Here is a 114108-nt window from a genome sequence, read left to right as displayed (position 1 = left end):
ACGCATCATGCTGCTGACCGGAACGCTGAAGTTAGTCAAACAAATACTGCCGGAGAAGATTTTTCTCAACCGCGACGCCCGCCACAACATCATTGCCGCCGCCCAAGAGGCGTTGGACAGCGCCATTGCCGAGGAGTCGCTCGATCCTGTCATAACCACGGAGGCGCAATGACTCCGATGATTGCATCGACACTAGAAGAGTTCGGACGCAGCATCGGCATGGACGCGCTGGCCACCGACGCTACCGGCACCCTGTCACTACGGCTCGGTCGCGAACGACGTTTGAGTTTTCACGCCAGCAATACTGGCGTGCTGCTGATGTTGAGCGCTCCGCTGGCGGCGGGCAACCAGCTGGAAACCAAGTGCCGCGCACTCACCCTGTGCCGGCTGAGCCAGGGCTGGCACCTGCCCGTGCGCGCCGGCCTGACCAGCGACGGCCACTTGGTGTTTACAACCCAGCTGGAGGCACGGGAATTCCGCCTGCATGTGCTTGAACAAGCATGTGAACTATTGGGACACCTGCACGACCAAATCCACTTCCAAGGCTAAGCACATGGACATCAAATTTGAACGAGGCATAGACCGCATCACGCACACCCGGCAGAACGAGACTGCCCTACCGGCTACCACGCGGCTACTGCCAACCGACAGCGCCAGCACGGCAGAGCTCGACAAATTGCTGGCGCGGCCCAATCTGCGCGACTATGTTTTCGCCGCACTACGTCCACAGATAGCCGACAAGGCCCTACTGACACCAGCCGGCTTTCAACAGGCTTTGCACGACGCCAGCGCCCTGCTGCAGCGCAGCGCGGCCGTAGCAGCTAATCCTACAGAGGCGGCAGCACTTGAACGAGGCTGGCACCAGCTCGGCGAGCAGACCGACTTACGTCTGCTGCTTACTCTGTACCGCAATGCGCTCTTTCAGGGTTGAGCTTGACGAGTGGTATAACGCTTAATCGGGATTTATCGAATGAACGGATAAAATTCCGGTTGTTGGACTACCTCGACGCTGAACCCGAAGCAGGTTTGAATCAGGAAATCGATCGTGTCCCGGGGCGTGGTGTATGAGTCGTGATTCTTGGGCTCCTGCTCAGCTAATCACGGTAAAGAGCCGCGCCGGCTGATCTTCATATAGCGACTGCAAGCCTTTGGGCTGCATGTCGCGCCGCTATAAAGACCATTCATGGTGCTGCTCCAACATGATAGCGCCGTACGGGAGGATGATGGCGCGCTCGATGGGAAAGATGCCAACGACGTTGGTGCGCCGTTTGACCAGTGTTACGAATGGCGGGCAGCAAGAATGACCGAATGAGTCGCTGGGTGACGCACATCGCCGAGATGAGGCAGCACAACATCGCGGCGGTCGCGCTGGCCAACAAGACGGCACGTATCGCCTGGGCGATAATGACCAAGGGTACCGATTACCAGCCGGGGCTGGTGGCCGTTTAAGCAGCGAGAAGTTGGTAAGAAAAAGGAGCATTCAACCACGATTGCGAAACATGATGCCGATGGTCAACAGGTCGAACCGGCGAAGGTAGAACCCGACAACGTGTGTTGGCCTTCAAGCCCGAAATAGCGATGGAGAACCAGCGTGCGAATAGCCTATTGTGGTCGTTGCCAGACGACGGGCAAAGCACTTAGAGAACGAATATACGTGAGCAGTCGTACCTGAAGTCAAAGACGGAATGTTTGCAAACGAGGAGGAGTCCATATACGGTCGTTCCATTAGCCCCAGCAACATCAGGCCCACCGGAGGGCAGCGACATTTGATTTATCCACGTCCAAGGAGTTCGAGGCAACTCCGGCTACCCTCACCGCCCCATGCAACAATACAGATGTTAGGAATTTCAAGACTCTCAGCAAAGATGTTGCCCAAGAGACCAAGGATAAGAGTCAAGTGCTCTTGATTCATGAAGAGGGCAGAATGGAGATGCCCCCTCCGAAGGCGCGTAATTGGTAAGAACTTCGTTAGCTCGCTTCGCGATGGAAGCTGGCGGAAAGCCGATCTGAGTGGCGCAGAACTTTGTTCCAAGGAGCGCGACATGCTAGACCGACGCAATTACGGTGAGATGGTGTTCCGGGGCCCGGCGGGGGATGAGGATGCATTTGCAGATCTGTGGGGGATGAATCCGTTAGAGGACTCGCTACTGGCCTCAGCCGAGAGCCAGAATGGGGGGCGATCCTTGTGAAGACGGTCTTGTTGGCTACTGACCGCACCTGCCAGCTGGCCAGGCAAGATGATGCAAGTAAGAACCACCGAAACTGCGTCTTGCCCAAGATGGTGCCGCAAGCTGTAGGGGATGCGCCAACGTATCGATATCAATTCGTGGTCACCTTTGCTGTGACCGTGTCCAGGATTGGGCCAATAGGTCTTATCTTGGGCGCGGTGGCAGCATGTCCCGTTAGTATGCGTACCTGATCAATATGCCTGGACCTAGCCAAGGCCTGAGCGCCAGCCATCATCAGCCGCTCGATACACTTTTAATGAGTGTGATGACCGGGGCCTCCGTTTTACTTGGGCAAGACGGCGTATGCGTTCGCAAAGCTGGTAGAAGGGAGCGATCCTCGTTGTCAGCTTTCGCCGCGAGTTCGGTTAAATAGAAAAATATTGTTTTACCAACCAGTAATATGAATGCGAAAATTGCAATGAAAATGGACTCTAAGATTTTTTATAGCCTACCTCCCACCGTTAATTCTGTCAGAAATAGGAGCCGCCTGTTAAAAAACGTCAAAGCACAATGCAGCTCTTCTTTTTCTTCTCGTCTTAAGAAAGCAGATAAAAAGAGGGAAAAGAACATCAGGTCGTTGACGGGAGGCAGAGCGACGTCGGTACCTGGTCGGAGTAGGAATTTTTTTTGTGACCTTACGGAGCCTTTTCGTAAATTTTATACGTGGTGCCAAATAAGGAAATTGTATTGGTCGCTCCAAAGAACTAAAAAATTATTTGCAGAAGTTGCACAGCCTTCTAATTCGATTGACATGGGGAAAATCAAAACCTCGTTGATTGCATTCGATAAAAATTTGATTTCAATTCTTTGCATTGAAATAAGTGCCGTTCAGTGTAGTGATTTGTTGAAGGAAATAAATAACATTGAAATTTTGAGAAAATCGTTTAAAGAGTGTGATGACACTGAGGTGAAAAAATTGCGAAATAAAATTGATGACCATATAGGCTTCATAAAAGCAACTTATGGATCAGAAAGCCTGGAGTTGCCGGTGATTCTTTCCTCTCAATGAAAACATAGGCAGGGCTTTGTCTTTGCTTCACTTGCGCTGGATGTGCATGCGCCAGCATTGCCCTTAAAGGCGCGCTTTCGCGTTCACTGGCGGTACTGGTCTTAATTTTGCGTGTCAGCTTGTAACGTCTGCCGGCATAGGCCGAGAGCTGGTAGCCGAATTAGGACTTACCGTGCTTCTCGGTCCTGCGTGCCTCGCCATCCTTCTACCTGCAGGGCTGAATAAGAACACCGTCCAACGCATTTTCCAGCTCAAGGGATGGTAGGTGCGCAAACGGGCCATCGGTAAACGGCCGCGCATTCAGGTATTGGCCTCCGTGGCCCAAGCACCCAACGAACGGTGTCCAACGGGTATGTGCCGGATCTGGGTGGGCAAGGATGGCTGGGCGACCTTGGCCTTGGTGATCGAATGCCACATCCGAGAACTGCTGGGCTGGCACTTATCGCGCAGCGGCAAGATGGTGTCCCACGAAATGGTGTAATGCCAGTAGCCGGACGGAGCGACCTGCAAGACTTTGCAAATCGACTCGACCCCATACGCTTGGCGGTGCTGGTCGATGAACGCTTTCACGATTTGAAGCGACGGTCGAGCTCCGCCTGGGCGAAAAACGCATGGGCCAGGCGCAGGATTTCATTTGCCTTGCGTAGTTCCTTGTTTTCGCGCTTCAGCGCCTTGATGTGCTCGCTTTCAGCCGTTGTGGCGCCTTCGCGCTGGCCTGTGTCGCGCTCACGTTGGCGCACCCAACAGCGCAAAGTTTCGGATGTACAGCCTATCTTGGCTGCGATCGAGGTGATGGCCGCCCACTGAGACTCTTACTCGCTGTCGGCTCCTTGGACCATGCGCATGGCGCGCTCCATCACTTCGGGGGAATATTGAACTGATTTCTTCATGGTGGCTCCATTTTCTCAAATGTTGGAGCCTCCTTCAAACCCGGAGTGATTCACACAATGACCACCGCCACTATTGCACTTTCTGAGCTTGCCGAAAAGGGAGCAGATGCAGATTTCATTTGCCAGAGGCTGCAGCATGCTTTGCAACGCCATCATGGAAATGGATGCCGAGGCGTTATGCCGGGCGGCTTACGGCGAGCGTATCGATGACCGCATCAATAGCCGCAATGGCCACCGTGATCGGGTGTACGAAACCGTGCCAGCAAAGTAGACCTTAAGATCCCCAAACTTCGCACCGGCACGAACTATCTGGGATTTCTGGAGGCCTCGCCGCATTGCCGAGAAGGCCTTGACGGCGGTAATCCAGGAAGCCTATATCCAAGACATTTCAACCCGTTCGTTCGATGGACTGGTGACGGCCATGGGCATGAGTGGCTTGTCCAAGAGCCAGGTTTCACGACTGTGCGAAGAAATCGACGAGCGGTTTCACGCCTTCCTGAATCGCCCCATCAAGGCCGACTGGCCTTACCTCCGGATCGATGCTATTTACGTCAAGTCCTGCAAGGGGGCGCGCGTCGTTTGTGTCGACGTGATAAGGACTGGTAACCTCAACCTACTCATGAATCACGATGGCCATCTCGCCATTGCTCAAGCCCAGGCGTCAAACTCAGCACCAGATCCATACACCACTCGCTAGGACGCGATCCCTCGCCATCTGCCGTTTCCCACCGCAGCGATGGTGCGAACTCCGTTGATCCGGCCGCTATTCCACTTGTCGGGCGAACAGATGAAATCGCAACTGTTGGACCACTTGAGCTTTCAACGCTTCGCGGGTCGACGGCATTTCAGCTAGATTCCAGACCACACAAACACCTGGGCCTTCAAGGAGCGCTGGATAAGGATAGGTGCCAGCGAAGCGTGTTCGACGCGGCCAACCTGCGGCGCTTAGTCCACTTGAAGGAGGTTGGGATCTAGGCATTTTTTGACGCCAGCAGCCCGTCCGGGCTGCTGAGATTGCCCAGACCAGCCACGCAAGCGACTGTGAAAACGATGCAGCCTAGGTGATTCCACCAGACCCTCTTTGTGGGTGGTGGCAATCGAGACCTTTACGCCGCATTCGTAAGGCTGTCGCGATTTATCCTTGACGATGCACTCAGCTTCACGGGCGTGCAGGCTGTACAACTTGTTCTTGTCGCGCTGTTTCTGTGTTAGTAGTCGCTTGACCCAGGCCCGCAGGTCGGCCGCTTTTCCTTGCAAGGTTGCGGGCAACTTCGCCGTTTGTCGCTCAACGTAGCGCCATACGCGCCCGACCACCGTTTCCAATTCCTTCAGGCTGGCAATCATGCGCTTGCATTGCTTGGCGTAAGTGTAGCACCTGATCTGCTCGGCCAGCTTGTGTGCTTCCCGGTTGTAGTTCTGGCGCAGCACCAATCCGCCATCTGCGGCCTTGATGGTAAAGGTATGAGGCAGTATCCCATACCCGATGCACAAGCGCTAGCGGGGCAACGAGCTGGGATCGATCCGTGGTCGATGCAGAAATCAGGCCACGCCGCAGAACAGCTGCCAGTATGGGGTCTCGCCCTAAGCCCACACCACGTCCTCATTCGACAAAGCAAAGGTGTGCTGCAAGTAGAGCAGGCCAGCAATTAGGCGGATTGGCGTGGCTAGGCGGCCGCGCGAAGATGGAAAGTGGGACACCCATTTCTGCTCAAAGACCTACCAGTCGATGTGCTAGACCAGTCTGGCAAACGATGCTGCAGGTCCACCTGCTTATCCAGGCGCTAGCGAAACATGTCGTGGCTTTGCGCTCCGACTGATTTTTGATCCCATCCCCCTCGGTAATTTACAAGGAATTGCCCCCTATTTTAGCGAAATCTTGTAAATCCCACTAGTGGTGTTTCATCGTTTCTTTAAATTCAGCCGCCGATCAATTGTTCAGACCGAACTGCAGAGAGGGGGCCCTTGTTGATCATCAAAATCCAGGCGGTTTGCCACCAACGGAACCAAACCACCGATGCGGTTACAAAAGACGCGGTGTGACTATATTGATACCACATCTTCGTTCATTTAACTATACCAAGACTATGAGCCAGATTACCACCAGCAGTCGCCGCGGTTCATCCCCGCACTATGCCCCATACCGGACAAACACAGGCGCCCCCTTTCCGAAGCCCCTCGCCCCGACTATTGGCCTACTCGATAAGAGCGACTAGCGCCGCATCTTATAGCTTTACCTGAACTTGCATATAACAAGCCAACTAGGTATTAAGCTAACCACATGAATCAGACCATGGAAACTGCGTGCGCTGTCGGCCAGGCATACTCACATGTACTTACCTCGAAAATATTATGTATAACGATTCCACACACACCTCCCGCGCATCAATAAGTGCCACGAGTTTCGGCCCCTATGTAGCAACGATAATACCTCACTTTGAAAACAGTGTTGGTGGCATGTCATGCCGTCGAGTTACCCTGTTCCCCCGCCAAGCAGGAAAAGTCTCAGCGGTCGTCAGCCAGAGTTTGGCAAAGGTAGCGCCGACGTCCAAGCAATACCTGACGGCGCAAGCCGAACAGACAGCCAGTCCGGCGCCAGTTCCAGAGCAAAAGGCGGACTGCAAACTGCCGTTCGATTCAGACGAAATTTTCGAGAGCCTCGAGGCTGCATGCAAAGCCGCCTCGAACAAACAAGCAGCGAACTGGTCGCCGTTTGACGCTTACCCATTCCCGAATCAAACTCCGGACGGTATAGTAAAAGAGTACACACCTGAGGAATTTGATGTGCTGCACGCGCGTTTTGAGCAGCTAAAACTGGCCAAAAAACAGCAAGAGGACGAGGAAGATACGCTAGTGATACTGGCGCAGCAATCAGCGGAACGACTGACGCCACCCACTGCAGAAGCATCGACGATCGCAAATATGCACGGAACGGAAAAGCCTGCACTCCATCCGCTTCCGGCCCCCGAGGGCATCGAGGCACTCTACAAAAATCTCGCCAACACGGTCCAGTTGGCACGAATGAATGCCAAGAAAAAGGCAAAAGAGCGCGACGAACGCCTCTGCGAAAATCTTATGCTGGCCGTCACGCCTACGGTTGTGGCCAGCGGTATCATGCTGGGTTTAATTTACGGCGTAGGCAGTGCACTGACGTTTGGTGCATTGCTGTTGGCTGGTGCGGCCGTGTTCGCCGGGGCAGCCCTCATTGCCGGCGCGATAAAAATGCTGAACTGGCGCGACGAACGGAAGCGCGCAAAGGCAGAGGTCGACACTTTGGCAAGGGACATCAAGCAGTACAATCTTTTGCCGCCCAATGAGCTGGAGCAAATGCTTGTGGCCAACAGTGCGTTACGTAATGGCGAGTATGCCGCTGCCAGAGTTCTGGCATCGCATCTGGAATTACCGGCAGATGACGAGCATCACAAACAAGCAATGTCCTATCTGGCCAACCAGGGAGTGCCAGCGTCAAGTTTGCACCTAGCAGGCAATGATCTGCTCAAGGCTATCCAGGGACATCTGCTGCTTGGTGGCGCCTGACATCAATACCTCACGCGGTGGGGTTGCCTACGCTGCCACGCTTAAAGCTTTTTAGGCAGCGTCCAATTTCGCGCGGAATAAGGAAACCGCCAGCCACGGCCACACAGCCCTGCAGCTGCGGTGCAAGACAATCATTCGCTCTCTGCCACACGTCCGCTGCTTGGCTCATCGCTATGGCAACGTCGGCAGGCCCGGCCTAAATTCTCGCTACATTGCATCGATCACTATATAATAAAATTATGAGGTCTTACCCTGATACAGGAGCCCCACCTGATGGCAAGCTTGCCGTCGCCGCAGCTCACTTAAGAACGAGGGCATATGCATATTCATACAGAAACTCGCGATGACATCCACATTGTCCGACTGCAAGGACGCATCGACAGCGCTACCGCCGGGGCGTTCGACCAAGCGATAGGCGCGCTGTTCGACTGCGGAGCTCACAAGCTGGTACTGGAGTTTTCGCAACTCGATTACATCAGCAGTGCAGGCATGCGCAGCGCTTTAATCGCGGGTAAAAAGGTACGCCTTATTCAGGACGGCAAACTGGTACTGTGTGCACTGCGTCCTCATATCAGTGAAATCTTCGCGATGAGCGGGCTCAATGCATTATTTTTGATTTGCGCCGACCTCGAATCCGCACTAGAACAACTCGCCTGAGCCGCGGCGCACACCACGCGCAGCCATAACTTTTAGGAGTCGCTATGCCCATCGATACCAGCCGTTCCATCCCCTTGGCAGATTTCGTTCAAATTCAGCACCAGGGCGAAGAAGTCGTCCTTGTCGCGGGCAGCGACGGGCAGCCGCAAGTCATCGCCGTCGGTCACACATCCAGTGGGCGTGAGGTGGCCTGGATCCGCCCCGAGGACAGCGATGCCGTTGAATACCAGGTTGCACAACGCTTTGTCGGCGCGCTGACGGCGGAATACGGCCCCCGCATCACCAACGCCGTGGCAGATGAACTTCACGCCGAACTGACCTCAGGGCGCCTTCAGACCAGCACAATAGGCCAAGCGGTGCGAATGGCCGAATCGCAGCAGGACACTTTTGGCGGCATCAATTTCTTTCTTGAACTGCATTGCTCAGCGACGGCCTTGACTCCGGCGTTCCGCACTGCGTGCGGCAAAGCTGGCCTGGATGTAGCCACCCTATCGCCCGCCAGGCTTAAGCAGATCGATGTGCTGTTCCGATCGGCGCTGAGTGAGGCCTCTCAAGGCAACCGGGAGCCGCTGTCGCCCGCTGAAGGCGTAGCGCTGCTGGAGCGCCTGTTGATCACGCAGGCTCCTGCGTCGACTAAAGGCGATCAGCCATGAACGCTGACAAAATGACGCCTATCGATAGCGATAGCAAACCAGAGCAAGCAACGCCTTCTGGGGAAAGCTTGGATCAGCATTTCAGCGCGATGGTCAAGCAGCATCAAACCTATCTATACCGTTTCGTACTGCGTAACATCGGCAACAGCTCAGACGCTGAAGACATCGCGCAACAAACCTTCGTCGAGGCTTACAAGGCCATGGCCAGCTTTCGCGGGGAATCGAAGATGTCCACCTGGCTGTATGGGATCGCAATGAACTTGGTGCGCAACTATCTGAACCGCGCGCCACACCGAGTGCGCGAATATGAATCCGACGACGTACTGGAAACCCTGCCTGACCGTGCCGACGGTCCCGAGGTGCTTGCGCAACGCGCGCAATTAATGGAACAGCTCGCTGCTCAGGTTGGAGAGTTGCTGCCTGATCTGCAGCAAATCTTCATGCTGGTGGCGATTGATGGCCTGAGCTACGACCAGGCGGCCACGATGCTTGAGCTACCGGTTGGCACCGTGCGAAGCCGGCTGTTCCGCGCACGCGAGGCAATCAAAGGGCGGCTGCCTGATCTGCGCGACGTACTGGAGAACTAAGATTTCACCATCAGTACGACTTGCTCATTCGTCCGCGCGCAGCCCACTTTTTTGACGAAGCTGGGTGGAGCCAGCTCCGTTGTTACACGGCAGCGGCTAAAACGGGGGCTTGACTGCCCCCGCTTCCGTCTACCTATTTACCCGGCCTGATCCATTTGTTAAAGATGGGTCGGCACCAACCTCAGCTAAGAGACAGATGAAGATTCCAACACCCGCACAGACTTCGGGCCGCACGCCGGCCACTTTGCCCGCTTACAGCGATGTGAACGGCATGCGAAAACATGTTCAGACACCTGTCAGCCCCGCGCCCCGGCAACGTCACGCCAGCCTCCCGGTGCCTCGGCCGATCGGCCGGCCCGATCCATTCGATAAAGACGGATCAGCGCCAAGCTCAAATGAGATATTGGGGAAGATGCCAACACATTCACAGACTGCAGACCGCGCTCCGGCCTCTGTACCCGTTCACAGCAATGTGAGCGGCATGAGAAAACATGTTCAGGCACCTGTCGGCTCCGCGCCCCTGCAACGCCACGCCAGCCTCCCGGTGCCTCAGCCGATTGGCCAGCCCGATCCATTCGATAAAGACGGATCAGCGCCAAGCTCAAATGAGATACTGGGGAAGATGCCAACACATTCACAGACTGCAGACCGCGCTCCGGCCTCTGTACCCGTTCACAGCAATGTGAGCGGCATGAGAAAACATGTTCAGGCACCTGTCGGCCCCGCGTCCCTGCAACGCCATGCCAGCCTCCCGGTGCCTCGGCCGATTAGCCTACCACGGACGCGCAAACGCCACGAACTCTCCGATGGCGAATCCGACAGCGAGAATCCGAACATACTCTACCGGGCCTTGCGACCGACCGAAAAGCCGGTGGAACGCGGCCTGTGGCCGCCGGCGGAACATGATCCGCGCCGGACAGCTGCCCAGCACATTACCTCAGGTTCGCGCGCGAAGGACAAAGGCCCCTGGATCTCGGCTACCCGTAGCCGTAAGGTCGCTGCGGCATGGGCTGGATCGGGTGGGCGGATCGTAAAATTCAAAAAACCAAAGACTGGCACCACGTACGACATGACCAACCCGGCCGAGGCCGTCGCCGTGTTTCCCTCATTGGCGGGGCGAGGCATGAACAGCGCCAAAGCATCGCAGGAGGTCTTGATCAGAACTCATGTTCTGCCGGCGAACATCCTGGCAATGTACAGCGTGACTGCTGCGCCCCCGGCCGCCTACCGGGAAGCCAAAACTGGACGCGATCCCAGAGTGATCGCGTTGCGTACGCGCACCACGACAGCATCCGAACCGAGCCCGTTGCTGCTCACCCAGGACTATCCGCCACCACGGCACACCGGAGTAAGCCGTAAACGCCCCCACGCCGCCATCAACGCTGTCCCGAACTAAACATCATGGCGCCGCCACTCATCTGCGGCGCCTTGTCATTCGCGCCGTTCCGATCCACGACGAAAGACTAAAAATGATGCGATTGCTTGCCCAGACCTGGAGCCGATTATCTGCGTGCCGCTCCCTGCCTCCACCCAAAACGCAGGGATGCTCCTTGTCCTCCCGCGCGGCGACCGCGACGGCCGACAGCGCCCGCAACGCGGCTGCGCACACCGCACCTAGCCGCCCTCTACTAGGCAGAGCAAACCTGGCCAGTCCGCGGCAAGGCGTCGCGCAGAGCGGCTATCGGCAGCTCAGAGGAAGCGATGGCGGGCGCGGCGAGCTGCTGTGCCGGCGCGGGCCGACGGCGATGCGCAACGAACTAAAAAAAATGGACAGGGCGGCGCGGCGCGCCTACGGTCGAACCGAAGATCAACAGGCGCAAACGGCGATCATACTTACGGTACTGGATGGCCTGCGCCAGTTTCCCCAGGTGGATACGCGTGCGATGCTGGCCGCGATTCCCCATGGCGATCTATCCTTCAGCGCCAAGCCGGTAGCCCAAGCCTTCACGCTTGCCAGCCACATGCGCCAAGCACGGGAGTTGCTGGGAGAAGCGCCGGCACCGAGCCAGCTGTTCGCGGCATCTAACCAGCTTCTGCTGGTCAAGGAGACTTGCGAAAAATATCAAATCACGCTGGATGGTTTTCAGGAACTTTGGAACAAGCTGAGCAGTTTGGCAAGCGACGCGGTGGCACTCTTTTGCACCCAAACGTCCATCCCCACCGGCGCCACCTCGGCCTTCATCCAACTGTGCGCATTAGTACGCGCCCTTGATCTCCCCGCTCAGGTAGCTGCGATCGACAAAATAGGCGACGCGCTCATCCTGGCCCACCTGCCAAGTACGCTGGATGGCGACTTTACCGTGGTCAGGAGTATCAACCATGCGTTGGGGCGCGATATCAAGGCGACGGAAAAGCAGTTACGCCCTCGGGCGACGCCGGCGCCCGTCCATCACGCCGTCCCCACCCGTCCGGCCACGCCGGTCGCCGCACCTGAGCAACAGGCGGTACACCCCCCTAGCATATCGCAGCAGCTGCGCGGCGATACAAGCTACTACTATCCAGAATAAGCCGAACCTGCGGCCGCAGACGCCACGCTGCGGCCCGCCCGCGATGGCGGGCTTACGGCGGCCCCGTCATTTCCTGCTGGATTCTCCAACCATCGGGCTGCTTGTTGAACACTAGGGTCTTGCGGGTGCGTTCAAACACCTTCCCTGCCGTATATTGCTGCCAGAAGGTCACGCGGGCGGTATCGCCCTGCAGTAAGACCTCGGGTTCGGTCACATCGATCCGTATCGATCCTTTGCCACCGACCCGGCGGCGCCGTTGCGCTTCCCACGTCGAGCGCGACTGACTTCCTGCAGGCTGGAAGTGCTCGCTATAGCACACTAGATAGCGCTTCACGTCCCGCGCAGCCCATGCATGCACCCACTCTTCCAGTTGCGCCAACACCGCAGCGCGCTCGGCTGCACTGGCGGCGTCGGTGGCGGTCCGGCCTGGCGCCTGCAGCGCGGCCTGCATCGTTGATGGCGCTGGCGCCACCGCCTCGGCGAGCGGCGCCGGCGCTGCAATAGGCTCGGTCACCGCCGCAGGCGGTGACGCCGTCGCACCGCTGGCGTCGTCCCCCGCGAGGGGCGGCGCCAGCGTGGCCGGCAGCACTGGTTTATCGGGCGCGTACGGCAGCGTGGCAGGATTGTCAACGATGCGCGGGCGAATCAGGAACACTCGGTGTTGCCGGGTACGCGCCTGGCTTTCATGCCGAAACAAGGCGCCGATCAGCGGCACACTGCCTAACAACGGCAAGCTGTCGGTAGCACTGGTATCGCTCTCCCGCGTGTAGCCACCGATGAGCAGACTGTCATTTTCGCGCACTACCGCCTGGGTGCTGATGTTGCTTTGCACCACGGTCGGCGAGGTCTTACCCTGGCCGGCTACGCTGCCGTCCTCAATATCGACGACCAGCTGCACCATCCGCTGGCCACCCTGCTCGATCACCCGCGGCGTCACTTTGAGCAAAGTGCCCGTGGCCACAGGCACCACGTCGGCCACTCGCTCGCCGACCACGCTCATATACAGCGTTTGTGACAGGTCGAGCACGGCCACCAGATTATCCCCGGTCAACACCGACGGCCGCGCCAATACCCGTGCCTGGCCTTTGCTGGCCAGGGCATCCACCTGTGCCAGGAAGTAGCCCGCGGTGCCGGCGGGATCGCCCTTGGCCAGCGTCAAGGTCGCCACGGCACTGGCCGTATCACCAAAGCCCAGCGCGCCTTTACTGCCGCGGGCGTTCCAGTTGAAGCCCAGCTTGTCGGTCTGATCGCTGTTGATGTCGACAATGATGGCTTCTATTTCGATTAGCGGAGTGGCGACATCGAGCTGGCGTATCAATTCACCATAGGCGTTAATGCGCTCGGGGGTGTCGCGCACAATGATGGCATTGAGACGCTGATCGACCTCGATGACCGCCCGCTGCCCCAGCCCCGGAGCCGACTCAGCCGACTCGGTCGCGCTGCCCTTGGCCTCGATTGGCTTACGCTCGCCATCGCCGGCAGAGCGCCGCGCAGTGGTCACCGTCGCCGTACTGGTACCGATGGCGGCCTGGCTACTCTGGCCTGCCACCAAGCTGCGCAGGATGGACGCCACGCCAGGCGTCACGACGTGCTGGTCGCGATAGGTGAAGGTGCGGTCTTCGGCGCGCGCATGCTTGAGCATGAACACACGCAATTCTTCGCCCGCGCTTAAGCCAACTTTCGGACCCATACCCAACTCGCCGATGGTCGCCATCACCAGTTTCACATACGCGGGGGGCCCCGACAACATCACCATGCCGCGCTCGGGGAACTCGCCCCAGCCAAACCTGCTGTCGAACACGCCGAGGCTGACGAGCGCAGCCTTCAGCGTGCCAACCTCGTTTTTGCCGGCGCGCACGCTGCGGCTGAGCGACTCGCTGGCCTTAGCCACATAGAGCACGCCGCCATGGTAATACCAAGTCAAGCCATAGCTGGCCGCCATCGTATCGAGAAACTGGGTTGGGGTGGCCGAAGCGTAATCGCCGTTGAGGCGCCCCTCGGCTTGCGTGCTCAACTCCAGACGCAGGCCGAACGCACGGGTAAAATCGTCCAACACCTGTTCCAGCGGGGACTGCTTGGCGAAGTACTGAAATGGCGCAGCCGGCCAAGGTGCTGGTGCTGCCAGCGCCGCCGCGCAACTACTCAGCAGTAACAGGCCGGCACAGCGGCGCAACCAACGCATCGCGTTCATACGCGCCCCCGCAGCAGCGCCGTCCAGTAATCCGCTTCGTTGAGAAAATCTTCCAGCGCACGCTCCAGTGCCGCGCCGTGCTCGTCGCGCACCAAAGCCTGCAACAGCAGCTGTTCGCCGTCGGCGGACAGTACCGGCGCTGCGCCGCGCAGGGGCGCACCGGCGGTGACCCGCAGCATGATGCGGTCGAGCAGTTGCTCGCGTTCGCCGCCGAGGCGCGGCAGGGCGCCGAGGTGGAGCTCGAACTCGATGCGCCCGGCGGCGCCGCGCCGCAGTATCACGCGCGGGTAGGCATCCACGCGCAAATCGACGCGCCCAAACGTGGCCCACTCGCTCAGATCGACGGCAATTTTAGTGCTTAACTCGGCCAGGCCGGTGGGGATAGGGAGGGTATTCATATGCGGATTCCTTCATGCTGGCCGACAGCCGGCTCCTACGCTTGGTAACGGCGGCAGACGCGAGGTTCACGCCACAGCGCAAGCTTGCGCACCACGCGCCGGACAGGGCAAACGCCGTCCGGCGCTACTGCTCAGGAGGTGGCCGCCTGGCCTGGTGCGGGGTACAGATGCGGGGGACGCATTTTATTGACCAGCTTACGGTCTCGTCCAACATTACGGTCCAGCCATGTATCGATCTCGTCCGCGCACGCGGTCACCGCTTCAATGCTGCACTCGCTCCAAGAGTTTAGAAAGTCACCCGGGACTACCGGGGCACCCACAGTGTCCCCGAATTCATCGTTTCTCAGCATTTGCGCAAGACGGGCTCCGCGAAGTAGCAAATGCCTTAAAGGTAAGCCGTTCGTGCTCATCGCACAGGACAGGCGGAGAAGCAGACTGGCGAACGCCCCTAACGCGGCAGTATGATGATGAACTTGACGCACACGCTTGCGAAACGCCATTTTTATCTGCTGCAGCATCTGCGCACGTCCGTTAGCCCAGTTCTTTACAACGTTCAATTCATCGCAGCTTCCTGTAAAGTGCTTAGGTCTGGTCATCGCGTTCGGATCAGACAAGCCCATCTTTTTCCAGATCTCAGAAAAACATGCATCGTCTTGACTGATACCCACGATTCCGAGCAAATCGTTAATTATGGCCCTGCTGTCGTGTACCGCGTACGCGTCCGCAAGCATGGGAAATAGCTTAAACTCAGGCGATGCGGCGTCAAACGCCCGCGATTGCGCTTGACCATTCATCTGCGATATCACCTGAGGCCATAGGCTATGACCCGGTTCAATGACGTCCTTGCCCTTCTCGCGCAAGTTGACATCGATGTAAGAACGCGCGACCAACGCAACCGGCCTTTCTCCATTGAAAACCTGATCGCCAAATAAAATAAATAAATCCCCGGGCTGCAGTTTATGCTGGATTGCGTATTGATCGCGTTGATTCTTCAGCGACGCTGGCAGCGCCGCCTCGTAGGCTAGCTGCAGCGCTGCACCCAGTTCCCCGACCGGACTGGCGCTGTCTTGCGCGTGATGGGTCAAGAGTATGATGACAGCGCTATGCTCTGCGGCATACCCGGGGGTGTTTTTTACGCGGTCAAGGATATGGTTCAGGATGACGTGAGCGACCGGGCGTTTCATCGCTTCCATCCAGTTATTCAAACAGGGACCGTTGAGGGCTTTCAACCAATCATCCACACAGTGATCCATATATGTCTTAATGCCTTGATGCCTCATCAATTCCGGCAGCGATAGCAGCAACATCACCCCTTCGCCGCGCGCACCAGCTGATATCTTAAGATGGTCAATTATCTGCTTGACGATTTCTTCGTTGTCCTGATCATGCTTCAGGCCAGAGGCCAGTAGCATGAGCTTTCGATACTCAAGTTTTCCGAGGCCGCAGCCCACTGGCTGCGCCAGGTGATTGAGCACTTGAGCGTACGAGCGCGCTCGCGTCGGGGCATACCAACCACGGGCAAAAAAATCGCCGATGGCGCGCCGGCATCGCGCGCCCAGTGTCGCAGCTGGAACCCGTGTGACATGGAATACACCGCCGCGTCGACTAATCAGGTAGTTGCGGCCTTCGATCTGTTGCATCGTAGTGTCGAGGTCAGCACAACACAGCACCAGGCCCAAGGTATAACGCGCTTCAGTTGAAATTGATGAATGCATGAATAACTTTCGCTAGTTAAAATAATGAATCGGGCGGCCTTAGCAACCGCCGCCCACGGCATGGGGCGGCGCTGCAATCAGCCTCAAAGCTGGAGGTCGCCGGGCGGCACGCGCGACCGGCGCCGTGTCCTCCATGACGGGCTGTCCTAGATCAAATGCCGAAACCACACCGACCAGTGCGTCGGCCTGGTCTTGCAGCGCACCAGCCGCTGCGGCAATCTCTTCCACTAGCGCCGCGTTTTGCTGCGTCACCTCGTCTATCTGTGTAACCGACTGATTGATTTGACCTATGCCAGCGGTCTGCTCCTGGCTGGCGACGGCGATCCGCCCCATGATGGCCGCCACGTCTTCAATACTGACCACCACCTCCCGCACTGTCGCACCGGCTTGCCCGGCCAGGTCGGTGCCGACGCTAACCTGCGCCACCGAATCGTCGATCAACACCTTGATCTCCTTGGCAGCGGCGGCCGAGCGCTGCGCCAGGCTACGCACCTCCGCGGCAACGACAGCAAAGCCGCGTCCCTGCTCGCCGGCCCGCGCCGCCTCAACGGCTGCGTTCAGCGCCAAGATATTGGTCTGAAAAGCGATCGCGTCAATAACACCGATAATGTCAGTGATTTTGCTTGACGATGCGTTGATCGTTTCCATGGTCGTCACCACCCGGGCCACCATGGCGCCACCGCGCGCGGCCACGTCGCAGGCCTGTATCGCCAGCGCATTGGCCTGCTGCGCGTTACCGGCGTTTTGCCGCACCGCGCGGGTCAGCTCCTCCATCGATGACGCCGTTTCCTCCAGCGCACTAGCCTGGCGCTCGGTACGCGCCGACAAGTCCAGATTGCCGTGGGCGATCTGACTCGACGCGGCGGCGATCGCGTCCGTACCACCGCGCACCCGGCCGACGATGTCGACCAAGCTATCGTTCATGTTCTTGAGTGCCTGCAGCAACTGCCCGGTCTCGTCACCGGAAACCACATCGATGCGGCTGCTCAAATCACCGGTCGCGACCGTTTGCGCCACCTTGACGGCAGCCCGTATCGGGCCGGTGATTGAATGCGTGCTATACCAGGCCATTAGGGATCCGAACAAGATCGCGCCTGCCGTCAGCACCAGCATCCACAGCATGGCGTCGTGGTACGCGGTTGCGGCTTCGGCTTCGTCACGTTGGTTCTTTTCCTCCTCCAGACTTACGAACTCAGCCAGCGCCGCCTGCCACCGCGCCGTCTCTGGCCCGCACTCCTTCAGCAGCAATGCCACGGCCGCCGCCTTATCCATCTTGGCCAATGCCATGAAGCGCTCGTTGAGCGGGGTGGCCGCGGCTTGATGCTGACGGATCCGAGCAAGGAAATCCCTTCCGGCGGCATCGAGTGGCATATCCTGCAGGGCCGCGAAAGCGGCCTCATAGCGCGCCTGGGCCTGATCGATCTTGACGTGCTCAACACGGGCGGTTGCCTCGTCGTCCAGCAGCGCGATCGTGCGCTCCACACGCGCTACGATATGCACCGAAGTCTCCATGTCATCCAGCAAATCCATTTTATGGACATTCTCGGCGACGATGTGATGCAGCGCTGCGTTAGAGGAGCGCATACCTGCGGTGCCAAGCAGCGCGACGGCACCCAGCAATACAAGAAGAATGGAGTATCCAGCTCCAAGGCGGACACCGATGCTCAAATTAGCGATTCTCATGCTGTGTTCTCCATAAAAGATACGGCTACTCTGGCGCCGGTCGGGCGCTTGATTTGATGAAGACCGGCGACGCTGCGCCAAGCAAGCAATATACGATGGTGGGCCTGGCAGGATTTGAACCTGCGACCAATCGATTATGAGTCGACTGCTACTGACCACTGAGCTACAGGCCCTTCAGGTGCTGACCCAATCTGCGCTAACACAACCCTGGCGGCTTGCGTGAGACGCAACAACGGCGACGGCCAGCAGAATAACAATTGCTGAGACACCTATTTGTAACCAGCGACGAGGCTTTGTTCACTGCAGGCGCAGGCGGCTCAGAGATAGGCGCCAGGCAGGACTACGCTAAGCCCGTGACGCTCATGCAGACGTCAATAAAATAGCAGGCAAAGGAACTAAACATACCAGGCAGTGACTAAGCGCTAGGCACGGCTAGATTATTAAGACCATGCCATTATTAACCATACTCATACTAAGACTATGCAACCTACAGCAAATTCGCGCATGCACACCAGTGCAGTCCCCAACTGTTTGTCCAGCACCGCCGCACCCAATACTCCGTCATCCGGACAACCATCCCGAGTACGCGCACTCATCGACCAATTCAATGCAAACGGGTTCGGACTGCGACGCCGTTCAAACGCCGCTGCCCCCCCCTGCCCGCAGCCCCGAGTCACCAAGACCTCTGATGAGAAAGTGAGCATGACGGACACGGCGACGAGATCGAGCGCCCTACCAACACAGGTGCCGATGTCCCCCTCCGCCGTCAATCTGCATACGCAGGTTGATCCACGTTCCGCCAGTCTGGTGAGTACCCCGGTTACTGCCATAATCCAGTCGGGGGACCAGACGCACGCGCAGTCCCAGCCCATTACCTCCCGCCGGGCGAGTACGGTGCCCTCACCCGAGGAAGAACTGCAAGCTGCCAGCAAACAACCACAAAAAGTGCAGCTCCCCCCAGAAAACGTCCAACGCGCACTGCAAGCGGCATCAGAACCGTCATCCAAGCCAGCCCCGAATGCCGAAGGAGATCGCTTTGATAACGCAAAAATGACAGTGCTCTACGCGAGGTTGTTCAACATGCACAGATCTACAGTGGCGGTGGCAAAAGAAATGGCAGCCAAACGTGCAGTACGACAAACAGTTGCAACAGTGGGATATGTCTGCGCAGTGTCCGTCTGCTGGGGACTCGCGGTATTCGGGGGCAGCGTCTTGACTGTAAGTACGGGCGGTTTGGGTTTAGTCGGCTTAGTTGCAGCCGGCTTGATCGTATCGGCCGTGAGTCGCTATCGTGCCCGTGCAGCCAGCGTCCAAGACCGCCTCCAAGACCAGAAAAAAATGGCGTCCTACTCGAAAACGCCATGTGCGAAATTGGAAGCGATGCTTCCAAACTGGAAGGCCGATGGGAATCCCTGCGATGAGGCGGACCAAATATACGTCGTAGCCACGATGCTGGCTCACCACCTGAAAGGGGGCAGCACACACGCTGAGGAGAGTCGCTGCTATTTCGCCATGAGATCCCTTGCAGATATTATGGGGGTTGGTCCAAGAGCAATCGCCAACCTGCAAAAAATGCCGCAAGAAAAACGTGCCAACACCATACTGTTAGCCCTGCGGATCCAATGGAAACAGTCTGCTACGTAAGCCGTTCAACATAGTCGAAAGACTGACCATGTTGAATGATACATTTCGTGGTTGAGCAGATGTAAATTTCTCGTAGAACCTTTTATTTACGTGACCTGACCTGCCGAGTACACACAGTCATCTGCAATCTTAGGCTACTTCGCCGTTCTTTTGCCGACGGCCGGTAGTGGATTTTGCAGGACTGCGGCAGGCCAGGATGCACGGACTCCCTCCCTCTCTACAAAGCGAAAACCCGGTGGGATGCGCGCCGTCGGCGTGCGACACAATCGAACTATTGGGCGAACGCTGTTACCTATCAGCCTGTAGCACATCCTTAAGCAACATATCAGTCCGCCCTTAGCTCAGTTGGATAGAGCAACGGCCTTCTAAGCCGTAGGTCACACGTTCGAATCGTGTAGGGCGGATACCTTCACGCCTGCCGGCAACCAAGTGATATCCCATGCTCACAAACGGCTGGCTTCGGCCGCGTAGTGGCTGGTTATGACCATGGTGCTGGGCTTCTTTGCACGCCCGCGGTGATGCTGTTTCTCGGCCTTTAAGATGCGGTAGACGGTCGATTCCGACGCCAGGTATTGGCCACGGTCTGCCAGCGTTGGCGCAATCTGGCTCGGCGGGTTACTGGCAAATTCGGCGTTATTGGCAACCTGCAGAGTCTGCTGGCGTTCATTTTCGCTCAGCTTGTTCACTGGTGCCGTGCGCCGATTGCCTTTGCGCCTATCGCAAGACTGTCATCATCCCCAGCAATCAACGCTGATATGTGCGCTGGCTGATTCCAAGGGCCTCGCAGGTGTTGCTACGCCGACACGGGGCCTGAACATCATGTAAGCGAGCACGTCGTGCTCGGCCGCGTCCATCATGTCGGCCAGCTTGGGCAATTTGGCGCGTAGCTGGTCGGTGACACTTCGCCATTGGACGCTGGTCGCCTCCGCCGTCTACTCGGCGAAAATCGTGTGATCAAGGCTACCAGCGCTGCAAGCTCGCGTTGATGAGCTTGGCGACGGCGGCCTTGCATCTGAAATGACCAGCTTCACGCCGCGCGGCCCGCGTCGCGTCAGTCCGCACAAGAACTCGCTCAAGAACGGCTCGGTTTCCGAGGTTCCGGTGGCCGTGCGCAAGATTTTCCGCACGCCGTCGGTGTTGACTGCCACGGCGATTATTACAGCCACGGACACGATCCTCCTGTCTGACGGATTTTGACGTATGTCGCGGCGATCCAGAGATAAGGCCAGTTGCCTTCGAGTGGCCGGTTCAGGAATTCGTTGACGCGTAAGTCGATCTCCTCACACAGACGGGATATCCGATTTTTGGAGGCGCCGCTCATACCCATGGCCTTAACCAGTTCGTCGACCGAGCGCGTAGATATACCCTGAATGTAGGCTTCTTGGATGACCGCCGTCAGCGCCTTCTCTGCTGTGCGGCGCGGTTCAAGAAAACGGGGGAAATAGCTGCTGCTGCGCAGCTTGGGGATTTTGAGATCGACAGTGCCGGCGCGGGCTTCCCAGGCGCGGTCTCGATAGCCGTTGCGGCTGTTGGTGCGTTCCTCGCTGCGTTCGCCATAGGCGGCCTTGCAAAGCACCTCGACATCCATCTCCCTGAGCCGCTGCAAGGCTAATTAAAACGTTTGTTTGATGAAATCGGCATCGGCTCCCTTTGCGGCGAGCTCCGTCACTGCCATAGTAAGTGGGCGTGGTCATCGTGATTTCCTCTGGATGGTTAAGGTCTGGTAACCCCAACCTACCCATGAATCACGATGGCCATCTCATCATTGCTCAACAGGCGTCAAACTCAGCGCCAGATTCATACATCACTCGCTGGGACACGATCGTGGATAGTGGATTGCGGTCAACTTGTTATTTGACCCAGTCCAGTATTCCGACCCGCGGTCGGAAGTCGTCGACACCGACGATCGCGAGCTTTTTTCCACCTGTACCACGCCGCAGGCCCCGGAAATCAATTACGAGGCATTCCACAACTATGTCGATGATCCGAACCGGGTAGCCAACCTCACTGTAAAAGTCAACGTATTGTCTGTGGAATTTGCTTAACCGCAGGTTCGCTATCCTGCTGTCCTGAGCGGATCCTCATCCCTTCGGTTGCCCATGTCGTGCTGATTCCCGCTCCTCGAAGCCCGCACATAATGCGGGTCGGAGCGTTGCCGTGCAAAGCGCCAGATCGGCGGCAGTCACCGTCGAACACCGGAGGCGAGGCGGATCGACGATTCTCAAACCGGACGATGAAAGTCGAGCACCGCCGCGCTGGATAGACTTGGCTTGGGCGCTTCGGCTTGCCTGAACAGATGCAGGCAAGCCGAAGCCCGCATGGTACGTCGCGGACCTGAAAGCCCGAGCAACTTCGAGTGCCGCCAGTTCAGCGTCATGGCGCAAGGGCTGGCCAGTGGCGTTGGCGATGTAGCGCTGCAGGTGGAATATTTGGATGCGCGCCGATGCATTCTTCGCCAGTTCCAGTTCAGCAGCCTCGTCGACGTCCTTATGTCCCCGCTTTGGTGGTCCATTCGAGTTTCCTCGCTGGCGCCGCCACCAATGTTGTAGTCACCGGCGCGTCCACTCTAACCCGGCGCGCACGACCAGGTCGCACAGCACGCACCTCAACCGGCCGTCGGCGGCTACGGACTGTCGTCCGGTGCCTCGCTGCGCCCGGGATGCCGCCAATTTGCCTGCTAAACGCTAGATCAGGCCAAATGAATCAAAAAGCGGGAACGTCAACACAGCACTAGAGGCCACTTCTTCGCGGCAATGTTTGCGGTAGAGCAAAGAGCCTGTGGAAAACGGCCGTATGATCTAAATTCCCATAAGTTTACCCCAAGAAACAGACGAGATAGAAATTTTGTGCTTGTAAAGCGTAAAAATCTATGTACGGCGCGCGAAGTAAACGGTATTATCCGCTCGCTGTTGCCGTGATCGCTTTATTGGAAATTTTAGAAAAAGCGGCAATTACGCGAAAAACTAACCGCATTTGAGGTAACCGAATGTCCGTCTCCCGTATATTGCCAGCTCGTAACATCGTCGATGTCGACGGCTTGATTCGCATTGCCGACCGCGCCGAGGCTACGCTGGCGCAGCTGCGGCAGGATCTGATCAAACCCCAGCCGACAAAGTCTGCGCCAATGATTTCCGGCAGCCGGCTGGCGCAGCTATGCGGCATGGAGCGTACCCAGCTCAATCACCTGTGCAGCAAAGGCATCATCAAGCCGGGACAGACCAAAGGCAACGGCCGCAAGCGGATGTTCACCCTTGCGGAGGCGCGGGATATTGTACAACAGGTCGGCAAGTTCAAGCCGCGCCCCATGGGGGTGCTGGGCATGGTGCTTGCCTGCGGTAACTTCAAGGGCGGCGTTGGCAAGACTACCGTGACGGTTGCAGTGGCGCAGGGCCTCTCTTTGCTCGGCTATAGCGTTTGCTTGGTCGACCTGGATCCACAGGCATCCAGCACGACGCTGATGGGCTGGGTACCGGATGCTGAAGTCCTCGAGGACATGACCGTCATGCCGGTGGTGTACGGCGACGAAACCGATTTGATGTACGCAGCCAAGCCGAGTTACTGGGACGGCATCGACCTGATCCCCTCCTCGCCCGACCTGTTCGGCGCCGACTACTATTTGCCCAACAAACAGGCCGGCGATCCGAGCTTCCGCTTCTGGGAGGTGCTGGATGTGGCCCTGCCGAAGTTGCGCGAAAAGTACGATGTGATCATTATCGACACCCCTCCTACCTTGTCCTACCTGGCATTGGCCAGCTTCATGGCGTCCGATGGCATGATCATTCCGTTGCCTCCGGAGACCCTGGACTACGCGTCGAGCACCCAGTTCTTCCGGCAATTCTCCGAACTGTTTAAGTCCATGCGCGACGGCAAGAGCGTGGAGAAGAAGTTCGAATTCATCAAGATCCTGCTGTCCAAGGTCAAGTCATCAGTCTCGATGACGGATGCTGTGAAATCCTGGATTAAGCAAACCTATCCGGAGATTCTGGGCACTGCCGAAGTGCCGGATACCGACCTGGTGAAGAACGCCTACGCCGAGTTCAAGACAATTTACGACCTGGAAAGCTATGACGGCAGCCAGCGCACCTACGACCGGGCGCTGGAAGCGTTTGATGCCGTGGTGGCGGAGATCGAAGTGGAAGTTCAAAACTGCTGGGCGCATCGTGAGCAGGAGCTGGCCAAATGAGTAGCGACAAAGTACCACGGCGTAATCGCCTGGCAGACCGTTTGATGGGGGCGACCTCCAACCTCGAGCAGGGTGCGGCCACACTGGCTGCTCAGACCCCGGCGGCAGCAACATCGAGCTCCCGCTTGGTCACCATGCCTGGGCAACTGGGGGCTTTCCGCCTGGAGGCGGAAAAATACCAGGCCCGCATCAATGCGCTGGAAAGCGAGTTATCCGCTGCACTGGTGGCCAGCCAGGCCGCCGGCGAAAATGTTGAGCAGGCTGCTGCGCTCAGTCAGCGCGTGGCGCAACTGGAGGCCGTGCGGGTTCAGGAGCAGGCCGAGCACAGTCGGCAGGTGGAGTTGTACAAGGAACAGCTTGACGAACTGGCGCGCACAGCGGGCCAGGGTGTGCCGGTGCGACTGGAGCTGATCGACAAGGTTCCTGGGCGTCAGCGCCAGTTGACAGTCGAAGAGCACGCCGCCTTAAAAGCCAACCTTGTCAAGAACAAGCTGGTGACCCCAGTGACGCTGACGCCAAAAGCCAACGGCCGCTTCGACACGATCTCCGGTCACAACCGGATCGATATCTATGGCGAGCTGGAACGGCCGACCATCCAGGCGGTCTTCGATTATTCGGAACAGGGCGATGGCGACAAGCAGGCTTTCTACGCCAACCTGATGCACAGCTCTCTGCCGGACTTCGCGAAATACCAGGGGTTCAAGGCGATGCTGGACTCCAGCAGCGACATGACCATCACGATGCTTGCCGAGGATTCCGGCGTTCCGCGCTCCACAATCAACCATCTGATGGTGTTTGATCAACTGCCGGCGCTGGCGCTGAACCTGTTGAAGAACCATCCCTCCAAACTGGGACGCAGCGCCGCCAGTGAGTTGGCCAAGCTGGCTGCGAATGACCATGCCAATGAAGTTGTCGCTGCGATCGAAGCGCTGATCGCCGGCGAGGTGAACCAGGATCAGGCGGTGGCAAAAGCGCGCGCGCTGGTGCGTGGTCTGGTGGGTAAGCGGCGGCCCACGTCGGCTGGAACGCCAGGGCCAAGGGCGAACCGCATTGCGGGTCAAGCAGTTGTGGTCGGCTCCAACGTCGCTGCCGAGGTGCAGATAGCACCGGCGGCCCTAAGCAGGGATGGCGTCAAGCTTGTGCTGGAATTCGCTTCGGAGGCTCAGGCTTCCGCCGCGCTGTCGACATTGCGGAAATTATTGGTACTTAAAGAATAAAACGCCGGGAGTACGTACCCGGATTGTGCGAACTCGATACAGCGTTGAAAGGCTAGCAAATGATCTGAATTAAACCAGATAGAACACTACAGCAGCTCTGAAAAGCAAAAGGCCCGGCGGGAACCGGGCCTCGTGCTGATGCTCTGGCGTATACCAAAACAACAATTACGAACTTCATCAATCGTGATTCTAGTGCGGTGTCCCCGTCGGCGCAAGGAGTTTTTACGCCTTTTGTACCGGCATCAATGGAGACCGCATGCGCGCACATGCTTCGGTCGAGTACCAGCTCGTCCCTACGCCCGCAGTTTTAGTCCAGGATATACCGGCCGCCGGCTCACCTGGGCTGGCCGATCAGCAGGACATCCCCTTCACCAATCCTAGGCTGTTTCAGCCAGGCACGGCGTTGAACCGGGTGCTGCTGGAGGCGCCGTACAAGACGCGCTGCAGCTACAACAAGACCGCCGGCATCGTGCGGCCGCGCGAATATGCGGTGCGGTTCCCCTACATGCAGGTGAACCGTTCCACCATGGTAACGTCGCTCGTGTTCGACCTCGACCATTCATATTACCTTATATGGGAAAAGGTTGGCTTGCCACCGCCCAATCTGTCCGTGTTGGACCGCAACAGCGGCACATGCCACTTGTATTATTTCATCACCCCGGTATGTACCAGCGATGCGGCCCGTTCCAAGCCTATCGAGTACCTGAAGGCGGTCTACAAGGCGATGGCGCTGCTGCTGGAAGCGGACAAAGACTATCACAGCGGCCCCGTGTCCAAGACCCCTGGTCACCCTTGGTGGGACACCCGCGAACTGCACAACCATGTCTACGAACTGGGAGAGCTGGCCGGTTTCGTCGACCTGGAACGCCCTACTCCGTGGGTCGCCCGCAAAGAGCGTAAAGACAACGCACATTCGCGCCACTGTCAGCTGTTCGACCAGCTACGTTACTACGCCTATTCCATTGTCAACCGCTACCGCGACGCAGGCAGCTACGAGCAGTTCGTGCGCGACCTCGAACTAGCCGCCGAAAAAAACAACGATTTCACCAGCCGCGGCCATTCGGCCAACCTACCGCAATCCTCGCTGCGAAGCACGGTCAAGTCGATCGGGAGGTGGACATGGGCGCACTACAACGGCAATGCGAGCTGTCATCGGGGCGCCATGCAACTCGACCCCGACCTGCCTCTGCCGGAGAAGCAGCGTCTGGCCGCGGTCCGCACGCACGAGCGGCGTCAGGCCGCGACCGGCGAACGTATCCGCGACGCCTGCCGGCAGCTGCAGGCCGCCGGCGAGCGCATGACGCAGGCCGCGATCGGCCTACTGGCCGGGCTGAGTCGACAAACCGTGGCCGCCTACAAGGAAATCATCGAGGCCGTTCGCAGCAGCGTAGAGACGACCCCGAAGGACCCTGGCGATGTTAAGGATGCTGCCTATCAGGTATCTGCGGCAGACGTTCTTGGGTGTTCCGCTCCCTTTCTTGCCGTTGCTGGCCTTCCTTCTTTGTTTTGTGACGTCGAAGCTCAGGATGTTTTGGCGGGTGTGTTGCCCTTGCAGTCTATCGTAGTCCGGGGTTCTGGTTGATTTTGATGGGGTTGACCTTCGAAGCAGCCGTACGTCCCAGCGCAGCTGGGTTTGTTTGCGTAGCAAACACGTAAGGAAACTGCGGACGTTTGATTTAGCGTGGCAGGGAAATTGCAACGGGTCGCTAAATGGCGGTCCGGACGTTGGCAGGAGAGTGGAATGTTCGCGTTGGCGTTTGGCGTTCGCCATGAAGGCAAGCTGGGAGGCGCCGGATGCGCGGCGTGTTCAGTGTATGGTGGTCTATCGGGTACCCAAGTTGCGCAGTACGGAAGGCGGCGACTTGGGTGTTGTATCGATCAACGGTTCGGCCAGCGTTTGCCGCTGCTTTTGCGCGTTGCCCTTTATTAGAGGTCCGCGTATCGGGGTAAAAGGTCCTGGTCGACCAAGCGGATTTCGATGGCATTGGCAATCTTGACGTGTTCAGGATTTTCATCTGAGAACGGCTCTGAGTTGACGGTCACGACGATGGTGCCGATTTGGAACGCTTTCCCGTTTTCTTGCTTCGCCATCACGGGCTGGAGCTCTCGCGCCTCCAGCACCTGGCTTGAGGTCAAAACGTGCGGCAAATACAGCATCCAGCCAGCGCCTGGCCTGTCCCGAAACACTTGTTTGTCGGAATATTGGTTGCGCGCGACGGTGATGACCATGGGCCGCAGTTCGACGGCGATGATACTGAGTAATTCTTTAACCTGATCGAATCCAAGGCGTGTGACGCCGTCCTGGTGGTCGATTTCAAGGCTGGAGGCGGGCCAGTCGCTTTCCCGGAACTTGAAAACCATACTGGCGCCCTCCCCTTCCTCCAGCTTGCCGTTCCAAACCCCAAGATAGCGGGATTTCTTCCCTTTGAACCGGGTTTCCAGGACAGCTTCGGCCGCGGGTGTCAGGTGACCGGCGGCATCGAAGGCGGGATAGAGATAGGAGTCCTGTTCGGTGTCGCCCATCAGAAACCACTCTGGCCCGAACGCTTCGGTGTTACGTAGGTACTGGATCACGTCGGCTAGTCGGTCGATGTTGGGTCGGAATGCCATCGAGGTATTGTTGGCGCCGCGCTTGAAAAGAGAATTAATTTTTGGCATGGAAATTATGGAGCGTAGAGTAGGGTAATACCCAACACAAGCAATTGGGTTTTCATGTAAGAGTATGCGAGTGGTGTTTGAAAGTAATACGTCAAGGTCGCGGGCGCGTTGCTTCTGACGATCAACGCCTGCGTCTCGGCCTGCTCTCCCATTTTGAGGAAGATGCTTTCTTGAAATGGGTACCGGAACTTGCCGTTTTTGCCGAAGAACTGATCGCACGCCGCCTTCGCCTCCTGCAGCAGACAGAGGGCAGATTTAAAGCCGTCAAAGTCTTTGCCGGCGAACTTCCATTCCATGCCTGGCGGGAACCCGGTTATACGGGCTTGATATTCCCGCGAGTTGTCCGACATGCTGTGGTTCACCGGCATGAGAGCGCCGCGGTCGGGTGGACAGTCTTTGCATTTCTCCCGGGCCTTCGTGACGGGATCCGCGCGGGCGATCGGTGCGGCTTTCGCCTTGTCGGCCTCTTGCTGCCGTTTGCGTGCGGCTTCCAGCGCGGCTTCTCCGGCAGCCCCTGTTGCGAGCCCTACTCCCAAGGCGGCCAGGATACGTAAAATTACAACTTCAGCAACGGAGGCGACAATTGTTGCCATCAGCGGTTTCCTTTGAGTTTGTGGCGCATGATTGCGTCGAGGTCATCGAGCCGTTGTTCCGGCGTCGCACCTGGCTTCAGCAGGTATCGCGCAAACGCCGGATCGTCGAAGGCCGTCGGTGCGTCCGCGCCGAGATACATCAGCCTGATGATGTGCGGCGCGCTGGTGAAGCCGAGGCGTGCGGCGAAATCATGGGCGATCTTCATGCGGGCACGTACAGCCTCACGGCCTGGCAGAGCGAGCATGTCGGGTCGGCTGGCTAGGAAGTGATCGGCGACCATGGTGAGAAACTGATGTGCTTCGCCTAGTTGCAGGGCTTGCCACTGCGCCTCACTGAGTGTGAGCATTTTGCCTCCCGATCCAGACGCGCTTCCCGTCATGCAGCAGGTACCATTCGTGGATGTAGCCGAAAAAGTCTTCGCGCTGTCCATTGTCGAGGGTTTGTGCGAGGTTGACCAGGACCCGCGGATCCCAGAAGCGCAACAAGGCGCTGCGGCCGTCGGGTAACGTGACGTCGAGTTTGAGTTGTAGTAGTTGCCCAAGGCCGTCCAGGTTCTGTGAAGAAAACAACCAGGACACAGCGGGCAGTTCCCGTTCGAGCGCGTACAACTCGGATACCAACGACGGCGCCACCGTTTCCGAGTCTACCAACCAAGGGCCTGCATGGCTGAGCGCGGCATGCGGCGTGTCGGCGAATACTGGGAACAGGCCGCTGCCGTTGTGCAGGCGTCGTTCGCTCCGTGTCTGGTACTAGGCGCCATCGACCAGCGCATAGAGTCGCAGTTCTGGCATGCCATCCCTTAGCTGTTGCAACCTGGTTTGGACGTCGAGCATGGTTACTCCCTGATGACGACGGGGCTGCCGGCGTGTGCGGCCTTGAGCAGGCAGTCCAGGCAGATGCCCGACGATGTGGCGGCCGCGATCAGGGGTGTGGCCGTGATCGCTTCAGCGGCATGTTCGGCGGCAGGATCGCCCAGCGAGGACTCGTCCGACCAAAGTGTGGTCACCTGGCTCGAGATCAGTTTCGCTCCGCAAGCGGTGGTGTCCATGTGGCGTGTGTAGCCCTTGCCATAGCCGTCCAGCAGGTCGCTCGCCCCTGACGTAATGGCGAAAGTGCCCTTGCACTTGGGGCATACGGTCATGTCGCCCACCCGTGCCGTAGCCTTGCCGTAGATGGCGAAAGTGAGATCGGCGCTGATGACGGTGCCGCCGTGGCTGGTCTTGTCGCCGATGACAACGAGTGGTCTGTTCAAGGGAAGCTCCGGATATAGTGTGGCGCGGTAATTTTCATTTATAACATAATTTACAACTATGCCAGGTCCGCACGATTCATCGATGCGGGATCGGTGCCGGAAGGTTCCCCACCGGCGCTGGCCAGTGGCGTGGCCCGACCGTTGTTGCCGCGATTCGAAGCCGAAGCGCGCGCCAGGAACTGTCCGAAAGCCGGGTTGTTCCGTTGCACATTCGCGTTGTGGCCGCCAAGTGGACGAACCGCGGCGAACGCGTGATGTTTCGGAACTTACAGTCCACCGTCGCTTTTGCGGGGAGCGCCTGGCCCGCACCTCAAGGTGATTCGCTTCATCGGCGTCTAGCTGGCGACCTTGAAGGGCCGGCGCCCTCCCCTCGCCGCAGTTGGTCGGCCATGTAGGATGTTCACGTTCACCGGCGGCCAATTTGCCCGCGCTTGTGGCGTGGTCGAATGGCGGGACAGTATGGCTGGCCGAGCAGCCCTGCTTCTGTGCGCTTCCCGTTACTCGCAGTACTACCTGGCGTGCGTCTTATACGGGCAAGTATTTGGTGGAGCACGCAGCAGGCGTATGCGGTTTGATGACGTCTGCGGTACATCGGCTTCCAGCCGAACCTTGCGGCGGTCGTCGAGAACTGCAGGCTGGTGGTGGCGAGCCGGCTGCGCGATTTCACGCCCTGGGGGCCAGGTGAGCGTGCTGACGTTCGCATTTGTTTGTTGGGCTGACTGGGAGACTTTGCGCTTGTGCCGTGATTTCCCAGGGGGGGCCAACCCAGGAACCTATGATCGAGCGCGCGGTTGGCGGTGAGCGCAGGGTTTGCACAAATGTCACTTGTGGCGGGGCGGTGTGCCGGTGTGCGTTCCGATCGGGGGCGCCATTCGGCAAGTGTCGGCCGGCATGGCGTGGTGCAGCTCACCACGCAAGTAGACGCTTGAGCCGGCATCGAAAGGGAAGGGTATTGATCAGCTGTCATTGCAACGAGTGTCGGGCATTGCGGTCGCGCATATGGTTGCGACGAGTGTCGCAGTCGCATTTTTACGTGGATATGGTCGGCATCGTATTTTCTGCGATAGCCTCTATTCCAGCGTTTGCCAGTCGCGCACTTCGGTGGCATTGACACATTTGGTAGGAGGTTTGTGCTGGCACTGACGTAGCCGCCAGAGTGGAGGGGGGCGAGGTGTGCGACTCGCACACCTTTAAAATCAATGACTTAGCTGGAACTTAGGCTTTGCTGCACATCGATGCAGCGGTGCGCTTGGATGGCGTCCTGGCATATACCTGCCTGTATTTTTCGGGAACATGCGTTGAGACGTCGGCAACTCGAAATTGAGTGTGCAAGTCGCACACCTTTAAAATCAATGACTTAGTGAGAGTTTTCCGTCATTTGAGGAGCTTTTCGGAGATGGCGCCGGCCCTGGTCTGCCCGCTATTGTCGCAGAGCTGACGGGGGATCGCGGCGTGCGTTCTGGCAGCAGCTTCAAATGGGCCGCGCCGGATATCCGAAAGGTTGCACTTGCGAGGACATCGTGGTGCCTGAGCGCGTGTCGTTTATGGGGTATTCGTGGCCACGCAAAAGCGGTTCGCTTGGACCTGCACGGGCCTGGTCGTGCTTCTGTCGGCCGGCGCAGGAGCCGTCCCTTCGACGGCCGCGCCTTTCCTCGACGATCCCGAATGGGAGGCTTGGACAATGACGACCCCCGCAGAGTGACGTCTTAGCCGAACGGCAAATGGGCGGTGCGACCGACCGAATACAGCGAGCGATCGCCGCCAACGCGCCCCGGGTTGAGCGGCGGCGAATGTGCGTCACCCTTGAGCGGTACCCAGACCCTCGATCACCCTCACTCCAAGGTCCCTGGCCGTAGCATGCAGCTGGAAGGGCAGGGTGGACTCCAGGGCCAGCACCACAGCGACCGATGGTGGTGCTGCCGGATGATCGATCTTCGCCTGGGCCGTGAGCAACGCCAGGTATTTGACGACCTGGTATATGCCCCGCTCATAGTCATCCGGGGTGCTGTCCGAAATGGACGATTTGACTTCCACGCCAATCCAGCAGCGGTCGGACTTGAAGAACACGTCGATCTGGTCACCGGAGCGTAGCGCATACTCGGTCGTTGCGCGCCAGACTGACGCGTCACGCGCGGCGCCAAAACGATCCGGGTTGTCCAGAACGAACTGTTTGAGAGCCTTATGGGGCGGCTGACTCACCTCCGGCGCGACCGGCGACACCGACGCGCTGCCGCTGATCGATTCCGGGCAGGTTGGTAGGGGCCAGCCCAAGCTCGTTCAGCACGGTGAGCCATTGGCTGCCGAACTGCAGGATCTCCTGATTGATATTCGGAGGCTACCTTGTCCCGCTTCTCGAGAGTTGTCAGGAGGTCATAGCCGGGCCAGCGTTCGCGAACGCCGTCACCAGGGAGCCCCCTGTTTGGGCCCGCTTTATTGACCACGATGGTGGTCAGGTATGGCACCCATCCGGGGCCGCATGCGCGATCGATGTGTTTCATCGCTTGCTCCAGGATATCCCCCAAGCCGCGCGGGGCCGGCGCGCCATGCCTGTTGACGCGTCCGAGAAGCGCCGCCAGATCTTCGTAGGTGAGGCGGGCCATCACGCCGTCGGCCTGCCGCAGTACGTGGCCCACCAACAAGGGGATGCATCTGAGCTAGTATTCCTCGTTGGTCCGATTCCTCACGGTGGCAATCCCGTGATCGCTATCGAGCGCTGGGTCAGGCGCCATGCTGTCATCCATAAGACTTGGGGCCGCGGGAGCGCCGCCCGACGGGATCCACCTGGCCGATGGCTGCCTGAGCAGCAGGTTGCTGCGTAGCTCATTCAAAAAGGTGAGAGCGGACGGCAGGGTAGGGAAGCCGAGCCGGCACCAGTCCACTGCCTTCCCGAGCTGGTGCGGCTTGGCGTAGCGCCCGCCAGCGTTCGCCTTTTGTTGGTTCAGCCAGGTGAGCAGGGCGTCTCTTTCCGCATCGCCGTGCGCGAGCAGATGCTGGTTGAGCGCGAACTCGGCCACATGGTAGTTTGGGACGTTGGAGGTGTAGACGGCAGCCAGCTGGTCCGCTCCCCGCAACACCCGCCAGCTGTGCTTCAACGGCTGTGTGCTGCGCGGGCCAGGGAACGCGAGCGCGTCAAATAGTGCGACGCCCAGTTCGGGATGTGGAGGGGGAGATGCTTGGTCTGCGCTCATGGACGTTTGCCGTTTATCAAGTTGCAATAATTATGTGCGAGCTTGCGGCAGTTCAGCAATAGGCGTGGCGGCCCCGCTGCGTTCCTGGAGCGCGCAGGGAAGGGCGAGGCCGGGTACGGTTACCGAGCCAGCAGTGGTCTCCCTAACTTTGGCATTCAGTATCGCCGAACGTGCTGACTAAAAAATCTGGCCGGTGAACGGATTTTCCGAAGCGCGCGTCCCGCTAAAACGTATGTGACGCGAAATATTTGTTTCAACGAACATAGACGATCAGCGGCTATCCGCATACTTGGTTTGTGACTACAATCGTGAGCTGCAAGTTTTCCACCCGTTTTGGTGGATTTTTCAACCCCGTGAAGAACCGCCGCACGTCATGACCATATTCCATACACCTTTAGCGATGCCGGCGCGAGAGTACGCCGCCATCCTGTTGCCGTTTGTCGACTATGATGCTCAGCTGCAGGCCATCAGATCGCTGTTGGAACGGCACCAGAAAAATGAAAAGCGTCAGGCCGAGGAGATCCGGCAAATCGAGCTTGAAATTCCGCATCTCAGCGAGGAGCAAAGCCGATGGGCGAGCGGCGACTGGAGCGATAGGATGCATGCGTCCGTATTCGCCGACGCCGCCCATAGCATGTCCGCGATCGGTATGCTTGCGCCGTTCATCGAGACGATTTTTTGCGAGGCCTTCAGTGTGGCGCATAGCTACCACGGCAATGAAACCGACCATTTGCCCGATCATCACCGATGGACGATGGATGTTGCCTCCCGATGGGACTGCCGGTACTCGTGGACGGAAAATGGAAAGCGGTCCCAAGGCATAGCCGCCGGCATTATGCAGCTATCCTGCGCCACCGGCCTGGCCGAGTTCTTGCCGGCCGACCTTGAGAAGACCCTTGGCGCTCTCTTCGCATACCGCAACAAGATGCTCCATCTCGGATTCGAATGGCCGGTCCCCGAGCGAGCGAAGTTCAGCACGCTGATCGCCAACGCCAACTGGCCGACCACCTGGTTCTATTGGACGACGAAAGGTTCCGAACCGTGGATATGCTATATGACCGACGATTTGATTTCCACATGCCTGACGCAGATCGATGGAGTTTTGCGTGCAATCGGCGAATTCGCGGTGCGCAAGCTCCCCGAACCCAAAAGCGTGGAAACATGGACGCCGCCGCCGGAGAGCAGCACGTCGAGCGCCGGCAATAGTTAGCGTGGAAAACGCCACGGGGCCGGCCGGAATGCTCGGTCCTCGCGCGTCGACTTGCCAATTGCCCTAGCTCATTTGCTGCAGCTCCGCCGAAGAGCCACTTATTTACATCAGAAATGGTCGCTGATATGCTTGTTCAGGCGATATCGTGCCCAAAAATGTTGGGTGCCGAGAGCGAGGTTTCAGCACCGGCAGCTGATTTCGTCGACGTATAAATTGTTCATCGCAGCACGCGTCCAGTTCCACGATCGAGAATATGTCGTGGCTAGGGCAGCAACTCAAAAAGGTAGGATCGTTGCATGTTGAAGATGTTGTCATTCTTTAGGTCCGTCATGGCGAGGCCGCGGCATACGACTGCTGTTGATGACGTATCGGGCTTTACCCCAGCCGCACCTGGACGCATCCGCATCGAGCCGCTTCCGACCATTGAAATCGAGACCTCGACGAACCATCATCAATCGTTCACCTCACCGAATCCCGATATCAAGGCGACCATCTATTCATCTGACCGTACGCCGGTGGGGCGGGTAACTTATGCGGTGTCGCCTCTCTTCGATAGGCTCTACATATTCGATGTGACCATTCATGAGCCCTACCGCCGCCAAGGCTTTGGCCTGGCCGCCATCGAGTACCTTGCGACGACGTACTGCCTACCTATGGCAACAATCAAGGAAGTGTCCCTGGCCAGGCACTTCTGGCGGGCGGCCCGTGCTGCAAGCGATCGACGAGGCGAACAAATCGGGACCTTGTCGATCAGCGAGATGTTTGAAGAGCGGAAAAGATGGGGCCATCTCAAACCGCAAATCGACCAGCTGAACACGCAGATTTCCGATCGCTTGATCAAGCATGAGACGTGGGAAAGCGCTGTCGGCCGGGGACTACCCGACTGGCCGTCGTCGACGCCCCAAGGCAGGGGCGCGGGCGCTCCGCCTTGAGTAGGGCCTTTGTCGAATAGCCCGACACTGTCAGTAGATGCCAGCGTCACGTGGTCGCGCCCCCTGATTGGCCTGGCACCATGATCAAACACATGGGACAGATCTAGGGCGGACGGAATCCCGCTGAACGGGTCCGGTAAGCATAGAAAAGGCGCAGATCGGCGTCCAGTCCAGGGCGACTCACACATTTGCTTCCAACGATGAGCCCAAAGTTCCAATATCCCAGCGTCTTGCGGCCTCGGTACGCCCTCGACCTGTCATATCTTCCGTGATAATGCTTATTATCACTGAATAGTTAATACCGCTTTTAGGTGTGAAACGAGGAAATCATTTCAGAAATTATCGAGGAAGCAATAGAAATTGAAATTACGGAGCCTGAAGTTCGGCGCAGAGCTTGCCGGTCGGGGGCGGAACGAGGGGGGCGGTTTTCGGGGCCGGCACAGGTGCCCACACAGCCGTCGATGCAATTCCCGGTAGCCTCGACGCCATCCGTTCGTGCGGGTTCTTGACGGCGTTTCCAAAACCGTACCGCAGCCGGTGACGCTAAACGGCTGCTGGTCTCTTATCTGATCGGTTCGAAGTCTTCGTCTCGATTATGCAGAGCTTAGCCATCGAGTTCCCAGAGGCGGCGCCCAGCAGCTGCGGCTAAGGCTCGCTCGTCAAATTTGCCCATGTCGTGTGAATATTCCATGGTGCATCTCAACGTACCCAAGTTTGAGCGGCAGCGGCCAGGGGATCGGGTAGACTTTCGAATTTGAATAACTGGCAAATGGCGATCAATGAGCAAGGATATCGCGTCAAACCCCGCTGCATACATCCCCCGACCATCGGACGGCTACAAGTTCCAGGCCTTGTGCCAGCACGTCTTCGCTGTGGCCTACAACAGCCCCGGTGCTGCCCAGTTCGGGCGCCATGGTCAGGATCAGCACGGCCTCGATATCCTCGTGCATGATTTTGGCTCTCCGTCCACGCGTGGGCTGGTCAAAATGGTGGGCGTCCAATGCAAGTTCACGGTAAAGGAAAAGCTGAGTTCGAAGGTGATCGCCAAGGTCAAGGACGACATGCAGCGTGTGGTCGCTCTAGTCGACCGCGGAGACGGGTACGACCATTTCGAGTTATTCGTCCTGGCGACCAACCTGCCTAACGATTCCGGCCTCCAGACCACGTTGGAAGAGCTGCGGGCGGAGGTTGGGGCCAAGTTCAGAGTGGAGGTATGGGACTGGGATCTGCTTTGCAGCATAATCGTCAGGCATCCGCGGCTCTGGGACCTGTTCAACGAACATCCGGACTTGAGCCTGCCGATCATCGACAAGACTTCTGTGGGCCTGCTTGATGTGGCCATCCGTGACGCGATCGGTAGGGGGGCCCTGGCGGAAGCCAGCTACATCGAGACCCAGTGGCGTAATGGCCGTGCTCCCGCCTATGGTCACCTGACTGTGAGTCCGCCGCCTGAAATATGGCAGCGTAGCGCGCAACTGCGGGAGTCGCTGCTTGAGCTGTACCGTGCGGGCGCCGACTCCTACAGTGCGGTGCCAGTGCTGCAGTACCAGCTGGGTCTGAATCAGACAGGAGCTGGACACTTGCTGGAATACTTGACGGCGCAGCGCATCGTCGGAAATCTGCGGTTCTCGTCATCCCCGTTTCGCCAAGTCGGTGAGCGTCCGCAATTCCAGTCGTTGGTGGCAGGCTTACTGAAGGATATTTTGGCGGCAGCAGGGACCCCCGATGAATTGGCCAGCCTCGCGCTCATGCTGGTCATGGAGTTGGATGACGTGGCTACGCACGATGCCGCCCTAGTCATGATGGAGAAGGTGGTAGTGCGCGCTTCCGGAACGGAGTGGGAGACCGTCGCACGCGTTGTTCACGCGACGGTTCGCTATTACTACGTGCTGCGCAACGGTTGGCGGCAGCCGGCGCGGCGCTATTCCGTGGGCGATACTATCGAAGATGTCACCAGGGCGAACAGGGCAACATTCAGGCTCGACATGCCATTTGACGATCCGGGCCCTGGCGTCATCGGCATCATGCACATGGATCCGTTGGGCCCTATGCGAAACTCAGGATCAGGCAGTGCCGTCTTGCGGCGTTTATGTCGGCATTTTGGCGTCGACGGTACTCGCGTTCTCGTTGCCCTTACACAGCAATGCAAGGTCTATTCCGTGGATGACTACGGAGCGACCACAACCCTGTGGCGTGGCGACGTGCGCAGTCTGTCGAACCAGCGCGTCGTGGTGTTCGATACTCTCGCCATGCTGGCCGGCCATCGCCACTACCAGGCCACGCTGAACCGCTTCGGCCTGGTCGCGACTGAACTCAGCTTCGAACGCCTGCTGGGTTACAGAAGGCTGCTGCATGCCTACGCCGCCAGGAGTACGGATGACCGCAGCCCGGCGCAGCTGTTGCAGCATGTGGATCATCTGGTGGATGTTTGCGTGGCGGGGCGCGCGTCGCAGGAAGCCTTGAAAGGGAGGATCACGATTACACCCGTGTACGACAACCCGCCGCCACGCCCTCCCGTTGAGTTGGGCGCGTGGGAGTTGCCGCCAAGCTGCTTTACCCTGGCGAAGGAGGTGCTGCTGGATCGCGCCAGATGGATCGCGATGCAGGCGCCGCAAACGCCTCTGCTCGTGGGCCTCGAAATGCGCTATTCCAACCGCAGAGATGAATTCGGCCTGGCGTGCTTGCTTGCTCTGCACCGCTGTACGCCCATGCTGGATTACGAGTACCGCAGGAGAGCCCATGCCAACGCGATGGGCATTGGGGTGGAACATCCAGAAGCGCTGACGGATGGGACCACCTACTGATCTCTGCCGGCCGGATGCATGTTGCCTGATCCAATCGATAAAGGTGAAGGCGGCTGATCGAGCGGCCGGCAGTCCAACGCGATGGCGCGGCCTATACCGACAGCGCCGGTACGCTGGCGCTGCCCACAGGAATGGTCCCGTTGCACGGCCAATGGCGGCCGCCGTTATCCATAGCGCCCAGCGCAGTCATCGTCAGCGGCAGGATCGAACCCAGCATCAGGACAAGCGACAGAACGGACGTCTGGATCAGGGCTGCCGCCGTTGCCCACCCCCAAGTGGTGAAGCTTAGGTTGCGGTACGTCAGCGCGACCGCGCCCGTGGCCAGCGCGCCAAGTGCCAGCCAAGCCAATGGCAGGTTGTCGAAGGACCGGCATCTGGTCGTATAGGCAAGGTATAGCACCCCCGGCGCAAACAGTAGCACCCAGAAACTGATCCGGCTCCAGTGATTGATCATGCTGAAGCTGAAGCGTTCGACGAGCTGGACTTCCATATAGAAGCAGGCGGGCATGAGCGCCAGAAGGAGCAATGACAGCGATACTGGTCAGTACATGATGGCAAAAAGGAGAAAATGCTGGAAGTCCATGGTTGCATGCCTCGGTCGTCGTTGTTTGGAGGGCTGGCCGGAGGACACCCGGCATGATTAGCGTACTCCGGGCACAAGCGCATCTACTTGCGTTGCCGCAGTCGGGACCGACAGTGGGACCGGCGGTGCGGTGCTCAACGTAATCCACGCGGCTACTCTGGCCTGAGGCGTGCACACCGGCGGTCACAAATGGCCAGTGCCCCTGTAAGGAAAAGGGCGGCTGGCGTGATCGATGCGCGTTATCTGAGTCATCAGCATCTGCAGCTCCGCACGTTGTGGAAGGCCAGCGCAACCGAGACCGACACCAAGCCACCGAGAGCCAGCCATCCGAGCGGCAGGGTGTCGAATGGGCGGCATGTACGCGTATAGCCGAGAAATAGCAGCGTCGGTCCTGCCATTAAAACCAGCGAGCTGGGTTTGCTCCAGCGATTGAGCAGCCTGAAGCCAAAGCGCCTGTTCAGCCGCAGCTCTACAGCCTGGGCTGCCGGAGCCGGTGGTGCGCGATGGGGGAGGCCCGGGAGGCGGTGTGTGGGTTGGCTGCGTAAAGAGAAAATGCGCGGCACCGCATGCGGTGCGAAATATGTCGTGGACAGCTCGGTCGGCCGATCGGTTGAATAAATGGAAGACTGGCTATACTGTAGCCTGCACGGCCGCGCCGGGATAGCACGATGGACGGCCCCGCACACTTTGGGGCATTTGGGAGACGTGATGCAAAGATACCAGGGACGATTAAACAACGACGGAGTGGCCTGCCACCTGGAAGCGGCGCCCTCCAGCCGGCGCGGCGGCGATGCCCGATGGCGTAGCGCCGGCGACAGGCAAGCCCACAGTGGCTGCGTCAACGCGCGGCCGGTGGCGGCGCTGCAGTCCGGTGCAAGGCTAGGTCAGGCAACCGGCCCAGGTATCGGATAGTCCATGGACGAGACACCTTCGATGTGCAGCGACTGTGCGAAAAATCGCCATCTGCGAAATTTGATCGCGCGTGATGGAACGGAATTGCTCTGCAGCTTGTGCCGCCAGCAGCGGCCCAAGGTGTTTGATCTGGATCGACTGGCCGACATACTGTCGGATGTCATACAGGAGAACTTTGCGCCGGTCGGGTGGGAGCCAGGAGGTCGTGGCGACTCGTTGGAGACCATCGTAGGGGAACTGCTCATTCAGGATGTCGAATTCCTGGACATCTTGGTGGAGACGCTCGTCGAGCGCGATGATCATGATCTCCGCGATGGCGGAGAGGCGTTTTTCGATGGTGGCGGTGAATATTGCGCGGTACGCCACCGGGTCAAGGTGGACCTTCTATTCGACCATTGGCATTCGATCACAGCCGAATTGAAGCACAAGCGCCGGTTCTTCAGCGCGTCGGCGCACGCGCTATTTGATGGCCTGTTCAGCGATATAGAAACGTACAGCACTTGGAATGTCAACCTGCGGACGCGGGAACCCGTGATCCGTACGCTGGCGCCGGGGATGCTCGTCTACCGTGCGCGCGCCATCGAGCCTGGACAGGCTGGTGAGATTCTTGCCGCACCGTATCGCGAAGTGGGGCCGCCGCCGCGCGCCAAGGCGCGATCGATGCGCATGAGCCCTGAAGGCGTGGTGGCGCTGTATGTCGCCATGAAGCCCACGACCGCGATCGCCGAGCTGCGGCCGGCCATCGGCGGCACGGTCGCTGTCGTCGAGCTGGCATTGGCCCGGCCACTGCAGGTACTGGACTTCGAGCGCCTGGAGCGTGCCTTCGATGCCGGCTGGAGTGAGTTGCTGCATCCGGATCCGCAGTCTGCCCGCGAGACGCGCCAGTTTTTGTGCACGTTGCACCGACTGATCGCCGCACCGGTGGTGCCAGGTCACGAAGACGACTATCTGATCACCCAGTCGATGGCGGAGTATCTATCACATGTCCACCCGCTGAAGCTCGATGGCATCCTGTTTAAATCGGTGCAGGATCAGGGCGGCACTAATCTGGTCGTGTTCCCTGGCTGGGATGGCAGCGCCGATGAAGACCTGTTCCCGGTCGACTATGTGGACGGTAGCGTGGCATTTCACCGCGTTCACCGGGTTGCCTATGCCGCGGATCGCCTGACAGTGCATCAGGACTGGGACGATGAGGTCTGCCTGCTGACCAAGGACCAGATGGAAGACCTGAAGGAGGACAGTCGTGAACAGGAACGTGAAAATGACGGTTAAAGTTGCCCTTATCAATAACAGTATAAATGATTTATTTCGTTTCCATTAGCGACAGCAGTTGTTCGGGCAGCACGCTGGCTTGCTCGGCCGTAGACAGCGGCACAGGATCGTGAAATAGTAATGCGAGCATTTCCCTGGTCTGGCGTTAGCGTTGGTCGCGCAAAGCAAATCGAAGTGGGGGCTGGCCGGCCACCATGAGGTAGATATCACCACGTTCTTTCGCCGTCAGGGCCCTCAGCTGCATTTAGTAACCATGCAAAACGCAATTCGCTTCGTTGCGCAGGTCGCTCAGCTCAGACGGGCCCACCGCTTCGAATAGCGACACGCCCATCGCCGCTTACCGGTGCAGGAGGATCTTTACGACCAGCTCCTTCTAGCCGCTTTGCTACTTCCGATTAGAATGCTGTGATCATTTTAAAAGAAGGATACTGCGGCATGGCGAAGTCCGGCAAAGAGAACCTGGTTCAATCAGCGATTACCTTAGCGCTGCAATCCTACTGCAGTGCCCCTGGCCGGCCTCAACTGCGGCAGTTTCCGCCATTCGCAAATCAGCAAGGCGCCGGGATGCGTAAGTACTGCGGCGATATCGTTGGCTTGCTCGACGATGCCCAAGCGCTCCTGCTCGAAGTCAAGGAGCGTGACTGCGATTCCAATCTTTTGCGGGAATTCGATGATAATCAGTTCGCCGACAACCTAGTGTTCGAAGAACTCGGCGTGCCGATCGCCTATGTGTACAACGAAACTGCCACCTTGGAATACTATTGCTGGCCGAGGGATGAGCAGACGTGGCCAGAGACTACGCTGCGACAAGTGAAGCGTTCGCCACCTACGCAGCTTCCAGGGAGATCGCCGGCCGTGAGTGGCCATGGAAGCCTGTTGGAGTGGCTGGGCCGCCAGCAGGGGGAAGACGCTGCGGCCAATTTTGGCCGGATTCATGGAGCGATTAGTGGTCCAGATGATCTGCGCAATGGCATGCTGATCCTGCTCTACGGGGTATCGCAGAACGAGATCGCGGCTCTTAAGCCAGCGGAACTTAAGCGGGTCGTTGGCTGGCTAAGGAACAATAGCTCCCTGTATCCGCACCACATTCAGAAGCTGCAGACCATTTTTGGCGAGTCGGCGGCCGTGTTCAGCTCCTTTGCTAGAGCCCAGCCGGTCCCGCCAGTCGCACCACCGCCAGCCGATGACGATGATAGCCAACACAGCGCAGGTCCATATTTTAATAGCGGGCCAGTTTGACGTGACCCTGGATACTTCCGACCTCTTTCTATATCTTTGCGTCGAGATTTTACGCCCCGATCCGCGTATGTATTGTCGTGGCGGCTCGCGGACAACCTGGCTTTCAATGACCGATAGTAGAGTTCATTCGGTGTAACCGGGTAGTGGATCTCGGCCCCATGAAAACGATACGAACCCATGCATAGCGAACGTTGTAGTCGTAGAGGAGGGGCAAGATGGCGGCCCGATCGATGGCAGGATGCTCGGTTGACCTTGTTGCTGACGGGTGAATCCTGCTTGCCGCACGCGAGGCTCTTGCTCGACCAGTCGGCACAAGCAGTGCGTGATATCGGTCAGTCGGCGAACGGTCGATGCGTTGCGCGCTCGGTGGGCCGACCAATGCCTGAATTTCGACACGTACGGTGGCGACTACTATTTGTCGGTGCCGCTAGCGTTCGAAGTCACCGGCGCGGTGCGGACGTCTTACGACTGTGTGGGCGAGTCGCCGCTGCGCGTGCGATGAGACCTTGAAGTATTCTGCGGCAGGGATCTGGCGGTGTCGGTAGTGGGTGTTGCTAGCATCAGAGTTCTCCAGGATTGTGACCACATGTGGTATACGCCTAGGAGCAAAGTCACTTTGTATAGCGTCACAGTTTAATCAAATCTGGTACAAAATACCCATTTATGGTATATTTCTCCCTGTAGACATTGCAGGCGCAACCTGGGACAGTTAATAGCGACTTAACGGGGTCTGTAGTGCAACGGCATCAATCAAAGAGCCATCCCTAAAGGATGGCTCTTTGTCTTTCTAGCATGGTTCTGCGTAGTAGCGCCCAACTCGTTCGCCTTTGTCGGTGACAAGTAAGAAGCGGCCAGCACGCAACTGAGCTTTCAGATCCCAGTTTCTTGCTAGGCTGCCAAGTCGGACCTCACGGTGCAGGGGCAATGACTTGAAATGGTCTAGAGCCGGTAAGCTCATGAGCCAGGTGAGCGCCTGATGATTCTCCGAACGCATGTAATCCTCTGCGCGGCTTTTCGACAACCAGCGCAGCAACTGCGTCGTCCGGTCATAGGACTTCTTCATACGGACCATTACTTCGTGTTCCGTCGTAGGGGCAGGTTGAATGACACGTGGCTTTACTCCACCCCGCTCCCGCGCTTCCTCAGTCTCCGGCTTGAATTTCCACAACGGTTCGAAATGAGCAACACGATTACGCAGATCCCCGACCAAAGTTATCCGGGCAAATAGCGCATCCTGATGGGCAGGTACTCCCCAATAAGTTGCCGCACGCTGATGATGGCCAGGTACGATTTTCGGAATCAAAATATTCCAAGGCACTGGTGCACCTGTCACGGTTACTTGAGCATCAAGCACGCGGGGCCAGAAACCATATGTCATTCCAGAAATGACTTTAGCTGGCGTCGCTTGATTGTGGGGAGGGCCAAGTTTTTTCTTGATGCTCTTATCGCCTTCATTTTGCTGGCTGTAGCTTGCGTATGGCCTGTATAGCTTCAAGAACCAATCGTTGGAATCCTGACTTCCTTTCGACAAGGTTGGATTCCAATACTCCTGGCTGAGAGCAACGTGAAACCGATTTCGTAGAATAATCTCCACAATTCCGATTAACCGCATGAATCGACTCGATACGGCATCATTCCAGCAATAAAGGCCGTAAAGTTCCTCGTTTGATGTAGTGTTAAAAAAGTTCACATAGCTCGACAGCCGGGCCGTTGAAAGATCTTCTAACACATCGTTTAGTTGCAACGGAACGAGATGATGCATTTTTTATTATTGTAGATGAAAGAAACATTGTGCTGCTTTTATGTTCCGTGTGCAATAGCTGGGTCAGTTTCACCAAAAACATTCAATTGCATTCACTCAAAGTGTTTCTGGCTCGTGTGAGTCCCGCTACGGTGTCGGGGGGATCATCCTTGGTAATGGCCCACGATACGGTGCCTATTCCACAACATACAAGAATTCTGGAAATGACGCTGGTGAGGCGACGCTCACTAATGGCCAAGTGCATTGCAAGGGATGTTGCGGCCGCCGTTATCCATGTGCCCCAACGCCGTCACCGTCACAGGCAGCACGGCGCCCATGATCAGGAAGAGTGACAGGAATGCTGTTTGTATCAGCGCAGATGGTAATCCCCACTTCCAGCTGGTGTTGCGGGTGTTATGGAACGCCAGCGCTGTGGTGACCAACACCAAAATGCCAAGAGCAATCCACCCAAGTGGCAGGGTGTCGATCGAGCGGCACGGGCTTGCATACACGAGGTACAGCACTCCCGGTGCCATGAACAGCAACAGCGTACTGATCATGCACCAGCGGTTGACCATGCTGAAGTCAAAACGCCTGTTCAGCTGGACTTCAATGTGGTGCCCGGCCGGCATAATCGCCAGCAGGATCAGCGCCAGCGACATTTGCCAGTTCATGATCGCCAGCAGAAGTAAATGTTCGAAGTCCACGGTTGCACGCCTCTTTTGTCGCGCCTTGATCTGCATAATCGGAGGATACCCGGCACACACAGCGTAATCGCGGCACGGGCGGGTCTGCTTGCGATGCCGCAGCCGGGATTGATTTTGGCCGTGTCCGCCGACGCGGAAGGAGAGGCCGGCAGGAAGCCCATGGCGGGCAGACGAAACGCTGGCCACCGAATGCCAGCACGGACCAGGTCCCTTAGCGCGAGGAAATGATTGAGTGCAGGGAAGACTGGGTATACTGTAGGCTGATCGGGCGCGTCGGCCACCGCCCGCTAAGCAGGTCCCTGCGGAGGCGCGGCGGCTGCGGCATGGAGAGTAGATGCAACGAAATCATGGACGACTGTATGACGACGGCGCAGCCGGCCACCTTCGAGCGAGTGGTGGCGATGCGCGCGAGGACGGTATCGCGTCCACGCCGGATTCGACCACTTCGCAAGACGCCGGCTGGAGAATCACGCGCGTCGCTCCCCCGACGGTATCCCCAGCGACACGCAGCGCCTGGCTGGGCAGCGGCTTGGCGGCTCCTGCACCAACGGTTGGTGTCCCACCGACCAGCTGGAGCAAGTCGACGGTTGCATCCTGGCGGCGCAAGGGACGCTGTGCCTCGACGAGGGCGCTGAGCCCTTCGTTGCGGGCCATCGACGCTAAGGTGGCGATCATGCCCGCGAACAGGCCGAACGTCCGATGAGCCAGAACCTGCAGATCATTCTTCCGAAGGTGAGCTACACGCGCGCCGACTATACGGCCCTGCGGGCGTTTTGCCTGAAGGTGCCGGTATCGCGTATCGCCGACCTGTACTACAGCGAGGACAGTCCGCAGCTGGAAGGGGGCCTCGAGTCGTTTCTGCTGCAAATGCGCGACACGCTGGTGGAGCAGGCCATCGGCCACAACCCGCACTTCGCCACGGCCCTGGGCGGGGCCCGGCGCGGCACCATTACGCCGGCGGTGCTGGAAATCCTGATCCAGGCCGTCGACCTGCCCGCTCCACTGCCTGCGCCGGACGAACCGGTGGGCAAGTGGTTCCGGCCGCGGCTGACCGCGGCGCTGCGCGGGGAGGGTGTCGTCACGCTGGGCCAGCTGGTGGCCATGATTAATCGCCGCGGACCTGGCTGGTGGCGCCGCATCCCCCGCGTCGGTCAGGGACGGGCCGATGTCCTGTTGAACTGGCTGGAACGACAGGCGGATCGGCTGGGAGCGGTTCGCGGCGATGCCCGGACATTGCCGCTGGCAGGCGAGCTGCCGCTGCTGCCGTTGAGGGAAGACGCCTTGCAGCCGCTGGGTACCTTCTCCTTGCCCTCCGATTTGGATGGATCGCGTGGCCTGCTGCGCGCGACAGCGTTTTGTTTCATCTCGGCGCGCAACGATCTGCAGGCCATCGGATGCTATCTGTCCGACTATGCCGACCGCCCGCACACCATGCGTGCCTATCGGCGCGAGCTCGAAAGATTGGTGCTCTGGAGCGTGGTGGTGGCGCGCAAGCCGCTGTCGTCACTGCTGGTGGACGACTGTAAGGCCTATGTGCGTTTTCTTGAGAATCCGGACCCCGGGTTCTGTGGCGATCGCGCTCCACGCGGCAGCGTGCGCTGGCGGCCGTTCGCTAGCGAACCTATGGCTGCCAGCAGCCGCAAATACGCAGTGCTGGTACTGCGCGCCGCGTTCGAATACCTGCACCGCGTACGCTACCTGCTGGGTAATCCGTGGTCAGCGGTGAAGGACCCGGCGGTGGACACCGATATCGATCGCCTGCAGGTGCAGAAGGCGCTGGCCCCGGAGACGTGGGAGCTGCTGATCGGTCGCCTGGAGCAGCGCGCCCAAGTGCGCAAACAGGCGCAGGACCGGGTGGCGTTGGCGACGCTGCTGTTGCTGGGCGATTCGGGCCTGCGGCGCGCCGAAGTCGTGGTGGCGCGGCGCGACCAGCTCACGCCCAGCCGCCAGGTGCCGGGCGTGTGGCTGCTGAAGGTGCTGGGCAAGGGGCGCAAGCGCCGTCAGGTGCCGGTCAGCGGCCGCGCAGTCGCAGCGCTGCAAGCGCACTGGGCCGATCTGGGCGAGGACTTCGGCGACGCGGTCAGCAGCCGTCCGTTGCTGTCGCCGGTTACCGTGCCGGCAACCAGGGCAGCGCAGCAACGCCATCTAAAGGGGACCCCCGGCTATACGCCGAATGCGATATACGACGTGGTGGTCGGTGCGGTGCAGCGGGTGCTTCGCGATCTGTCGAGCGTGGGCGGCGCGCCGGTAGGAGTCGATCCGACCGAGCTGGCACGACTGCTGGGACTGGCTCCCCATGGACTCCGCCATACGTTCGGCATGCTGGCGGTGGAGGGCGGCGTGGATCCCTACGTGGTGCAGGAAATGTTGGGACACGCCAGTATGGAGACCACGGCCGTGTATGTGCGCGCGCGCGAACGGCGCATCGCCGAGGCGGCGCGCATACTGTACGGCGGCACGCACGCGCTTTCCGGCGAAGTCGCGGGGATGACAGAGCTGCCTCCCGGTGAGACCGAGATGCCGTCGACGGCGGAAGACGCTGCGAGATAGATCCGGCGACGCCGGCCACCGCGCGGCGTTGCAAGCGGCGCCGGGCCGGGGTAACCGGATTCCCCGCCGCGGACCAACTGTGAAAGGAAGCCATGTTCGAAGTGACCGGCGAAGATATCGCCAAGCTGAATGACAGCGACTTGCGTGAGCTGGTGGGGCGGTTGTGTATCGCCGAATTGCGTCAGCACCAGCAGTCCAGCCACGCTGCGACCTTTGGCGGCGACCAGGATGCCGCCGACGGCGGCATCGACGTGCGCGTCACCCTTCCGGCCGGGGCGCAGCCGCTAACGGCATTCGCGGGCAGCGATATCGGCTTCCAGGTGAGAAAGCCGACAATGGGCCCGGCGGACATCATCAAGGAGATGCGACCGGATGACAAGCTGCGCGAGTCGATTGCGGCGCTCGCCAAGGCGGGCGGCACGTACGTCATCGTCAGCAGCGGCGATTCGACGACCGATACGATGCTCGCCAATCGCCGCGCCGCAATGCGCGCCGCCCTGGCAGGTAACAGACATCGCGGCAAGTTGAATGTCGACTTCTACGATAGCAAGCGCATGGCGACCTGGGTGGGCGACCACCCTGGCGAAGTACTGTGGGTCAGGGAGCGATGCGGCCGCAGCTGCCCCGGTTGGAAGGGCTACACGTCGTGGAGTTACCCGGTCAGTCCGGCAGACGGATGCTACCTGGTCGACCCGAGTGCGCGGCTGCGCGTAGGCGCCGGCAGCGGTGCCGTCGGCATTGTGGCCGCCCTGCAAGCGATGCGTGCAAAGCTATCCCAGCCTGGCGCGGCTCTGCGGTTGGTTGGGCTGTCGGGCGTCGGCAAGACCAGCCTGGTGCAGGCCCTGTTTGACGCGCGAGTCGGCAGCTGCAGCCTGCCGGAGTCTTGGGCGGTCTACACCGACTTCGGCAGCGTCACGCAACCGCATCCTGCCACCATGGCCACCGAATTGATCGCGCTTAAAACGCGCGCTGTGCTGGTGGTCGATAACTGCCTGCCGGACGTCCACCGTGAACTGGTGCGCTTGTGCAGCGCGGACGGCAGTACCTTGAGCGTGATCACGGTGGAGTACGATGTGCGGGACGACCAGCCCGAACGGACAGACGTGGTTGAAATGGACGGCGGCTCGAACTTTCTGATCGCGGATTTGCTGGAGGCCCGGTATCCTATCCTCAGTGCCGCCAACCGGGGTTTGATTGCGGATAAGGCAGGCGGCAATGCGCGGCTCGCCCTGGCACTGGCAGGCACCGTGCGTGAAGGGGACAGTCTGGTAGGCTGGAGTGATGCAGACCTGTTCCACCGTCTGTTCTGGCAGCGGCACTTGCCCGACAGCGATCTGCTTGCGGCTGCGCGCGCCTGCGCGCTGGTGTATTCCTTCGACGGCGTAGCGTTCGACAGCGACCTGGCTGAGCTTCCGTTGCTGGGCAGCCTGGTCGGACTGGACGCCTTGAAGATGGCACTATGTGTCAATGAACTGGTGGCGCGTGATCTGGTCCAGGTGCGCAGTCAATGGCGCGCCTTGCTGCCCCCTGCGCTGGCCAACCGCCTGGCCGAAGAAGCACTGCAAGCGATTCCGTCACAACATTTGGAAAAAGTCTTGCTCGGTTCCGCGCCGCCGCGCTTGCTGCGTTCGTTCTGTCGCCGTCTGTCTCACCTTCCAACCCACCGGTATACCGTGGATCTGGCGGCCAAGTGGCTGTGTTCGGGGGGCCGGCTGGAGGACGTCGCGACCCATGACGACGAGCAGCGCATGATGTTTAAATACCTGGCGCCTTCCGCCCAAGCGTTGGCGTTGGCCGCGCTGGAGCGGGGCGGCGCAGGCATGCTTGGCGAATACCTGGGTCTGGTGCCGGCGTTGGCATTCGATGCCACCCGGTTCGAACGCGGGATGGCCCTGCTGGTGGAGCACCTGCTGCAGGACCCATCCGAGATGACGGCGCGTCCCGCGCATACCATTATCGTGTGTCGTTTTAGCATTCACAATCCTGGCACCATGGCGTCGTGGGCGCGGCGACTTGCGTTGGTCGAAGGGTGGCTTGCGGCGTCCTCCGAGACCTTGCAGCAGTTGGGACTCGATGCGCTGGAGCATATCTTGTGGCGGGGCCTCAAGGGGCGCGCGCATTGGTCCAGCGATGCGGAGCCCGGTGGCGGGACTGCCCCGGCAAGCGATGCGCAGGCGCTGGATTGGCTCAACCAGGCAATCGCAGTCCTGACAAAGCAGGCCTTGGCGCCGGGCGCCCGTGGCGCCCGCGCGAAAGCCGTATTAGCAGATTCGATAGCTCCGCTGATTTTCGATCCGGTAACGCGCGCGATCGCGTTGGCGGCGATGGGACGGATCGCCAGCGCCGGTTTCTGGCTGCAGGGTTGGAGTCTTCTGCAGGTTGCCAGGCCGCGCGCCGTCGGCGATTGGCCGGTCGGCGACGTGGCCGTGCTGGATGCGTTGCAAGCGCAACTGGCGCCGACGGACCTGGTCGCCGAGGTCCTGACCACGACAAGTTCCTTTCCGGCGGCCTGCTCCTCCCTTGTGCCGGGAGAGAGCTACGAAGAACGGGAGCGTCGGTCAGATGATGCCGCAACGGCCATCGGCACCAGGCTGGCCGGGGAGGAAGGGCTCCGGCAATCGATGTGGCCTGACCTGCTTTGCAGCGGCGGACGTGTCTCGGCGCTGGGCCGGGGACTGGCCACGGCCAACGATCCGGAGGTCATCTGGCAAGAATTGGTGGCGGCCAGCCGCGAAGTGGAGGGCGCACGCCTGCAGCAGGGGTTGCTGAGCGGGTTTCTGGGACAACTGAACCAGTTGGACCCACTGCTGGCAGTGCAGCTGCTCGAGGCGGCATTGGAGGACCCTGTGCTGCGCATGGTGTTTCCCGCGCTGCAGCGTGCAATCGGGTTTGATCGCGACGGCATCGCTCGGCTGCATCGCTGCCTGTTGAACCGGCGCGGTTCCGTCAAGGACTTTGTAGTGCTGGGAAAAGCGCTGGATGTCGGCGCTGCGGACGACGGCGATTTGCAGGACCTGCTGCGCGCGATCGCGGACCGTGAGGACGGTTATACGACCGCCTTGCACATCCTGTTGCAATGGGACAGAGACAGCGCTACGCCGGCGGCGGCCCGGCGGGCGGTGTACGAGAAGTCCGCGGTGATGGTGCTGGACCGTGCCGACTTCAACAAACAGGACGACTCGCTGGATCATCTCGTAGCCGGGGTGGCCGCTTGCGTCCTGGCGGGCGCGGATGGAGCGCAGATCGGCGCCGACTTGGCGCACCGCCTTCGGTCCGCCGCCGGGAACAAGCCAGGTAGGGTCGGCGCGCACCAGCAACTGCTTGCAATCTTGGTGGAACTGCAGCCACGTGCGCTACTGGACGCGATGATGGGGCCGGACGGGCCTCTGGAAGGGGCGGCGAACGTCTTCCAATGTGAGCCGGACGAGGGCGGCGCCGCGGTCGCGCTGGACCGTGACCTGGTGCTGGACTGGTGCGGCACGGACCTCGAACCACGCAGCAGATACATGCTGCAAATATCCCCGTTGCTGGAACCGGAACCGGCGTCGGCACGGGCGGTGCTCACCCCGCTGACCTTGGCGTTGTTCGAACGAAGCGTTGATCCGGCCGGCTTGCTGGGCGTGGTTGAAAACGGATTCTGGCGGCCGAAGTGGGAAGGATCCTACTCCGTCCAGTTGGAGGCAAACGCCGACGCGCTCGATCCGCTTCTGGAGCTTCACGACGACCGATTCCGCGCCGTGGTGCGCGGGCTGCAGTCCGAGATGCGCGCAGCTGCGATTGAACTGGCGCAGCAAGATGCCGATAAGCGGCTTGCTGGAGGGCGCTACGAGTAGGCGGGCAACGGACCGGGCGCGATAAGCCCTGGTCATCAAAGGAGGCTACGAGCCGCCATACGGCCCAGCCCTTGGTGCCCAGCGTCCCGGAGTGCATGGGGGTACAAGGTACCGTTGATGCCTAGCGACGCGTAGTTTGGCCTGAACGAGAAGTAGCCGCAGCAGCCCACCTAGCGCCGGGCCATGGATGTCAATTCGTATGGTTTCAGTACCCCGACTGCTACTGCGACGACAACGCCGAAACTAAGCGCCGCATAAAAAATGTTGTCAATTTTGGTAGAAAAATTTGAAATTACTGATACAATTATCTTAGTGCTTACAGGTTTTAAAATTATTATTTTTAATGCCAAATGGAAACAATCTAATGAAAAACATCCTGATTATAGCCTTTCTTGGTTCTATTTCCCTTCTATTGCAGCAAACATGCTACGCGAAAAATAAATTGGCTTCAGGTGAAATGTTATTGGCTGAGCAGTCAATCACTTCTGAAAACGGAAACTACACATTAATTATGCAAGGCGATGGCAGCTTGGTAATGTACCGAAAAGGAGGAACAGTGAGGTACAGAATGGCTAAGCATGGAACTTTTGCCATAATGCAGACGGACGGAAATTTCGTTGAATACGTTGGGAATACAACGAATCCAGATAATGCCATCTGGTCTAGCGGAACTGCCGGTGTTGCGCAGTGGCCACCATATTTGTATATCGATAATTACGGTGACCTTAGCATTATAAGCACAAATAGTTCAGGTAGCATGACATTCAGTGTTTGGGGAATTGGCCAAGATTTTGATCCTGCATCTACTACTAATATCGAAACTCTGCAACCACCTGGCCCACCTCCTCAAGGGAAGCCAATACTCCCCTATAGACCAGACGTAGATAATTCGGCAAATAACAATATGTATCCACGATATTAACACCGAGGAAAATATAGTGAAGAAATTAAATCTCATTATTTCCATAGCGGCTTTATTGATTCCTTGCGGAGACGTTCTTGCCCTAGGGGCAGTTAGCCGCGCATGCCAGTTTTCTCAAATCCCAACAGGAATGAAAAATTTAGCCGTAAGATTTTTCAAAGCCGTCGGGGCTGATGACTGGGTTCTCAGCCTGCCCGGAAAATCCAATGATATTCAAAATAAATATTGGATACTGGAATCTTTGACAACTGACTATGGCCGAGCAAAATATTATTTGTACGCTGATTCCTCAGTGTATGGCTATATGGATTACATAGAATCCCCATGGTATCATAATTGGATACACTATACTACTTATGTTAGCGAAAAATGGACTGCCGAGACAGTTTCACAAGCGCTGAAACTTAACCCAGATTTCTCTCCCTATTATGCTAATCGCGGCGATCTTTATAGCGCTCGTGCGGGGAATCCCGGCATAGTAGAGGAAGTTCGTTTTGGTTTCCAAAAGTTTGTAGTCATGGGTGAGCATTTCTATTTTGACCCAGCGACACAAGTGACTGTAAGACTTAAAGAAACACGTGCCAATGATTGCAATATACCAAATCTGGGATTTGGCTTCTTTGATAGATAAGTATTAAACACAAAAGGTGCTCGAATGAAGAAATATTTTTTACCCTTCTATCTATTAATAAGTATTCCTTCTCTCGTATTTTCGCAGGAAACTCCAAATGGTCTAAAATCTCTGTTTCCTTCAAATCGTGAGCCTGGCTACGAGGTTAGATCGAAAAAATCCTTGTCCGGGGAGCAGCGCGAGTTTTTAGCTCAGGGAGCTTTTTCAAGCAAAGTAAATTGCAATAATGTAAATGTATCTGCCGATTATTTAGAACAATTATCTGATATCAACATCCAGCGTGACCTAAAGTCGTCCAGAAGCGATCGCGAATTCGTCTTTCTTGGGGACGCATTATTGGGAAGCATCGAAGAAAGTAATTTGAGAAAAACGTTGGTATTTGGTAAATTGCATGATGCCACCGCGACGCTGACCATTTGGCATTTTAAAAAAGACGGGGCAAGCATGATCTTGCTTAAAGAAAATTTCAATCAATATATCAATAAAATTCCTGCAATTTGCTCGCTCGCTTCTAATGACAGTGAGAAGAAAGTGTTGTGGAAATTTATGTGGATTAAGAATGATGTTTCATATGAATTAACTATTGATGACATGGTTAACGAAAAAAGAATGCCAGGATATAGCGTTCAACAGCTAACGCAAGAGATAGGGCGTTTATTCTCTAAGGTTGAGGAGTGAAAATTCCGAAATTTCGATATAGAGCTGTCTGCCGTCGTCTGCTGAAGATACGTATGTAGTCAGCTGCATGTAATCAGATCGGAAGCCAAAGCTATATTCATTTTCGATAGGTTAACTTTAATTATCAATAATAAAAGATTGAACTATTCCGGCTGTTGTTTAACCCCGGAATCGGAGGGTGATGTTGTATCGAACGTTCGTTTGCGTGCAGAATTGGCCAGCTCGTCCATCCCTTTCTCCATAACCTCGAGAATGCCCCGACGCGCCACTAAGAAACCTCTAACTCCAATTCCGATAGGTTCGCCTGGAGCTGTGTAGGCCCCGCCGTTTTTCGCGTGTTTGGCTTTCCTTCTTTAGCCAACCTGTGAGCTGGAAGGCGTATGGGACAATGGCGCTAGCCGAGTGGCGGTCCCCATAGTCCGGCTCGGTCGTTTCCGCGCGTACGTAGCGTCGGACGGTGTTGCGCGAGATGCCGAGGTGCTTGGCGATTTCCCTCAATGGGACTAGATCCTGAAGATGCCAGCGCCAAATAATTCTTCGTAATGCCACGTCGATCACTGGTTCACGTGGGTAGGCACCGGTCATCCGGCGTCGCTCATCCCCGTTATTACCAGGTAGCCTGCGTTACAGGTTAGGAGGGGAGTCGCTTGACTCGATGAGCGTGTACATGGCGCGGCCGGGACGTTTGAAGAGCATCGTAACCGTGCCGTGCCAGAGCGCTGGACCCCGCCGGGTGGCTGGCAACACCAAGCGGGCGGGGCGCAGGCATGGCGTGAGGGCGCGTTACAGTGATGCGGCCATCCAGTCCTACTTAGGCGTTGGCTATGCTATCGCGTTCAGGCGCAGAGCCAGCAACAGGGTGATCGGAGCCAGCGCGCGTTGCCTGGCTTAGCAGGCGTTGCATTTGCGGTGCAATGCTCTCGATTCAAGGAAGGACGTCGGCTGGCAGTGGCTGCATGTCGGCGATTGCTGCGCTGTGAATCATCCGGGGACGGCAGGATTTGCGCTTTCGCAGGATTATAGAGGAAATGAGGTGCGCCGCTCGTCAGCCCGCGCTACCTTGCTCACATGGCCGGAGGTATCCGTGTGCGGGCCGGATGGGGGGAAGACATGTGTGCTGCAGAAAAGGCGAGAATTTGGCTGGCTGCATTAAGCTTGTGTGCGACATGGCCAGGAACATCATCGCACATCGGCTCGCATCGGCGTGCGCGGCCCCGGAGACGGACTGAGCGGGCTTGGCATGCAGTCGTGGCAGTGGCGGCGATCATGGCCGCTACCGCCCTGGCGTCGTCCACTGCAGCTGCGGCCCGGCCGGCGCTGGTTTCCTATGTCTCGCCGGCCCAGTTGTTTCCCGTGGAGGGCGACGCATTTCAGTCGCGCGCCGATGGCCGGGCTGTGTCCTACTCGCCGCTGCCGGCCTTTGATCATCCGCACGGCAGGGTGGTCGGCATGGTCCAGATCACCGACCCGGACTGCATCCGTGCAAAGCAGATGGGCGATTGCGCGGCGCAGCTGCGCTGGGAGCTGGTGGCGCGCGACGGCGCGCGCCAAGAATTGCGCACCGAAGAATACAGCTATGAAACGCTGGCGTTGCCAACTTATCGCAGCAGTCTGGTCGGGGCCGGCGGCGTCTGGTCGCGCTTGGCCACGAAGCGAGGAGAATTCTGGATCCTGACGTCAGCAGCCGAAGTCTTTTCTTATGAGCGGCTGGCCACCTACATTGGCCGCTTCGATCGCTGGTGCGCCACGGCCGACAAGTGCCGGACAGTGGACCGCGCGATGGCGGCCGCCATCCGCAGGTTCGAGGCCAGGCCAAATCCCGAGCAACCGTCGACTGCGGCCTATCAAATCGTTGGACGGCTCAAGCGGGGCGCCCTGCACTACTATCGTGTTCAGCTGGCACCCGTCTCGGCGGGGCAGTCCAGCTATGGCCTGCCCCGCCGCGGGCTGGTGCCGGTCCTGAACCGAGATGGAAACCATGCGGGATATTTCTATCCGCGCGGGTGCTAGATCGTGGTGGTGGACTATCGCCCGGCGGGTATCGCATAATTCCTGCGGACCAAACGTAGCCAAGGAAATCATAGCCTTGGCACCGGCGTAATAGCCTCGCGGAGGGGGGCAAAGCACTATATAGCGACACAAGAAAATGAGCTCTCAGCGCAGGATCTGACGGAAGTGAAATTCGTGTTGGATGCCGCGATCGGCGCCCGGGCCGCCGGATACGCATTCAGGGATGCTGCTTGTGTTTTTCCGGATTGTCCTCCGGCTATCGTCGCCTTTAAACACGAACCCGATCCCGTCTATCTGCTGATAGACGAATCGGCCGGCGAGCATAAGCCTAGGTCTACGCCGAAGGCGGTGTGCATGTTGGAATCTGCAGTCGCAATCACCAAGCTCCTGCTAACGATGGTGGTTCCCATGGACGCGCCATATCCTCCCACCGCCGTGCGCTGGAGCGGGAGGTCTCGCGGACCATTCGTCGTCTACCGCTTTGCAGTGGTCGATGCCGCGAGTTCGATTCATCACGGTTAGGTGGTTATGTTACTTCGTGACTCCATGCGAGTTCTGCTGGATAGGGAAGCGCTGAAACCGGAGGCCGTAGGCGCCATGCTTGAATGGTACCTCGCTGGTGTCGCCATTTGTTTGGTGATCGGCCTTATCGATGGCGGAAGCATACAAACGGTTTTGATCGCCGCCTGCCTGACCGGGGGAACTTCTTCTGCGGTCTTGTTGCTTATTCGCCGGGCTGTAACCGGCCGAATTCGCGGTAAATGAGGAGGTCTTGGCAGTGAGCAAAGGCAGGCTCAGCTTCGAGTTTGATTCGCGGACGCGATGATCGAACAAGGTGGCCGCGGACGGACGAGCATCTTAAAGTGTTGTGCCTTTGTCGTACGCCACGGGCCGGGACCAGTTCGCGTCGCATTGGGCCCGGCGCTATGCGTGGGGCCGCACGCCTTTTCCGATTGCCTGTCGTCCTCGGCACCGCGACGTCGGGAGCCGATGCGCTTGCCCCGGTTGCGGCTGCAGATCAGGTGGCAGCGGCCCTGGCCTCCAGTGGACCGACGACAACCGGGATCGCCGCCTCCGCGCTGCCCCAGCACCCGCGCGCGGGATCGTCGGGGCCCCTGCTATGTGAAAGGAGTGAAGAATTGTCCGAAGTTCTGCACAATTCCGGTGGATAACCTTGTGGGTAAGGACCATCAGGGACCGCTAAGTGACTGAACTGAAACGGAAAATGGCGGACTGCTCAACTCGTCAGCGCTGCCGCGGTGCTGGCAAGTCACGGGCAACCGACCAGCCTGCCATGCCGTTTGTTGCACCCACGCCTGCGATGGCGCAGTGCTGGAACTGCCCAGCCTCGTACGGCGGAGTTGCCCGGAGGTGAGACCGAATAAGGCCGGCGTCAAAAAGGACAGCGCGCTCGATTCGTCGGCGGCGCCGGCCAGCTGCGTCCTTGGCAGGCAAACTGGCAGCGCGCCATGGGTGCACCGCTGGGTGCCCTTCCCTGGTCCCAGCGGCCACATACGGGCAACAATTGGCTCCTAAAGAGCCGCGTGTTCGAAATGCCCAGAATGAGGGGAAACTCCCACTAGTTGTATGGCGTCGTGACCCTGCGGGACTGGCGCCACGCTGTCGCTTGGATTGTCTGGCGGCACTTCCCGCCAGTAGCCGCCGGGCTGCGGCGTATATCCTCCAGTTCCGCCGCCGCCGCCCCCACCGCCGCCGCCGCCATTGCCCCCGTCAGACCCTGACGTATCTGTCGGCGTAACATAGGCAGGTTTTTTCCAGTTGTTGGGGTCGCTGCAATACGCAACATATTTACTGTCGTGCGCAAAGATGTCCTTGGCGAAGTCGATGCCCTTTTTTTCATACAGAGACGAGCGCGCATCAGTGCCGGCAAGCGCGGACAGCATCGCGTTATACAAATCCGGCACCGCGTCAGTGCCCGGCACATGCAGGTTGCCGCCCTGCGCGTGATTTTCCATCGCGACAGTGAACGAAAAGAAGGTGGCTTCTGCTTCCCGAGTCATGCACCAATCGACCTTCGCGGACATGGGCGCGCTGTCGCCGGGGTTTTGTTCGTAATCACGTTGTTGATACGCGACGTGGCCCAACTCATGGATAGCCAGGTCCCTAGCGGCCCACGTTGGAGGAATTTCCATCTTTTTTGCGTAGTTGTCGACGGACTGGGTACCTATGTAGATGGTGCCGTTCTTTTCCAAACCGTTGACATGGCCATCGCTTTTATAAAACGACTTATTGTCAGGGGTCATCATGATACGCCCGTTGTTTGCGAAAAAGTTGCTGATGTATTGATCAGCTTTGGGAGTGTGAATGTTTTTTAGCGTGTACTCGATAGGGAACGTGACACCAGTGGTCATAATTACTCCTTAGGAAGTTGGGCGTTTAGTGAGATCATTTCCAGGCATTTCGTCGTGACCGTTTGCACTCTTGCTACCGGGTCCCACTCCTTCGATTCGTAGGTGTGATACTCCGGGCCGGGCGACGTCGACTCCGGTGTTCCCGGGGACTGGTAAAACGTAGGAGGCATGACAGGGGCGACACTTGTTTTGCCGACAAAATGAGCAACGGTGTCACCGGAAACACACGGGGTCTGAGAGAATCGCCACAAGATGAACCCACCGCGTGGCGCGCCGCTTGTGGTAGAGCTAACCGTAACCGATTGCAGACCGGGGGCGTTGGCGTACTCTTCCGCAGGCGAGTAAGTGCATTGCCTCAACGAACCATAATCTGTGCAATCTGAAAGTACTAATTTCCGCGAGGTTTGTCGCTGTATGTGCTCCAGCGTGATTTCGCGCGGATGGGCCGCATAGTAGACGGCCATCTTCAGCGCGTCCTCCGGCACGAACCCGGCGCGATCTCCCTCACCGCCATACGCACTTGCGTGGATCGTGAGGAGCGCCGTCACGCCCCATGCTGAACCTGCCAGAAATAGTCTCATAGAAAAATCTCAGCTCTAGTCATCGTTGACAGGAGTATAGACCTCGTCAATTTTCGAAGGTTCATCGGCAGTTGCGTTTCGCCCTGCCGCTGAGTCTGGAATAAGGCACGATGGGGGCGCTGCGAATTGAGCGGGCCGGATGGACGCAGCCCTCAGCAGCGGCGCCCGTCCGGGGCAAGGTTTCATGGGAGTGAGGTTGCCGCCAGGCGGCACGGCAGGAGGTGCAAACGCAGGCTGGCCGGCTCGATCGGCGACGACCATGCGCCGGGCTGTCGCCCGCTTCTCCCACCCGATGGTCACCCCTCGCCGCCGCACTTGAACAGGCGATAGTGATCGAGGTCTATCTTGACTTCGGCCATCGCTGCCAGCTCGGGTGTCTGGGTGATGAAAAATTCCTGCCGATAACCGCCGATCCGCAGGACCGTGCGTTTCATGTCCATGAACATGCGCTTGCGGTCGGGATCCAATGCACCATCGAGCTCGTCCGAGAAGAGAGCCAGATGCCGCATGCTTTGCTGCTGCGCAAGGTACAGCGCGATCCCCCTTGTCAGGCATTCGTTGATCCACACCCGTTCCCCAGGGCTCATCAGCTCCACATTCTTGCTGGTGCCGCGATCGGCGTCGTGCACCATGATGGCCAAGCCCTCCCGCCAGCCTTCGCCGCTCTGGACCTGGGTGGCGATCGCCAGCGTGAAGCGTCCGCCGTAGCAGGCCAGCAGCAACTCATTGGCCAGCGACGACAGCGCCGGCCCGGCGTCGTCGATCAGCAGCGCGACGAGTCCATCATTGCCCGTGCACTTGGCGAACAGGGTCCACGTCGCGATGTGGTCTTCCACCTGGCTCACGCTGCGCTGCAGTGCGCGCCGGCGGCGCTCCAGCACCGCCGCCAGCTGCGCCGATTCCGCCGCGCGCAACTGCTCGGAAGTGGCGGCTGCCAGAGCATGCTCCGCCTGCGCCAGCTCGTCGGCGGCCTGGTCGACCGCCGCCGCTGCCCGTCCCACCTGGTCGGACCTGACCTCCGGCTCGCACTCCGCCAGCGCCTTGTCCAGCTGGTCCAGCTGGCGGCGGTAGCGTGCGGCCTCGCTAGCCTTCTGCTTGCCCAGGCGCGCGATGGCCTGTTCGTGGGTCTGGCGTTCGGCATGCTCTTGCGTGCCGCAAGCGTGCGAGGTGGCGCGCGCTTGCGCCAGCTCGGTGTTCAGGCGGGCGCGTTCCGCCACAGCCTGTACCAGCTGCGGGTGCAATGCCGACCTGCCGGCATACGTGCTGCTGCGGACAGTGGCGCGCCGCAGAAGCGCTTCGCAGCGCGAGGCCGCCAGAGCGGGCAAGAGCGGCGCGGCCAGCTTGCACTTGGCCGCGATGTCCGCCTGCAGGCTGGCGCGCTGTCGAGCCAGACGCGCCACGCTCGCTTGCGCCGACGGCAGCAGGGCTTTGGCCTGGTTGGCTTCGCCAAGCAATTGGCAGGCCGCTTGCATCGCCATGCCCGAGCAAGGCACCTGGCCGGTCAGGCGGTGCCGCACCGTCAGCGCTTCGGCATCGAGCGCGGCCTTGCCGGCTTCGCGTTCGATGCCGTTCAATTGCTGCTGCAGTAGCTGCCGCTCATGCTCGATACCGGCCGCGCGTTCGCGCTCGCGCTGAACGTGTTGTACGCGTTGCTGCCGCAGCTGCACGGACCGCTGGGCCAGCTGCAGGCGGCGCGCCGCGCGCGCGATGGTTGCGCCTTGCAACAGCAATCCATCCAGTTGCATCCGACGGGCGGCGAGCGTGGTCGCTTGTTGCTGTTCCAGCTGGCGTCGTTGCGTCGCCCTCGTCCCCAGTTTCGACAGGCCGAGCTGTTCCCGCTCCAGCGCTTGGTCGATGCCGGCCAGCGCCTTACGGCCATTGCCGATCAATTCGCGCCGCTGCTGCAGCATAGCGTCGCGCTGTGCGATTAGTCTCGCCTGGGACTGGAAACGTGCGCGCAGTTGAACCAGATCGCGCTGGCTCTGCTCGAGCGCGCCCCGTCGCAGATCCCTGGCCTTCGCTGCGGCGCCGACGGCCAGGCGGGCTTGCGGCAAGGCGGCGGCGGTTTGCGCCGCCGCCTCGGCTTCCGCGGTGGCGCCGTCGAGCTGATGGCGCAAGGTCAGCATGCCCGCCCGCAGCAGTCTGACCACTTCGGCCGCCTGCTTGCCCACCTGCCTGACCTGCTGCTGGTCCAACAAGTCCGCCAACAGCGATTTGATCTCGTGATTCTCATAGGTGTACAGCTGGCGCTTGCACTGGGCGGCGAAGGTCGACGTGAAGTAAGTCGCGGCGCTGCCAATCAGCGCCGCCACACAGCGCTCGTAGGATTCCACGCTGCCGTTGGAACGGGTGCCGTCGGCGATGCAGACCGGCTCCCAGCCGCCGGCGCATCGGCGCGTCAGGAACGCCTCGGTGCGGTTGCGCTGTCCGCTACGTATCAGCACCTCGCTGCGGTAGCGTTGGCCGTCGCTGGCGCCCCATTCCAGCAGTTTGCGCGCGGTCGGCAGGCAGACGTGCTGGTAGTAGGAAAATCCGGTCAACGCCCCTTTGACATGCGAAGGCATGATCAGGTACGGCGTCATATTATCGAGTATGGTGCTCTTGCCCCGACCATTCGGGCCGGCCAGCGCGATTAGCTGCGCGCCTGCGCAGAGCGACTCGAAATCGAGCGTGATGGCCTCGCGGCCCAAGCCGTCGCGGATGCCGGTGAAGCCTTCCAGGGTCAGTAAGTAGGGGATCATGGCGTACCTCCATTCGCGTCTAGGATGGCGTCGCACAGGCATCCTGCAAGGCCTCCGCGGCGTCAGCACCGCTGGTGCATGCTGCCAGCAGGCGCTCGGCCACGGATTCGGGACTGGAGGCGCGCAGGTCCTCCAGGCAAGCCAGCAGCGGCGCCGGCGCCGCCTCCACGGACTCCGCCCACGCGGCGATCTGCGGCGCCAGCCCGGCCAGGCGGGCGATGCCTGGCGCGCGCGCAGCCAGGATCGGGATCACCCGTCCTTCCAGCTTGATGCTGGCCGCGCCGTCCAGCAGCACGGCGATCGCGCGCCGGTCCACCTGGCGGCTTTCCTCTTCCGCCACGTGCCAGCGCACCCTGACATGGGCGCCATGGAGCTTGCCGTCCGCCGCAGCCTCGCGCAACTGCGCCAATGCCGGCGGGCCGTCGAAGACCAGGTCCACCGTGCGCCGCGCCGGCGTCGACCTCATTTCCGCGCTGGCTAGTCCGGGGGCCACCTGCCACAGCAGGAATCCCTTGTCCTCCGGCTCGCCGAAGTGAAAGCGGCCGATCGAACCGGCGTACGCGATCAGCTGGCCTTCCCGCTGCCAGCGCTGGTGCAGGTGGATATGTCCCAAAAGGAACGCGTCCGCGCCGGCGGAGAACAGCGCGCCGGTGGTGAATTCGTGGTCCAGGCCCGCCATCACGGCGCCATGCTCGGTGTAGCTGCCGGCCACCGTGCCGTGGCTGACGGCAAGGGTGGGGATGCCTGCCGCACGCGCGGCCATGTTTCCCGGCGCGTAGCCCGACAGCAGGTCGGCAATGTAGCCGGCTGATCCCAGCTCGGCTGCGCTGCCGCAATGCGCGGCAAGCATCGCTCGGTTGAGCGTCGGCACGCAGGTAAACAGCGCCCGGGTGCCACCCGGCAGTCGGGTATGCTGCCAGCCTTCGGACGCATGCCACCGGCCGTCCGCGTCCAGCGCCACCTGCTGCAGGCGCTCCGCAACATGAATGGGGAAGCGACCGCCCAGCAGCTGGAACAGGCGCAGGGCGCCGGGTGGGTCGTGGGTAAAGGTGCCCTGCAGCAGAAGCACCGGACAATGGTCTGCCAGGCGCCGCAGCTGGCTGGCCAACGCAAACAGCGCCGGCTCATGGCTTTTCAGCGCGTGCTCGCTGGCGTCGCCCGAGACCACCGCCACATCGACGCCGCCGGCGATGGCGGCGTCGATCGCGTGCCCGAAGCAGCGGTCGGACTCCTCCAGATGCGCTTCGTTGTAGTGCAAGTCCGAGAAGTGGGCGCAGCGCAGCACGGCCTCGCCACCGATGGCGGGCCTCATGGCTGCGCTCCCGCTGCGCCTCCGGCCGTGAGTTCGGCCTCCACCGATGCCCTGGCGCGCGCGTTGCGGCGCCAGCCCTGGCCAAGGCGGTGGTCGACGTCTTGCAGGAAGCGGTCCGGATCTGCGCCGCCTGCGCGCGCCAACTGGCGGATGCGTTCCAGATCGTCGGATGGGAGGGCGGGTTGGCGCGCAGGCAGCGCTGCGTGCGCGTCCTGCGCCACGGCAGTATGGCTTGCCGTGGACGCCTGCGGGCTTGGAGCCTCTGCGGCCGGCAGCGCCGCCGGCCCTTCCAGCATCAACGCGGCCGCTTCGCCGCGCTCAAGCAGTTGCCGATCGCCGGCCCCGCGCAGCAACGCCCCCATGTCGATCGGCGCCTCCAGTTCAATCAGCCAATGCTCCGCGCGCTCCGGTTGACCGTGCTCGTTGATGTGAGAGACCTCGCGCAGCTGCTTGGTCATGATGAAGGTGGCGCCCTGTTGGTCGAGGAAGCCGGATATCTTGCCGTTGCCCAGCGCGGCGAGCGTATCGAACTTCTCGATCGCGCGGCTGAGCGCATAGAAGCTGTTGGTATGCAGTTCGAATGCATCCAGCGATGGGATGCCGGGGACGTAGAAAATGAACGCGCCCGACAGGTTGCACGCCTTCGACTGGTATTGTTCGCATTGCTGCGGCTCACACTGGCCGCCGTTGTCCGGCCTGAGCTCCGGCTGGCGCCCGCCAAACAGGCGGATCACACGGCGGCCGTTGGGCAGCGCCGGCGCAGCGTAGCGCATGCAGTGCCGCGTGTGGCCGTCCGGGCTGTACTCGCTCCAGAACTTGCGGCCGCTGCTACCCCAGGCCACCAGCTCGTGCGGCATCACCAGCTGCCATTGGTCTGCCGGGAAAAGCACTGGGAAGCGGTACAGACGCCGCACCCCGTCCGCGCGTTCTTCGCCGTACAGTTCCAGCAAGCGGTCGGCTACCGCCCGGTTGGCGAAGTCGCCCGGATGGGCCGTGAACCATGGCACGTTCTTGGGCGCCATCGGCGTGCCGACGTGCGGGAAGGCATGGCGAATCAGTTGTTCGATCTGGTCGAAGCTCATACCCGTGGCCAGCCCGTCGTCGTACAGCTTGCGCGCGCCTGCCTGGGCGGCCGCCGCCTTGGTCAGAACCTTGATGCCGGCGCGGATCTTGCCGCCGGTCGGGATGCGTGCGGCGCGCCGCCCCAAAACGCTGGGCCGCGGGCCGACGTGCATGACTGCGATATTCGGCATGGTGCACCTCCTTGCTCAATGAGGGGAATCTCATCGAACAGCATGCCGTTGCCTGGCGGCCGGTCAAGTGCGTGGTTGCGGATTCGGTGGCCGGACTGCGCCGGCGGTGCGTGTCAAGGCCTCACAGGGCCTGTCGCGCCACAGCGTTGCCGTATTTTCGGGGCAACGCCAGCCTGACGATTGCCGCCATGTCAAGGTCGGCGAGCTCCAAGGGCTGCACCCATGCCGGCCGCCGGCCGCCGACAGGGTAGCGACGCCCAGGGATGGCGCCGTGCGAGCGGGCCATGGTGCGGATTGCGCGCAGCGCCAGGATCGGATCTGGATGGCGTGCATTGTTGCGTGGTACGGTGATGTAGATGGTCTTGCTCATGTCGGGCATGCCTTGTTTTTATTGTTGTATTAGAGCGGGTCCACCACTGCGATACCGGCGTGTCGGCGGCCGCCTGGGCGGGCGCTGGTAGGGAGCTGGTGCAGCGTGCGGGCTGCGGCAATTTAGGCCGGGGACGAGGGCACCGGCGAGCCGCCGGATGCGCGCTGGGTCTAGGCTTTCCTCCATGAGCAAACTGTAAATCAGGGCAGGCCTGGAGTCTAATATTTTCTGAGCGTCTGCGATACGGCCTGCGGAAGCCTTGGCATTTTATTGCGAGCTAGCGCCCGGTTGGTGGGCGGCGGTGTTGCTCCATTAGCTTTGCAGAAACCGTTGCTTTACAATACAAAACACCCCTTAAATTTCCCTCATCCGTGGCCTCCAGAATATGAATTCCATGCTCCAACCAAATCCGCTACGTCTCCGTCCTGGCATCGCTGGCGTTATTGGTTTCGCTGCTATTCTGCTTGCTGGCTGCTCAAATGACTCAACTTCCGGCAGCAATGCCCCGGCCAAGACTTCCGCTTCAGCGGCAGGTGCGGAAGGCGCTATCAAAAACGACCTGGAACTTCCTGCGGGAGAAATCGGCGGCAAGAACCTGATTGCATATGCGGAAGGGGTGTTTTCTTCGCCTAAAGGCGATCAATTTACAAAGCGCTTTGACGATAAGCCGCTGCAAGGAGGCGCCTTTAAATTCACCGTCCTTTATGAGGAATACAGGGAATCGCTACACTTTCACTATGACCCAGAAAAAGAGAAGCTCAAAGTTTGGGTGGCGCCAGATTCAACGTTCCATCGGGCGCAAAATAACGACCATGAAATTGAGCCAAAGCTCGACTACTTGATAGTGGAGCACAATAGCAATTACGGAACGCCGCAGCCAATGTCCAACGCTTTTGGCGTGACTACTTCGGTAACACCGGTTTACCACAAGATCTTCGCGGTAGGTAACCTGAGGAACACCTACATTGGCTTGTTCCCGAAAGAGAAATACTCTAGCCGAGACTATATCTTCTATAGCCGTCTTGAAAGAGAGATAAAGATATCCCCGGAGGCTGGCCGGGAAGCTGTAAAAGGCCTGGCGATGGATGTTGAAGGGTTCGTTGCGTCGGGCAAAGACGGGCACCCCGTCATTTGCAAGAACACCAAGACAACGGCCACGATCAGCTACGCCTATCAAGAAACATGGGATGAATGCGTCGTCCAAGCCAAAATCACACGCATTGCATTTCATTCGCCGCAACTCGGAATGTTTGCCGAATGGCCAGTCACCGACAGAAACGGCGGACAACGAAAGCGCTAGCTTAGCGCCCCATCTGGATACAGCCATCGACTGCTGCAACATCTATTTCAGTGTGGCGCTCTCCACAAAAAATCTTACTGTTAAGCCCAACGATAGCCCAAGCCCTCACTCGGTCTGGGGACCTTAACATTTTGGCGCTTAAGGAAAATTCCGCCAATAGTGCCGCCTCCATCAAGCGGGGCCCAAGTCGATCACGCGCCCCGACGTATCCTTCCAACTCGGCGCCCGGATCTTGCTGGACTGCGTGATGCTCCGACGACACGGCGGAAGCACGGCGGTCCACAACGCTATGCAGATGTCCAGGGACCGTAAGGCCCTTTCCGGGTATAGCGGTAGGGAAGCCGATGGCGGATGCCGGTGCTGGCGAGGACCTGGCCTGTCTTTCGCCCGCCGCGGCGGCGATGCTCCATCGTCTTGCTGTCGGCTGGTGATGTTGGTACGGACTGTGCGCGGTCTGATCGGATGTGCGTTGAGCAACGTCAATGACGGGCACCGCCTAGCGTTGTGCGGGCCTTCGTCATGCGCGGGCCGCTCGGCGCGGCACCAGCCCTGGGAAGGGCCGTCTGTCGCCTGGGGACTACCCAATGGTCCTTGCTCAGGAAGGGGGCTTGACGGAGCGGGCATCGAACGGGTGAGGGATCCGTTCCCTGGACACCTGCCAGCGGGTCAGCCAATACCATGCCAGCACGGGTATCAACCACGGGCCGCAGGGAAAATAATACGCGTCGATCGCCGCCGGCAGCGTCACGTGCCCCAACATGACCAGGTTGGCCAGAGCAAGCGCGTAGGCGGCAGCAAGGATCAGGGTGCGGGCCTTCCAGCGTCCGCGCCCGAGCAGCAGGTGAGCTAGCCCGCACAACCCGAAGACCGCTCCTGGCACGATGCCGAAATTGATAAGCTGGTTGAACTTGTCCATGCCGTATGTCGGGTGGGTCGAGCGGTCGAACAGCAGGACGGCGATCGCCAGCAGCAGGCTGATCATCACGGCCGTGGGCGGCTTGCGTTGCATGGCTCAGTATCCCCGCAGCGCGTACTTGCCAAGCGCCCGCGCCCACAGCACGACGAACAGTACCAGCGCTATGCTGAAAGGAGGCAGCAGCCACTGCCCCACGAAGTAGGCTGCCACCGCGGTCGGGTCGTTGAGAACGACGTAGGCCATGGCCTCGAAGTACTTGCTGAACTCGCCGAACGGATCCTGCAGGACGCGCAGGCTATGGTCGTCCCACAGCAGCAATACGCCGGTCCACAGTGGTAGGAGCGCCAGCTGGGACAGCAACGCGCCTGCCAGATACAGGGCGAGCGACGGAGGCGGCGGACGGTCGGCGCGGGCGACTGTCTTTTCTCCGTGGGGCCCGCTGTGCGGGGTAACGGCCATGGTTTTGGTGTCGGCTGTTGGTGTAGGTACGGACTATGCACGGTCTGAACGAAAGCAAGTTGAGCAATGTCAAAGACGGGCGTCGAAAGGCTGCGCGCTGCCCTAGGCGATGCGTGTGCGCCGGTTGCTGGCGCCCGGTTTGCCTGTCCCGGCCGCCGTCGAAGGCAATGTCCGGCTTCAGCTATGGGTCTTGAGGTAGCTGTCGTAGAACGGCGAGGACTTCATCGGCTTCAGCGCCCACTGGTAGCGCGATCCACTGCGGTTGTACAGCACATAATCCACTTTCCGCTGGTTGTAATGATGGTGCGGGAAGCGCCTCCGTTCGAGCTTCTTGTTCCACAACGGCGCGCTGCCGTAGCGATCGCGGAAGCGGTGCAGCAGCACCGCTTCCGCATCGAGGTAAGTGTTGGGCTGGCCCTTGACGCGCGGCGTGGCGACGCAGACCTCGAAATGGTAGTCCCCCACCAGCTCCATCAGCTCGACGGCCCATTTTTTGTGCTTTTCGATGCGCTGGTTGAAGCTGCCTTGGCCCACATACACTGCCGGCGATATGCCGCCCGGGTAGCTGATGGCGAAATTGCCTGCCAGGCGGATGACGTAGATGCTGCGCCCCAGGGCCTCCTTCTTCAATCCCTGGCTGATCAGTTGCGGCAGCAAGTCCCTGGCCCAGCTGAGTTCAGGTGTCCAGCGAACGCATGCCCATTTGAGCGGAACTATGATGGGATTCGGCATGCACGTCCTCGTGGCGATGATTGGGCCGGAATGGCTGGGGAAGGATATCATTATATTGCCGCACGGAAAAGATAGGAGGCCCGCCGCCGCGCCAGTCGTCTGACCACATAGGACATCAAATTGCCAGCGCCTGCTTCCGATCTGCGACAATGGCGGTCGCCCGAACTTTAGCCCGAGAAGTGCCCACTTACCCATGAGCCGAACCCTGTTGCTGGTGGATGTCCCCGGATACGTGCATCGTGTTGCCAACGCGCAGCCGGTGCCGCGCCGCGCCGACGGCATGCCGGTGGGCGCCATCCATGGGACGGCCGAGCTGCTGCGGCGACTGCGCGTGCAGTTTCCGGCGCAGGCGATAGCCTGCATCCTGGGGCGGGGCGACGACCAGTTCCGGCGCTGGCTGCACCCCGAGTACCAGGCCTCGCGCGGCCCGGAGTCGGATGAGTACAGGCGGCAGCTGGCGCCGGTGGAGCTGCTGGCGTCGGCGCTGGGCTGGCCGACGTTGTCCGTCCCCGGCGTGGCGGTGCGCGACGTGATGGCCAGCCTGGCGGCGCGGGCCGTGCACGAAGGCTGGCAGGTGGTGGTGGTGGGCGCCGACCAGGATCTGGCGCAGTTGGCGGGTGAGGGCGTGTCCTTGGTCAATCCGATCACCGGCATCCGGCTGGAGTCCGCTGACGTCGTACAGCGCCACGGCGTGGCGCCGCGCCTGCTGCCCGACTACTTCGCGCTGGTGGGCGATCCGCTGGACAACGTGCCGGGGGTGCCGGCATGCGGTCCAAAAGTGGCGCGCCGGTGGCTGGCGGCCTACCAGGACCTGAGCGGCGTGCTTGCCAACGCGCAGCTGATCGACGGCCGTCTCGGGGAAAGCCTGCGCCAACTGCTGGATTGGCTGCCGGTGGCGCGCACACTCAAGGCGCTGCGCACCAACTGTGATCTGAGCAGTCTGGTGCCGGCGATCGATGTAGCGCTTGCCGCGCGCGACGAGCAAACGGAGCGGGTGGCGCGGCTGCTGCTGGACCACGCTCCGGCGCCGCGCGCAGCCTTGCCGGCCGCACCCGCGGCGGCGCCGCAGACCGGCGAGGACGTGGAAGTGCTGGACCAGGGCGCTGCGCTTGGCGCCTGGCTGGTCCGTGCCGAGCGCAGCGCCCTGGTCGCGCTGTCGCTGCACGCGCGCGGCGCTTCGCCAACCGTCACGGCGCTGGAGGGCTTCGGCGTGGCCACGGCGCCAGGGGAATGCGCCTATCTGCCGTGGGCGGCGTTGGGGGACGCGCTCGAACCGCATCGGCAGGCGTGGCGACAGTGGCTGGAGCGCGCCGATCGGCCGAAGGTGGTCCACGGCGCAAAGCTGGCCACCCATCTGTTGGCCAACTGCGGAGTGACCTTGCGTGGCGTGGTCGACGACGTTGAGCTGGCCTCCTATGTCCTAGCCGCGCACCGCACGCACGAACTACCCGGCCTGGCGATGCGCTACCTGAATCACACTGCGATGCCCTTGCCGGCATCAAATAGCCAGGATCAACGGCAACTGATGCGGCGCGGCGCGCTGGAGGCCGACCTGATCGTGCGGCTGCAGCCGCGCCTTGCTGCACAGCTCGCGCAGCTCCCCGCGCTGCAGATGCTGTACCGTGACGTGGAAATGCCGGTCTCGGCCATCCTGTTCGCTGCGGAGCGCGCCGGCGTGCTGGTGCGGGCCGACCTGTTGGCCACGCTCTCATACGAGTTGGCGGCCCGGATGGAGCAGCTACGTGCGCAAGCGCAGGAGCTGGCCGGCGACGCCTTCGACCTGGGGTCGCCGAAGGCGGTGGCGGAGGTCCTGTTCGACCGTCTGCGTTTGGCTGCGCCGGACAACAAGGCGAAGGCGGCCCGCTCCACGGCTGAAGCGGTGCTGCGCCAGATGGCGCGCCAGCATCCGCTCCCGGCGCTGGTGCTGGAGTATCGTTCGCTCGCTTCGCTCAGGTCCGGCTTCAGTGAGAAGCTGCCGCAAGCAATCATGGCTGCCACCGGCAGGGTGCACACCACCTACGCCCAGACGAAGGCGGTTACCGGCCGCCTGGCCGCGTCCGATCCTCCGTTGCAGAGCATCCCTGTACGCACCGCGGCCGGACGCCGCGTGCGTGCCGCGTTCGTGGCGCCGCCAGGCCATTGCATCGTGTCGGCCGATTATTCCCAGATCGAACTGCGGATATTGGCCCACTTGTCCGGCGATCCCGTGTTGTTGCAGGCCTTCGCTCGGGGAAGCGACGTTCACGCCGCCACTGCCGCTGAGTTGTTCGACGTGCCGCTGGAGGCGGTGAACGAGGAGCAGCGGCGCTACGCCAAAGGCATCAACTTCGGCCTGATCTACGGCATGACATCGTTTGGCCTGGCTGCCGCGTTGGGCGTGGACAGGGACACGGCGCAGGGATATATCGAGCGCTATTTCAACCGTTTTGCCGGAGTCAAACAATATCTCGGGCAATCGCTGGTGCAGGCGCGCGCGAACGGCTACGCGGCCAGCCTGTTGGGCCGGCGGGTATGGCTGCCCGACCTCGCGTCGCCGCAGTTTGCCAGGCGTAGCGGCGCAGAGCGCGCCGCCATCAACGCACCCATGCAGGCGACGGCGGCCGACTTGATCAAGCTGGCGATGGTGGCCGTGCAATCCTGGCTGCAGGCCGGGCAACTGCGCAGTCGGATGTTAATGCCGGTGCACGATGAACTGGTGCTGGAAGTGCCGGACGAGGAACTAGCGCTGGTCCAGACTGCACTGCCGCGCCTGATGTCTGGGGTGGCGCAACTGCGGGTTCCGCTTGTGGTTGCGCTTGGCATAGGCAATAGCTGGGACCAGGCCCACTGAGCATCAGCGCTATGGCGAGGCGGCGTGTGGCGGTCTTGGCGATACCAGGCGCAACGGGCTGCCGGCCCAGGCGCCGCTGCTGGCGGCCCCGTAGAGGCAGGACCGGCGTAGCTTCGTGCAGCTCGCGCTGGCAGGATACGGCTTGGCGACGGACAGGCTGAGCCCGCGCTAGGGCCTGCCCTGCACCCTGGCGCAGGCTTCATGGCTGGTCGAACAGTGATGGGACTGGATCGCTGAGGTAGCCCATTTCGGCCAGCACGTTCTGGCGCGCCAGGCGATCTCCTGCATGGTCTTCTGCGTTCAGCGTGGCGCCGGATGGACCGCCGGCCGCCGCACATGGCCTGCCGGTGATTTGCAGGTAGCGCAGGTGGGCGTAGTTGCGGCGCAGATCGGGGTTCGGGGGAATGCCGGCCCTGCGCGCGGCCATCCGGAGCGACTCTACCTGGCCACGGAGCGACGCTTGGCGCGGCGCCAATTGGCCGAGGCCCGCAACCTTTTTGGCAAAATCGAGGTCGATGCGCTGGGCCGGAGTCGCAATTGGCACCATGCGCGGTTGCGGGGTCGAGATGGCAGCCACCACCAAGTGCGTGCCGCTGTCGGCTATCGCAGGGCGGATGGCCACCGATTCGAACTTGCGCAGCCCGAAGCTCATCGCCAGCGCGAGCGAGGCCCGCGCATAGTGATCGTGCACACGCCGCAAGCGGCCGTCGCTGAGGTCGTCGTTGAGGTCGTCATGCGTGGTCGCAGGCTGCGGCGGGCCGCTGCGGAACGCGTCGCGCCGTCCCACCTTGTCGGCCCACCAGCGCAGCGCCTCGGTGCGAGCCTGCAAGGTAGTGGGGTCGCAGCGGTGGTGGTACCAGCTGCCCAGCAGGGCGTCGATATGCTGGCTGCCCAGGCCGTGCGCCCGCAGCCCGGCGTAGCCGAATTGTTCCAGCTGAGCCGCCGCCAGGGCGAGGGTTTCGATGCGCGCCCTCCAGGTGCCCGGATCGCCGTCGGGGTTGGCGTGGCACAGCGCCATCAATTCAACGTGCAGGTGGTTCATGAGGTGTCCTTGTCAGGGGTGAGGCCGGCGGCCGCGTTGGCGGCGACGCGCGCTCGGCGGGAGGCCGGGAGCGGCCGCTTGTTGGTCCGTGGCCGCCCCGCGAGAAATTCGTCAAGGCCGATGGCCAGCCCCATTTCTTGCTCGATGGTCAACTGCGCATGCAGGTCGAGTGCCTGGGCGGCCGCACCCGGCCTGGCATGTGGATGTGATCTCGCCGCGCTCCAGCGCCGGCCCGTCAGTTGCTGATAGCGCTCCAAGGCGTAGTTCCGGCGCAGATACGATATCGACGGCAGCGCCGTATGGCGCGTTTGGGCCCTGAGCTCCATCAATTGGCCGCGGTAGCGCAGCGGCTCCCTGATCAAGCTCCCTTGGCCCGCAACCAGCTTGGCATAGTCCAGGCACTGCCGTTGCGCCACGCTGGCGACCGGAATCCGGCGGTTCCGGCAGGTGGAAGACCAGGATGCCAGGATCAATACGTGGCTGCCGAGGTCAGCCTGAGCGGGGACGATCTGCACGCATTCCATGCGTTGCAGGCCAAAGCTCATCACCAGCGCAATCGACGCACGCGCGTACGGGTCTTGCACGCTCTGCAGCCAGCCGCCGCGGGGTCTGGGATTGGGCTGGGCATGCACCGGCATGCCATGCAGCGCAGGGTTGTTGTGGACTGCGTAACGTCGCTTGACCGTGCCTGCCCACCAGCGCAGCACGTCGATTCTGGCGTCAATGACGTCGACGTCGAGTTGTTGGGCATGCCACAGCCGCACCAGGGCGTCCACATGGTGCCGGCGCAGATCCTCCGCCAGCAGTTCGCCATACCCCAAGTCATGCAGCTGCCGCGCCGCCAGCGTCAGCGTCGGCACAACGTCTTGGCCAGGCGTCACGTCCGCAACGGGCTCCGCCTGGAATAGCGCAATCAATTCTGCGGTCAAAGAGGTCACGGCTGGTTTCCTAGCTGGGCGGCTTCGCTTGAAGCCTGCTGCGCGCGTTCGAGGTGAAGGGCGCGGAATCACGCTGGCGGCGGCAAGGCCGGCAGGCTGGCATCGGTGTGCCAGACCCAGGCCTGAGGCGATTCCGACAGCGCGCGCTGCTTGGCGCTGTTTTCCTTGGGACTGGCAAACGCGCTGACGATATGGAGCGGGGTTGGCTGAGCTCCGGTGTCGAGCAGCAGCACATTCGGAAAATGGCCGGCGGTCGGGGCGTCGTAGCGCAAGGGCTTGACGAACTTGCGTCGCTGCGCGGTCAGCGCCGCCAGCAGCGGCACTTCATGCGGCCCCTCGAGCGGAATCCAGTTGGCGGTGGTGAGCATCATCAGCGCCGAATCGATGTACAGCAGCCGCTCGTTCTCCGCCTGCACCAAGGCGAACAGCAGCAGCCGCATGGTCTGGGCGACGTCAGCCTCGCGCGTGGTCAGCAAGGTGCCGAAGCGCCGCGTAACCTTTTGCCAGGCCTCGTTGCGTATCATCAGTGGCTGGTCGGGCATGTGCTTGAGCCAGATACGGCGGGCCCCGGTGGCCGGTTGTTCGCCCTTGAACTCGCCCAGCACCAGGGCCAGATTGGCCGCGGGCGCGTCGCTGCCGGCGCCGCGGTTGAGGAAGGCCAGTTGCTGGCTCCGGCGCTGCGCGATCTGTTCCTGCTGGTCGAGCTGAAACGCCTCCGGAATAAACAGACGCTGCGATAGCGGCATGCCCTTGACGATAATGTTGGCCGCGCTTTCGCTCAGGTATTTGCGCACCGTGCGGTGATGGCGCCGGCCTTCCATCGCCGGATACCAGCGATTGATGCCTGCCTGTTCATACAGATAATGCAGCAGCGCCCGCAGGCTCATCGCCGGCGGTGAGCTCTTGACGGCGGGCGCCTCATTGTCGGCCGGCGGCCTGCGCGGCCGCGACTGGCCGCGCGTCAGCGGGAAGTCTACCCGCAGCTCCACCTGGTCGTCCCCATGCTGCAGCACCGCCTGGCCCATCAGCGCCCCCAGCCCGGACAGGGTGTAGTCGGGCTCATAGCTGGGACAGGAGGGATGGTGCTTGCAGCCGGTGCCCGGCATGCGCTTGGCGACCAGGGCGCCGTGGCGCGCCACATACATCGGTATGCCGCCCTCGACGCACATGCACAAGGGGCGGTCCTGGCTGCCGTGCACGCGCTCCAGCGCCGCCTGCAACGCCGGGGCGTCGGTCGTGTAGACGTGTCCGTCCAATAGCAACCGCTGTTTGTCGTTCATGGAAACACCTGCAGGGTTTGTTCCAATGGCCGGGTGTACCCGCGCAGCAGATTGCGCACCGTCCAGAGCGAAGAGAAGCCGAAATAGTTGGAGATGGTCTGCTCGTCCAAGCCGTGCCGGTACAGGTGCCGCGCCAGCGTCCTGCGCGCCCCCATCGGGCTGAAGTGGTTCAATCCCGCGCCGCGGAACATGTGCCGGTAAATGCCCTGGATGCTGTCAGCACCGTAACAACGGCCTTGCTGCAGCGGCCTTCCTTCCTGGTTGACGAACAGCGCACTGTCCGGGTTCAGTCCGCGGTACATCGGTGTCGCGTCCGCGTTCCTGGGAGAACCTTCCAGTTTCAGCCGCTGGTCCAGATACGCATCAATGGCGGCATTGGTGCGCGCATGAACAAAGTACAGCGGCCGCTCGCGCCCGTTGGAGGCCGCTTCCGCCCGCAGCACCGATTGCTGGCGGATGGTCCCGCGCGGCAGCATATAGTCGCGGATACGCAGCGACGCGATCTCGTCCGGCCTGGCGCCGGTAGCGAACAGCAACAGCAGCAGGGCGCGGTCGCGTATTGGTTCGCTGCTGGCGCGGTCGGCATAGGCCACCAATGCCCGGATCTGCGCGCTGGTGGCGACCGGGAACTGTGGTTGGGCGGTCAGCGCCAGTTCCGGACGGAAGTGGCCCAGCGCCTCCAGATAATGGGCGCCCTCGCGCTGCAACAAGGTCAGGGTGGGTTCGGCGCCTTCGTCGACGTTGATGACGCCGACGACTGTCTGCAGCGACCGCGCCAGCGATTTTACCTGCTGGACGACGGCGCTGCGGCCCAAGCCGGTGCTGCTGGCCACCTGGCTGAAATTGGCGCCGTTGACGACCTCGATCAGTAGCTGCTGGGCCAGCGCTGGTTCTCGCATGGTCATAATTGCTCCGCATGGTCAAGACGGAGCCATTGTGCTGGGGCCCCAGATTCAAGGCCAGCCACAACCCCCCCGGATTTTGCGGGGCTTTCCGCAAACAGCAGCGGGGGTCACCAGGGCTTGAGCAGGGGCAAGCGAAACCGGCCGCGCCGGCAGTGTGCGATCCAGCTGTAATGCGTCCCGTCGCTGGTGCAAGCGATCAGCGGGAAGGCGCCGGGAAGTATCGCCAGGTTGCCCGACACTTGCCAGGGACGCAGATGGATGGAGAACGGCCGTGCCGAACCGTCGTCGAACAGCATTTCCAGCGCTGGGTCACAATCGAGCTCGCCGTTGGCAAAGATGCAGCTGTGGCCAGTTCTCATTTCGGGCAGCGCGGCCGCCTGGCAGTCCGGAACCAGCAGGCGGGCGGCCCGCGGGTGCACCGACAGGTGGTAAAACCCGGCTTCGGCAGCCCAGGTCGTGAAATAGTTCGATCCCAGCAGTTCACCATCCTGGCGGTTGATGAAACTCAGGACCAGTTCTTGTACGGGGGCGTCCATGGCGGTGGTTCCCTTGATTGAGTTGTATGGAGAGGTCGGTGAGGCTAACGGGCGGGCGCCAGCTAGCCACTGGACGCGCCTGCGCCGGGGCGCCATAGGCGTCTGGCATAGTTCTGGATGATGGCAAGGTCGTGCAGGCTTCGGTGCGGATCATCGCAACGCAGTTCGGCAAGCAGGCCGCGACGAGCGATCTCGCCGCACATCTCGTTCAGGCCCAGGCCAGCGCTCGACATGGCGTCGAAGCTTGCATGGCCGAGCAGGTGCCGCGCGGCGCCGGCAAAGTCGGACGGCACGGTGCACATGATGGCGTACTCCCGCAGGCAGCCTGGACGGCTGCCTGCACATGGGTAAAATATAGTGATGCTCGACCAGCCGTGTTTGAGCGGCGTCAAGCGCTGGTTAGACCGCATCGAACGCTGCCTCGGCCGATTCACTGAGGTCCTGCGGCGGCGCAAGGTGTCGGCCGGTTTCGGGAGGGTTGGGGGAATCGGCCTGCGGATCCGCGAGTATCACCCCATCCGTCAAGTGCATCGGGGGCGCCGGCGGCGCGTCCCCATGCTCCGGTTGTTCTATGGCCACCTCCTCGGCCGGGGCATGCCCGGGTTCCTTGATGTTGCGGGTGCGGCGGCGGGGTGCCCGCGGCTTTTGTATGGCGTCCTCGTCGTGCGCGGCAGCTCCGGAGTCGCGATCGCCGCTCTCGGCGGCGCCAACCCTGCCTTCGTCGCCATCGCCCGTTGCCGCCGCTTCGTTTTCCCCATGGGCCGGCGCAGCTTCCTCGTCGCGCTGCCGGCTGCGCGCACGACCTCGGGCTTCGCTGGACTGGACGCCGCGCGCGGCAGTGATCATTTTGTAGAAGCGGATGCGCTGCGACAGGCTTTCGCGCCCGATGGCGCGGATGGCGCGCTTGTGCGGCGACTTCTGTTGCTGCTTGGCCGTAATCGAAATGAACTCGTCGATCGCCATGATTTCCAGCATCAGCATCAGGTGGTCTAGCTTGGTGATCAGCTCAAGGTAGCGCCGTGCGAAGCTGGAAAATACCAGGACGTCGGCGCTGATCGGGGCGATGTGGAAGCTGCCCAGGTTCGTGACGCCGTTCTCGCGGAACGTCTGTTCCGATTGTTTGATGGCCTTGTTGACGCGGTCGGTGGCGGCCTGGATCAGTGCGGCAAGGCGCTCCTCCGCATCCGTCACGACCGCGTCCTCAAGGTACAGGCGTCCGATGACGGAGATGTACTGCATATTCATTTGCAGCAGGTGGAAATAGCGCACAAACAAGCGCTTGGCATCGGGGCTGTACAGCTTGGTGGGGATGGAGCGGCTGGCGGACTCAATGCCGCTGAGGTCGACCTGGCCGTAGCGCTCAATCAGGCGCGCGTTGATGCGCTCGAGATCGGCGTTGGCTACATAGCTGGCATCCATGGCGTTCTCCGGAAAGGGTGGCAGGGGAGCCCATCATCGCCGCTCGCATGGGACTGCACCAGCCGCTCAAACGCAGTTTTGGCGATCTCCATAGGGGCGCCGTTTGGTTTGTGCCAGACGGCCCGTTGACGGCGGTGCGCCAGCGGCGCTAAGGTGCAGCAAGCAGCAGCTAGCCCTGCGGTATCAGGCAAGCCCCACGGCATTGGCGCGGCGCAAGCCAGCCACGTAGCATCTGAAAAATGGACCCAGAAACCTTTCGAGGCGCCTGTAGGCGCGTGGCGCCGGTGCGTCCAAAGGTTTTTTCAAGGCGGTAGCTGGCGTCCGCCTGCGGAGCAGTCCGCGTCCATTGCACCAGCCATCATCCCTCGCGTCCCCTGCGGCCGCGCTATCCACCCATCGGGGCCCAGCCCCGGGGCAGGCCCCTTGCTACCTGTTAGGAGGCCATCATGCCCAAGAACCCAGAAACTGCTTCTGGATGCGAACCGTTTGAACTGGTCGGCGACGACCAGGCTGAAGCGGCTGAAACCATACCTCCATGGACTGAAGAGGAGGTGGTGCACCTGCATTGGCGATTGTTGTCGGAGGTTAAGGCGCTGGATCGACCGGGTCGGTCGCTGGAGGACAAGATCGATATCTTGCGCTGGGTCTTCGCCGACGGCGCGCTGGAAGCGAGGCCGTTCTCGTTTGTCAGCTGCATCCGGGTGGTCGGCAGCAGCCCCTTGTCTCCGCTGGAGTACATGGGCCGCGTCGACGCCGATGAAGTGCGTTGTTGGATCCAGCAGCGCCTGCGGCGCTGGTTCGACGAAGCGTTTTCCGTGTACCCGTCGTGGGTGCGCGAAGCCATCGTGCTCAATCCGCAATGGGTGGCCCGCAGCCTGGACAAAAACCCGCAGTGGCTCAATCAGCAGATCAGCAGTCGCCAGCAGCACGGCGACCTGTTCGCCTGAGGCCCGACCCCAACCGCGCCGCCCGGCGGCGCTCATGCAAAGGAGAACATGATGTTGAACTTGAATCGCAGCGGTAGCGCCGCTACCCAGAATACTGGACGCGAGCGCTCCGGCCGGCATGCCTCAGGTGGACTACGCCGGGTCAGGGCCTTGGCGGATCTGGACTATCTGTTGAAGGAGGCGGAGCTGCTGACCGGACGGCCCGGCCGCGAATTCCAGGTAGGTTATGGCCGCAAGCGTGCCTACCGCATCGCTTTCAATCCGCATGGCTACGACGTGCTGCTGTGCGATGCACAGGATCAGGCGGCCACCACGTTGCTGGTCGAACGCGAACAGATCGAAGTCTCGCTGCGTGATGGCGTGGTTTACGCCCGCGCGTTGCGCCTGTGATGCGGCCTGTCCAACCCCCAAGGTGGAGATCATCATGGATGTCAAAGAAATCGAACAGAGGATTGCGACGGTGGCGTTGCAAGCGCAAGGCCGCTGGACCGAAATATTGCGGGCGCTCCGGGTCGCTCCCCATGTCCTCAGTGGCAAGTTGCTGCCGTGCCCCTTGCGCAACTGCGCGCACGCCGGCCGGTTTCGCTATAGCGACGAGTTCGGCATGGGGAACTATCAGTGCACTCGCTGCGGTCCGGGAGGTGGCTTCAAGCTGCTGCACGGCCTGCACGGCGGCGGCATGCTGGCCGTGCTGCGCGCCGTCGAGAGCTATCTGGGCATGCGCGAGGCCGACGGCCAGGAATGCGCTGCAGCGAGCTCCGGCAAGGAACAGCGCCTGATCCAGGAATTGCTGGCGCAATCGCAACCCGTGCGTCGCGGCGACCCGGTCGACCGCTACCTGCGGCGCCTGGGCGTTGGCATGACCACCTATCCGGCCGCCTTGCGCTGCCATGCGGAGCTGCCGTTTTACGATCGCGATCCGGACACCGGCGTTTCACGCCTGGTCTGTTGCACCCCGGCGCTGCTGGCCATGATGGAGGGGTGCAGTCCCGCCCACAAGCAGCTGTACCGCTTGTACTTGCTGGACGACGCGCCCGCGTTCGGCAGCCGCTCGGCGAAGATGTTGGGCCATGCCGATGGCGGCGCGTGCAGGCTGGCGGCTCCGGCCGGCACATTGGCGCTGGCCAGCGACCTGGTGACCGCTCTGGCAGTGCAGTTGCGCACAGGGCAAGCGGTGTGGTGCGCCATGCAGCCTGAGAATCTGGCGCGGCTGTGGGTGCCTGATGGGATACGGCGCGTTCGCATCTATTGCGAGCACAGCCCCGACTATCGGGTGCAGTCTGCGGCATACACGCTGGCACGGCGCTGTGTGAAGTACAGGCTCGCCTTGCCGGAAGTCTACGTACCAAGGCATCCAGGCGATACCTGGGCGGAGGTATGGGTCCGCAGCACGCAGAACTGCGTGCGGGCGGCCTGAGGTAGCTGCGGGGCCAAGTGCCCTGACTGGGGGAGCGCACGGTGCGCGTCCCCTGTATTTTCAACCCCGGCGGGGCGTGCTCCGTTGGGGAGCCCGCGCGCCTAACATGAGGAGAGCATCATGAAACAAGGAAGCAATCTGGATACCGTGGTAGAGGAGGTTCTGCGTCAGGCCCACAGCAAGCGTGACCTGGTGGTGTCGCCGCTGCGCATGGTGCACAACACCGGTGCCGACGGCATCAGCAATCTGGTGATCTATGGCGAGGCGCGACCCTACGACATCGGCAACGTGGCGCGGCGCCAGCTGGCCAAGCACCTCGATATCCCTTTGGCCTACTTCGACCGCATGCAGCGCGAGCAGCCGACCTTGTTGGACCACAACGTCAACACCTGGTTGCACGCGGATCCGCAGGCCGACAGCAGGCTGGTACGGACGATGGACCGTCATCTGCGCGCCTTCCTGTCGACCAGCTACCGGCGCATCGAGAACGTCGACCTGATGATGGCGATCCTGCCGGAGTAGCGCGCCCTGGACGACTGCCAGTTCGTGTCCTGCGAGCTGACCGAAACCAGGTTGTACCTGAAGGCGGTCAGCTCCAAAGTGAGCTGCGAGATGGGCGTGGGCGACGTCGTTCAGGCCGGCGTGGTGATCAGCAATAGCGAAGTCGGTTGCGGGCACCTGAAGGTGGAGGCGCTGGTGTATCGGCTGAAGTGCATGAATGGGCTGATCCTTCCCGATAGCGGCATGCGCAAGATGCATGTGGGCTCGCGCCTCGAGTCGGGCGACCAGGCCCGCGAGCTGTTCCAGCAGGACACGCTGGCGGCGACGGACGCGGCGTTCTTTCTGCAGGTGCGCGACGTCGTGCGCGGCGCCATCAGCGATGCCAACCTGCGCCGCTACGCGGCCCAGATGCGCGAGACCGCCGGCGTGGTCATCGAGGGCGATGTCAACCGTTCGGTCGAAGTGCTGGCCAACAGGTTCGACATCAACCATGAGGAGCGTGCCGGCATCCTGCGCCAGATGGTGATGGGCGGCGACATGTCGGGCTATGGCCTGCTCAACGCCGTCACCGCCCACGCGCAGGAAGTCGTCAACTATGACCGGGCCACCGAGCTCGAACAGGTGGTCGGCTTGATGCTGGGATTGAATCAGCGCCAATGGCGCGAGATCGCCACGGCGCGTTGATGCCATGGCAAGGAGAGCAGCATGGACCGCAGCAAGGCCAGGCGGGAACTCGGCTGGGACTTGATCGCCGCGGAACGCCAATGGCGCGAGCAGCCGGCCCTGGTGTCTGCAAGCAGGCGCCAACCGGCGGTCAGGCCGCGCGAGTTGCCCGCCGATACAGTCCGGCAGTCACCGCGGCGCGCCCGCAGCTGAACGCGCGCCATTGATGCATTACCCACCGGCGGGAAGCCCCGCCGGGGCTCCCGTCTCTTTCTGTAAAGGAGGGAAAGGTTATGGGATGGAGCTATTCACAATTCTGGCGCAGCAGGAACGATGTGGTGGAATATCTGCGCCGCCCCGAACGCTTCCAGGGCAGGCAATTGATGCTGCAATCTGCGCTGGTGGGCAACCACCATTGGTACCTGGCCAAGGGTGTCGATGAAGGGCCGGCGTGGATAGGCCTGGACTTGTTGGCGGGCAGCGGGCGGCTGAACCAAGGGTGGGGTTACAAGTCCTTGAGCGAGGCACAGCAACCTTTCGAAACGGACTGTCCGCTGGCCTTGCTGAATCGCGCCGGACCGCCTTGCGAGAGAGCCGCCGCATGGCGTGCGCTGGTCAGGGAGTATCACGTCCAGAAGGCGCAGCGGCGCCGACCCGAGCATGGTCTGGTGGTGCGCTTAGGCGCTCATCGCTACGAACTGTTGCGCAACCTGGGCGGCCGCAAGGGCTGGATGGTGCTGCGCCTCCCCGACCGGACGTCGTTCCGGATGACTGGACGGCAGCTCGCTACCGCCCTGCATAACCTACCGCCGGCGATCACGCCGGCAAAGCAAGCGCAACCTGTGCAGGGCGATCTGTTCTGAGCCCACGCGCCTGTGTTGTGATCCGTGGTTGCGCGGCCGCCCATGAGGGTGCCGGCGCTGCCTGCAATTTCATTCCTGCGAGGTTTGCGATGAAACGCATATGGCATGTGTTGGGGGCGTACGTCGCCCATCTTTCCGTCGGCGCCTTGATGTACGCGGCCCTGATGGTGTTCGGCGGTACACTGCATAAGCTGGAACAGTGGTCGCGACCCTTGGTCGATGACGCGAGGTTCACCCGCGTCATGTCGTGGGTCGAGAGCCTGATCTTGTTTTCCGATGCGGCCCTGGTGGTTTGGTGGTCGCTGTATTCAACCTGTCTGGCGATACGGGAGGTGCTCCGTGAACGATTTCGTTAAAGGCTTTATCGCCGGCGTCAAGGAAACGCCGCGCGGTTTCTTTGCTCCGCTGATTGCGCTGTGGGCGCTGCTGCGGTCCATCGCTGAACTGGCGCTCAGGCGCGGCCGCCGGCCGCTGCGTTGAGATGCCGGCAGCCATCGGCACCCGTTGGGGTACCGATGGCTGTCTGTTCGATTTGTCCCAGCGCCGCCGTGCGGCGCGTCGCCCAGCTGCGATCGCGCGGGGCGCGATTCCATCGTCTTAATCCACGCGTACCGCCGGCCGGTCCAGGCGCAGCCATTCCCCTTTTTGACTTGCAGCCTCGCGAGCCGAGACACGGACGCGCTTTCCATATTAAGGAGACCCTTATGAGTTCTGTACCAACGCAGGATGCCAGGCTGCTGGCCAATGACGTGCCGCTGGTCGATGGAGAATCCAACAGCGTCGGCCTGATGTTCCTGTTGCTCGATGGCGCGCCGTTCGCCGTTGACGCAGAGGCCGTTCTCGAACACGGTTTCTATGTCCACTGGCTGGGCGCCGAACTGGGCGTGCAGCTAGCGCTGGGCGACACGATCACGCTGCTGTCGGCCGGCGGCGAGCAGGTTCGCCAATCACGGGTGGGAGAGAGTATCGCTCGCAGGCCTGCTACGGATGAGGTGTTGTGATGTTACGCCTGCGTATCCTCAGGACCTGCATCACCTGTGTGGCGGCGCAGCGGATGGCTGCCGGTGACTGCCGCTGTACGGGTCTCGGCGACGGCTCCGCCTTGCCGGTGGTCCCACACTACGACAGCTTCACAGAACTGCCTGGCGATGTGGACTATCTGCCGCACGCCGACTGGCAACGCCAGGCGCGGTGTGGCCGGAAGCCGAAGTGCCGGGGTCTGCCTGGCCCGGCGGCGACGCGTGGCGAATCGAGGACACGCAGTCCGGAGTCAAGTTGCCTCGGGCGTTGCGCCGCCTAGTCCGCGTGCGGCGCCGGCAAGCGGTGACCGAAGAGTGCTCCACCAGCCGCTTGCCGCGAACATTTTTTGAGCGGCCTGGAACGCCAGGCCATTTTGTAACCGTGCGCGCACCCAGATCCTGTTGGAGGCTGCCGCGCTTGGAAGGAGTGAAGCGATGAAAATTCTAAATCTTGAGGCCATGCTGGAAGTGGCCGGGACACTGCAAGTTCACAACTATGCCGGCCTGGTGGCGATGGCAGAGTTGGCCGCCGACGCCATTGCGGATGCAGTGGCCGGCCACCTTGGTATCGTGGCCGAGAACGCGGCGTGGAATGCGTCTGGCGGTCTTTGCGTACGATTCAGGCCATCCGCCGACGGCCAGCAGTGTCCGGCCGAAATCGAGGCAGCCGACCCACAGGGCTGGTGGCAGTGAGGCGTCTGCAGCGCGCTGCGCGGCGCAAGCCGATGCCAGTAATGGGTAGGTCGTGCAGATGAATAGTTGAAGCGGTCCGGCGATTGCCGGTGATCCCCCTGCGGGCGTCCAGCCCGGTGGGCGGCGCCGCGCATTGATACGGAGCTGTGAATGAAGATTCAATTCGATGAAGTAGACGAGCGTCTTCGGCTGGCCAGGATGGCGGCCCGTGACCTGATCGAAACGCCGCTGTGCGGAGACTACGTGCTGTTTCCCACCGGTGAAATGGAGCGCCTTGGCCGGGACTGGGGTGGCGCCCTGCAGACGACACCTTCCGGGTCGTTCTATCTCTGGAAGGGTGGCGGTGCCGACTTCAGCGGTGGTCTGAATCCGCCAATTGCGCGCGAGACGTTGACCCGCACGGTCAAAACTCTGGCCGGACGGTTCTGGTTCTTTCACCACGATTGGGTCGGTCCCGGTCGCTCTGTGCACTTCAGGATTCCGTGTCGTCTTTACCTGACAACGGCGAAGTACGAAGGCTTCCTCGGCAAGGAATTTCAATCCGATGAGCTCATGGAGCTGGCGCGGCAGCTTTAGGCGCGTCGCTTGTCGGCGACGGCGCATGGCTGCCAAGGCAGCCGTCGTCGTGGCCACCCGATCCTCCACCCGTCCCAAACGGGGCAGTTTCATTCACGACAGGAGAATGATGATGAGTGAAAATACTTGTAATAATGTTCGAACCCCGTCGGCCCTGCATCTTTCCGGAGCCTTCGCATACCGTTTAAGTACGGACGAGGCTGTGGTGCATGCCGGCCCGATACCAGGGGATTTGCTCTATGGTCGCATGGCGCTGTCGTGCCGCCAGCGGCCACTTGACGCAGCATATAGTGTGCCGGCCATCGAGTCGGCGGCGTTGACGTACGGCGGCAACTCTGCGCCGTCTGTCCGCCACGTTGCCAAGCCAGGCATCTGGAGCTACGGCACAACTGACGTTGCAGCCCATGCGGAGTGCAAACAGCCTTCCGATGGCATTCTGGATTCTCACTGCTGCCGCATGGAGATCATCGCGCAGGCCCGCAAGATTGGCGAGCCGGAATCGGGGAGGTCATCGTGACCTGGTCCGCAAGCGATTTCTCCGATGAGGTGTACGGACTCCTGTTGCAGCTGCAACTGGTGCCGGAGGCGCAGGAAGACGACGACTGCGAGACCCAGGCCAGGCTTGCCTGTGCCGCGATCGACGAGTTGGCCGATCGGGCGTGGGCGCGCCGGTACCAGGATGGCGACCTGCTACATCCGAGCAGCCTGGGACTGGTGGCTTTCGTGTCGCTGCGGACGGTGGTGGAGGAAAGCGACGTTGATGCCTGGCAGAGTGCCTGGCGATGGTTTGCATCGGCGGCGAGCTGGCAGCATCGGCACAACGGTGAGGACGGCATACGTGAGTTCGGCGTGAACCTCGCGCGTGAGCTGCCGGAGGCCCCCGCTGTGTTGCGGCCATTGCTTGAGGAGGCCCGCCGCAAACGCCTGGACTGCTTGGTGGTTCACCAGGATATGTAGCGGGGATGGGCGCGCTCGCCGGCCAGGAGCCTGCGCAGCGCATTTGATCTGGATTGACCGCGCAAGTCGCGGCGCAAAGGGGCCGGCGGCCCCTTTTTTTGTTCAACGCGGTAGTCCGCGACGGTCGTTTGTACTTTGCGCCTCGACAGTGCTGGCGTCGAACCGGCCCCCGGTGAATCGTTGCCATTTGCGCGATCTCAGCACGCAGCTAGTCAAGGGGGCAATAATGTGTGCATAGCGGAAAATGCACTTGCAGGATGCGTTGAGGGAGTTCGTGATGGAGAAGATGTTGGCGGTGACGGATGTGCAGCTATTCAATCTGGTGGGCTTGTCGGCCTTGCACGCCAATGTGCTGCGCGACGGAACTTCCGCCTGCTACTTGTTCAGGCTCAGCGAACCGCAGTTGCGCTGCTTACGTCAGCTTAGTACGGCCGATTTGATGCGCCTGGTGGACTCCTTTCGCAGCGGACCGCTGTTCCAGTTACGGAGCGACTTCTGTGAGTTGGTGCAGGCGCCTGGCCACGTGCGCCAGCTGCGCACGCTATTGGCCGATCCCGCGCCGTCGCAGTGGTCCCCGCCACAGCCGGACCGGCGCAAGCCCGTTGCGGCGGCCGGGCGTTAAACATGGACAAGGTTACGGATACCGGCGGTTTTGACGGCCATGGACCGCCGCGGGCAGAGTGCAGCGACGCATATTGGTTGGCGGAGCAGTTCATAGGACTCAGTGTGCACAGCCGCGATATCACCGTAGTCATCGGCTTGCCGGCCGAAAAGGTCCGCGCGGTGCTGGAACGCGCGGGCCGCAGCAATCCGCTGGGCCCACCCTTCAAAATCGAGCGCTGGTTGGAACGCGCCAGCAGCATGCGGCGGATGCAGGCCGCCATTTTTCTCGATGCAGTGCAGCGCATGGGCGTGGCCGGGCAATCGCCGGGGCGGACCGTATTGGAGGCGTTTCGGCGCTATCGCGAACTGACGCCGGTGCCGGAGCAACTGGCGTTTCCGGTCGCGCTGGCACTGGTCCGTTGCTGCTTCGGATGGTGGGGGCAGGAGACGATGTGCCGCTTGGAGCGATGCGGCCGGTGCGGCGTCAGCTATTTGCGGCAGACCACCGACATCCGCAACGACGCACTGCTGTGCACCTATTGCGGCTATCAGGCCCGACACAGGCGGGCGCCACGGATGCGCAGGCCACGACGGATCCGCTTGGTCCGCTTGCCCGAGGCTGTGGTGACGTGGGTGCAGCGCGCCTTTGTCGAGCCCCGTGCTGAAACACCCCCCTGAAACTCGGGGGTATCGGTTGGACACCCGACAGTGGGCTTGCGATAGTGGCGGCTCCCAGGAGTCCGGCCATGGAATTACCTCCCTTGCTCGGCGGCTGGCGCCGGAGTACCGCGCCACCTGCCACCCCAGCCTCCGGCGCGGCCAGTCCCGCCGCCGGAGCGACCCCGTCCGCGCCCGGCTTCGTCTACCCATCCGCCGATCCCGGCCTGACGGCGCAAGCGCCCGACGCCATCCTGGCCGCCAACGGGGAATTGCTGGCACAGCTCAAACTGGCCTACGGATGCGACGGGGCCACGTTCGAGCGCGACGTGCTGAGCCTGGTGCGCTCGTACGCGGCCTTCGTGAACGTGTTGCCGGCCACGCCGGATAACTACTTCAACGACGCTGGCGGATTGTTCCGTATGGGCCTGGAAGTGGGATTCTTCGCGCTGCAGGGCACGGATGGCAAGATCTTTGGCGGCCGCAGCACGATCAGCGGACGTCGCATCCTGGAGCCACGTTGGCGGCGCGCAACGCTGATAGCGGGCTTGTGCTCGGAGGTGCATCGTGTCCTCAGCCATATCGTGGTGAGTGACGGCGGCGGTGCGAAGTGGCCGGCATATATGGTGCCGTTGACCGAATGGCTGGCCAGGCGCAATGCTGACCGCTGTTTCGTGCGCTGGGTAAGCCAGCCGCGCGAGTCGCGCGCAGGTGGGCTGTTCGCTCTGCCGTATATTGTCGACGCCAGCGTGCTGCAATATCTGAGCCACGAGAATATGGTGGTCGTGCCGCACATGCTGGCCGCCGTCGGTGGGATTCCTGGTCTGCGCGATCACAACATTGTGGACGAGTTGGTGCGCCGTGCAGTGGCAGTTGTGATCAACCGCAACCTGCAGGCGAGCGCCGACCGTTATGGCAAACCGCAACTGGGGGCGCACCTGGAGCGCTACCTGGTTGACGCCTTGCGTCGCCTGGCTGGCTCGGATCAGGGGTGGATGCTCAATGCGCCGTCGTCACGCCTGTGGCTCGCGCAGGACGGGATGTTCATTCTGTGGCCGCAGGCGGTGGCCGATGTCGCGCGCTTGCTCGACAGCGAGGGCTGGCCCGGCATCCCCAAGGTGCCTGAGACCATCCTGGAAATACTGCTCGACGCCGGCGTGGTCGAGCCGCGCAGCGATACGCTCAGCACCTGGCTGGTGTGCCTGCCGGAGGCGGCCCAACCTCAGGAGGCGATCAAACTGGCCCATCCGGCATTGCTGCTTTCCTCAACTGAACCCCATCCTGCGCCGCTGGGGCGGTCGATAGTCGTCGCCACCGGCGGCGCGGCTGCTGCTGCGGGACAGGGGCGAAGCAAACCGGCCGGGCGCAAACCGGTTCCCGCCGAGCAGCAGGCACAGCGGACCATCCCCTTCCTTCATGCGGTGCCGGGGCCGGCCAACGTGGTGGAGCCGGGTCCCGAGGCCGGCGACGAGTGCGAAGCGGCGCTGCCGCCGTCGACGATTTCGGTGATGGCGGCCGACGACGGCGGGCGCGTGGTGCTGATGGCGCCATTGGGCTTGGTCGCCGCGGTCGCCCAACCGCTCGCTCAGCTGATCGAGACGCTCAACGGACCTGGGCAGCCTCAGTGCAGGGTGGTGGCGCATGGGGTGTTCATACCGATGACTTCGCTGGAACAGCGGCATTGCGATCCCGGCCAGGTGCAGCGCGCGCTGCACGACGCCGGCATGCTGGTGGTCGGGAGCACGGCGGGCGGCGCGGTATGGCAAGTGGAGTTCGGCGGTGTGGAGCAAGCCGGTCTGGTGCTGGCCCCCGCCTGGGTTGACGGTTTGCCGCACGGCGGCCCGGCGAACCCGAGGCTGACGCCGGAGGCATGATATGTTGACTCGTCCGTATGAACGATCATTCCGGCGAGCATATGAGATTTGGCCGGCTTCCGCCTGGACGGCAGCGGCGGTGGCGCTGGCTGTCCTGGATGGCCCCAGGGTACTCCGTGCCCCTATGGCGGTATTCGCTGTGGCCATGTCCGTCGCGCGCATGTGGCAGGCGCTGGGCGTGCTGGCGCTGCGCGCGCCGCTGTCGGGCCGGGCGATGCAGGTGCTGCCGTTCGAGCAGATGGTGCAGCTGACTCCGGATCCGGATCAGCTGTTCCTTGGCTTTGGCTTCGAGTGGCAGCCGGTCCACGCGCAGCGGCTCATAGACGTCGCCAAGGACGACTATACCAAGCTGCTGGTTCCGAAGTGGGCGATCGGCCTGTTCCGACCGTCCTCAGAGATCAAGCCGGATGCGCAGGCCGGCTTGCCGTATCTGCACGGCGTCGAGCGGGACGAGATACCACTTTACAGGGCGTTGGCCAACTTCGAAGGCGGCACCCTGATCGTCGGCGCCCCGCAGTCCGGCAAGGGCGTGGCGCTGGGCATGCTGGTGACGCAGGCGATCAGGCGCGGAGACGTGGTGCTGGTGATCGATCCCAAAAATTCCGCGCGTCTGCGCGGGGTGGTACAGCGCGCATGCCGGCAGTTCCGCAGCGCGGATACGTTTCTGTCGTTCCACCCGGCGTTTCCGGAGACGGGCGTGCGGCTGGACTTCACCTTCAACTGGCAAAAGCCGACCGAAATCGCGTCCCGCATTCAGGCCATAATGCCGCCCGATGTGGGCGGTGCGTTTTCTTCCTTCGGGTGGGACGCCGTGAACGTGGTGGTGTGCGGCCTGATCGAAAATGAGCAGCGTCCCAACCTGGCGCTGTTGACGCGCTATATCGAACGTGGCGTCGAGCCGCTGCTGGAAGAGTCGCTGCGCCGGTTCTATGAGAACACCATCGGGCCGCATTGGCGGCGCCAGCCTGACATGGCGCGCTTGCTGCAGCGTGCCGCGCGCGGCGAGCTGCGCGCTCCCACCAGCGCCGCCACCGCGGAACTGATGGCACTGGTGGAATATTACGAAAAGAGAGTGGGTGCGGTGAGCGGGTCCAAGTCGATCGATGCCCAGGTACGGGTGTTTCGCCATGATAGGGAGCACTACCAGAAGATCACCGCCAATTTACTTCCCATATTGTCCATGTTGACCTCGGGCGACCTGGGCCTCACGCTGTCGCCCGATGCTTTCGATGCCGACGACGCCCGCCCCATAATGAACTATGAAAAGATGGAGCGCGGCGGGCACGTTCTGTACCTGTGTCTCGATTCACTGCCGGATCCTTCGGTGGCGCGCGCCATAGCCGGCCTGGCGCTGGCCGACCTCGCCGCACGGGCGGGGGTGCGCTACAACCTGGGTGTGGGGCCGCGCATCTCGCTCTTTGTCGATGAGGTCAGCAATGTGATCAATCGTCCATTGATCGAAATCCTCAACAAGGGCTCGGAGGGCCGGATCTGGTCGACGCTGGCGATGCAAACGGTTAACGACATGGCGTTCGTGATGGGCAGCGTGGAGGCGGCGTTGATGGTGCTTGGCAATCTGCAGAACATGATGGTGTTCCGTACCCGTGACATGCAGACGCAGCAGTGGCTGTCCGAGGAATTCGGCGAGACGCACGTGCACGACGTGCGCGTGGCCATGTCCGAGGGCATGGACACGCACATCGGCGATTTCGGCGTTGGCAACGCCGCGATGGTAGCGGAAACTGCCGCGCCGCTCGTACCTCCGGCGATGTTCGGCAGGCTGCCCAACCTTGAGTACTTTGCCAGCGTGAGCGGGGGACATATCTACAAGGGGCGCGTCGCTATCCTCGACACCGGGATGCCGGATCCGGAGTGTGCTTCATGAGCCGCTATCTGGTGGTAGCCGCGCTGCTGGTAATGGGACTGATGGTGCTCTACCTGCCAACACGCCACGGCGCCGGCGAGTATCGCGTAGTGCTCATGATGGAGCAGGAACGGTCGTCGACCTTCTGGGACGACGAGGATGCCGACCGGATCATGCAGAGAGCCCAAGGCATCGACCACCGGGCGGCAGCGCAGGCCAACACCGTTATGCCCGCCGGGCCGGCTGCCGGCCAAAACCAGGGCCAGCAGGCCTTGGCGCGGGCAGGCGTCAATCTGGCGGGTTCAGTATTACATAACAACTACACCAGGGCCTTTGGCGCGCAGTTTGTGCTGGCCTTCTATCGCGCATGCACGGTGCTGCAGGTGCTGCCGCTGGCTGGCGTGCTGCTGGCGGCGGCAGTGATGGACGGCGCGACGCTGCGGCTGCTCAAGAGTCTTCGGTTCAAGCAGCACAACGCCGAGGTGTTTGGTTTGTGCGTGCTGCTGTCGGCACTCGCGCTTTGCATGGTGGTGGTATTGCTGGTATGGCCGCGGCCGCTGCCTGCGCCCCTGCTGCCCTGCCTGCCGTTGCTGATGCCCTCGCTGGCGTGGTGGGGGCTGGCGAACTACCACCGGCGCGCCTATCCGCCGGGCAATTGAGCTGGATCAAACGCGTAGGCACTTGAGGGCCCCGCCTTGCTCCTGCGCGACTTAACGCAAATATTGTTCGCAGGAACGGATTACCTTGCAATACCAAGGAGGCTTGCCGACATGGAATATCATCACCAACATCAGCAACAGTGGCGCGGCACCAGCAAGGCTTGGCCATGATACCGCTGCGCATACGTTCCAGTGGCGTCGCCTTGCCCGACAACTGCGTCACCAGCGGCGAACTCGATAGCATGCTGCACCATGCGCGCGGCTACTGTGAATCCCGCAGTGGGGTCGCGCAGCGCTATTTCGCCGACGGCAGCCTGAGACAGAGCAGGCTGGGCGCGCAGGCCCTGCAGGATGCGTTGCGGCGCGCCGATCTGGCGCCGGCGGGCTTGGATCTGGTGATAGGAGCGTGCGCCGTGCCTGAGCAAGCGATACCGGCCACCGCAGTATTCATCGCGCAGCATGCCGGCGTGCCAGCGGGGGTGCCGGCCTTCGACGTCAACGCCAGTTGCCTGAGCTTCCTGGTGGCCCTGCGTCTGGCGGCCGGCATGCTGGCTGACCAGCAGTACCGTCGCATAGCGGTTGTCGCGGTCGATCTGGCATCGCGCGGCATCGACTGGGACGCGCCGGAGGCGTCGCTGATCTTTGGCGACGGCGCGGCAGCGATCATCCTGGAGCGCGGCGCCGGCGGCGGCATCGAGAGCTTCCGCTATGCCACCTATCCCGAAGGCGCGCGGCTGTGCCAGATTCGAGGCGGCGGCACGGCGCACAACCCGCGTACCGCCGCGGTGCCCGCCGACTACCTGTTCCAGATGGATGGCAAGGGCGTGTTCCGCCTGGCGTCGCAGCACATGGGCGCCTTCGTCGCAGACCTGTTGTGCGACGCCGGCGTCACACTGGCCGATATCGACCTCGTGGTGCCGCACCAGGCCAGCCACCTGGGCATCGAGCACATGCGCCGCCAGTTGGGGATCGCGCCGGAGCGCATGGTGGACATCTATGCGCGGCACGGCAACCAGGTGGCGGCCTCGATGCCCAGCGCCCTGCACCACGCGTTGGACGGGCAGCGCGCCAGCACGGGCAGCAGGTTGCTGCTGATTGGCACTGCAGCCGGGTTGAGCCTGGGCGGCATGGTGCTCGCGCTATGAAACGCATACTTGTGACCGGCGCCACGGGTGGCCTCGGTGGTCATGCAGTGGACCTGCTGTTGGAGCGCGGCTGCGCGGTGCACGCGCTGGGCCGCGATCTGCGGCGCGGCGCCCGGCTGCAGGGGCTCGGGGCGTCTTTTACGGCGATCGACCTGGCCACAGTTGCGGAGGACGCGCTGCGGCCGGTGTTGCAAGGGGTGGACGCGGTCTGGCATTGCGCAGCGCGCGCGGCGCTGTGGGGGCGGCACGCCGACTTCATGGCCGACAACTGCGAGGCGACGGTCAAGCTGGCGCGCGCCAGCGCGCAGGCCGGCGTACAGCGCTTTGTGTTCGTATCCACACCGGCGGTGTACTTCGACTTTACACACCGGTACGAGGTGCCTGAACACTTCCGGCCGATGCGTTACGTGAACAGTTATGCCTACAGCAAGGCGATGGCCGAGCAGGAATTGCAGCGCAACGACGAGCACTGGCCGGATATGCGCGTTGTGGTATTGCGGCCCCGTGCCATCGTCGGGCCGTATGACCAGTCCCTGCTGCCGCGTCTGGAACGGCTGAAGCGGCGGGCTGGCGGCCGCCTGCCGCTGCCGCGCGGGGGCGAGGTGAAGCTGGACCTGACATACAGCGCCAACGTCGTCGACCCCATGTGGCTGGCGACAACGCGCCCGGGACTGGAGCGGGGCGCCGTGTTCAACATCACCAATCATGGGCCGGTCCGGCTGTGCGACGCACTGCAGATGCTGGCCGAGTCGCGCGCCGCGCCGCCCCGGATAGTGAACGTGCCGGCGCGGGCGCTGGACCTGGCCGCTCGCGCCAGCGAATTGCTGGCAAGGTGCACTGGACGCGCGCCGGCGTTGACCCGCTACGGGATTGGCGTGCTCAGCTACGACATGACACTCTGCAATGAGAGGGCCAAACGATTGTTGGGTTATGCGCCGCGGGTGCGGCTGCAGGCAGCGCTGGCCGAGAGAGGCAGTTGGGGAAGCCCATGGCACGCGTGTACTCGCTGATCGTCGGCTCCTGCCGCCATCCCGGCTGCATGGCCATCAAGGGCGGTGGCTGGCGCGCGCGCTCGTTTCCGAGCCGGGCGTATCTGATCGAAGCGGCCAGCGGCGAATTGCTGCTGTTCGATACCGGCTACGCGCCGCGCTTTTTTGAAGCGGTCAGCCACGGCTGGGGGCGCATTTACGGCTGGCTCACACCGGCCGAGCTGAACCCCGAAGCGTTGTTGACGGCGCAGTTGAGCCGCATGGGAGTGGCGCCTGGCGACATCAACAAGGTGGTGATTTCGCATTGGCACGCTGACCATATGGCCGGCCTGGACGATTTCCGCCATCTGGAAGTATTTTGCAGCGCCGCCGGTTGGAATTCTGTGCGGCATCTGCACGGTCTGGCGGCGCTGCGCCGCGGCTTCCTGCCAGAGCTGTTGCCTTCCTGTCTGGACGAGCAACTACACTTTGTCGAATGGTTGCGCCAGGTTCCGTTGCCGCCCCGGCTGCACCCTTTCAAGCGCGGCTGGCAGCTGCTGCCCAACGAATTGATATTGGTGCCCTTGCCCGGCCACGCCCACGGTCAGATCGGCGCCTTCGTGGCGACCAGCCGCGGTTGGGTGCTGCTGGCCGGGGACGCCGCATGGAGCGACGCCTCGGTACTGCAAATGCGCGGCCCCTCCGAACTGAGCTTCCTGCTGCAGCCGGACCGGCGCGCCTATTACGCCACCCTGGCCGACTTGCACAAGCTGGCCTTGAGCGGCGGCGCCACCATCGCCCTGAGCCACGCCGAGGCCAGTCGGGCGGAACCGGAGGAATTATGATCAGTCCGCTGCCGATATACTGGAGCGTGCGGAGTTACTACCGCACGCGTCACTACAATTTTCGCGACGGCGCGGAGCTGCGCCGCCACCAGCAAGCGCTGCTGGCGCGCCAACTGCCGCGGGTGGCGGCCCGCAGTCCCTACTACCGCGCATATGCGGAGTTGCCGCACATGGCCTGGCCGACGATGGACAAAGTGCGGATGCTGGCGCACTTCGACCGCATCAACACCGCCGGCCTGCGCATTGCTGACGTGTGGGAGACCGCGCTCCGTGCCGAGCGCAGCCGGGATTTTCTCCCGACCCTGCACGGTATCTCGGTCGGCATGTCGTCCGGGACGTCCGGCCAGCGCGGCGTGTTTGTGGTGAGCCGGCGCGAACAGTGTGACTGGGTCGGCGCGCTGCTGGCGCGCGTCCTGCCGCGCGGACTGCGCGGCCGCCAACGCGTGGCCCTGTTCCTGCGGGCAGACAACAATCTGTACCATGCGGTGCGGGCCGGTGGCCTGGAATTGCGGTTCTTCGATCTGTTCGAGCCCTTCGTCCAGCAATTAAAGCGCATGTGCTTGTGGCAGCCCACCTATGTGGTGGCGCCGGCCCAGGTGCTGCGGGCGATCGCGATGGAGGTCAACAATGGCCGGATGGCGCCGCTCGCAGCCAGGGCGCTGTCGGTGGCCGAAGTGCTGGAGCCACAGGACCAGGACCTGCTGGCGCGGGCATTCGCCGGCGTGGGCGAGATCTACCAGGCCAGCGAGGGATTTCTGGGCGTGCGATGCAGCCACGGCGTGCTGCACCTTAACGAAGAAGATATCCTGGTTGAGCCAGAATGGCTCGATGCCAGGCGCACGCGGTTTGTGCCCGTGATCACCGATCTGCGCAGAATGACCCAGCCAATTATCCGCTACCGCCTCGACGACGTGCTGCATGTGCACGAGCGACCTTGCGGCTGCGGCCGTGTGACGCTGGCGGTGGCGGCGATCGACGGCCGCTGCGACGATCAGCTGCAGTTGCCGGCGCACCGGGGAGGGGTCGTCACGGTGTTCGCCGATCTGGTCGCTCGCGCACTGGCACAGGCGTTGCCGGCCGAAGCCGACTACCGTTTGCGCCAGCTGGGCGTGGCCACCTTGGAATTGCAAAGCGCAATCGGTGCGCTCCAGCTGGCGCACACGCGCCGTCATCTGGAGGGCGTGCTGGCCCTGCAGGGCGCGGACGTCGAATTGCTGCGCTGGCAGTTGCTCGACGCGGCTCCGGTTCCTCTTCTGGGTGAAAAGAGGCGCCGCATTGTGCGGCTCTTTCCACCTGCGGGGAGGTGACATGGGCGGTCGCCTGCGTGCTTTGCTGACCGGCTGGGGCGGGGTGGGACTGGCCTATTGCGCCGGCGCACTGGCGCCCGGCTCCACGCACCTGCTGCAGCCGGGACCGGCGGACCGGATGATCGGCCTGCATCCTGCGGCGGTGTGGATCTACCTGCTGCTGTTCCCGCTGGTGCCGGCGGCCTACATGCGCAGTTCGGCGCACCGGGTGGAATGGCTGCGCGACGCCATGCTGCTATGCGCGCTGGCCGCGGCCACCGTGTACCTGTGCTGGCCGACCTCGCTGGTGCGGCCGACGCCCTACAGCAGCGGACCCAGCGCCGCCGTACTGCACTGGCTGTCCGGCTGGGACAGCCCCCGTAACTGCTTTCCCTCCTTGCATGGCGCGCTGACCGTGCTATGCCTGTGGTCGCTGTGGCGTTCAAGCCAACCCGGGCGTGGATTGCTGTTGGCGGGATTTGGACTGGCGATGGGCTACGCGATCGTGGCCACGCAGCGCCACGGCGTGCTGGACCTTGCTGCCGGTATCGTTCTCGGACTGCTGGCCGGAGTGATGTCCGCGCTGTTGCGGAGGCCATGGGGAAGGGTGGTGCAATGATGGGCTACGGGATCACCTTCGTCATCCTGCTGCTGGCCGTGGTCGTGGAGCGCAGCCTGCTGCGGCGGCGCGGTTTGCCCGGCGCCGACTGGCATGAGATCGCCGCCAATCTGGGCTCAGGACATCTGATCATGTGGGTGGGGCGGAGTCTCGAAGTGGCAGGCTACGACCTGGTGTTCCGCAATGTCGGCTGGGAGGGGCTGCAGCGACATCTGGGGCCCGGCATCTGGGTCGCCGGCTTCCTGGGCTGGGATCTGTGTTTCTATTGCATGCACAGGATGCACCACCGGATACCGCTGCTGTGGAAAGTACACGAGGTGCACCATCAGGGACGCGACTTCAGCCTGTCGCTGGGCATACGCAACTCCTGGTACTCGTCATTGACCTCGCTCCCGTTCATGCTGCCGCTGGCGGTGGCCGGTGTCAGCACCGGCGTGTTCCTCGCGGTGTCGGCCATCCACTACGGGATACAGTTCTACAACCATCTCAACCCGGCGCTGGCGCGCAGTACCCCATGGCTGGACCGCGTCATCGTGACGCCAACCAACCACCTGGCCCACCACGGTAGCGCGTCCTACTACCGCAACTGCAATTTCGGCAGCGTGCTATTGCTGTGGGACCGTTGCTTCGGCAGCTACCGTCCGGTGCTCAGTGACGTTCCGGTGGCCTGCGGCGTCGGCGGCTGGAGACCCACCGCGAACCCGCTGTGGATGAACCATGGCAGCTGGCGCGGCGCGGGCGTGCCCCGCAAATGCTGCCTGGCTGGCTGGTACGTCGGGAGCGGCGCCTTGCTGCTGTTTTGCGCGGTGGCGCTGCACGTGGCCGGCTACGGTGGTCCATGGCGGCCGATGATGATGTGCGGCCTGATCGGAGGCACCATGTTGCTGGGCGCGGCATCGGACGGTTCCAATTGGGCCGCCGCGGGCTGGTGCCTGCTTGCGACCGCCATGTGTGCACCGCTTTGGGACCGGCCTGAATGGATGGCATTGCCGGCTCTCGCTGCGTTGGCGCTGCATGGTTTGTTGGGTGCGGGGATCCTGCTCAAACTGCCGCGGCCCAATAGCCATAAGTCCCCCGGTTGATACGTCATGACGTTCGCTTGTCGAGTGGCGGCATCGCGTCTGCGGTAGTAGCTTCGAAAGTGCGTCAGGCAATCGGGGTTTCTCGTGCATACCGCGTACGTGCTTTGCAGGGACTGTTGCAACGTGGTGCGTGCCAGACTTATCTTGCCGGCGAGTGTAACCCGGTGTGGCCCGGAGCGCCGGTCGGCAACATCGGTCGTTCTTCGGGGAGCCGGCTTAGCTCCGCTCAGCGAGATAGACTTCAGCGGGCCGCCAGCGTTTGTTGGCCGGCGTGTACGCCGACCCGCACCGGTAGGAGCGGTAACGAAATGGGCACAGCACCTCGGTCGGCGTGTCACTGCTTGTTGCTGGCGAAGTGCGTCAGTCCGACATAGCATACGACCGCATACCGGAGCGTGAGCGGCGGTAGCCAATACGCATTTCCCATCTTTCCTGCCTTTACAGTTCCTATATCCAGCGGCAACCCGATTCCCCATAGGAGATAGACCAGATTGCTGTACAGGGCCAATCCCGAAACCAAGCATACGCTGAGCAGCGTCAGGCCCATGAATTGGCGACGGTATGAGGGATTGCGCGACAGATGCCACCACATACCCGCCGTTAGAGCGAAACCAGCGCTCATGCAGGCGATGGCCAGGAACGCACCGCTGCGCGCCCTTATCCCCAACATCAGGCCGCCTAATGCGGACATGGCGAAAACGATGCCTATGGCGGCCGACGTCCTGCGAGCGATGGTTAGTAATGCCGTCATGTGTCCTCGCTTTAATCCAGTAACAGGCTAGGGGAAAGACGCAGCAGGAGCGCAGCTCGACGTGGCTCTTGGTTCTGGCCGCGGCATGTTCGATCTCAGTCGCGCGCCTGAATGATGCCCACTTGCCTGGCCGCCAGCCCGATAATGCGGTTGTGGAAGTCGACCTGGCCCTCCAACGTCCATCCGAGAAATGTTGGGGATCGCAGGGTGAAGAAACAAAAAGGGAAAATACCAGATCTATAAGGTTAAGGCTTGTTTTGTATCAAACATAGCGCCCAGCGCTGGCCGGCTCGCAGCCGGCGCCCGGTCATCGAACGCATCAGGTGCGGCACAACATGCCCGCGTGGATGGCCGGCACTGGGCCGCTGACCATTTATCAGCGCAAGCTGGTTCACTCCTGCGGCCCGCGCGTAGCGCTCCTGGCAACTCCACCGTGGATTATTGTGAGCACTATCGACTATTTCGCCAGGCCGCTTCCCAGCGGACTATTTTTCTCATTGATATCGAGGCGGAGCTGCCAGCCAGCACCATCGGCCGCGAGCGCGGCATCGCGTCGCCGGCACGCGTCAGCGATGGCTACAGCGCGGACGCCCACCAGTTGAAGATGGGGGGGCGCAAAGCCCACCGCGCTGGCCGCCAGACTGATTCGGCCGGGCGAATACCGTAATGTTGCCGCCATCATGGGTGGTATCCAGCGGATGGCTGCAGGCGATACCAAAGTGAGCGGCGAGATGCTGGTAATCGCTCGAATGCTCGTCAACCAGCAGCGGCCGCAATACAGCAAGTTGAGTCCCGTGGACTGGGCACAGCAAGCGAATGGTGCCATTGTTGCGCAATTTGAGATTCTCTAAATCACTCTCCATCCAGAGCCAAAGCAGCGATGAAGCATCTATCTGCGAGTCGAGGAAACTGACCATAGCCCCGCCTGTGGCTCGTGGCAGGTTGGTCTGGGCGCCGCAAAGCGCAAGGCGCTTGTGCGCTTGGCCGATGGACAAATGGAAGCTGCTGATTTGGCGGCCCGCCGGTGTTAAAGAGATACTACTTTGTTGTTGTCAGCCGCTCAATCGCAGCTGTAAACTGGCGGCTACCGTTTACACACAACGAGGCCCCCATGTCCCGGTACGCACCGCTCACCGCAGTATTGCTGTCCAACCCGGAAGCTCAAGTCGCGCTGTCCTTCGATGAGCTAGACAGGCTCATTCCAAGTGGCTTGCCAGAGTCAGCCAAGAAGTACGCCACTATGTGGACGAACAAAGAAGAAAGTCGAGCACACGCCAAGTCCTGGCTGGATGCCGGCCGACGGGCATCGCTCGACATCAAAGGCAGGAGGGTCGTGTTCACACTCGATTCATCGGTAGATACGAGCGAGCTTGCCGCATCCGTGGTTGAGGAATCGACACCCCAAGACCTCACGGAATACGTGGAGAGCAGCTTGAGCCTAGAGCGTGACCTCGAAGGCCAAATCGTCAGCCACCTCGACGTGCTCGAACCCGGCCTGACGCTTGTCTCGCGCCAGGAATCCAGCGACGTCGGACGCCTGGACCTGCTCGCGCGCGACAGCGAAGGCCGCACGGTCATCATCGAGTTGAAAGCAGGCGAAGCGAAGGACTCATCCATCGGCCAAATCGCCCGGTACATGGGATGGTACGCCCAGAAAGAGGGCAAGCCGCCACGCGCCATGTTGGTCGCTAGTGGGTTCGCGGAGCCGGTGCGGTGGGCGGCCAAGGCCATTCCGGGGTTGAAGCTGGTGACTTATCGGGTACAGTTCGCGTTCGAAGAAGCAACTGTGTAAGAAGTGTCAGTTGCCGGGGCGGCGTTTAGTTCCAGTGTCGAGCGGCTACTCCGCCGCGCGTACAGTTTGAGCATTACCGGATATCTCCTTGTCAGCGTCGTCGCGTCACCAGAGCGGATGCAGGAACGTCCATGCGTTTGCCAGCATTAGCACCGGCCGTTCGTTCGACCGCCCACATCGCCTGTCCGCGATACGCTGGCGCAGGCGCGATCGTGCGTACCTGGTTCCACGACTTCGTGAAGTAGTACAGCTTGCTTTGAACTATATCCATGGTTCTGTAGTCTAGTCTGGTTGTTCAATAATTTCGCAGCACGGGTCCGGGTGCGGCAGACTGCGCGCGAGGGGCCGTCACTCCTGCGGGCAGCAATCCGCCTGTGTAGCACATTGTCGTTGTCTGAGTGGTCCCGGGTTCTGCGTTTTGACAACGTGTCGTTGGTTCCGCAAGCGGCGAGCACTTGTCCCGGAATCGCCAATGCTGATGGCCATCCCGTGCCGCATGCTGAGCTCTTAACCTCTCGAACAAAACCAAACAGCGATGACTGAAATTCTACGGTAGTTCTGCGAATTAAGCGGCGATATTGGCGATGAAAAATGTGATGGCCGCCGCATGCGGTGTCCAGCGCCATGAGGGGATGGCGGCTTTTTGGATTTGCTGGAATAGAAGCGACCGCCCTTAGGGATTCCTGCGCTGATCTCGTACGGGGCGAGCGTGTAAACGAATCGCCGGTGACAGGGTTGAAGGTATCATCTTTGCGGCAGGCTAGGAAACGTTCCTGACAGCGATGCTTCATTAGTATTTCGCTTGTTCAGCAAAGATAATGAACTTGGCATCGGCGACTCCCGGCACCTCAAACTTCTCGCCCAGTTTGATCACCGCGCTAAACGGAACGTCCCATTTCCCTTCGTCAAGGAGTGGAGTTGCGGCACCGATCTCGTCTTCGAAGTGATAGTTCGGTCCCCCAGCACCTTGAATGCCCATTTGCATGTCGAAGGCGAGGTGTCGCCCGATCTGCGAATGCACGGTGCCTGTCACTCTGACCTGGCTATTTCCCATCGCGCTAGCCTGGATATCCAGCACATCCAGCGTGACAGCATGCCGGCACAACACATCAGACTCGCACTGTACGGCACGCGCCGGACTGCCGCGATGACTGATGATGGGCTCCCCGACCTTGACAACGTAGTTGTTCGAACGGCGGTAATCCTGTGACCTCATAAAGCGCTCAGTAAGATCGTTGCGCGGTGCAAGATATTGCGCGCGAACGATCACCGGCGTTTGACGATCAGAAGAAGTGTGAAGGCTGGCGCATCCCGCCGTAATCAATGTGCAGACGCACGCAGTCGTGTAAGTGAACAGTTTTTTCAAGTTTTTCCACCAGGGTAGTAACAAAAAGTCCGGAGGTTGGTGAGCCTGTTACAACCTGCCGGATCCAGGCAAATATTACCATGGAGAAAGTGTTAACGTTCGGCGCAGTTGTAGGACGTGCCGGCCTGGCGTCTCCGGATCGGTTCGCCCTCCCTCGACCGCGAGGACGGCACAGGCTAGTCGCCGCTGCACGCGGTCATCATGCGGACCACTTTCCCACCCAGGCAGATAGTCAGCTTGGCCAGGCCGTCTGCTGCCGGCGATGCGTCGACGATAATCGACTCACGGGGCAATTCATCCAACATGTTCCCCCCCCGGCAGGCGCCAATCCGGTGCAAGATGGAATTTCTTTGCCACAAACGATCCGGCTTTTTTTTCCGCAGCGTCAAGGTCCATCCCCTTATCGATGAACTTTTGATTGAGGGCGTCGAATTCGTCGTTGATGGCCACATCTTGCTGGGTTGCCAGATGCGTTGCGTCAGCCTGCAATAACTGCCAGCTCTTGCCCCGCCCCCACACAGAGCGGCTGGGATTTGGGCTGTAATAGGTATGGGTGACTTCGCGGAAGCGCACGCCTTGCGTTTGGGTGATCTCGTTACGCCGCACCGACACCTCAACAGAATCCGCCCCCAGTCTGACAAGCGCTTCGGCAATTGCGATCGACGTAGCGGCCCACTCCAGGGTTGAACCGCCGCTTACGCCGACCTCAACTTTGGCGAGCTTGAGATTGTGTTGAAAGGCGTCACTCAACATCGCGTTCTCGATGTTGAACGGCAGCGCTTTGGCAGCAGTGGCGTTGGCGTTGGCGATGGTCGCCGCGCTTGGGCTCGCGGTGCTTCGCTCATCTCCGCTGCACGCACTCAACAGGCCGCTGGCCATGTACACCCACACCAAAGCTCTCATGCTTGCCTTCTCTCTTAAAGTTCCTATCGATGAAGGGAAGTATAACGGCGGCAAAGAGTTGCGGCTGCTTACTTTGTTCCCGCGTGCCCGCTGGGCGCGACCCTAGTCTTGTTTAATCGTCGGCAACCGTGCTGAAGTAGCTGTATGTCCTAGCCTCGGTTGCCGGCGAAGTCGGCGGATAGGCAAGGCGCTTTGCAGACCGGGACCGTGGTGCCGACCATAGGTGCAGGCTGTGAACTTTTCCTGCACGCTATGTGCTTTCAGCAGGCTTGACGCCGGCATGCGCCCGACCTACATTGATCCACATGCAGAAGCTAGCCCTGCGAGCAACGGCAAGCATAGACCACCATGTAGTACCCCGCAATGGGAAGGCGTCCGGCACCGGGCGCGAGGGAAAAATCTTTCGAGGCGATTGCGCCCTCGTTGGCGTTCTGCGTCCAAAGATTTTTCGTGATGGCAGCTGGTAGCCGTCTGCGGCGAAGCCGACAGCATTACATCCAGCCATAAGCAACGACGGTTTACGTCTTGGTTTCAATGTTCTACAACGTGGTTTGGCCGCAGTTCTTGCTGGACAAGCGTTCCTGGTGCGCCGTCTAGCACGCAAGGCCGAACTTGGTTCTGGTTTATCACCCCGTGGGGCGACTTCGCCCTTTACGGGGATCGCTGTCCTCCCGCTTTTTTTGTATGGAGGATGCGATGAGTTTGGTAGCTTTACAAGTGGTCGAGGACCGGCTGTCCGATGGTGCGCTGTTGCGCATCGATGGTGGCGTTGCCCTGACGCAGTGGCGGCTGTTGCGCGATGACGCCGTCGGTCCTGTTGAAGGTCTGGTTGCGGAATGGTTGGAGGAGGAGCTGAAGTGTCGGAGGTTGTTTTTCCCCGCCAGCTCCCTGGCCTCCGCCGAGGAGATTGTTGGCGGTTGGAACCTGCTGGCTGATGACGGCAAGGTCCATGAAGTCGAATGCGTGCCGCTGGAAAGTCTCAGTGGCATGGAAAGGCGGTTGGTGTTGGCGCTGTATTACGCCGAAAGCAACGCCTTGAGTCTGTGGCGATCTGGCAATCGCCATGTTTCATGAGTTGTACCGCAGACGACACCCGCTCCGGTGTGCCGTCTGCCCCCACCCTGTTGGCCGTCGGTCCCCACCGCGTCGGGCCGCTGCCATTCCCGTTCCATGCCCGTGGCGTTGCAATTGCCAGTCCCTTGGACCGGTGTATGCGCGCATCGGCGCAGCGGATAAGTTGTGCAGACATTTTGGAAAGGAACATCATGGAAACCATCATCGACAAAGTGATCGAGCCTGCCATGGCGCTGGCGATCCATCTTCAGTTGGCCGAAAGCCGCTTCCTGGACTACCAGATGCAGCAGGGCGCCGATGCATTGAGCACCGGCCGTGTGAAGCTGGCGCCGGCGTACCAGCAGCACCATGAACGGGTCAGTTTGTTACGCAGACAGTTCGTTGCGCTGCTTAGGGTGAGCGCAACACCGCTGCGCAAGCTAGCCTGCTGGCATTGCGGTACGCCGACCATGGGACGCCCGTGGTTCGGAATGCCGACGGGGAAGGGCCTATGCGCCGCCTGCATCGGACTGGAGCGACAACGAGCGTCCGGCGAGCCGCTGTTGGCCACCTTCGGCATTGAAGGTGTGCATTGCGGCGATTGCGAAGCGGCCGATCATGCAGCCGCGCACATCGAGGACTCTGGCGACCTTGCCTGGGCACCCGCGCCGGCTGACCGGAACGGAGATCCCGCCCGTGTTGGACATCAAGGAGCCGGCGGCGATGTCATAGGCGCTTCATTGTCGGCCAGTTGAGCGGCGCCATTCGGCTGCATCGCATACGGCAAGCCGGCACTGGTTGCCTGCTGCCTCGTCCCCAGAGCGAGTGACGTAGCCATTGCGGCGCCATAGTGACGGACGGCCCAGAGGCCGCGCGGCTTCGCTTGGCGCAGTTCTTATTCGAAGCGGTAGCGGCCATCCGGCCCTGCCACCACCCCCAAGGAGAAAGATCATGGATAGACCCATGGAGAAAGTGCTCGTCCAGACCAAGCAGGTCGCGGCCAGTCTGGTCGCGCTGGATCATCGGATTGAGCGGCTGCAGATGGATAGCGGATACGAGGCGTGTGCGAGCGGGTTGCCGCCGGACGACTTCAACATCGTGCCGCTCCAGGCCCAGGCGCGCGAGATGCGCAACCAGCTGCGTGCGCTGCTGGCGGTCGATGGCAGCCCACTGCGTGCGCTGCTGTGCTGCTGCTGCAATGCCAGCACGCTGGGGCGCCACTGGTATGCGTTGGCCAAGGGATACGGCTTGTGCGCAAGCTGCGCATATTCCCGTACAGCCGGTCGTTCGGACGCCGAAATGTTCTGCGACTTCGGCATCGAAGGCGTGCACTACGGCTTGTGTCACGCGCCCGATGAGGGTATGCGCAGCCTGCGTCCGGCCCGCGTGTTGCGGTTGTTGCGCGACGCATTGATCGATGCCCGGGAATGCATCCGCGGGCGCCAGCGGGTCGATTACTTCGAGCAGGTCATCAGCGAAACCCGGCTGGTTGAACTGCCGGAGTTGTTCTACGACCAGCAGGCGCAGAGCGACCGCCTCGATTTTGCCGTGCTGCTGCTGGCCGGCTGGGAGTTGCGGGAAGCGACCCTGGCCCATGACGCCCTGGTGGCGGGGACAGTGTGTCCGTCTGGATTGATGGATCGCGCGGCACAGGTGGCCTACACCGAACTGACGCCGGCGGCGCGGCGATATTTTGCCGAGCGTGTCGCGGATACGGTTGCCAGTCCGCTGACCGGGGGCTGGCAGGACGTGTCCGAAGCCGACAGGGCCTTGCTGATTGACGGCGGCCTGGCGTGGTGGAGCGGCAGGACACTGATGCTGACCGCCTTTGGCCGCTGGGCCTACGGGGTCGAAACGGTTGCCAACCGGAGCCGGCTTGCGTTGGGCACGGCTGGCCCGCAGGACGTTCACGCAGTGCAGGAAGTGCAGTAAAGCGCGGCCATTTCCGCGCAACGGCCTGCGGCCGTGCCGGTTCCTGTGCAGGAACAATGTCGGCCGCAGTCACCTCCCTACGATGCAAATTTTATAGGAGAAAGATCATGAGTGAGCAAACCATGGAATTGCGCCGCACCGCCCTGGTGCTCAAGCGCGACGGATCGGTGGTGCGTTACGACGCGAGCAAGATCCGTCGGGCGCTGGAGTGCGCCTTTTTGAACGACGAGAACGGCGTGGCCTGGGTCGGCGGGCAGTCTGTGCTGGCGCAGTCGCAGATGGCGCAGATCGACGAGCTGGTTGAGCACGTTGACTCGGCGCTGGCCGCGCGGCCCGAGAAGTCGGTGCCCATCGAGGAGATACAGGATCTGGTCGAGCAAGCCCTGATGCACCACTCGGAGCATCGGATTGCTCGCGGCTACGTGCTCTACCGGGCCGCCCGCAAGGCGGCGCGGACCGACGGCACCCATCGTCAGCGAGTCACGCTCAGGCTGGCTGATGGCGCTTCGCTGTCGCTTCACGAGTTGGAAGCGCGGGTGGCCGATTGCGCCAGCAAGCTACCGATGGTGGACATCAAACGCGTAGCCGGCGCCGCATTGCGCGACTTGTTCGACGGCGCCGGCGCCGCCGATGTGGACCGCGCATTGCTGCTGGCGGCGCGCTCGTTGATGGAGACCGATCCCGAATACGACCAGCTGGCGGCAGGCCTGCTGCTCGGCTCGATCCAGCGCGAGGTGCTGGGCGAGGTGCAGGACCAGCGCGGCGCGCGCGCCGCCTACCGCGACCACTTCCCGCGCTACATCGCCTGGGCCGTAGACGCCGGCCTGCTGGACGCGCGCATGAAGCAGTTCGACTGCGGCCGCTTGGCGCAGCGGCTGTGCCCCGAGCGGGACGGGCTGTTCCGCTACCTCGGCTTGCAGACTTTGCACGACCGCTACCTGCAGCGTGACGGCGAGCGCTTGCTGGAACACCCGCAGGCCATGTTCATGCGTATCGCCATGGGGCTCGCGATCGGTGAAGCCGATCGGGAATTCTGGGCGATTGAGTTCTACCAGGTGTTGTCGCGGCTGGAGTTTCTGCCATCGACGCCGACGCTGTTCAACGCCGGAACCGCGCGGCCGCAGCTGGCCTCGTGTTTTTTGACCACGGTGCCGGACGACCTGGAAGGGATCTATGACGCCATCAAGGAAAACGCGCTGCTGGCCAAGTACTCCGGCGGCCTCGGCAACGACTGGACGCCGGTGCGCGCGATGGGCAGTCGCATCAAGGGCACGAACGGCAAGTCGCAGGGCGTGGTGCCGTTCCTGAAGGTGGTCAACGACACCGCGGTGGCGGTCAACCAGGGAGGCAAGCGCCAGGGCGCTGTCTGTGCCTATCTGGAGACGTGGCACATGGACATTGAACAGTTCCTGGAACTGCGCAAGAACGTCGGCGACGACCGGCGCCGCACCCACGACATGAACACCGCCGGGTGGATACCCGACCTGTTCATGAAGCGCGTGCTGGGCAACAGCAACTGGACGCTGTTCTCGCCATCCGACGTGCCGGACTTGCATGACCTGTACGGCAAGGCGTTCGACGAAGCATACCAGCGCTACGAGCGGCTCGCGGCCAGGGGGGCGATCGACTCCAGGACCGTGGCCGCCAAGGATCTGTGGCGCAAGATGCTCACCATGCTGTATGAGACCGGCCATCCTTGGATCACGTTCAAGGATCCGTGCAATGTCCGCAACCCGCAGCAGCACGCCGGCGTGGTGCACAGTTCCAACCTCTGCACCGAGGTCACTCTCAACACCTGCGCCGACGAAGTCGCCGTATGCAACTTGGGTTCGGTCAACCTGGTGGTCCACCTGGTGGGTGGCAAGTACGACTTCAACTGCCTGCGCAGGACCATCTCGGTGGCGATGAGGATGTTGGACAACAGCATCGACCTGAACCTGTACACGGTCGACAAGGCTGGCCGCGCCAATCAGTTGCACCGTCCGGTGGGTCTGGGGATGATGGGGTTCCAGGATGTGCTGCACGCTACAGGGATTGCTTATGGCAGCCCGACAGCGGTGGCGGAGGCGGACAGTCTGACCGAGATGTTCTGCTATTTCGCCTACTGGGCCTCGACCGAATTGGCCGAGGAGAGGGGAAGATACGGCAGCTACGCCGGCTCATTATGGGACAAGGGCGTCTTGCCCCGCGACACGCTGGATTGGCTGGCGGCGGAGCGCGGCGCCGACCTGCTCGACGTCGACCGGGAAAGCTATGCGGCCTGTAACTACGGGGCGTTGCTGGACCGGATACGCGCGTTTGGCATGCGCAATTCGAACTGCGTCGCCATCGCGCCCACGGCGACCATCGCCAACATCGCCGGGGTGTCGCCCTCGAACGAGCCAGCGTTCCAGCAACTGTACGTGAAGTCCAACCTGTTCGGCGAATTCACCGAGCTCAATCAGTATCTGGTGCGGGACCTGAAATATCACGGCTTGTGGGACGCTGCGATGGTGGCGGACCTGAAGCATTACGACGGCAGCGTCGCCAACATCGAGCGGGTGCCCAAGCATTTGAAGGAGATCTATCGCACCGCGTTCGAGACTGATCCGCGCTGGCTGGTGGAGGCCGCCGCGCGGCGCCAGAAATGGGTCGACCAGGCGCAGTCGTTGACCTTGTATGTGGTTCAGCCGAGCGGCAGCCAGCTCGACGAGCTGTATGGCCTGGCCTGGCGCCGCGGGTTGAAGACGACCTATTACTTGCGCGTGGTCCAGGCCAGCGGCGTCGACAAGTCGACCGGCCGCGCCGGCGGCTTGAATGCCGTGCCGGTCACGCAAGGCATTCAATGTGCGCTCGGGCGTGGCGAGGACGGCGGGCCGTGCGAGGCTTGCCAGTAGCGACAGCAACACCGGTGCGGCCATGTGGCCGCGCCACAACCCTTAACAGGAGCAGATCATGACAACTGCAACAGACGGGCTGTCCGTGCCCGGGTCACGGGTGGACGCCGAAGACAAGCGGGTGATCAATGGCAAAACCGACGTCAACCAGCTGGTGCCGTTCAAGTACCACTGGGCGTGGGACAAATACCTGGCCGGTTGCGCCAATCACTGGATGCCGCAGGAAGTGAATATGCAGCGCGACATCCAGCTGTGGCGGGACCCGGCCGGACTGACCGATGACGAGCGCCTGATCGTCAAGCGTAATCTCGGCTTCTTTGTGACGGCCGATTCGCTGGCCGCCAACAACATTGTGCTCGGCACCTACCGCCATATCACAGCGCCGGAGTGTCGTCAGTACTTGTTGCGCCAAGCCTTCGAGGAGGCCATCCACACCCACGCCTATCTGTACATCGTCGAGTCATTGGGGCTCGATGAGGGGGAAATCTTCAACGCCTACCGGGAAGTGCCGGCCATACGGGACAAGGACCAGTTCCTGCTGCCCTTTATCGCGACGCTGACCGACCCTGCGTTTGCCACCGGTACACCGGCCAGCGACCAGGCGTTGCTGAAGTCGCTGGTGGTGTTCGCGTGCCTGATGGAAGGTCTGTTCTTCTATGTGGGCTTTGCGCAGATCCTCGCCTTGGGACGGCAGAACAAGATGACAGGAGCGGCCGAGCAGTACCAGTACATCCTGCGTGACGAGTCGATGCACTGCAACTTCGGTATCGACCTAGTGAATACGATCAAGCTGGAGAATCCACAGCTGTGGACACCGGGGTTCCAGGCCGAACTGCGTTCCTTGTTTGCCGATGCGGTGCAGCTGGAATACCGCTATGCGGTCGACACCATGCCGCGCGGCGTGCTGGGTTTGAATGCCTGGATGTTCAAGGACTATGTGTGCTTTGTGGCCAACCGCCGCGCCCAGCAAGTCGGGCTGGGCGACTTGTACCCCCAGGCGCGCAACCCCTTCCTGTGGATGAGTGAAATGGTGGACCTGAAGAAGGAGCGCAACTACTTCGAGACTCGGGTGGTCGAGTACCAGAGCAATGTCGGTCTGGCCTGGGACTGAAGTCTGCACTGCGACCCGTATCGGATTGTGTGTAAGGGGCCGGTGCAGCCGCACCGGCCTTCCCTCTATACCGAAAGGAATTGATCATGTATCAGCATATGCAAATCGTGGTGTATGGACCGGTCATGCCTGAGCATGCCGATGGCTCGATGCTGGGTGAGTTGCTGCGCGCGGTGGCTGCGGACGTCGAGCAAGGCGAGCCTGGCGGACAGGTGGCGGTGCTGTCGCTGGACGGCGGCCAGACCACCTATGAATGGCGGCATCGGCGCTGCGAACTGCGCGAGCCGCCGCAGGCGGTCTACGCCAGCGCCGCCGCGCGGCAGCTTCCCGCCGGCCTTTATTTCGCGCTGTTCCATGGGCGCGACAGGATCGACCAGGCGATGGACGATTGGGGCTACGACGGCCCCATGCTGCCCATTCTGGCATACCACGTAACCTATAACACCACCGTGCGCGTGCGCCTCCCAACCCTGGACGAGGCCGCCCACTTCGCCGAGCAGTGCGGTATCGCCGCCAGCGAAGTGGATGAATGGGTGGACGTAGCGATGGTTGATGGACTGGTCCAATACGGAGGCAAGTACTACGGGGATTGGACGGTGTTCCTGCACCGCCCTGATGACGCGCCTGGTACCGCGAACTGACGTCGCATGTCCCCAAGAAATGCGGCGCAGCCGGTTGCCGTTGGCGGCCGGCTGCGTCTAGACTGCAGGAGCACTTTGCGGAGTCATTCCGCTCCAACCTTTGTACTGGCACGACGGTCGCCGGTGCCGAGTTCGCCGTTCAGGCGACGCTGCGCGCGATACCCGTATTAAAGCACCGTCCTCGATATCGCCAAAGTTGTAGTTCTGCATGTCGTTGCGTGCGTCGCCTCCGGCGGACACGTCACGCTCTTCACACCCGGCTTCCGGGTGCCCACCAGCGGGATACCGTTTCCCGCCTTGGGATCGGTGCGTCTCGCATTTATCAGGAGATCATCATGTTCCCATGCAACGTTTCCAATATTGGTGTGCGCTGTGCTTTGCTCGGAGGAGGCGGGCTGCCGCGCCCGCGTACGCCGCGGCGTCCGTGCTGTCTGCTGCTGGCTGGATTCGCCGTGTTCGCTCCATCGCCGAGCCGGTCCAGTCGGAGCCGGCCGCGCGGCTGGCTGCGGGGCGCGGCGATCCGTCGTAGTCGCCTGGACGGCCGCATGTCGTCTTCGCTGTGTTGATGCACCCGGTCATATCCCAGCAAGTCCCAACCGTCCCGGCAGCCATGCCGGACGCCATTCCATCGTTATGAGAGGAGCTAGTCATGAATTTAGAACGCGAAAGAAAAGTGGCCGACCTTGATTCCTACGGCCCGGACCCACGCACCCGCATCAGTCTGTCGGTTCCGGTGTTCAAAGAGCTGATGGGCAAGAACGGTCTGGCATTCGGCCAGCTGGAGACGCCGCTGCTGGCGCGACTGGAGCAGCAGCAATGGCGGCAGTTGTACCGGATGGTGCAGCACCCGGCGGATTGCGTCGAGCTGCTCCGCCTGTTCGGCGCGGACCCTGAGCTGCGTGCCCAGGTGCCGGCGCTCTACCTGACCGCCACCATGAACGCGGGCCGCTTCATGCGCAAGCAACGCCGCTGGGCAGCCCTGGCCGACATGGTCAAGGCGCCATGGCGCTGGCTGATGGACCGGCGTTCCCCCTACGGCACTTCCAGTGATCAGGATCCTGCCCAGGACTTGCTGCTGAAGTTGATGGCCGATCCCGAACTTGCCGATCGGTTGGTGATGGGGGGGCTAGGAAGCAAGGGCACTCAGCCCAAGCGTGCGAGGTCGGCTGCCGGTGCCCGCAGGGCCGCGACCGCGCCCAGCGCCGCTGCCGGCGACGTGGTTGAAGCAACCGCGGCGGCATCTGCTACGGCGGCGGCTCCGTCCGGTGGTGGTGCATCAACGGCGGAAGCGGCGCCGCGCCAGGCCGATAGGCGCTGACGCGTAGACGGACCGGGGTAACCCGGCCCGTCATGCCGCCAGGATTTCCGCGACCACGTCGTCGATCAGCCAAAACAGGGCCCTCCGGCTGGTACTTGGCATTGGAAAGCGTCGTTTTGCCTGGTCCACATAGGAGGCCAGCTCGTCGATGGTCTTGATGGTAGGCGGGGTGCAATTGGTCACCTTGGCCAGCAGGGAAATCTCCCTGGGCGTCAGGCGGATAAATTGGTTGAGTCGCAACATGGTGTGATGCTCCAATTCGTGGGTCCGGATGTTGGGGACCATGAGCAGAATATACCTGTGGCGATTACGGTTCAAGTGTGGCCTGGCGATTTCTCAACAAACGCAACAATGCTGGCCGGCTTGTGGTGTATGTAGATAACTCATGCGCCGCGGCCGACCCAGGCCCCGGCGCGCTTGAAAGGAACGTTGATGATTGCAATGCAGGTGTGCGAGCGTGGCGAGGCCGCGTCGGAAAGCGCTGTGATAAGCAATGCGCTGGATATCTTGCGCCGGCGTGTGGTGCGTCCGGCTTCGGCGGTGCTCAGGGTGGATGAACTGGGTGACTATCTGCACCTGATGCTGGCAGCGGAAACACGGCGCGTGGTGTGCGTGGCCTGGTTGAACCGCCGCCGGCAGGTGTTGTGGTGCGGTCCGCTGTTTCATGGCGACGTCGATCATTGCTCGGTGTATCCGCGCGAGGTGGTGCGCGAAGCGTTGCGGCACAATGCCACGCAGGCGGTGCTGGCGTTCAGCGAGCCCACCGATCCCGAGCAGCCGGACGCAGCTGCCGTGGCGCAGTTCGCTGCCGTGCGCGATGCGCTGGGACTGCTAGGCATCGTGGTTCTCGATTGCCTGATGATCACTTCCAGCAAGCGGGTTTCGCTGGTCGATGAAGGACTGAGTTGCCTGTGATCAGGACGTGCGGCCGATCTGGTCGCCAAGCCAACCCCGCGTTCGCCACGATCGCGGGTTTTTTTATGCCTACGCCAAGTGCGCAACCACGGTGAACGCTGGGCGCAAGGGGGGGGAAGGTTGAGCGAGATCAATAGCCCGGCGCTGGTCAAACGGTGAACCAGCCTGGGGATGCCGTTTCCGCATCGTTGGTTTTGTAGTAGAACATGGCGGCGCAAACTAAATGGGGCAACGATACGCGCCGGCCGGCCGTTTGTGGCCGGTCTGGCGGTGCGACTCGGCGAGGCCGTGCTGCGCCCCGGAAGGCGGCGCTCCGTCATGGCCGGCAGGACGCAGCGCGGCGTCGACCTTGTATCCGGAACGACTGCGGAGGGCCGAAGCGAACCTAAAAAGCCGCAACCGTCAGGTGATGCCGCGTGTCGGCGGCATGGCCGCTAGCGCGGTGCTGGTGGAGATCGACAGTGCCGTCCGGGGTTCTTCCTCGCGTGCAGCGTTGTCTCGCCACGCCGTGTGCGCGGCGCCCGGATCGCCGGCGTTTTCAGGATATGGCGATGCACGCGAGCGCCCCGGCTTTGCGCCTGGTCGCCGCGGGAACGCACAACGCATGGCCGGTGCGCTGACGCGGCTCGGCATGCCGTGATCGCGCGGCCCGGCGCTGTGATGCGCGGCGCTCTGCCGACGTCTGGCCCGGTAAGGCTGCGCCTGTCCGCTTCAGCATGGTACGCCCGCCGATCGCAGCCGCGCGGAGTGTTGGTCTCCGACGCCGGCGACATGCTTGCGTTGTCTCCTTTGATGAGCCAGGGCGGATGCGCAGTTCCGCGCAGCGATGCAGTGGGCATACTCGGAGCCCCGCCGCCGGGCGGGGCTGGTAGCAGCCGAGGCGGGCTGCGTCCAGCCAATACCCGGTCCGAATCGGGGCCGGTATCAGAGTGTGTTCCCTGTCAGCGTTGACTATGCTGAACCCCTGTTTTTTCAATGGGCCCGCCCGCTTGAGCGGCTATCCATTGCCGCACCGGCCAGTCCGGAAGGGGAGATCGTCATGTTGCGCTATCTCGTGATTGTGCTGTTACTGCTACGTGCGGGCAGCGCGTGCGCGTGCTGGGATCGGGCGGGTCACCAGCACGGGATCGCGCCGCTGTTGCTCTACGCCGTCGCCCAGGCCGAATCGGGAGCCAACCCGCGCCTGGTGCACCACAACGACGGGCCGGGGGCCGGCACACGGGACATCGGCGCGATGCAGATTAACAGCGGAAACCTGCCGGCGTTGCGTGGTCGCGGCATCAATGAAGCACGCTTGCTGGACCTGTGCACCAATGTCGATGTTGGCGCCGGCATCCTGGCGGAGCGGATCCAGCGCTTCGGCCTGAGCTGGGAAGCCGTCGGCGCCTATAACGCCTCGTGCGTCAGGCTGACGGGCGACGCGTGCCGGCGCGCTCGCAGCGCCTATGCCTGGCGCGTCTACCGCCAACTGCAGCGCCTGCGCCGCGGCAGCGCCGTCCAACTCGCCGCGTACGCGGGGTCACAGCCCGCTACTGTGGCAGGCCCGCTGCTGCAAGTGAGCCTGCCATGAAACTCCTGCGCGTCGCCATGGGAGTGGCAGTTCTGGCCTGGCTGTTTTCGCTGGCTGGCTGTGCCCACCGTTCCGGCAAACCCGGTACCGAGCAAGCTACGGCAGCCGCGCCTCAGGGGCGTGCAGCGATCGGCCAGATGATCGTGGACGGTCAGCCCAAATTTGTCTTGTGCGGCGACGCGTGTCCGCAACGCACTCAAAAATACCTTGAAGACGCGCCCGCTGACCTGCCGGCACAGGCCGAGTCAACGTCTCCCCCGCCCTTGCCTACGGCTCCGGAGGACGCAGCTGAGCTCGCGCCCGATCTGCACTTGTATTTTCCGTTCAACTCGTCGCGGCTGTCGCCACAGGCCCTGAACCAGCTGGAAGCGTATGCGGCTCAGTTGGGCCGCGCCCGAGCGCTGCAGTTGCATGCCTGCGCCGACGGCGTGGGGGGACGGCGCGCCAACGCCAGCGTCGCCCACCAGAGGGCGCAGGCAGTGCGTCGCTGGCTGGCCGCCGCATTGCCGCGCCTGGCCGTGGTGGTGGTGACGAATCGCCATCCGGGCGAGTGCTATGTGGCGTCGAACCGCAGCGAAAACGGGCGCAGCTTGAACCGGCGTGTCGATCTGGGCGTGGCGTCGCCAGGGCTCGCACCCGAGCACACGACATCCATGCTGGCGACCCGTCAGGTTCGCCGCAAGTAGCAGTTGACCACGCGGCAGCCCCAGCATCGATCTGCCGTAGTTTGAAATGCAGCGATGAAGCATATAGAGCGAATGCCGCAACCGTGGGCTCGTGGACCTCCACCGGCGCCCCCGGCTGCGCCGCGGCCGGGGGCAGACAGGGATCGCCCCGAGCTGACTTACTACGATTATTCGAAAGGAAAACACTATGAACGCAATCGCAATCCGCGCCGGCCGCAGTGCCGCGCCTGCCACTGGCGGCATCAGTCGCCGCGCCATTGGCGTCTTTGTCACCCTGCTGCTGTCGTTGGCGGCGGTCGTGCCCTCGTTCGCAATCGACTTCACCACGCTGGCTTCGATGGGCGGGCCGCTGGGTACCGCGCTGTCCACACTGGCCGGCATGGAAACCGGCGTTAAGGCCATCATCGGCTTCATCGGCTTCGTCGTTGCGCTGATTTCGCTGGCTGCCCTGCGCAATCTGAGTCCGGTGCTGTTCTTTGTCGGCCTGGCGATCTTCGGCGGCGTGGGGCTGGCGATCGCCGGCGCCATCATGGGCGTGGACGTCGGCACGCTGGCATCGATGTAAGCGGCCCACCGGTCAGGGGAGAACAGCGATGAGTGCGGATGGTTATACACCGGGGCGCCTGGACGACCAGTGGAAGCTGGGATTCTGGGACATCGATGTGGCGTTGCCTGTGTTGATCGGGATCTTCCTTGGCTGGCTTTCTGGCAGCAAGACGGGCTTTTGTTGCCTGCTGGGCGGCTCGATGCTGGTATCGCGTTGGCTGGCCCGCAAGAAAGGGGACAAGCACAGTGCGTTTATTTTGCACTGGTTGTTCTGGAACCTGCCCCCGACCCCGATGACGTACTTGACATGCAGCCCACCGTCGGCGCTGCGGCGCATGGTGGGCTGAGGAGGCGAGCATGAATCCCGACCAGTTGACCCGCGATATGCGCGAGCTGCGGCTGCGGGCCGCGCGCCTTGGCATTTTGAGCCTGGTGCTGGCGGTGGCGGTACTGGTGTTGGGCTTGGTGGTCCTGCGCACGCTTGGGATGCAGCGCACCGTCGTGACGCCGCCGACGGTGTCGCGCGAGTTCTGGGTCAGCCACGACCGGGTCAGCGCCGACTACCTGCAGATGATGGCCGAATTCGTTTGCGGCCTGGTACTCGATGTGACGCCAGAGTCGGTGAGCTGGAAGAAGAAGGCATTGTTGCCGCTGGTGGCGCCCGAGAGCAGCGCCGGGTTCTCGATGCGGATGGACCGCGAAGCCGAGCGGCTGAAAAAGATGAATGGTTCGACCTATTTCAGCGCCCAGACCTACGACGCCGACGAGGACGCGCAAAGCGTGCGGGCGACCGGCATTTTGCACACCCAAATCAACGGCCATGAGACGACGCCGCGGCAGGTCACCTACCTGATCGAGTTCGACTACCGCGGCGGGCGCGAGCACCTGGCTCGCTTTTCCGAGGAGGAAGCACATGAAAAGCGTTAGAGATTGCCTGCTGCCGGCACTGCTGGCCGGTGGCGCGGCGGCGGCATACGCCGCCGGGGGGCCGCAGACACTCGATGTCAGCGACGGCGTCACCGTCGAAGCCAGGATTTCCAGCCAGGGACCGACCAGGATCAGGGTGGAGGGAGCGCGCATCCAGGATGTGATCGGGAACGTCTACGCCAGCAGCTGCAGCGCGCGGCAGAATGATCCGTCCGGACTGGCCGCCGCGCAGAACAACGCGGCCATCAACCCCGGCGGGGAATTCATCCTGGGCTGCGACGCGGCCAAGGGGGAGGTCTACCTGCGGCCTGTGGCGGCGGGCGCGAAACCGATCAGTCTGTTTATTGCCACCGACCGCGCCACCTACACCATGCTGCTGACCCGCACGGACAGCGCTGCCGAGACCATCGTGCTGCGCGACAAGGACCAGCCGCCCCGCCCGGCGCGCGGATCGCAGTCCGCTGCGCGCGGCGGCGACTACGTGCGCGGCCTGAAGGCCATGCTGCTGGCCCTGGCGGCGGCCGAACTGCCGGACGCCGTCAGCGAGCGCCGCCTGCAGGAGCCGCAGCAGTTGTGGCGGGGCGCGGGCCTGGTGCTCGAGCGCACGCTGTCAGGCTACGACTTGGCGGGCGACCACTATACGCTGACCAACCTGGGGCCGGCGCCGATGGTGTTGGCCGAGCAG

General features: G+C 61.5%; 107 protein-coding genes, 2 tRNA genes, 7 pseudogenes and 1 other annotated feature (2 of these 117 only partly in view). Of the genes and pseudogenes, 73 read left to right on the top strand and 43 right to left on the bottom strand.

All coding sequences use genetic code 11. The annotated features are described in order from the left end of the window. The 3 genes in view from sctW to sctX are tightly spaced (at most 4 nt apart) and all read left to right on the top strand, a layout consistent with a single transcriptional unit that may run on beyond the window. A protein-coding gene (sctW, locus tag GEV02_RS21385) for a type III secretion system gatekeeper subunit SctW (RefSeq protein WP_152839997.1) crosses the window boundary here: on the top strand, positions 1–172 show its 3' end. It extends 974 nt beyond the left edge of the window; 172 of the gene's 1146 nt are visible here — the last part of the coding sequence; its start codon lies beyond the left edge, outside the window; the stop codon is at positions 170–172. Beyond that, complete coding sequence (locus GEV02_RS21380; RefSeq protein WP_152839996.1) at positions 169–549, top strand: CesT family type III secretion system chaperone; 381 nt, start codon at positions 169–171, stop codon at positions 547–549. Before sctW ends, GEV02_RS21380 begins: the two co-directional genes overlap by 4 nt. A gap of 4 nt (positions 550–553) precedes the next feature. After that, complete coding sequence (sctX, locus tag GEV02_RS21375) at positions 554–931, top strand: type III secretion apparatus assembly protein SctX (RefSeq protein WP_174999245.1); 378 nt, start codon at positions 554–556, stop codon at positions 929–931. Between the two features lie 159 nt (positions 932–1090). On the opposite strand, the pseudogene GEV02_RS33895 reads toward sctX, so the two are convergent. Continuing rightward, a pseudogene (locus GEV02_RS33895) lies at positions 1091–1273 on the bottom strand (IS256 family transposase); the annotation flags it as partial. A gap of 35 nt (positions 1274–1308) precedes the next feature. Here GEV02_RS33895 and GEV02_RS21370 point away from each other — a divergent pair. The 3 genes and pseudogenes from GEV02_RS21370 to GEV02_RS33590 all read left to right on the top strand — a co-directional run. Beyond that, positions 1309–1449: pseudogene (locus tag GEV02_RS21370) on the top strand (IS110 family transposase); the annotation flags it as partial. A 1197-nt stretch (positions 1450–2646) separates the two neighbouring features. Then, the gene (locus tag GEV02_RS21365) at positions 2647–3237 is read left to right on the top strand and encodes a hypothetical protein (RefSeq protein ID WP_152839994.1); all 591 of its coding nucleotides are present in this window, start codon (positions 2647–2649) and stop codon (positions 3235–3237) included. 352 nt (positions 3238–3589) lie between these two features. Beyond that, entirely contained in the window at positions 3590–3718 is a 129-nt protein-coding gene (locus tag GEV02_RS33590) for a hypothetical protein (protein ID WP_268878656.1), read from the top strand. 5 nt (positions 3719–3723) lie between these two features. Here the strand turns inward: GEV02_RS33590 and GEV02_RS21355 are convergent. Then, positions 3724–4127 (bottom strand): annotated as a pseudogene (locus GEV02_RS21355) (IS3 family transposase); the annotation flags it as partial. Beyond that, positions 3733–3849: a sequence feature (AL1L pseudoknot), on the bottom strand. (Overlaps the previous pseudogene by 117 nt.) Before the next feature lie 106 nt (positions 4128–4233). Here GEV02_RS21355 and GEV02_RS33420 point away from each other — a divergent pair. Continuing rightward, positions 4234–4824: pseudogene (locus GEV02_RS33420) on the top strand (transposase). Between the two features lie 6 nt (positions 4825–4830). Further along, a complete protein-coding gene (locus GEV02_RS33845; protein WP_408014862.1) occupies positions 4831–4980 on the top strand; it encodes a transposase in 150 nt (49 codons plus the stop codon). Positions 4981–5183: 203 nt separating this feature from the next. Here the strand turns inward: GEV02_RS33845 and GEV02_RS21335 are convergent. Then, positions 5184–5576: pseudogene (locus tag GEV02_RS21335) on the bottom strand (IS5/IS1182 family transposase); the annotation flags it as partial. 48 nt (positions 5577–5624) lie between these two features. Beyond that, a pseudogene (locus GEV02_RS33840) lies at positions 5625–5801 on the bottom strand (transposase); the annotation flags it as partial. A 675-nt stretch (positions 5802–6476) separates the two neighbouring features. Between GEV02_RS33840 and GEV02_RS21330 the strand changes: the two are divergent. From GEV02_RS21330 to GEV02_RS21305, 6 genes are all read left to right on the top strand, one after another. Continuing rightward, positions 6477–7661: a hypothetical protein gene (locus tag GEV02_RS21330; RefSeq protein ID WP_152839989.1), complete on the top strand. Its 1185-nt coding sequence runs from the start codon at positions 6477–6479 to the stop codon at positions 7659–7661. 318 nt (positions 7662–7979) lie between these two features. Next, on the top strand, positions 7980–8318 hold the full coding sequence (locus GEV02_RS21325) for an STAS domain-containing protein (protein WP_152839988.1): 339 nt from the start codon (positions 7980–7982) through the stop codon (positions 8316–8318). Between the two features lie 44 nt (positions 8319–8362). Next, positions 8363–8971 carry a hypothetical protein gene (locus GEV02_RS21320; protein ID WP_152839987.1) on the top strand — a complete coding sequence of 203 codons (609 nt, stop codon included), beginning with the start codon at positions 8363–8365 and terminating at the stop codon, positions 8969–8971. After that, the gene (locus GEV02_RS21315) at positions 8968–9558 is read left to right on the top strand and encodes an RNA polymerase sigma factor (RefSeq protein WP_152839986.1); all 591 of its coding nucleotides are present in this window, start codon (positions 8968–8970) and stop codon (positions 9556–9558) included. The genes GEV02_RS21320 and GEV02_RS21315 overlap by 4 nt, the downstream gene beginning before the upstream one ends. A gap of 691 nt (positions 9559–10249) precedes the next feature. Beyond that, positions 10250–10954: a hypothetical protein gene (locus GEV02_RS21310; protein WP_152839985.1), complete on the top strand. Its 705-nt coding sequence runs from the start codon at positions 10250–10252 to the stop codon at positions 10952–10954. A 349-nt stretch (positions 10955–11303) separates the two neighbouring features. After that, complete coding sequence (locus tag GEV02_RS21305) at positions 11304–12065, top strand: hypothetical protein (protein WP_152839984.1); 762 nt, start codon at positions 11304–11306, stop codon at positions 12063–12065. Between the two features lie 52 nt (positions 12066–12117). Here GEV02_RS21305 and sctC read toward each other — a convergent pair whose 3' ends face one another. The 5 genes from sctC to GEV02_RS21280 all read right to left on the bottom strand — a co-directional run bounded on the left by sctC (position 12118) and on the right by GEV02_RS21280 (position 18225). Then, the gene (gene sctC / locus GEV02_RS21300) at positions 12118–14256 is read right to left on the bottom strand and encodes a type III secretion system outer membrane ring subunit SctC (RefSeq protein WP_152839983.1); all 2139 of its coding nucleotides are present in this window, start codon (positions 14254–14256) and stop codon (positions 12118–12120) included. Further along, on the bottom strand, positions 14253–14654 hold the full coding sequence (locus GEV02_RS21295; RefSeq protein WP_152839982.1) for a type III secretion system chaperone family protein: 402 nt from the start codon (positions 14652–14654) through the stop codon (positions 14253–14255). Before GEV02_RS21295 ends, sctC begins: the two co-directional genes overlap by 4 nt. Before the next feature lie 131 nt (positions 14655–14785). After that, entirely contained in the window at positions 14786–16369 is a 1584-nt protein-coding gene (locus GEV02_RS21290) for a hypothetical protein (RefSeq protein ID WP_152839981.1), read from the bottom strand. A gap of 39 nt (positions 16370–16408) precedes the next feature. After that, on the bottom strand, positions 16409–18052 hold the full coding sequence (locus tag GEV02_RS33715; protein ID WP_152839980.1) for a methyl-accepting chemotaxis protein: 1644 nt from the start codon (positions 18050–18052) through the stop codon (positions 16409–16411). 96 nt (positions 18053–18148) lie between these two features. After that, positions 18149–18225: transfer RNA gene (locus GEV02_RS21280), tRNA-Ile, on the bottom strand. A gap of 721 nt (positions 18226–18946) precedes the next feature. Here GEV02_RS21280 and GEV02_RS21275 point away from each other — a divergent pair. Continuing rightward, positions 18947–19696 carry a hypothetical protein gene (locus GEV02_RS21275; protein WP_152839979.1) on the top strand — a complete coding sequence of 250 codons (750 nt, stop codon included), beginning with the start codon at positions 18947–18949 and terminating at the stop codon, positions 19694–19696. Positions 19697–20026: 330 nt separating this feature from the next. After that, positions 20027–20100: transfer RNA gene (locus GEV02_RS21270), tRNA-Arg, on the top strand. 39 nt (positions 20101–20139) lie between these two features. Here the strand turns inward: GEV02_RS21270 and GEV02_RS21265 are convergent. Together GEV02_RS21265 and GEV02_RS33405 are read right to left on the bottom strand one after the other, a co-directional pair. Then, on the bottom strand, positions 20140–20382 hold the full coding sequence (locus tag GEV02_RS21265; protein ID WP_152839978.1) for a helix-turn-helix domain-containing protein: 243 nt from the start codon (positions 20380–20382) through the stop codon (positions 20140–20142). A 126-nt stretch (positions 20383–20508) separates the two neighbouring features. After that, positions 20509–21390: pseudogene (locus tag GEV02_RS33405) on the bottom strand (IS256 family transposase); the annotation flags it as partial. Between the two features lie 1292 nt (positions 21391–22682). Between GEV02_RS33405 and GEV02_RS21250 the strand changes: the two are divergent. The 3 genes from GEV02_RS21250 to GEV02_RS21240 all read left to right on the top strand — a co-directional run bounded on the left by GEV02_RS21250 (position 22683) and on the right by GEV02_RS21240 (position 26678). Continuing rightward, on the top strand, positions 22683–23879 hold the full coding sequence (locus GEV02_RS21250) for an AAA family ATPase (RefSeq protein ID WP_152839976.1): 1197 nt from the start codon (positions 22683–22685) through the stop codon (positions 23877–23879). After that, positions 23876–25096, top strand: a complete 1221-nt coding sequence (locus GEV02_RS21245; protein ID WP_152839975.1) for a ParB N-terminal domain-containing protein — start codon at positions 23876–23878, stop codon at positions 25094–25096. The genes GEV02_RS21250 and GEV02_RS21245 overlap by 4 nt, the downstream gene beginning before the upstream one ends. 256 nt (positions 25097–25352) lie before the next feature. Then, a complete protein-coding gene (locus tag GEV02_RS21240; RefSeq protein WP_152839974.1) occupies positions 25353–26678 on the top strand; it encodes a replication initiation protein in 1326 nt (441 codons plus the stop codon). A gap of 344 nt (positions 26679–27022) precedes the next feature. Here GEV02_RS21240 and GEV02_RS21235 read toward each other — a convergent pair whose 3' ends face one another. The 7 genes from GEV02_RS21235 to GEV02_RS21205 form a co-directional block, all read right to left on the bottom strand. Further along, the gene (locus GEV02_RS21235) at positions 27023–27754 is read right to left on the bottom strand and encodes an Imm52 family immunity protein (protein ID WP_152839973.1); all 732 of its coding nucleotides are present in this window, start codon (positions 27752–27754) and stop codon (positions 27023–27025) included. Between the two features lie 5 nt (positions 27755–27759). After that, positions 27760–28347 carry a Tox-REase-5 domain-containing protein gene (locus tag GEV02_RS21230; protein ID WP_152839972.1) on the bottom strand — a complete coding sequence of 196 codons (588 nt, stop codon included), beginning with the start codon at positions 28345–28347 and terminating at the stop codon, positions 27760–27762. Next, the gene (locus tag GEV02_RS21225) at positions 28347–28694 is read right to left on the bottom strand and encodes a hypothetical protein (RefSeq protein ID WP_152839971.1); all 348 of its coding nucleotides are present in this window, start codon (positions 28692–28694) and stop codon (positions 28347–28349) included. The genes GEV02_RS21230 and GEV02_RS21225 overlap by 1 nt, the downstream gene beginning before the upstream one ends. Further along, positions 28678–29055, bottom strand: coding sequence for a DUF4123 domain-containing protein (locus tag GEV02_RS33400; RefSeq protein ID WP_268878655.1), 378 nt, complete (start codon positions 29053–29055; stop codon positions 28678–28680). Before GEV02_RS33400 ends, GEV02_RS21225 begins: the two co-directional genes overlap by 17 nt. A 128-nt stretch (positions 29056–29183) precedes the next feature. Then, on the bottom strand, positions 29184–29600 hold the full coding sequence (locus tag GEV02_RS21215; protein ID WP_152839970.1) for a PAAR domain-containing protein: 417 nt from the start codon (positions 29598–29600) through the stop codon (positions 29184–29186). 1797 nt (positions 29601–31397) lie between these two features. Next, the gene (locus GEV02_RS21210) at positions 31398–31871 is read right to left on the bottom strand and encodes a hypothetical protein (protein WP_152839969.1); all 474 of its coding nucleotides are present in this window, start codon (positions 31869–31871) and stop codon (positions 31398–31400) included. Between the two features lie 383 nt (positions 31872–32254). Next, the gene (locus tag GEV02_RS21205) at positions 32255–32788 is read right to left on the bottom strand and encodes a hypothetical protein (RefSeq protein ID WP_152839968.1); all 534 of its coding nucleotides are present in this window, start codon (positions 32786–32788) and stop codon (positions 32255–32257) included. 373 nt (positions 32789–33161) lie between these two features. On the opposite strand from GEV02_RS21205, the gene GEV02_RS21200 reads away from it, so the two are divergent. From GEV02_RS21200 to GEV02_RS32990, 3 genes are all read left to right on the top strand, one after another. Then, entirely contained in the window at positions 33162–33998 is an 837-nt protein-coding gene (locus tag GEV02_RS21200) for a hypothetical protein (RefSeq protein ID WP_152839967.1), read from the top strand. 296 nt (positions 33999–34294) lie between these two features. Then, entirely contained in the window at positions 34295–34930 is a 636-nt protein-coding gene (locus GEV02_RS21195) for a GNAT family N-acetyltransferase (RefSeq protein ID WP_152839966.1), read from the top strand. A 779-nt stretch (positions 34931–35709) separates the two neighbouring features. Then, positions 35710–37734, top strand: a complete 2025-nt coding sequence (locus tag GEV02_RS32990; protein WP_174999237.1) for a hypothetical protein — start codon at positions 35710–35712, stop codon at positions 37732–37734. Between the two features lie 91 nt (positions 37735–37825). On the opposite strand, the gene GEV02_RS21185 is transcribed toward GEV02_RS32990, so the two are convergent. Next, positions 37826–38242, bottom strand: coding sequence for a hypothetical protein (locus GEV02_RS21185; protein ID WP_152839965.1), 417 nt, complete (start codon positions 38240–38242; stop codon positions 37826–37828). A gap of 990 nt (positions 38243–39232) precedes the next feature. On the opposite strand from GEV02_RS21185, the gene GEV02_RS21180 reads away from it, so the two are divergent. Both GEV02_RS21180 and GEV02_RS21175 read left to right on the top strand, forming a co-directional pair. Continuing rightward, on the top strand, positions 39233–40501 hold the full coding sequence (locus tag GEV02_RS21180; RefSeq protein ID WP_152839964.1) for an RES domain-containing protein: 1269 nt from the start codon (positions 39233–39235) through the stop codon (positions 40499–40501). A 435-nt stretch (positions 40502–40936) separates the two neighbouring features. Continuing rightward, a complete protein-coding gene (locus GEV02_RS21175) occupies positions 40937–41740 on the top strand; it encodes a hypothetical protein (RefSeq protein ID WP_152839963.1) in 804 nt (267 codons plus the stop codon). A gap of 787 nt (positions 41741–42527) precedes the next feature. On the opposite strand, the gene GEV02_RS21170 is transcribed toward GEV02_RS21175, so the two are convergent. Together GEV02_RS21170 and GEV02_RS21165 are read right to left on the bottom strand one after the other, a co-directional pair. Continuing rightward, positions 42528–43502, bottom strand: coding sequence for an Abi family protein (locus GEV02_RS21170; protein ID WP_152839962.1), 975 nt, complete (start codon positions 43500–43502; stop codon positions 42528–42530). A 227-nt stretch (positions 43503–43729) separates the two neighbouring features. Then, positions 43730–44188: a hypothetical protein gene (locus GEV02_RS21165; protein ID WP_152839961.1), complete on the bottom strand. Its 459-nt coding sequence runs from the start codon at positions 44186–44188 to the stop codon at positions 43730–43732. 699 nt (positions 44189–44887) lie between these two features. On the opposite strand from GEV02_RS21165, the gene GEV02_RS21160 reads away from it, so the two are divergent. From GEV02_RS21160 to GEV02_RS21140, 5 genes are all read left to right on the top strand, one after another. Next, positions 44888–46738 carry a site-specific integrase gene (locus tag GEV02_RS21160; RefSeq protein ID WP_152839960.1) on the top strand — a complete coding sequence of 617 codons (1851 nt, stop codon included), beginning with the start codon at positions 44888–44890 and terminating at the stop codon, positions 46736–46738. 92 nt (positions 46739–46830) lie between these two features. Then, positions 46831–50571 carry a hypothetical protein gene (locus GEV02_RS21155; RefSeq protein ID WP_152839959.1) on the top strand — a complete coding sequence of 1247 codons (3741 nt, stop codon included), beginning with the start codon at positions 46831–46833 and terminating at the stop codon, positions 50569–50571. 364 nt (positions 50572–50935) lie between these two features. After that, positions 50936–51493: a hypothetical protein gene (locus GEV02_RS21150; protein ID WP_174999235.1), complete on the top strand. Its 558-nt coding sequence runs from the start codon at positions 50936–50938 to the stop codon at positions 51491–51493. A 16-nt stretch (positions 51494–51509) separates the two neighbouring features. Further along, positions 51510–52124 (top strand): hypothetical protein, encoded by a 615-nt coding sequence (locus GEV02_RS21145; RefSeq protein ID WP_152839957.1) that lies wholly within the window; start codon positions 51510–51512, stop codon positions 52122–52124. 24 nt (positions 52125–52148) lie between these two features. After that, positions 52149–52802: a hypothetical protein gene (locus GEV02_RS21140; protein WP_152839956.1), complete on the top strand. Its 654-nt coding sequence runs from the start codon at positions 52149–52151 to the stop codon at positions 52800–52802. Between the two features lie 279 nt (positions 52803–53081). Here the strand turns inward: GEV02_RS21140 and GEV02_RS33710 are convergent, their stop codons facing one another. Next, a complete protein-coding gene (locus GEV02_RS33710; RefSeq protein ID WP_152839955.1) occupies positions 53082–53387 on the bottom strand; it encodes a helix-turn-helix domain-containing protein in 306 nt (101 codons plus the stop codon). A gap of 681 nt (positions 53388–54068) precedes the next feature. Between GEV02_RS33710 and GEV02_RS21130 the strand changes: the two genes are divergently transcribed. From GEV02_RS21130 to GEV02_RS21120, 3 genes are all read left to right on the top strand, one after another. Further along, positions 54069–54812: a hypothetical protein gene (locus GEV02_RS21130; protein WP_152839954.1), complete on the top strand. Its 744-nt coding sequence runs from the start codon at positions 54069–54071 to the stop codon at positions 54810–54812. 165 nt (positions 54813–54977) lie between these two features. Beyond that, positions 54978–55334: a hypothetical protein gene (locus tag GEV02_RS21125; protein ID WP_152839953.1), complete on the top strand. Its 357-nt coding sequence runs from the start codon at positions 54978–54980 to the stop codon at positions 55332–55334. Between the two features lie 24 nt (positions 55335–55358). Beyond that, entirely contained in the window at positions 55359–55577 is a 219-nt protein-coding gene (locus tag GEV02_RS21120) for a hypothetical protein (protein ID WP_152839952.1), read from the top strand. Positions 55578–56344: 767 nt separating this feature from the next. Here the strand turns inward: GEV02_RS21120 and GEV02_RS21115 are convergent. The 5 genes from GEV02_RS21115 to GEV02_RS21095 all read right to left on the bottom strand — a co-directional run bounded on the left by GEV02_RS21115 (position 56345) and on the right by GEV02_RS21095 (position 63441). Continuing rightward, complete coding sequence (locus GEV02_RS21115) at positions 56345–57184, bottom strand: hypothetical protein (RefSeq protein ID WP_152839951.1); 840 nt, start codon at positions 57182–57184, stop codon at positions 56345–56347. A gap of 877 nt (positions 57185–58061) precedes the next feature. After that, complete coding sequence (locus tag GEV02_RS21110) at positions 58062–60506, bottom strand: SMC family protein (RefSeq protein ID WP_152839950.1); 2445 nt, start codon at positions 60504–60506, stop codon at positions 58062–58064. A 19-nt stretch (positions 60507–60525) separates the two neighbouring features. After that, positions 60526–61818 (bottom strand): metallophosphoesterase family protein, encoded by a 1293-nt coding sequence (locus GEV02_RS21105; RefSeq protein ID WP_235922868.1) that lies wholly within the window; start codon positions 61816–61818, stop codon positions 60526–60528. Further along, on the bottom strand, positions 61815–63071 hold the full coding sequence (locus tag GEV02_RS21100; RefSeq protein WP_152839949.1) for a recombination directionality factor: 1257 nt from the start codon (positions 63069–63071) through the stop codon (positions 61815–61817). The genes GEV02_RS21105 and GEV02_RS21100 overlap by 4 nt, the downstream gene beginning before the upstream one ends. 121 nt (positions 63072–63192) lie before the next feature. Beyond that, positions 63193–63441 (bottom strand): hypothetical protein, encoded by a 249-nt coding sequence (locus tag GEV02_RS21095; protein WP_152839948.1) that lies wholly within the window; start codon positions 63439–63441, stop codon positions 63193–63195. A 385-nt stretch (positions 63442–63826) separates the two neighbouring features. On the opposite strand from GEV02_RS21095, the gene GEV02_RS21090 reads away from it, so the two are divergent. Then, positions 63827–64741: a hypothetical protein gene (locus GEV02_RS21090; protein WP_152839947.1), complete on the top strand. Its 915-nt coding sequence runs from the start codon at positions 63827–63829 to the stop codon at positions 64739–64741. A 595-nt stretch (positions 64742–65336) separates the two neighbouring features. Here GEV02_RS21090 and GEV02_RS21085 read toward each other — a convergent pair. The 3 genes from GEV02_RS21085 to GEV02_RS21075 all read right to left on the bottom strand — a co-directional run bounded on the left by GEV02_RS21085 (position 65337) and on the right by GEV02_RS21075 (position 66773). Continuing rightward, positions 65337–65750: a hypothetical protein gene (locus GEV02_RS21085; RefSeq protein WP_152839946.1), complete on the bottom strand. Its 414-nt coding sequence runs from the start codon at positions 65748–65750 to the stop codon at positions 65337–65339. Positions 65751–65753: 3 nt separating this feature from the next. Next, positions 65754–66116 carry a hypothetical protein gene (locus GEV02_RS21080; protein WP_152839945.1) on the bottom strand — a complete coding sequence of 121 codons (363 nt, stop codon included), beginning with the start codon at positions 66114–66116 and terminating at the stop codon, positions 65754–65756. A 177-nt stretch (positions 66117–66293) separates the two neighbouring features. After that, positions 66294–66773, bottom strand: a complete 480-nt coding sequence (locus GEV02_RS21075) for a hypothetical protein (RefSeq protein ID WP_152839944.1) — start codon at positions 66771–66773, stop codon at positions 66294–66296. Positions 66774–67041: 268 nt separating this feature from the next. Between GEV02_RS21075 and polA the strand changes: the two genes are divergently transcribed. Beyond that, positions 67042–69678, top strand: coding sequence for a DNA polymerase I (gene polA, locus GEV02_RS21070; RefSeq protein WP_152839943.1), 2637 nt, complete (start codon positions 67042–67044; stop codon positions 69676–69678). Positions 69679–69877: 199 nt separating this feature from the next. Here polA and GEV02_RS21065 read toward each other — a convergent pair whose 3' ends face one another. The 7 genes from GEV02_RS21065 to GEV02_RS21035 all read right to left on the bottom strand — a co-directional run bounded on the left by GEV02_RS21065 (position 69878) and on the right by GEV02_RS21035 (position 75798). After that, complete coding sequence (locus GEV02_RS21065; RefSeq protein WP_152839942.1) at positions 69878–70720, bottom strand: hypothetical protein; 843 nt, start codon at positions 70718–70720, stop codon at positions 69878–69880. Then, positions 70717–71658 carry a hypothetical protein gene (locus tag GEV02_RS21060; RefSeq protein WP_152839941.1) on the bottom strand — a complete coding sequence of 314 codons (942 nt, stop codon included), beginning with the start codon at positions 71656–71658 and terminating at the stop codon, positions 70717–70719. The genes GEV02_RS21065 and GEV02_RS21060 overlap by 4 nt, the downstream gene beginning before the upstream one ends. A gap of 68 nt (positions 71659–71726) precedes the next feature. Further along, a complete protein-coding gene (locus tag GEV02_RS21055) occupies positions 71727–72938 on the bottom strand; it encodes a DUF1173 family protein (protein ID WP_152839940.1) in 1212 nt (403 codons plus the stop codon). Next, positions 72935–73843: a tyrosine-type recombinase/integrase gene (locus GEV02_RS21050; protein ID WP_152839939.1), complete on the bottom strand. Its 909-nt coding sequence runs from the start codon at positions 73841–73843 to the stop codon at positions 72935–72937. The genes GEV02_RS21055 and GEV02_RS21050 overlap by 4 nt, the downstream gene beginning before the upstream one ends. Positions 73844–73950: 107 nt before the next feature. After that, positions 73951–74379, bottom strand: coding sequence for a hypothetical protein (locus tag GEV02_RS21045; protein WP_152839938.1), 429 nt, complete (start codon positions 74377–74379; stop codon positions 73951–73953). Between the two features lie 62 nt (positions 74380–74441). Beyond that, positions 74442–74789, bottom strand: coding sequence for a hypothetical protein (locus GEV02_RS21040; RefSeq protein WP_152839937.1), 348 nt, complete (start codon positions 74787–74789; stop codon positions 74442–74444). Continuing rightward, positions 74779–75798, bottom strand: coding sequence for a hypothetical protein (locus GEV02_RS21035; protein ID WP_152839936.1), 1020 nt, complete (start codon positions 75796–75798; stop codon positions 74779–74781). Before GEV02_RS21035 ends, GEV02_RS21040 begins: the two co-directional genes overlap by 11 nt. Before the next feature lie 446 nt (positions 75799–76244). Here GEV02_RS21035 and GEV02_RS21030 point away from each other — a divergent pair, with 446 nt between their 5' ends. The 24 genes from GEV02_RS21030 to GEV02_RS20925 all read left to right on the top strand — a co-directional run bounded on the left by GEV02_RS21030 (position 76245) and on the right by GEV02_RS20925 (position 95036). Then, positions 76245–76745 carry a hypothetical protein gene (locus tag GEV02_RS21030; RefSeq protein ID WP_152839935.1) on the top strand — a complete coding sequence of 167 codons (501 nt, stop codon included), beginning with the start codon at positions 76245–76247 and terminating at the stop codon, positions 76743–76745. A gap of 51 nt (positions 76746–76796) precedes the next feature. Next, the gene (locus GEV02_RS21025) at positions 76797–77135 is read left to right on the top strand and encodes a hypothetical protein (protein ID WP_152839934.1); all 339 of its coding nucleotides are present in this window, start codon (positions 76797–76799) and stop codon (positions 77133–77135) included. Between the two features lie 34 nt (positions 77136–77169). After that, the gene (locus tag GEV02_RS21020; RefSeq protein ID WP_152839933.1) at positions 77170–78162 is read left to right on the top strand and encodes a DUF7146 domain-containing protein; all 993 of its coding nucleotides are present in this window, start codon (positions 77170–77172) and stop codon (positions 78160–78162) included. Positions 78163–78282: 120 nt separating this feature from the next. Next, entirely contained in the window at positions 78283–78684 is a 402-nt protein-coding gene (locus tag GEV02_RS33395) for a hypothetical protein (RefSeq protein WP_235922867.1), read from the top strand. Positions 78685–78708: 24 nt separating this feature from the next. Next, complete coding sequence (locus GEV02_RS33390; protein ID WP_328595881.1) at positions 78709–79347, top strand: hypothetical protein; 639 nt, start codon at positions 78709–78711, stop codon at positions 79345–79347. Positions 79348–79619: 272 nt separating this feature from the next. Continuing rightward, on the top strand, positions 79620–80189 hold the full coding sequence (locus GEV02_RS21010; RefSeq protein ID WP_152839932.1) for a hypothetical protein: 570 nt from the start codon (positions 79620–79622) through the stop codon (positions 80187–80189). Between the two features lie 89 nt (positions 80190–80278). Further along, a complete protein-coding gene (locus GEV02_RS21005; protein ID WP_152839931.1) occupies positions 80279–80545 on the top strand; it encodes a hypothetical protein in 267 nt (88 codons plus the stop codon). Beyond that, positions 80529–80669: a hypothetical protein gene (locus tag GEV02_RS32985; protein WP_174999233.1), complete on the top strand. Its 141-nt coding sequence runs from the start codon at positions 80529–80531 to the stop codon at positions 80667–80669. Before GEV02_RS21005 ends, GEV02_RS32985 begins: the two co-directional genes overlap by 17 nt. 224 nt (positions 80670–80893) lie before the next feature. Then, positions 80894–81190 (top strand): hypothetical protein, encoded by a 297-nt coding sequence (locus GEV02_RS21000; RefSeq protein WP_152839930.1) that lies wholly within the window; start codon positions 80894–80896, stop codon positions 81188–81190. Between the two features lie 453 nt (positions 81191–81643). Further along, positions 81644–81901 carry a hypothetical protein gene (locus GEV02_RS20995; RefSeq protein WP_152839929.1) on the top strand — a complete coding sequence of 86 codons (258 nt, stop codon included), beginning with the start codon at positions 81644–81646 and terminating at the stop codon, positions 81899–81901. Positions 81902–82051: 150 nt separating this feature from the next. Next, the gene (locus GEV02_RS20990) at positions 82052–82477 is read left to right on the top strand and encodes a hypothetical protein (RefSeq protein ID WP_152839928.1); all 426 of its coding nucleotides are present in this window, start codon (positions 82052–82054) and stop codon (positions 82475–82477) included. Positions 82478–82502: 25 nt separating this feature from the next. After that, complete coding sequence (locus GEV02_RS20985) at positions 82503–82994, top strand: hypothetical protein (RefSeq protein ID WP_152839927.1); 492 nt, start codon at positions 82503–82505, stop codon at positions 82992–82994. Next, positions 82991–83434 carry a hypothetical protein gene (locus tag GEV02_RS20980; RefSeq protein ID WP_152839926.1) on the top strand — a complete coding sequence of 148 codons (444 nt, stop codon included), beginning with the start codon at positions 82991–82993 and terminating at the stop codon, positions 83432–83434. The genes GEV02_RS20985 and GEV02_RS20980 overlap by 4 nt, the downstream gene beginning before the upstream one ends. Before the next feature lie 277 nt (positions 83435–83711). Beyond that, a complete protein-coding gene (locus GEV02_RS20975; RefSeq protein WP_152839925.1) occupies positions 83712–84056 on the top strand; it encodes a hypothetical protein in 345 nt (114 codons plus the stop codon). 2 nt (positions 84057–84058) lie between these two features. Next, entirely contained in the window at positions 84059–84715 is a 657-nt protein-coding gene (locus GEV02_RS20970) for a FlhC family transcriptional regulator (protein WP_152839924.1), read from the top strand. A 68-nt stretch (positions 84716–84783) separates the two neighbouring features. Further along, the gene (mobH, locus tag GEV02_RS20965; protein ID WP_152839923.1) at positions 84784–86568 is read left to right on the top strand and encodes a MobH family relaxase; all 1785 of its coding nucleotides are present in this window, start codon (positions 84784–84786) and stop codon (positions 86566–86568) included. A 1-nt stretch (position 86569) separates the two neighbouring features. After that, positions 86570–88453: a conjugative transfer system coupling protein TraD gene (gene traD / locus GEV02_RS20960; protein ID WP_152839922.1), complete on the top strand. Its 1884-nt coding sequence runs from the start codon at positions 86570–86572 to the stop codon at positions 88451–88453. Further along, positions 88450–89091 carry a DUF4400 domain-containing protein gene (locus GEV02_RS20955; RefSeq protein ID WP_152839921.1) on the top strand — a complete coding sequence of 214 codons (642 nt, stop codon included), beginning with the start codon at positions 88450–88452 and terminating at the stop codon, positions 89089–89091. Before traD ends, GEV02_RS20955 begins: the two co-directional genes overlap by 4 nt. 167 nt (positions 89092–89258) lie before the next feature. Next, positions 89259–90236 (top strand): 3-oxoacyl-[acyl-carrier-protein] synthase III C-terminal domain-containing protein, encoded by a 978-nt coding sequence (locus tag GEV02_RS20950; RefSeq protein WP_152839920.1) that lies wholly within the window; start codon positions 89259–89261, stop codon positions 90234–90236. Next, positions 90233–91246, top strand: coding sequence for an NAD-dependent epimerase/dehydratase family protein (locus GEV02_RS20945; RefSeq protein ID WP_152839919.1), 1014 nt, complete (start codon positions 90233–90235; stop codon positions 91244–91246). The genes GEV02_RS20950 and GEV02_RS20945 overlap by 4 nt, the downstream gene beginning before the upstream one ends. Beyond that, positions 91225–92049: an MBL fold metallo-hydrolase gene (locus tag GEV02_RS20940; protein WP_152839918.1), complete on the top strand. Its 825-nt coding sequence runs from the start codon at positions 91225–91227 to the stop codon at positions 92047–92049. The genes GEV02_RS20945 and GEV02_RS20940 overlap by 22 nt, the downstream gene beginning before the upstream one ends. Continuing rightward, positions 92046–93356 (top strand): F390 synthetase-related protein, encoded by a 1311-nt coding sequence (locus GEV02_RS20935; RefSeq protein WP_152839917.1) that lies wholly within the window; start codon positions 92046–92048, stop codon positions 93354–93356. Before GEV02_RS20940 ends, GEV02_RS20935 begins: the two co-directional genes overlap by 4 nt. A gap of 1 nt (position 93357) precedes the next feature. Beyond that, on the top strand, positions 93358–93954 hold the full coding sequence (locus GEV02_RS20930; protein ID WP_152839916.1) for a phosphatase PAP2 family protein: 597 nt from the start codon (positions 93358–93360) through the stop codon (positions 93952–93954). Next, entirely contained in the window at positions 93951–95036 is a 1086-nt protein-coding gene (locus tag GEV02_RS20925) for a sterol desaturase family protein (RefSeq protein ID WP_174999231.1), read from the top strand. The genes GEV02_RS20930 and GEV02_RS20925 overlap by 4 nt, the downstream gene beginning before the upstream one ends. Positions 95037–95370: 334 nt before the next feature. On the opposite strand, the gene GEV02_RS20920 is transcribed toward GEV02_RS20925, so the two are convergent. Further along, a complete protein-coding gene (locus tag GEV02_RS20920) occupies positions 95371–95787 on the bottom strand; it encodes a hypothetical protein (protein ID WP_152839914.1) in 417 nt (138 codons plus the stop codon). 566 nt (positions 95788–96353) lie between these two features. Further along, positions 96354–96704 (bottom strand): hypothetical protein, encoded by a 351-nt coding sequence (locus GEV02_RS20915; protein WP_152839913.1) that lies wholly within the window; start codon positions 96702–96704, stop codon positions 96354–96356. 194 nt (positions 96705–96898) lie between these two features. Here GEV02_RS20915 and GEV02_RS20910 point away from each other — a divergent pair, with 194 nt between their 5' ends. After that, positions 96899–97579 carry an endonuclease NucS domain-containing protein gene (locus GEV02_RS20910; RefSeq protein ID WP_152839912.1) on the top strand — a complete coding sequence of 227 codons (681 nt, stop codon included), beginning with the start codon at positions 96899–96901 and terminating at the stop codon, positions 97577–97579. Between the two features lie 91 nt (positions 97580–97670). Here GEV02_RS20910 and GEV02_RS33150 read toward each other — a convergent pair whose 3' ends face one another. The 3 genes from GEV02_RS33150 to GEV02_RS20895 form a co-directional block, all read right to left on the bottom strand. Continuing rightward, on the bottom strand, positions 97671–97850 hold the full coding sequence (locus tag GEV02_RS33150; protein ID WP_152839911.1) for a hypothetical protein: 180 nt from the start codon (positions 97848–97850) through the stop codon (positions 97671–97673). Positions 97851–98369: 519 nt separating this feature from the next. Beyond that, positions 98370–98945 (bottom strand): hypothetical protein, encoded by a 576-nt coding sequence (locus tag GEV02_RS20900; RefSeq protein ID WP_152839910.1) that lies wholly within the window; start codon positions 98943–98945, stop codon positions 98370–98372. A gap of 294 nt (positions 98946–99239) precedes the next feature. Further along, positions 99240–99848, bottom strand: coding sequence for a hypothetical protein (locus GEV02_RS20895; RefSeq protein WP_152839909.1), 609 nt, complete (start codon positions 99846–99848; stop codon positions 99240–99242). A 696-nt stretch (positions 99849–100544) separates the two neighbouring features. On the opposite strand from GEV02_RS20895, the gene GEV02_RS20890 reads away from it, so the two are divergent. The 7 genes from GEV02_RS20890 to GEV02_RS20860 all read left to right on the top strand — a co-directional run bounded on the left by GEV02_RS20890 (position 100545) and on the right by GEV02_RS20860 (position 108779). Next, on the top strand, positions 100545–100922 hold the full coding sequence (locus GEV02_RS20890; protein ID WP_152839908.1) for a hypothetical protein: 378 nt from the start codon (positions 100545–100547) through the stop codon (positions 100920–100922). A gap of 191 nt (positions 100923–101113) precedes the next feature. Beyond that, positions 101114–101656: a hypothetical protein gene (locus GEV02_RS20885; protein ID WP_152839907.1), complete on the top strand. Its 543-nt coding sequence runs from the start codon at positions 101114–101116 to the stop codon at positions 101654–101656. Positions 101657–101852: 196 nt separating this feature from the next. Beyond that, the gene (locus GEV02_RS20880; protein ID WP_152839906.1) at positions 101853–102833 is read left to right on the top strand and encodes a hypothetical protein; all 981 of its coding nucleotides are present in this window, start codon (positions 101853–101855) and stop codon (positions 102831–102833) included. Positions 102834–102940: 107 nt separating this feature from the next. Beyond that, the gene (locus tag GEV02_RS20875) at positions 102941–105709 is read left to right on the top strand and encodes a ribonucleoside-diphosphate reductase subunit alpha (RefSeq protein WP_235922866.1); all 2769 of its coding nucleotides are present in this window, start codon (positions 102941–102943) and stop codon (positions 105707–105709) included. Between the two features lie 58 nt (positions 105710–105767). Further along, entirely contained in the window at positions 105768–106820 is a 1053-nt protein-coding gene (locus GEV02_RS20870) for a ribonucleotide-diphosphate reductase subunit beta (RefSeq protein ID WP_152839904.1), read from the top strand. 86 nt (positions 106821–106906) lie between these two features. Then, a complete protein-coding gene (locus tag GEV02_RS20865; protein WP_152839903.1) occupies positions 106907–107461 on the top strand; it encodes a hypothetical protein in 555 nt (184 codons plus the stop codon). A 649-nt stretch (positions 107462–108110) separates the two neighbouring features. Then, the gene (locus tag GEV02_RS20860) at positions 108111–108779 is read left to right on the top strand and encodes a hypothetical protein (RefSeq protein ID WP_152839902.1); all 669 of its coding nucleotides are present in this window, start codon (positions 108111–108113) and stop codon (positions 108777–108779) included. A gap of 30 nt (positions 108780–108809) precedes the next feature. Here GEV02_RS20860 and GEV02_RS20855 read toward each other — a convergent pair whose 3' ends face one another. Continuing rightward, entirely contained in the window at positions 108810–109022 is a 213-nt protein-coding gene (locus GEV02_RS20855; RefSeq protein WP_152839901.1) for a hypothetical protein, read from the bottom strand. 189 nt (positions 109023–109211) lie between these two features. On the opposite strand from GEV02_RS20855, the gene GEV02_RS20850 reads away from it, so the two are divergent. From GEV02_RS20850 to GEV02_RS20820, 7 genes are all read left to right on the top strand, one after another. Continuing rightward, positions 109212–109694 carry a JAB domain-containing protein gene (locus GEV02_RS20850; RefSeq protein ID WP_152839900.1) on the top strand — a complete coding sequence of 161 codons (483 nt, stop codon included), beginning with the start codon at positions 109212–109214 and terminating at the stop codon, positions 109692–109694. Positions 109695–110733: 1039 nt separating this feature from the next. Beyond that, the gene (locus GEV02_RS20845) at positions 110734–111264 is read left to right on the top strand and encodes a transglycosylase SLT domain-containing protein (protein WP_152839899.1); all 531 of its coding nucleotides are present in this window, start codon (positions 110734–110736) and stop codon (positions 111262–111264) included. Between the two features lie 311 nt (positions 111265–111575). Continuing rightward, on the top strand, positions 111576–111950 hold the full coding sequence (locus tag GEV02_RS32980; RefSeq protein ID WP_174999229.1) for an OmpA family protein: 375 nt from the start codon (positions 111576–111578) through the stop codon (positions 111948–111950). Between the two features lie 187 nt (positions 111951–112137). Continuing rightward, positions 112138–112515 carry a hypothetical protein gene (locus tag GEV02_RS20835; protein WP_152839897.1) on the top strand — a complete coding sequence of 126 codons (378 nt, stop codon included), beginning with the start codon at positions 112138–112140 and terminating at the stop codon, positions 112513–112515. A gap of 28 nt (positions 112516–112543) precedes the next feature. Continuing rightward, complete coding sequence (gene traL / locus GEV02_RS20830; RefSeq protein WP_152839896.1) at positions 112544–112843, top strand: type IV conjugative transfer system protein TraL; 300 nt, start codon at positions 112544–112546, stop codon at positions 112841–112843. A 10-nt stretch (positions 112844–112853) separates the two neighbouring features. Beyond that, complete coding sequence (traE, locus tag GEV02_RS20825) at positions 112854–113423, top strand: type IV conjugative transfer system protein TraE (protein WP_152839895.1); 570 nt, start codon at positions 112854–112856, stop codon at positions 113421–113423. After that, a protein-coding gene (locus GEV02_RS20820) for a TraK domain-containing protein (protein WP_152839894.1) crosses the window boundary here: on the top strand, positions 113410–114108 show its 5' portion. It continues 105 nt past the right edge of the window; 699 of the gene's 804 nt are visible here — the first part of the coding sequence; its start codon is at positions 113410–113412; its stop codon lies off the right edge, out of view. The genes traE and GEV02_RS20820 overlap by 14 nt, the downstream gene beginning before the upstream one ends.

Source organism: Rugamonas aquatica (genome assembly GCF_009380215.1).
GTDB lineage: Bacteria > Pseudomonadota > Gammaproteobacteria > Burkholderiales > Burkholderiaceae_D > Rugamonas > Rugamonas aquatica_B.
This window is presented reverse-complemented; position numbering and strand designations above follow the sequence as displayed.

Bases quoted from the DNA above. Each gene is read 5' to 3' on its own strand.
- GEV02_RS21380 (WP_152839996.1), top strand. From the start codon at position 169: ATGACTCCGATGATTGCATCGACACTAGAAGAGTTCGGACGCAGCATC.
- sctX (WP_174999245.1), top strand. From the start codon at position 554: ATGGACATCAAATTTGAACGAGGCATAGACCGCATCACGCACACCCGG.
- GEV02_RS21365 (WP_152839994.1), top strand. From the start codon at position 2,647: ATGAAAATGGACTCTAAGATTTTTTATAGCCTACCTCCCACCGTTAAT.
- GEV02_RS33590 (WP_268878656.1), top strand. From the start codon at position 3,590: ATGTGCCGGATCTGGGTGGGCAAGGATGGCTGGGCGACCTTGGCCTTG.
- GEV02_RS21330 (WP_152839989.1), top strand. From the start codon at position 6,477: ATGTATAACGATTCCACACACACCTCCCGCGCATCAATAAGTGCCACG.
- GEV02_RS21325 (WP_152839988.1), top strand. From the start codon at position 7,980: ATGCATATTCATACAGAAACTCGCGATGACATCCACATTGTCCGACTG.
- GEV02_RS21320 (WP_152839987.1), top strand. From the start codon at position 8,363: ATGCCCATCGATACCAGCCGTTCCATCCCCTTGGCAGATTTCGTTCAA.
- GEV02_RS21315 (WP_152839986.1), top strand. From the start codon at position 8,968: ATGAACGCTGACAAAATGACGCCTATCGATAGCGATAGCAAACCAGAG.
- GEV02_RS21310 (WP_152839985.1), top strand. From the start codon at position 10,250: ATGAGAAAACATGTTCAGGCACCTGTCGGCCCCGCGTCCCTGCAACGC.
- GEV02_RS21305 (WP_152839984.1), top strand. From the start codon at position 11,304: ATGCGCAACGAACTAAAAAAAATGGACAGGGCGGCGCGGCGCGCCTAC.
- sctC (WP_152839983.1), bottom strand. From the start codon at position 14,256: ATGAACGCGATGCGTTGGTTGCGCCGCTGTGCCGGCCTGTTACTGCTG.
- GEV02_RS21295 (WP_152839982.1), bottom strand. From the start codon at position 14,654: ATGAATACCCTCCCTATCCCCACCGGCCTGGCCGAGTTAAGCACTAAA.
- GEV02_RS21290 (WP_152839981.1), bottom strand. From the start codon at position 16,369: ATGCATTCATCAATTTCAACTGAAGCGCGTTATACCTTGGGCCTGGTG.
- GEV02_RS33715 (WP_152839980.1), bottom strand. From the start codon at position 18,052: ATGAGAATCGCTAATTTGAGCATCGGTGTCCGCCTTGGAGCTGGATAC.
- GEV02_RS21250 (WP_152839976.1), top strand. From the start codon at position 22,683: ATGTCCGTCTCCCGTATATTGCCAGCTCGTAACATCGTCGATGTCGAC.
- GEV02_RS21245 (WP_152839975.1), top strand. From the start codon at position 23,876: ATGAGTAGCGACAAAGTACCACGGCGTAATCGCCTGGCAGACCGTTTG.
- GEV02_RS21240 (WP_152839974.1), top strand. From the start codon at position 25,353: ATGCGCGCACATGCTTCGGTCGAGTACCAGCTCGTCCCTACGCCCGCA.
- GEV02_RS21235 (WP_152839973.1), bottom strand. From the start codon at position 27,754: ATGCCAAAAATTAATTCTCTTTTCAAGCGCGGCGCCAACAATACCTCG.
- GEV02_RS21230 (WP_152839972.1), bottom strand. From the start codon at position 28,347: ATGGCAACAATTGTCGCCTCCGTTGCTGAAGTTGTAATTTTACGTATC.
- GEV02_RS21225 (WP_152839971.1), bottom strand. From the start codon at position 28,694: ATGCTCACACTCAGTGAGGCGCAGTGGCAAGCCCTGCAACTAGGCGAA.
- GEV02_RS21205 (WP_152839968.1), bottom strand. From the start codon at position 32,788: ATGAGCGCAGACCAAGCATCTCCCCCTCCACATCCCGAACTGGGCGTC.
- GEV02_RS21200 (WP_152839967.1), top strand. From the start codon at position 33,162: ATGACCATATTCCATACACCTTTAGCGATGCCGGCGCGAGAGTACGCC.
- GEV02_RS21195 (WP_152839966.1), top strand. From the start codon at position 34,295: ATGTTGAAGATGTTGTCATTCTTTAGGTCCGTCATGGCGAGGCCGCGG.
- GEV02_RS32990 (WP_174999237.1), top strand. From the start codon at position 35,710: ATGAGCAAGGATATCGCGTCAAACCCCGCTGCATACATCCCCCGACCA.
- GEV02_RS21185 (WP_152839965.1), bottom strand. From the start codon at position 38,242: ATGCCCGCCTGCTTCTATATGGAAGTCCAGCTCGTCGAACGCTTCAGC.
- GEV02_RS21180 (WP_152839964.1), top strand. From the start codon at position 39,233: ATGGACGAGACACCTTCGATGTGCAGCGACTGTGCGAAAAATCGCCAT.
- GEV02_RS21175 (WP_152839963.1), top strand. From the start codon at position 40,937: ATGGCGAAGTCCGGCAAAGAGAACCTGGTTCAATCAGCGATTACCTTA.
- GEV02_RS21170 (WP_152839962.1), bottom strand. From the start codon at position 43,502: ATGCATCATCTCGTTCCGTTGCAACTAAACGATGTGTTAGAAGATCTT.
- GEV02_RS21160 (WP_152839960.1), top strand. From the start codon at position 44,888: ATGAGCCAGAACCTGCAGATCATTCTTCCGAAGGTGAGCTACACGCGC.
- GEV02_RS21155 (WP_152839959.1), top strand. From the start codon at position 46,831: ATGTTCGAAGTGACCGGCGAAGATATCGCCAAGCTGAATGACAGCGAC.
- GEV02_RS21150 (WP_174999235.1), top strand. From the start codon at position 50,936: ATGAAAAACATCCTGATTATAGCCTTTCTTGGTTCTATTTCCCTTCTA.
- GEV02_RS21140 (WP_152839956.1), top strand. From the start codon at position 52,149: ATGAAGAAATATTTTTTACCCTTCTATCTATTAATAAGTATTCCTTCT.
- GEV02_RS33710 (WP_152839955.1), bottom strand. From the start codon at position 53,387: ATGACCGGTGCCTACCCACGTGAACCAGTGATCGACGTGGCATTACGA.
- GEV02_RS21130 (WP_152839954.1), top strand. From the start codon at position 54,069: ATGGCCGCTACCGCCCTGGCGTCGTCCACTGCAGCTGCGGCCCGGCCG.
- GEV02_RS21120 (WP_152839952.1), top strand. From the start codon at position 55,359: ATGCGAGTTCTGCTGGATAGGGAAGCGCTGAAACCGGAGGCCGTAGGC.
- GEV02_RS21115 (WP_152839951.1), bottom strand. From the start codon at position 57,184: ATGACCACTGGTGTCACGTTCCCTATCGAGTACACGCTAAAAAACATT.
- GEV02_RS21110 (WP_152839950.1), bottom strand. From the start codon at position 60,506: ATGATCCCCTACTTACTGACCCTGGAAGGCTTCACCGGCATCCGCGAC.
- GEV02_RS21105 (WP_235922868.1), bottom strand. From the start codon at position 61,818: ATGAGGCCCGCCATCGGTGGCGAGGCCGTGCTGCGCTGCGCCCACTTC.
- GEV02_RS21100 (WP_152839949.1), bottom strand. From the start codon at position 63,071: ATGCCGAATATCGCAGTCATGCACGTCGGCCCGCGGCCCAGCGTTTTG.
- GEV02_RS21095 (WP_152839948.1), bottom strand. From the start codon at position 63,441: ATGAGCAAGACCATCTACATCACCGTACCACGCAACAATGCACGCCAT.
- GEV02_RS21090 (WP_152839947.1), top strand. From the start codon at position 63,827: ATGAATTCCATGCTCCAACCAAATCCGCTACGTCTCCGTCCTGGCATC.
- GEV02_RS21085 (WP_152839946.1), bottom strand. From the start codon at position 65,750: ATGCAACGCAAGCCGCCCACGGCCGTGATGATCAGCCTGCTGCTGGCG.
- GEV02_RS21080 (WP_152839945.1), bottom strand. From the start codon at position 66,116: ATGGCCGTTACCCCGCACAGCGGGCCCCACGGAGAAAAGACAGTCGCC.
- polA (WP_152839943.1), top strand. From the start codon at position 67,042: ATGAGCCGAACCCTGTTGCTGGTGGATGTCCCCGGATACGTGCATCGT.
- GEV02_RS21065 (WP_152839942.1), bottom strand. From the start codon at position 70,720: ATGAACCACCTGCACGTTGAATTGATGGCGCTGTGCCACGCCAACCCC.
- GEV02_RS21055 (WP_152839940.1), bottom strand. From the start codon at position 72,938: ATGAACGACAAACAGCGGTTGCTATTGGACGGACACGTCTACACGACC.
- GEV02_RS21050 (WP_152839939.1), bottom strand. From the start codon at position 73,843: ATGACCATGCGAGAACCAGCGCTGGCCCAGCAGCTACTGATCGAGGTC.
- GEV02_RS21045 (WP_152839938.1), bottom strand. From the start codon at position 74,379: ATGGACGCCCCCGTACAAGAACTGGTCCTGAGTTTCATCAACCGCCAG.
- GEV02_RS21040 (WP_152839937.1), bottom strand. From the start codon at position 74,789: ATGCGGTCTAACCAGCGCTTGACGCCGCTCAAACACGGCTGGTCGAGC.
- GEV02_RS21035 (WP_152839936.1), bottom strand. From the start codon at position 75,798: ATGGATGCCAGCTATGTAGCCAACGCCGATCTCGAGCGCATCAACGCG.
- GEV02_RS21030 (WP_152839935.1), top strand. From the start codon at position 76,245: ATGCCCAAGAACCCAGAAACTGCTTCTGGATGCGAACCGTTTGAACTG.
- GEV02_RS21025 (WP_152839934.1), top strand. From the start codon at position 76,797: ATGTTGAACTTGAATCGCAGCGGTAGCGCCGCTACCCAGAATACTGGA.
- GEV02_RS21020 (WP_152839933.1), top strand. From the start codon at position 77,170: ATGGATGTCAAAGAAATCGAACAGAGGATTGCGACGGTGGCGTTGCAA.
- GEV02_RS33395 (WP_235922867.1), top strand. From the start codon at position 78,283: ATGAAACAAGGAAGCAATCTGGATACCGTGGTAGAGGAGGTTCTGCGT.
- GEV02_RS21010 (WP_152839932.1), top strand. From the start codon at position 79,620: ATGGGATGGAGCTATTCACAATTCTGGCGCAGCAGGAACGATGTGGTG.
- GEV02_RS21005 (WP_152839931.1), top strand. From the start codon at position 80,279: ATGAAACGCATATGGCATGTGTTGGGGGCGTACGTCGCCCATCTTTCC.
- GEV02_RS21000 (WP_152839930.1), top strand. From the start codon at position 80,894: ATGAGTTCTGTACCAACGCAGGATGCCAGGCTGCTGGCCAATGACGTG.
- GEV02_RS20995 (WP_152839929.1), top strand. From the start codon at position 81,644: ATGAAAATTCTAAATCTTGAGGCCATGCTGGAAGTGGCCGGGACACTG.
- GEV02_RS20990 (WP_152839928.1), top strand. From the start codon at position 82,052: ATGAAGATTCAATTCGATGAAGTAGACGAGCGTCTTCGGCTGGCCAGG.
- GEV02_RS20985 (WP_152839927.1), top strand. From the start codon at position 82,503: ATGGCTGCCAAGGCAGCCGTCGTCGTGGCCACCCGATCCTCCACCCGT.
- GEV02_RS20975 (WP_152839925.1), top strand. From the start codon at position 83,712: ATGGAGAAGATGTTGGCGGTGACGGATGTGCAGCTATTCAATCTGGTG.
- GEV02_RS20970 (WP_152839924.1), top strand. From the start codon at position 84,059: ATGGACAAGGTTACGGATACCGGCGGTTTTGACGGCCATGGACCGCCG.
- mobH (WP_152839923.1), top strand. From the start codon at position 84,784: ATGGAATTACCTCCCTTGCTCGGCGGCTGGCGCCGGAGTACCGCGCCA.
- traD (WP_152839922.1), top strand. From the start codon at position 86,570: ATGTTGACTCGTCCGTATGAACGATCATTCCGGCGAGCATATGAGATT.
- GEV02_RS20955 (WP_152839921.1), top strand. From the start codon at position 88,450: ATGAGCCGCTATCTGGTGGTAGCCGCGCTGCTGGTAATGGGACTGATG.
- GEV02_RS20950 (WP_152839920.1), top strand. From the start codon at position 89,259: ATGATACCGCTGCGCATACGTTCCAGTGGCGTCGCCTTGCCCGACAAC.
- GEV02_RS20945 (WP_152839919.1), top strand. From the start codon at position 90,233: ATGAAACGCATACTTGTGACCGGCGCCACGGGTGGCCTCGGTGGTCAT.
- GEV02_RS20940 (WP_152839918.1), top strand. From the start codon at position 91,225: ATGGCACGCGTGTACTCGCTGATCGTCGGCTCCTGCCGCCATCCCGGC.
- GEV02_RS20935 (WP_152839917.1), top strand. From the start codon at position 92,046: ATGATCAGTCCGCTGCCGATATACTGGAGCGTGCGGAGTTACTACCGC.
- GEV02_RS20930 (WP_152839916.1), top strand. From the start codon at position 93,358: ATGGGCGGTCGCCTGCGTGCTTTGCTGACCGGCTGGGGCGGGGTGGGA.
- GEV02_RS20925 (WP_174999231.1), top strand. From the start codon at position 93,951: ATGATGGGCTACGGGATCACCTTCGTCATCCTGCTGCTGGCCGTGGTC.
- GEV02_RS20920 (WP_152839914.1), bottom strand. From the start codon at position 95,787: ATGACGGCATTACTAACCATCGCTCGCAGGACGTCGGCCGCCATAGGC.
- GEV02_RS20915 (WP_152839913.1), bottom strand. From the start codon at position 96,704: ATGGTCAGTTTCCTCGACTCGCAGATAGATGCTTCATCGCTGCTTTGG.
- GEV02_RS20910 (WP_152839912.1), top strand. From the start codon at position 96,899: ATGTCCCGGTACGCACCGCTCACCGCAGTATTGCTGTCCAACCCGGAA.
- GEV02_RS33150 (WP_152839911.1), bottom strand. From the start codon at position 97,850: ATGGATATAGTTCAAAGCAAGCTGTACTACTTCACGAAGTCGTGGAAC.
- GEV02_RS20895 (WP_152839909.1), bottom strand. From the start codon at position 99,848: ATGAGAGCTTTGGTGTGGGTGTACATGGCCAGCGGCCTGTTGAGTGCG.
- GEV02_RS20890 (WP_152839908.1), top strand. From the start codon at position 100,545: ATGAGTTTGGTAGCTTTACAAGTGGTCGAGGACCGGCTGTCCGATGGT.
- GEV02_RS20885 (WP_152839907.1), top strand. From the start codon at position 101,114: ATGGAAACCATCATCGACAAAGTGATCGAGCCTGCCATGGCGCTGGCG.
- GEV02_RS20880 (WP_152839906.1), top strand. From the start codon at position 101,853: ATGGATAGACCCATGGAGAAAGTGCTCGTCCAGACCAAGCAGGTCGCG.
- GEV02_RS20875 (WP_235922866.1), top strand. From the start codon at position 102,941: ATGAGTGAGCAAACCATGGAATTGCGCCGCACCGCCCTGGTGCTCAAG.
- GEV02_RS20870 (WP_152839904.1), top strand. From the start codon at position 105,768: ATGACAACTGCAACAGACGGGCTGTCCGTGCCCGGGTCACGGGTGGAC.
- GEV02_RS20865 (WP_152839903.1), top strand. From the start codon at position 106,907: ATGTATCAGCATATGCAAATCGTGGTGTATGGACCGGTCATGCCTGAG.
- GEV02_RS20860 (WP_152839902.1), top strand. From the start codon at position 108,111: ATGAATTTAGAACGCGAAAGAAAAGTGGCCGACCTTGATTCCTACGGC.
- GEV02_RS20855 (WP_152839901.1), bottom strand. From the start codon at position 109,022: ATGTTGCGACTCAACCAATTTATCCGCCTGACGCCCAGGGAGATTTCC.
- GEV02_RS20850 (WP_152839900.1), top strand. From the start codon at position 109,212: ATGATTGCAATGCAGGTGTGCGAGCGTGGCGAGGCCGCGTCGGAAAGC.
- GEV02_RS20845 (WP_152839899.1), top strand. From the start codon at position 110,734: ATGTTGCGCTATCTCGTGATTGTGCTGTTACTGCTACGTGCGGGCAGC.
- GEV02_RS20835 (WP_152839897.1), top strand. From the start codon at position 112,138: ATGAACGCAATCGCAATCCGCGCCGGCCGCAGTGCCGCGCCTGCCACT.
- traL (WP_152839896.1), top strand. From the start codon at position 112,544: ATGAGTGCGGATGGTTATACACCGGGGCGCCTGGACGACCAGTGGAAG.
- traE (WP_152839895.1), top strand. From the start codon at position 112,854: ATGAATCCCGACCAGTTGACCCGCGATATGCGCGAGCTGCGGCTGCGG.